This window comes from uncultured Algibacter sp., from assembly GCF_947495675.1.
Taxonomy (GTDB): Bacteria; Bacteroidota; Bacteroidia; order Flavobacteriales; family Flavobacteriaceae; genus Algibacter_B.
Genome location: NZ_CANLZX010000015.1, coordinates 1 through 111,984, shown reverse-complemented (window position 1 = coordinate 111,984; position 111,984 = coordinate 1). Strand labels below are relative to the sequence as shown.

The window sequence follows — 111,984 nt, the reverse complement described above, 5'->3', positions numbered from 1 at the left end:
TTTTTATCGGGGTGCAAACTTACTATCCTTTTTTAATTTGACAATGACTTTTTTTGCCTTTTTTTTAGTTTTTTTTTAAACCGCTTTTAACTACTTTAAATTGTGTTATTTAACTCTTATTCTTTTTTTACTATTTATTAGAATTTCATTAATTCTGTCTTTTATTATTGAAGAACAAATAAAACTTATTGCTATAAATCATTAAATGGAATATTTAAACATCTTAGAGATAGTTACTATATGTTGTGTGAAACCTACCAAATAGTTTGATTTAGTATGCTAATTATTTAATAGCATGTGTTGAGTGCACTATTATATTAGTATCTCTTTATTATAAAATATAGTATTATTAAAATGACTTACCTTTTTTAAAACTTCTTAATTAATGTGTGAAAAACTAACTTTGTAGATAAACTCGCGTTAGGGATAGTAGTGGATAGCCCACAGCACGACGTAGGAAGTGCGAGGACTTGGAACGGATAGCCCGACCCTTGGGGAACGCCATTATAAATTTTATAAAAAGAAATTCCAAACAACACCAAATCGTACTGCAAAATCGCGATATGGATTGTTTGGTGCTGAGTAATAATTGTAGCCTGTGAATGCTGAATTGAAATGTTCTGCTTTTAAATAGATTCTTGTTTGACGGATTTTTGCGTTTAAAAAGAAATCTAAGCGCGGGAAATCTCCATATTCTGTTTCGTTTTGTACATAAAATTCTGCTAATAATGGGCTATACCCATTCATATAATATTTAGTGAAATAATTTAAAGTAACTCCTGTTTGTAAATACAATGCTTTTTTGAATATATGACTTGCAAAGTAAATGGTATTTCTGGTGTTTATTTCTGGTACGTTTAAAGAATTATTATCGTCTTTTACGTTTTGATATAATATTGTGTTGTTTATGGCAAATTTACCAAACTTGATTTCGCTTTGAAGTTTAGCTCTTAAATATGTTATAGTCTTGTTATTTTGAAACGGCGCTATTTGCAGAGTGGTTTCGTCTTGTTTGAAATATACATTATTATCTATTGTTGAGTAATCGACTGTTATATCTGCAAGTCTTTTATATTTTAATTTAAATCCTATTTGTTGTGTTTCGATATTATTGAAACTATTTTGCCAGTTGTAGTTTATATAATCACTTTGATATAGTAATGTATTGTAATTTGGAACTTTTGAGCTGTGGTTTATGGATGCAGATGCAGCAATTTCGTCATTTAGATTAAAAATTGCATTTGCTTTGAAATAATTACCATCGAAATCGCCTGATATATTTGCCCCTAATTCGCCAAACAATTGAAACCCTTTATAACGCTTACTATACTTACCTCCTACCGCAAAAACATCTCCTTTTAGCCTATTAGTTATTGTATTACCATTTAAGATAACCAATTTATTGTAACCGTAATTATAGTTAGTATTATTAACGTTTAACTGAATATTTCCTAGAACATTATTAAAATAATCAACCTGCACCTCGTTATAAAAGTTTTCTAAGGTGGCTTTGTCTTTTAAACTTCTACTATTAAAAGCATCTCCAAAATAGGATGTACTTGCAGATGTTTGATCGTATTGATAGTATTTGTCTTCAAAAGACACAATATGTCTTAAACTTAGCCTGCTTTTTGATGTGGAATCGTTTAAAGTTTGCGGAAGATATTTTTCTACTACTTTATTAAAAATATTATAGTTATGGTCTAAATGAAAACGTTTACCGCGTAAAATACTTTCTGCATTTTCAAAATTAACTTCTAAAATGGATCGATCTATAAACTCTTCATCTCCAGATTCGAAATTCTCTACACTACTATCTTGTAAACCTCCATTTTCTTGATTTAATAAATCTTGAGTTACAATATGGCCTAGTGCCTGGTAGCGATTATTTTTAGATGTGTAATTAGATGTAAACCTAAAATTACCTACACTAGTTAATATATTTTGATATTTACCTAATGAGCGGAGTCCTTTATATGCTATTGAAAAGTTAAATTGAGGTGATGTATTTACTGTAAAAAACGAATCGGCTAATTGTCCTTGCTCAAAAGCTGTTTTAAAAAATAATTCTGTTAAAGGTGTTGGGACTTTAAAATAATTAATATCCTCAATTTCCATATAATTAAAATGCCTCGCTCTTGCTCCAAACTTGGGCATTGATGTGGTATTCTCAAAATTATATGTTAAACTATTATAAGTCTGCCCTAAATTTGAAAATGGTATTAATCCAAAATTATCTTTTCGTAAATAGTTAAACTTGTATTCTTTTTCTATGGTTAACGTAGTATCAAGATATGTTGTATCTCTTTTATGTGATATAATTAAATAATCTGTGATTTTAGCTTTTGTATTTTTAAGATTTTTAATACTTGTTGATTCTTTAGACTTAGCACTTATTGAGTCTTTTATACTCTTAGTATCAATACTCTCTTTCGAAAAATCTCTTTTTTGAGGTAGGACCTGTGCAGAAATATTTGTAACAACAAGTAAGAAGTTAAAAATTAAAAAGACATGTAATGTCTTTTTATATTTAATTCTTGTTTTTATCTTAAAAAATTCTTTCATATTAAGAACTGTAGGTGAATTGAGAATCTTAAACTATTATGTATTAATGAGGCAAAAGTAATTATTTGAACGTAAAGTGCTAGCAAATATTTTAAATAAAGAAATCTAGTTAAAAATTACACCTAATTATTATTACAAACTTCAATGAGCTTACACATATAAATACTTTATTATTAGCAGCAAGCATATTATATTTGTTAATATTTTAATTATGCTTTTATTAAATCATTCAAACTACAAACTAGAATGCGGAACAGATGAAGCTGGTCGTGGTTGTTTAGCCGGTCCTGTTACTGCAGCTGCAGTTATACTACCATGTGATTTTGAAAATTTAATATTAAATGACTCCAAACAAGTTAGCGAAAAGAAAAGAGCACTTTTAAAACCTATTATTGAGAAACAAGCTTTGTGCTTTGGTGTTGCTCATGTTTTTCAAGAGGAAATTGACACCATCAACATCCTGAATGCATCGATTTTAGCCATGCACTATTCCATTGATAAATTGAATAAAACTCCTGAATTTATAATTATTGATGGTAATAAATTTAAACCTTATAAAAATATTCCTTTTGAAACTATTATTAAAGGTGATGGTAAATATTTAAGTATTGCTGCCGCATCAATTTTAGCAAAAACACATCGAGATTTATATATGGAGAAAATCCACGAAGAATTCCCCATGTACAACTGGAAACAAAACAAAGGCTACCCTACAAAAGAACATAGAGCTGCTATAAAAAAATATGGTATAACAAAATACCACAGAAAAACGTTTAGATTATTACCTGAACAATTAAAGTTAGAATTGTAGAAACTGTATGGTAAGTTTTTATATTTGTAAAAATTAATTCAATCCATGAGATTATTTTGTTTTTCCCTCCTACTTATATTTACTTTTAGTTGTACAAAATCTAAAACAAAACACACTAATCTTTTAGATTTTGTTCCAGAAAACACATCAATAATCATAAAGACCTCTAATCTTGAAAGTTTTAATAACAGTATTAACAATAGTGATTTTTTACAAAAACTTTCAAAATCTCTTATTTATAAAAATTTAGAAGAAAAATTAAAACCTTTATCTCATTTAAAAACAACTGATAATGTTTTAATTTGCTTCTCTATAGATAAACATGACAGTCTTCAATATTCAGTAATCACAAAATTTAATCAGCAATTATTTACTACAGATTCATTACCAAATTATACTCAAGAAACACTTTTTTATAAAAAGAAATCCATTACAAAATCTACAATCAACAACAACAAATTATATAGTACTATTGTTGACAGCACTTTTTTTGCAACATCATCAAAAAACATAATTTATGCTTCTTTTGATTATATTAATCAAGATGAGGAACTTGAAAAAGTTCACAAAACAACAAACAACAATAAAACACTATCAATTATTGTAAAACCAAATAATAAGCTCCTAAAAACTTTTTTTGTTGAAGACTCGCTTTCCCTTAACAGCTTTATAGAATATATGGCTATTGATGTGGAAATGAATCAAAATGAAACTCATTTTAACGGTATTACAAAAGCTACAGATTCGACTTCAAGTCTTATCAATATTTTTAAAAATACCATACCACAAGTTAATCAAACACAAAATATTACACCCGCAAATAGCGATGGGTTTATGAGTTTTACATTTAATGATTTTAAAATTTTAAAAACCAACCTTTTAAAATTTCGAAAAAAAGACTCCATAATTAATGATACTTCGCTTTTTGATGATGTTGTTGAAGTAGGTATTATTTATGAAGATAAAAATCGAGCTATTGTTATAAATTCAACCGATGTTATAGCTACAAAAGATGTGTTATTAAGCGAACAATCTATTGCAAATACATACAGAGAAATTGATATATATAATTTTAGTAACCCTGTTTTATTTGCTAAAACCTTTACACCCTTAATAAGCGAAAATAATGCTAATTTATATTGTGTTTTAGATGATTTTATTGTTTTTGCTGATGATATTGAAATGCTACAAAATATTATAGCTAACTATCAAAACAAGACAACATTAGGAAACAAATCTTATTATTACGATGTAAAAGAGAAATTAAGTGATGCTTCTTCTTTATTACAGATTACAAATGCTTCAACACTAAACACTATTTTAAATAAAAATCTTAAAACAAACGTAAACCATAACCTAAAAGAATACAACACTTCTGCAATTCAATTTATTTACGATAATAACTTTGCCCATGTAAACGGAATTATTAAAAAGAACAAAACAAAAACAACGTTAAATTCTATTTCAGAAGAATTAAACATTAAATTGGATAAAGCTATTTTAAATACACCACAATTTGTTAAAAATCATATTACCAAACAGAAAGAAATTGTCGTTCAAGATGTAAATAACAACTTATATTTAATTTCTAATAATGGTAAGATTCTATGGAAAAAAGAATTACAAGGTCCTATTTTAGGAACCATAGAACAAATTGACATTTACAAAAACGGCAGGCTACAACTTGCATTTGCAACACCACATAAGGTTTATGTTTTAGACAGAAATGGTAAAGAGGTAAAACCATTTACTTTAAACTTTAATGATGAAATCACACAACCATTAGCTGTATTTGATTATGATAACCGCAAAAAATACCGCCTTTTAGTAACTCAAGGTAAAAACGTTTTAATGTATGATGTTAATGGAAAAATAGTAAAAGGATTTAGTTTTAAATCTGCCAATAGCCCTATTAATTCTCTACCTAAACATTTTAGAATTGGTAATAAAGATTACATTGCTTTAAAAACAAACAATAAACTTTATATACTAGATAGATTAGGAAAAGTAAGAGTAACACCCAAACAATCATTAACCTATTCAAACAAACCGGTATTTTTGTATAACAATACATTTACAACTACTACTAGTACTGGAGATTTGGTATATATAGACTCAAAAGGAAATGTAGCTACAAAAAAATTGAATCTCACTAAAAATCATCACATAGAAACTACAAGCAAAACTTTTGTTGCTCAAAATGAAAATAAACTCACCATAAAAAACAAAACAACCGAGTTGGATTTTGGCGATTATTCAAATCCGAAGATTTTCTACATCAACAATAAAATTTATGTTTCAACTACAGATTTACAGTCGCATAAAGTTTATTTATTTGACAGTCAATCAAAACTACTACCAAACTTTCCTGTTTATGGTAATTCTGAAATTGCTCTAGATAATATTGATAAAGATTCCAATTTAGAATTTGTAACAAAAGGAGCAACTAACGCTATTATATTGTATCAAATAAATTAGCCACAGCTAAATCAATTAAGAAATACCAATAAATTTATTGAGATATTTAACAATACCCTTTTGTCGATAAAAAACTAATCTTTATCTTTAGCCAGCTATTAATCAAATATTTACAAGAAAATAACAAATAAACTTAATTAGCGTCCTTTTAAATTGGATGTGTTTTTTGTTATCTATATATCACCCTAAACTTCATATAGACTATGGGTATTTAAAATAGGAAGTTATGAAAACAAAAATTCTAGTTTTAATCTGCACATTTCTTATTCACTTTTCGTCTTTTAGTCAAAGCGCATGCAAAGCCTATTATCCTTTTGAAAAAGGCACTAAGTTTGAAATTACCAACTATAATAAAAAAGGTAAAAAAGAAGGCGTAGTTAATTATGAAGTTACAACTATAGATAATAATGTTGCAACTATAAAAACAACCATTTTTGACGACAAAGACAAAGAAATTACAACTACTAGCTATCAAATAATGTGCGATGGTAATAAGATATCAATTGATTTTAAATCGCTTATGAATCCTGATATGTTTAAACAATATAAAGACATGGAAATGGATATTACTGGCACTAATGTTGAGCTTCCTAATAATTTACAAGTTGGACAGTCTTTAAAAGATGCTAACATGAATATGGTAATAGACATGGGAGGTATTAAAATGAATATGAGCATAGATATGTTAAACAGAAAAGTAGATAAAAAAGAATCTGTTACAACCCCTGCAGGAACATTTAATTGTTTCGCATTAAGTTATGACAACGAAATGAAAATGGGTATGAAAATGACATTTAAAATTAAAGAATGGATTGCAGAAGGTGTTGGTGTTGTAAAAAGCGAATCCTACAACAAAAATGGTAAACTAATGGGATACTCTGAGTTAACAAGTTTCTCAAAATAAGTAATAAAATAAATTGGTTTTAACCACCAAAAGCAAGTCCTCGAATCTTGTGAGCGTCAAAATATAATGTTTTGGCGCTCTTTTTTTGTGTAATTGCAAATACAATTCAAGTTAATTTAATAGTATTGCAGTATTAATAAATACTATATGATTTCAAGAAAAAACGCCGCCATTTCAAAATTTATAATTCATAAAGTTGGTAATAAATTTAACGACACCAAAAATGCATTTTCAGAAAAGCTAGTAGATTTCGACGAAGCAAGTTACGACTTAATGTTACCCTTTTTGTTAAGGCCATTTGGTAGTGTTGTACAGAGTTATCGTTTTAATCATCATGCTAGTATTTCATTAAATGAAATAAACAGCTATTGTTCGCAAATATTTAATGATGATGAGGCATTTGTAGAAGTTTCAAAACATATTGTTACGCATTTATATGAGCAATCTAGCTCTGCACAAATAAAAACTGGCGATGTTTTAGTAGTTATGTTTGATGGTATAGAGTTTAGAGATATGACCACAAACGCTATTGGTATTTTTAAAATTGAAAGTAAAGTAAACTTCTTTCAAACCTATTTGGAAAACAACAGTTATGATGTGTTGGTACAAAAAGGCATCAATTCAAAAAAAGTAGATAAAGGTTGTTTAATACTAAATCAAAGTGATACCGAAGGCAATATTATATTAAGTGTCGATAACAATAGTTATGATGCGCAATATTGGATTAATCATTTTTTAAATATTAAATATGCCGATGATGCTAACAACCATACGCAACAATACATTGAACTTTGCAAAGAGTTCTCTACAGAGGTTATAAAAACTAATTATGGTGCTAAAGAACAAAACTCGTTTTTAGCTCAAACTATCGACTATTTTAAAGAAAATGAAGTTGTAAATATTGAGCGATTTAAAGAAGAACTTTTTGAAGACGAAAAGCATATTAGAGAATTTGAAAATTACAAAAAAGAGTTTGAAGGCGAGCAAAATCTAGTAATTAGAAATCAATTTGATGTAGCTGAAGCTGTTGTTACCAAAGAAAAACGAAAAATTAAAACAGATATAAAATTAGACACCAACATACAAATAAAACTAGATATTGATGCACCAGATGCCTCATCTGAATATTTAGAACGCGGTTATGATGATGAGAAGAAAATGCATTACTACAAGGTGTTTTTTAATGCCGAAAACTAATAAGAATCTTTATAAATTAAATTATAACCTACAAAAAGACTAAGTAACACTTAGTCTTTTTGTGTTTTTTAGTAACTTGTGTTTATCAAAAAAAACATAAGCATGTCCAAAGACGATAAATTTAACTACGAAGAAGAACTAAAAAAATTACATACCGAGTTAGTACATTTACAAGAATGGGTAAAAAAACAAGGTTTAAAAGTAGTTATTGTTTTTGAAGGCAGAGACGCGTCAGGCAAAGGCGGCACTATTAAACGGTTTACAGAACCTTTAAACCCGCGTGTATGTAAAGTAGTAGCATTAGGCGTACCTACCGAAAGAGAAAAAACACAATGGTATTTTCAAAGATATGCCTATCACTTACCTGCTGCAGGCGAAATAGTACTTTTTGATAGAAGCTGGTATAACAGAGCTGGTGTAGAAAAAGTTATGGGATTTTGCACCAATGATGAATATGAAGAGTTTTTAAGATCGTGCCCAGAGTTTGAACGTATGTTGGTAAGATCTGGAATTATAGTACTTAAATATTGGTTTTCTGTAAGTGACGAGGAGCAGGAACGCCGCTTTAAAAACCGAATAAGTAACCCATTAAAACGTTGGAAATTTAGCCCAATGGATTTAGAGTCGCGTTCTAGATGGTTAGAATACTCTAAAGCTAAAGACAATATGTTTGCCCATACCGATACCAAACAAGTGCCTTGGTATGTAGTAAACTCAGATAATAAAAAGAAAGCTCGTTTAAACTGTATTAGCCATGTTTTAAGCCAGATTCCTTATAAAAAAATGGATATTAAACCTATTGAACTCCCTGAATTACCAGACTACAAAGCTTATGTTAGGCCTCCAATTGACTACCAAACATTTGTACCAGAAAAATATTAATTATTTAAAACTATTTTTAAAAATCGAATTTGATTTTGTAAAACTTTCAACTAATTTCGTTTAAGTCGGATATAAAACATACTAACGTTTCACATTAGCCTGAGCTAGCCTTCATTATGACCAAACTCTAATCAAATGATAAAATTCTTTAGAAAAATTCGGCAAAAAATGTTGACTGAAAATAAGTTCAGTAAGTATTTACTTTATGCTATTGGTGAAATTATATTAGTAGTTATTGGAATTTTAATTGCACTACAGATTAACAATTGGAATGAAGAACAAAAAGAAAATATAGCTTTAAAACAAAACCTTTTAATAATAAAAGGTAATATTGAAAGTGACTTAGTATTACTTGATTCGCTAAAAACGGTAAGAGAAAAATTGATACCAAATTATAAAAAAGAACAACTAACGTTTTTTAACAATAATTTTAACCCACAGACAACAATGGAGGCGGCTCGATGTTTTGACGCAATTTCATTTAGAGCAAACACAAGTGGATTTGAAGCTTTAGAAAAATCACCTTATTTAAGTTTGATAAATGGCAGTACTATACATAAATTATTGCTTGAGCAAAAAACAGCCATAGAAACTGTATTAATTACTGAAAATGAAACGAATAATACTATTGACGATTTAGAAGCTCGTATGTCTTATATAACTGATTTGAATATTGGATATGCTTCGCTTAGTATGGGTGAGGATGAATTAAAAAAAGCTAATATTACAATGTTAGAAATAGTAAAGTTTTTAAATGAAATGCATGGTTCTATTCTTTATAGAAATATTATTGCAAAAGCATCTATCCGTGACTTAACTATTATTCCTCAGTATAGTGCCTTAATCCAAATTAACAAAGACGTAATTGCTGAGATTGATAAAATAACAAAAGACTAACAAAGTCTATAATTAATGGCTAATTCTAGCCTACTTATAGAAAATCCTTGAGGATTTTCTATTCGTTTTTTATTTGCTAAATTATGTGCTTAAACACGCAACTCTAACCATACACAAATACGTTAAACGGTACTACTAAAAAACTCTGCTTGAAAAAGCTTAGCAAAATGTTTTAATATCTTTTCCTTAACCTCAGCTTCATTTATTTCTTTTTTCCCTAATTCTACATTTAAAGAGGTTACCGCTTTACCACGAATACCACAAGGAATCATTAAATCGAAATACCCTAGATCGGCATTTACATTTAGTGCAAACCCATGCATGGTTACCCAACGGCTTGCACGAACTCCCATGGCGCAGATTTTACGCGCAAAAGGTGTACCTACATCTAACCAAACACCTGTTTCGCCAGGGCTGCGTTCTGCTTTTAATCCATATTCGGCTAGTGTTAGTATTATTATTTCTTCCAGAAAACGCAAATATTTGTGTATATCTGTAAAAAAGTTATCTAAATCTAGAATTGGATAACCTACTATTTGCCCAGGACCATGATAGGTAATATCGCCACCACGATTTACTTTATAAAAACTTGCCTTTTTTTCTTTTAATTGTGCTTCGTCAACTAATAAGTTTGACATATCGCCGCTTTTACCTAGTGTGTAAACATGCGGATGTTCTACAAATAAAAAATAGTTTTTAGTCTCAAGGCCAGCATCTTCTCTTCTATTTTTAATTTTTGTATCTACAATACCTTTAAATAATCCTTCTTGGAAATCCCAAGTTTGTTTATAATCTTTTAACCCTAAATCTTGTAGTTCTATTGTTTTATTCATAGACTACAAAATTACGATATTTTATATAAAATAATTGATGTAGTAAAACCGAAGATGTTTGCTATTAAACTATTTACTTAAACTAATTTTTAGGGTTATTAAGTATAACCAATGCTGCTATTACCCCAGGAACCCAGCCACAAAGCCAAAGTAAAAAGACGATAATAATGGAACCACAGCCTTTATCGATAACTGCTAAAGGCGGACATATAATTGAAAGTAAAACTCTAAAGAAACTCATTAATTTGATTTATTTTTTATTGATGATTTAATTATTTGACGCATAACACTCTTTTTTGTTACACTTCCTTTTTCTTTATATAGTCTTATTGCGTTAGGGATTGCAGAGGAAAGCCCACAGCGAGGCACGAGCGAGGACTTGCAGCGTAAAGCCCGACCCTTGTGGTAACGCCCAAAAAATTCATAAATCAATCATCTAAAATAGGAAATCAAATGTTTATCTTTGTGCCTTAAAAATTTTCATATAGTATTTTAAGTATGTCACAATTATCTGAGCAAGAGCTTGTAAGAAGAGAAAAGTTAGCAAAATTACGTGAATTAGGAATTAATCCGTATCCAGCAGATTTATACCCAGTAAACCATACATCCAAACAAGTAAAAGAGCAGTTTGAAGAAGGTAAACAGGTAATAATTGCAGGACGATTAATGATGGTACGTGTGCAAGGAAAAGCAAGTTTTGCACAGATACAAGATGCCGAGGGAAAAATACAAGTGTATTTTAACAGAGATGAAATTTGTACTGGTGAAGACAAAAGCAAATACAACGATGTATTTAAAAAACTATTAGACTTTGGTGATTTTATAGGGATTGAAGGTGAATTATTTACCACGCAAGTTGGTGAAAAAACAGTAAAAGTTAAAGATTTTACATTACTTAGTAAAGCCTTAAAACCTTTGCCTTTACCAAAAGAAAAAGATGGTGTAGTTTACGATGCATTTACAGACCCAGAACAACGTTACAGACAGCGTTATGCTGATTTGGTAGTAAACCCAAAGGTAAAAGATGTGTTTGTTAAACGTACTAAATTGTTTAATGCGATGCGCCAGTTTTTTAATGACGCAGGTTACTTTGAGGTTGAAACTCCGGTATTACAACCTATACCAGGTGGTGCTGCAGCACGCCCATTTATTACACATCACAACGCTTTAGATGTGCCTTTGTATATGAGAATTGCTAACGAATTATATTTAAAACGTTTAATTGTTGGTGGTTTTGATGGAGTTTACGAGTTTTCTAAAAACTTTAGAAACGAAGGTATGGATAGAACCCACAATCCAGAGTTTACAGCTATGGAAATTTATGTAGCTTATAAAGACTATAACTGGATGATGGATTTTTGTGAGCGCTTATTAGAGCATTGTGCAATTGCAGTAAACGGTACAACAAAAGCTACTTTTGGCAAGCATGAAATAGATTTTAAAGCGCCTTATGCCAGAGTTACAATGGCAGACTCTATTAAACATTTTACAGGTTTTGATATTACAGGCAAAACTGAAGATGAGATAAGGCAAGCTGCTAAAGATTTAGGTGTTGAAGTTGACTCAACCATGGGTAAAGGTAAATTGATTGACGAAATTTTTGGTGAGAAATGTGAAGGCAACTATATACAACCTACATATATCACAGATTACCCAAAAGAAATGAGTCCATTATGTAAAGAACACAGAGAAAACCCTGAATTAACAGAACGTTTTGAACTTATGGTTTGTGGTAAAGAAATTGCAAATGCATATTCTGAACTTAACGACCCTATAGACCAACGTGAGCGTTTTGAGCATCAATTAAAACTAGCTGCTAAAGGTGATGATGAAGCTACAGAGTTTATTGATCATGACTTTTTACGTGCTCTAGAATACGGTATGCCACCAACTTCTGGAATGGGTATTGGTATGGACAGATTAATTATGTTTTTAACAAACAACCAATCCATACAAGAGGTTTTATTCTTCCCACAAATGCGACCAGAGAAAAAAGCGGTAGCCGTTAGCGAAGATGCAAAAGCTGTTTTTGAAATTTTAAAGAAAGCTGAAAAATTAGAACTTATAGATTTAAAATCTAAATCTGGCTTATCAAACAAAAAATGGGATAAAACAATTAAAGAATTAACTAAAAATAACCTTGCTAAAGTTGTGAAAACCGATGAAGGTTTATTTGTTAATGTAATTTAATAATTACCAAAATATAGATACTAAAAAAGCCAGTAATTATTAATTACTGGCTTTTTTTAAACTAACCAAACTAAATTTATTAACTAAACTCATTACAAATATCTACTAATTATCATTACCTAATATTACCTTTTAGAAATGTTTAACAGTACTTGTTAGCATTTTAGTTTTTATTTAAGAGTATATAGCGCGTTCTGTTAATTTTTTTAAGAAAGTTGTTAATTTTTAAAACCCCTTTACTAAAAAAGCAAAGAGGTTTTGGGTTAACTAACCAACCATCAAAACAACCCTTTATTTTTTTGTTTTGACTAATTATCTATTTATTTATCGTCATCAATGTTTCTATCTATGTATTGAACATCTCTTGTGTTTTTTTGAACTGCAATAGCTGCAAATAGACTTAACAGGAAAGACATACCATAAAACCCTTTTTCACTTAAAAGCAAATCGGCATTCCATAAACCAATAACTAATAATACAATTGATGCCGTTGTAGTAAACCAACTAATACTGTAATAGATATCTGTTACCGGAATATCTTCCATTTTATCTCTAACAGCTTTTTGAACAGAGATTACAGAAAACAACCCGAAAAGCAGTATGGTAAAATAGTAGCCTTTTTCATTTAACATCATATCGGCATTCCATAAACCAATACAATAGGAAGTCATACCTATTAATAAAGCAGACCATGATGCACCAATAAAAGCCGATGTTGGTTTTTGATCATACACCTTAACTTCCTTTTTTACTTTTGTTCCTTTTGAGTTTTCATCAACTGAAACTGTTGTTTGATAATTCATAATTTTTGTTTTAATGATTATGAGGCAAAACTGCTAAAACCATTAAATACCTGAAAGACTATATTTTAATAAAACTTACGATATAAAAATTTATATTTATTTATTATATACTATATTAGTTATATAATTAATCATTTTAATGACGATTAAATGACTGAATTAAATAATATAATTTCTACACTTTCTATTGAAAACCAACAGAAATTCGTTTCGTATCTAGAAAAAAACAACAAACGAAAAGACACTAAAAACGTTCAATTATTTAATCTTTTACTAAAAGGCGACTTAAACTCTAATACAATATGCACAAAACTCTACGGTAATAATAAGAAGAATGCTTATCATGCATTAAGAAAGCGTTTATATGAATCTTTAGTGAATTTTACCGCAAACAAAAGTCTACAAGAAGAGAACTCTGTAGATATGCAAATTATAAAATACATACTAGCATCCAAATCTTTTTTACAACAAAAACAATTTAAGGTTGCTTATAAAATACTTGATAAAGCAGAAAAATTAGCTACCGAACATGATTTGTTTCCTTTTCTCAACGAAATTTATCACACAAAAATTGAATATGCATATACATACCCATCCATAGATATTAATTCACTTACTTTAAAATTTAAAAGCAATCAAAAAAATATTCAATTAGAAGACGAACTCAACATCGTTTATTCTAAAATGAGACAAACATTAAACAACATTTCGTATAAAGGTGAAGTATTAGATTTTCAAACTATATTAAGCAATACACTTAAAGAACATCAAATTAATTTAAACGATTCTATGTCGTTTAAGTCATTATTTCAATTAGTAACTATTTCGAGTATTTCTGCTTTTGTAACCAAAGACTATTTAAAAATTGAACCTTTTTTAATTAACACGTACAAATCTATTATTGTAAGTAAAAACATTGAAAAGCAACAATACTACCATATTCAAATTTTATATGCCATAGCAAATGCGCTTTTTAGAAACAAAAAATTTACTGAATCATTACACTATTTAGGTCTAATGATTCAGCAAATGAATTCAAAAAAAAAGAAATACTTTAATACCTTTAAATTAAAATACCATTTATTAATAGCTTTAAACTTAAATTACAGTAACAATCAAGATAAAGCCATACAAATTCTAGAACCCTTTATATCTAACAAACATCAAGATATTGAAACCTTGTTAGATATTAAATTAAGTTTAATTGTTTTTTATTTCCAAAAAAACGATTTAAAAAAAGCCTATTCACTAATATCAAAATTTTACCACACAGACCACTGGTATACAGAAAAGGCAGGTAAAGAGTGGACCATTAAAAAAAATCTGATTGAAATTTTATTACATATAGAATTACACAACGTTAATTTAATTGAATCAAAATTACTAAGCTTTAAAAGAAACTATTATCCTTATCTAAAAAGCATAAACCAACAGCGTGTTATAACATATATAAGTTTTATAGACATGTATTATAAAAACCCCGAAAGTGTAACAACTAATACATTTAAAAACAAAGTTGAAAATGCTTTTAATTGGTTAGAAACATATAAAGAAGATATTTTTGTAATAAGTTTTTACAGTTATTTAAAAGCTAAAATGAGCAACAAAAACCTATTCGAAACTACCATATTACTAATAAAACAAGCACAGCTAGAAATAACAAACACATAACCATCAAGATATTATATGTTTACTTATTTTTGCGAGATGCTAAAAAAAAGATTGTTAGTTTTATTCTATTTATCTTGTTTAATAATAACAGCACAAGAAAAAGATAGTTTACTTATTAAAAATGGAATTGATAATCCTAGTATATTATCAACTCACCATTTTGGCATTTTTAGTTCGCGTATAAATACAAATTTTAAATATGCACCACCACAAAAAACCATATTAGGTTTTAATTACACAAGCGGAAATAATTTTCACCCTTTTGTTGAAGCTTATTTTCCAAAAGCCCCTAGTGTAAGAGAACAACTAAGCCAAGATAAATGGCACAACCGAAGGTTTCAATTTATAGACCAAGAAACCACACCCGCAGATTATTTAAACATTGTTATAGATGCAGTAATAAAAGAATTTAGGTTTACTGCAAATATCCCAATTAATAAAAAGCATGAGTTAGGTATTACACTTCGCTCCTATTTAATCACCAAAGGCAAACACCCTTTTTCTTTATTTACAAGCGATGAAAGTATAGAATGGTTTCATAGTAATATAATGGGTGGTGAAGATCCTTTTGGCAGACGTTATTATGGTTTAAACCAGGTAAACTTCAGTTATTTAGACAGAAACAATAATACTTTAGAGTTAAATAACAACGATTTTTTTATTGGCGGCCTAGAGTTTAATCACTACTACTACCCAGAATTATTAATAAACAAATCCAGAAATATTTATATAAATTTTGGTTCGCACTTAGGTCTAAACACATCACAATACAACGCTAGTATCGATGTTGGCTTTTCTGTTAACGCTATAAAAAAACTTAATTTAAAAAACAATTACGAGTTAAATTTTGCTATAGGAGCCAATGTATTACGAAAAAACCTAATTGATATAAAAGAGGTTATCGACTTAGGTAACAATCCATACATTGGTAGTTTACAAAGTGAAATAGAAATAACCAAATACACTAAAAAAGGAAATTTTAATGCATTTGGTATAAATTACCATATCCAATCGCGTTACAACAAAAAGAAAGAAGCCGATTATTACAAGCTTATTGGTAAGTGGCGCGAAATAAATGGAGGCTGGCACAATGGTGTTTACACGCTCTACACCTATCTTTCTAGCTGGAATCTTATATATACTTACGGCACACCTAAATACCAGTTATCCTGCTTTGTAAAAGAAGACTTAAAAGTAAATAACGCACCAGACTTTCAAACTGGTATAAGCCTAAAAATTCCTTTATCTAAATAATATTTTTATAGCGTTACCACAAGGGTCGGGCTTTACGCTACAAGTCCTCGCTCGTGCCTCGCTGTGGGCTTTTCGCTGCAATCCCTAACGCACATCTACTTCTATTATAAAAAGCAAAATTGTGTTAAAAAGGCGTTAAAACTATTTAACTAATTAAACCCTTTTGCAGTTTAATAGTCAAAAAGACAAATACAATAAAAACTTAATAAAAAAATGAAAAAAATAATAGTAATTGCATTAGCACTTGTAAGCCTACAAGCTATTGCGCAAGAAAAAAAACAAAAACACAATAAAGGTGAAAGAGCAGAAAAAATGATGAATCTTCCTGCCGAAGACATTGCTGCTAATAAAACTAAAAAAATGACATTATTTTTAGATTTAAACGATTCGCAGCAAGACAAAATTTATAAAATAAATTTAGAAAACGCGAAAAAGAGAAAAGAAATGATGGTAGAGCGTAAAGCAAGAAAAGAAAGTGGAGATGCCAAAAAACCAACACCAGAAGAACGCTTAAAGATGGAAAATGCCCGATTAGATCATAAAATTGCTATGAAAGACAAAATGAAAAACATTTTAAACCAAGAGCAATTTGATAAATGGGAAAAATCTCAAGCTCGAATGGCAATGAAAGGGAAAAATAAAGGCATGAAAAAAGACCAAAGAAAAGAATTAAAAAAACAAAAACAATAAAGATTTTAGTTAGTTAATTTGATTATAGTTTAGTTGATGGAAAACGCATCCCGAATTTATGGGATGCGTTTTTGTTTAGTATCAACATAAACAGAAGTTGTTTTAAGTTATTTATATGTAACTAATATGTTGGCTATCTTTATTAAATCAGATTCTTCAATTTCGGTTTTAGGAGCTAAAGGAAAAATTTGTTGCCCTGGCCTACTTACAAAAGCAGCTCTCCAACCAGCCCAAAGTGCCCCAGCGACATCCCAACCATGTGCAGCAATTAACATACAGTCTTCTAAATTAACACCCATTTTATTTGTTGCCCAAGAATATACATCTGTAAATGGTTTAAATTTACCTACACTATCAACACTTAGTTTCTCTTCAAAATAATCATTTAAACCAGCACTTTTAAATTGTTTTGTTACACTATCCTTAGATGAATTAGTTAAAGCTACTAACTTATAACCAGCTTGTTTTAAATGTGCCAAAGCCTCTTTTACATCAGGATGTGCAGGTAAACCTTGTAATCCTGATAGAATGACTTTTCGTGCCTCGATTTCAGATATTGCAATATTGTTATTTTTTGCTACCATTTGTAATGCAGCAGCACCAATATAACCAAAAGACTCATGGCGCCCGCTAGCCGATACAACTAAAGAATATTGTAACATAGTAGTAAACCATAATGGTAACAAATCTTCATTACCATTTAAAGCTTTACCAACATGCTTTTTCATTTCTGTAAGATCTAGTAGTGTTTCGTTAACATCAAAAAACAACACCTTAGGTCTGGTTTTAATTTCCATTTAAGAGGTTTTTTCTAAATAAATAGATATTTATTAAAGTTAAAATAATATATAAAATTGGAATTACCGGTGGTTTAAACTCCATTGGTAATATTCTTGCAGGAACTACAGGATGCAAATGGGTGTATATAGCAACCAACATCATTACAATAACAGTTATATTACTAAAATAAAACAGTTGTTTTTTTAAACAAGGTCTAAGAGAATTCCCTTTAAAGGCTAAATAAATTAGCATTAAGCCAACACTAATTTGGCTAATTTTCACAACATATTGCATTAGGCCTGGAAAAGGAAAACCAATAATTGAAAGGTGTTCATAAATAAATGTTTTAAATGGTTGTATAAATTTTGCTATACCTGGAATTAACACAATAAAACCTAACAGACCTGTTATTATTTTGGTTTGATTTTTCACCGTTTAATATGTTAATTTAATTTTGTTAGTACAGATATTATATCGGTAGGCTCTGCTCTTTCTCTATAATCTGCACTTAAGAAAGCATATTGGATAATTCCATTTGTATTAATAACATAAGTAGCTGCTAAAGGCAATTCATTATTAGCATTACCATTCTTTTCATTTAAACCAAATGATGCCTCATAAATTGATGCAACTTCATTTGTTAATTTAAATACCACACCATATTCTTTTCCAATATTGTTTCCTAAATCACTTAAAACGGTGAATTCTAATTTATTTTTTTGGGCAGTAGTTAATGAATTATCTGGCAACTCTGGTGTTAAAGCCAAAAGTGTTGCATTTAATTTTTTAAATTCTGGTAGCTTCTCTTGTAAATAGCGTAGCGTTATATTGCAATAAGGACACCACCCGCCTCTATACCAAGTTAACACTACAGGTCCATTTTCTAATTCCTCATATAAAGAAATGGGGTTGTTTAAAACATTATTAAGTGTAAAGTCTGGTGCTTTATCACCTACATTTAATGCTTTACTAAGTATTCCTGAACTAGAAACACTAGCTATACCATCTGTATAAATTTGATTTTTTTCTTTTGTGAATTTTGCAATACCTGCCTGCCGTTGTTCATCTAACAACGCATCTAAATCACCTTTATTTATACTCATGTTATTTTTTTTATTTTGAAACAGTTTCCTGCTTATTCATTAATTCAGAAAGAACCTGTTTAAAAGTTTCTATTGGTTGTGCGCCTGTAACTGCACTTTTTCTATTAAATATTACAGTTGGAACAGAACTAACACCAGCATTTTGCCAAAGTCCCTCCTTACTTTTTACCTCATAACGAACATCATCGTTATCTAATTTAGACATGCCTTCGTCTACATTTAAACCAACATCTTTTAACGCTTGCTTTAAAACCTCTCTTTTAGAAACATCTTTACGTTCACTAAAAAAAGCTTTGGTTAATGTCATTTTCAATTCGGTTTGTTTACCAAAATGCTTAGCATATTCTAATAGAATATGAGCTTCAAAAGTATTAGACATTCGCATGTTATCAAAATAGTTAAAAGTAAAACCAACTTCTTCTCCTGCTTCTATCATTCTTTGTTGTGATTCTTTAAATTGTTCTATAGTAGAACCATACTTATCTGCAATATGCTCTTGCAGATTTTGTCCCTCTGCAGGCATATTAGGGTTCAACTCAAAAGGTTGCCATTCAATTTCTACTTGATCTTGAATACCTAATTCGTTTATAGCCTTTTCCAATCTTTTATATCCAATAGTACACCAAGGACAAACGACATCTGAAACAATGTCTATTTTTAATTTTTCTTTCATCATAATTTTTTTTAACATCTTCCAAATACATGGAAGATGTATAATTATTAATTTAATTCTCTGTTTATTAAAATTAAGAAACTACATGACCTTTAGACCATTCAAATTTTTTAAATCCAGCATCAACAGGAGTATTTGCTATATGGTTTACATAATTACTAATTGTTTTTTGAGATAAACCTAAAATAATTTCTAATACTTGAGCTTCACCATAACCTGCCTCATAAAAAGCATTTAATTCTTCTTGAGAAACATTTCCTCGATTACGAACAATAGATAATGTTATAGCACGTAGGGCTTCTAATTTAGGATTCTCAAGTGGTATCTCATTACGTAAAGCTTCTGTAATTTCATCATCTACTTTCATCATTTTCGCTATTCCTGTATGAGCAGGAACACAGTAATGACAAGCGTGCTCTACATTTATGGTTTGCCAAACAACCGTTAATTCTTCTTCGTTAAAAGAAGTTTGTGTAAATAACTCATGTAATGTCTGGTAAGCCTCTAAAATTTTTGGAGCTCCAGCTAAAACACCGTGCAAGCCAGGAATCATTCCATAAGCTTTTTGTGATTTTTCTAAAAATGGTTTTGCTTCTTCTGGAGCAGTTTCAATGTTGTGAATTTTTAAAGTTGTCATAATTTTTCTTTTATTATTATTAATTATTATTTCTAAACGTTCGTTTAGTTATTTAGTAAAAAAAATGTTTAAATATTTTTAAAGATCATTTCAATATAATCTTCAATTTCTTTTTCGGTATTTACTCTAGCAGCTGCAGCTAAACCATGTTTTGCCAACAATAAATAATTGGCTTGTTTTTGTATTGTTTTTTCATCTTTTAAGCCATCCATTTGTAATTTCTCAATAATGATTAATTTTAAATTATTCATAAAAGACTGCATTTGTTCTTTTATTATTTGGTCCTCCTTATCAGAAAACTCATTATAGGTATTTGTTACAAAACAACCTTTTTGATTACCTACTTTAAAATTTGAGCTTATAGAATCGTAAAAAAATTGTTTAATATCTTCGACTCCATTTGTGGCTTTTTTAAATTTTTCTAGAGCTGAATTTACTCTTGATTTATAGTGTTTCAAACTTTCAAGAAACAAACCTTGTTTGTTACCAAAACTAGAATATATAGAAAACTTGTTAATGCCCATTTCTTTTTCAAGCATTTGCATAGAAGTACTTTCGTAACCATTTTTCCAGAAAAGGTTCATAGCTTTCTCAACTACTTCTGTTTCATTATATTGTTTTTTACGTGCCATTATTTATTATTACACAACAAAACTAACCAATCGTTTAGTAATAAAAAAACTTTTAACATTTAATTACAAATTCTTGTATTTAGTTTTGAAAAAGAGCTGTAAACTAAAGTGTTTTAGATACTGTATTAACAGCACTAATTGTAAAATCTAAGTCATCATAACTTAAAGCATCTGTTATAAACCAAGTTTCAAATGCACTAGGCGCTATATATACACCTGCATTAAGCATCCCATGAAAGAATTTTTTAAACTTTTCATTATTTCCTTTTGCGGCAGTATCAAAATCTATAACCTGTTCTTCATCAAAATGAACAGAAATCATAGAACCTAATCTATTTATAGTATGTGTGATATTATTTTGAGTTAAAACCTTAGCAATACCCTCATGCAAATAGGCTGTTTTTTCTTTTAATCTATTAAATACTTCTGCATCATTATTCAATTCATTGAGCATCGATAAACCAGCAGCCATAGCTAAAGGGTTTCCGCTTAAGGTACCTGCTTGATAAACGGGTCCTAAAGGCGCTAAATAATTCATAATTTCGTTTCTAGCGGCAAAGGCACCAACTGGTAACCCGCCACCTATTACTTTACCAAAGCAAACAATATCTGCATTAATGTTAAATAATTCTTGGGCACCACCTTTTGCTAAACGAAACCCTGTCATTACCTCATCAAAAACTAATAATATATTATTAGCATCGCATAATTCTCTGAGACCTTCTAAAAAGCCATTTACGGGAGGGATACAACCCATATTTCCGGCTACAGGTTCAATAATAATACAAGCTATTTCATTTTTATTAGCTTGAATTAAAGCCTTTACATTTTCAATGTCGTTATATTTTGCAAGTAAAGTATCTTTGGCTGTACCTTTTGTAACTCCCGGGCTATTAGGGGTTCCAAAAGTACTTGCACCACTTCCTGCTTGAATTAAAAACGAATCAGAATGTCCATGATAACATCCTGCAAATTTTATAATTTTATCTTTACCTGTAAATCCTCTAGCCAAACGTACAGCGCTCATACAGGCCTCTGTACCAGAATTTACAAATCTAATTTTATCAATATTTGGCACCATAGAAACTGCTAATTCGGCAATTTGAGTTTCAATTTCTGTTGGCATACCAAAAGAGGTTCCTTTCTTAGCTTTTTCAATAACAGCATTTACAACAGGTTCATGAGCATGGCCAAGAATCATAGGCCCCCAAGAATTTATATAATCAATTAATCTATTTCCATCTTCATCATATAAATAAGCACCTTTGGCTTCTTTAACAAAAATTGGAGTTCCTCCAACTCCTTTAAATGCTCTTACTGGAGAATTTACACCACCAGGAATTACTTTTTCTGCTTCAGCGAATAATGCGCTGCTCCTCTTATAAATCATAATTAACTAATTAATTTTTTGAAGTAGGTTTTACAATTAATTCCTGCCCAATACTAAGTGCAGTATCTGATAAACCATTAATGTTTTGAAGTTCTTTTACTGTAATATTATATTTTCTTGAAATGGAATATAATGTATCTCCTTGAGCCACCTTATACGTTTCTCGTGGATTTGTTACCGAATTATTATAAACCACATATTTATCACCTAAAACCTCTTTATCATATTTATACAATTGATATCGTTCTATTAGACTAATAAGTTTTTGTGGATATTTTTTGTCGGTTGCGTAACCAGCAGCTCTTAGACCTTTAGCCCAACCTCTATAATCTTCCTTTTTGAGATTAAACAGTTTTGAGTAGCGTTTACGTTCTGTTAAAAATAGAGAATGATCTCTAAATGAATATTTAGCATCTTTATATTTTCTGAAACATTCCTGCTCTTCATCATCATCATGATAGATTTTTTTGCCTGTCCAACCATGACATTTAATTCCAAAATGATTATTAGCTTCAACCGATAACCTACCCTTACCAGAACCTGACTCTAATATACCTTGAGCCAAGGTAATACTAGCAGGGATACCATATAAACTCATTTCTTGTTTTGCAGTATTTTTATGAGAATCTATATAATATTGGGTATTATTGGCATAAACTTTAGGAGTTTCATCAATAGCATCTTTCTTTTTATCATTAGTTTTATTATAAACCTGATTAGAACTATCACTTGGTTTTTTTGTAACAATTGCTTTTTTAGATTTGCAACTAAACACCAAAAGTGTAGCAATTAAAATGATAATGACTCTATTCATTTATTTAAATAATTATTGGTAATTTTTTCTTTTTTAAAGTCGCATTCATCCCTTCAATTCCTTGTAATCCACCTGTATGAATGGCTAAAATTTTAGATCCTTTAGGAAAATAATCTTTTTCAATTAAATCCATAATCCCAAACAACATTTTACCAGTATATACAGGATCTAAAGGAATTCTATAATCAGATTTAAAGTGATTTATAAACGTGACTAATTCTTCATTTATTTTAGCATAACCACCAAAATGATAATCTGTAATTAATTTCCAATTACTTTGTACTGCAAATTTACTAATATCATCCTTTAAAAAATCACCTTTTAGCGCAGGAAAACCTAAAACTTGTTGACTAGGTTTTGAACAATTTATGATTCCTGATATAGTACCTCCGGTTCCTACAGCACAACATACATAATCAAATACTATATCTTTTTCGGTTAAAATTTCTTCACAACCTTTTATTGCAAAACTGTTTGTACCACCTTCAGGAATCATGTAAAATTCACCAAATTCTTCATTTAAGGCATTCAAAAAGTTTTCAGAAGTTTTATTCCTGTAATCTTCACGAGTAACAAACTTAAACTTCATTCCATTAGCCTTAGCAAACCTTAAAGTGGGGTTATCTTCAATTTTATTTGGCAGTTCATCACCTCTAATAACTCCTATAGTATTAAAGCCAATTAAATTACCTGCAGAGGCTACCGCAGCAATATGATTTGAAAAAGCACCTCCAAAAGTTAACAAGGTTTTATAACTTGTTTTTTCGGCTTGTAAAAGATTGTATTTGAGTTTTCTGTATTTGTTTCCAGACACAAAAGCATGTAGTTTATCTTCTCGCTTTATAAATAACTCTATACCCTTTTCTTTAGCTAGATTTACCTGTTCATTTACCGAATTTTCGAACTCATATATCATTTACGCGAAGATAATTTAAAAAACTCCAAAAAGTTCTTTGTTTTAAATAATTTAGACTTAATTGATTAGTATATGCCTCTCTTTCAAACGAAATATTTCTGTAGGCAATTTGCCAATTTCTGTATTGTATTAATCTTACTAAAAATTCTACAATATAAAACACATAAAAAGGAATTACTAAAAGCTCTAATTGCTGTCTTAAATGTATTTTTTCATGGTTAATTAATGCCTGATTACCTTTCAAATTCTTTGATTTTAAAAATACAAAAGGAAATATAGTTATTCCTGTATAACCTTTTGGAACTAAATATTTAGAAATAAAAATCATGTTAATACCTACTCAAAAATCAAACCAATTTACATTATCTTTGTGATAAATGAAAAAAATAATCCCCATTGAAGAGGGCGATTTCTATCTAACACCGGAAGGTTATCGCTGTTTTACCGAACAATACCATTTAAAACGTGGGTATTGTTGCGAGAGTGGCTGTAAACATTGTCCGTATGGATATAACAAAGCAACTAATTCCATTAAAAAATAATTGTTTTTTTAAATATTTACTTTACAAAACTCTACACTAAAAAAAGTATTTTATGGTTAGACTTAAAATCTTGGTGCTGTTTTATACTGGCAATCAATTTGGTATGATTATTGATGTTATTTAAGAACAGATTTTGTGCATTAAATGAGTTAACTATTTTTTTAACATCACGAAGAAAAATAGCACTTACATAAAATGCAACATTACCAAATTTTGATAATGAAAGTCTTTTAAATTCACTATAACCATTAAAAAAATTGTACTATGAAAAAAATTTTAAAAACTCTACCGATTTTAGCCTTACTAATTATGGTTTCATCTTGTAGCACTGTTAGAGTTGCAGCAGATTATGATAAAGAAGCGGCATTTAGTGAATATAAAACCTTTGCATTCTTTAAAACTGGCATTGATAAAGCAGAAATTAGCGATTTAGATAAGCGTAGAATTCTAAGAGCTATTGAAGCAGAACTATTAGCTAAAGGTTTTACAAAATCTGAAAAGCCAGATTTATTAGTTAGTTTATTTACAAAATCTCAACAACGTGTTGATGTTTACAACAATTCCTGGGGCATGAATGGCTGGGGTTGGGGTGGCTGGGGAGGCTTTGGTCCTGGATGGGGATGGGGTTGGAACCAACCTAATGTTTCAACAAGTGTTCAAGGTCATTTGTATATAGATTTAATTGATGCTAATAAAAAAGAACTGGTTTGGCAAGGTATGGGAACTGGATATTTAACTAGAAATATGGAAAAGAAAGAAGCCCGTATAAAAGAGTTTGTAACAAAAATTATGGAGAAATATCCTCCGGGAACTCAACAATAATAAAAAATAAAAGGCAACTCTTCGAGTTGCCTTTTTTATTGGATCGTAATATCAATCTTCCTTAATTTAAATTCTATTCTGGAATTTTTCAATAAATTTCTAATTACAATTCTATAGCTAGCCTATTAGAATAACTTACAAGTAAATACTATTTATAATTGAAAGAAATACTAATTTATTCATGTTTTAATGAATTATTCGTATTTTTATTAAGTATTTATATGTAAAAATCAGAAATGTCCAATTTATTCGAATCTAACGAAATACTAAAAAAGCTACCAAAGCACTTAAAACAATTTATTAAACCTCAAAATTATGAGGATTATTCGGCTATTGATCAAGCAGTATGGCGTTATGTAATGCGTAAAAATGTAGATTTTCTAAGTACCGTAGCTCACGACTCTTATTTAGAAGGCTTAAAACAAACTGGCATTTCTATTAATAATATTCCTAACATGTATGGCATGAACCGTATTTTAAAAAATATTGGTTGGGCAGCAGTTGCTGTTGATGGATTTATACCTCCAAATGCCTTTATGGAATTTCAAGCTTATAACGTTTTAGTTATTGCAAGTGATATTAGACAATTAGAACATATTGAATACACGCCTGCTCCAGATATTATTCATGAAGGTGCAGGCCACGCACCAATTATTGCTAATCCGGAATATGCTGAATACTTGAGACGTTTTGGTGAAATTGGATGTAAAGCCATTTCATCTGCTAAAGATTATGAATTATATGAAGCTGTTAGACATTTATCAATAATAAAAGAAGCACCCAATTCTTTAAAAGAGGACATTGAATTAGCAGAAAAAAAAGTAGATAATTTACAGCAGAATATGGGGAAACCCAGCGAAATGGCACTAATAAGAAATTTACATTGGTGGACTGTTGAATATGGTTTAATAGGAACTATTGAAAACCCCAAAATATATGGTGCCGGCTTACTATCATCCATTGGAGAGAGTGCTTGGTGTATGACTAATGAGGTTGAAAAACTACCATATACGATTGAGGCAACTTATAAAAATTTTGATATTACCAAACCTCAACCCCAACTTTATGTTACTCCAGATTTTGCACATTTAAGTTTAATATTAGAAGAGTTTGCAAGCACTATGGCATTACGCAAAGGTGGTCTTTCTGGGCTTAACAAACTCATTGAATCTAAGGCTTTAGGAACTATCGAATTGAGTACTGGATTACAAGTTTCTGGGGTTTTCAATACTGTTATTGAACATGAAGGCAAACCTATTTATATCCAAACTAAAGAAAAAACAGCGCTTGCCTATCGCGAAAAAGAATTAGTTGGACATGGCACGAATACCCATCTAAAAGGTTTTGGATCTCCAATAGGCAAACTGAAAGGTATTAACCTAGCTATTGAAGATATGAGTCCACGTGACTTAGCTGCTTACAATATTTACGAAGACAAAATGGTAAACTTAATGTTTGAAGGTGGCATACAAATATCTGGTAAAATTATTACAGGTAAACGAAATTTACAAGGTAAAATAATTCTAATAAGTTTTAAAAACTGCACGGTTATACATAACGAAACTGTTTTATTTAAGCCAGAATGGGGTATTTACGATATGGCCGTTGGCAAGGAAATAACCTCAGCTTTTTCTGGCCCTGCAGATTTTAATAGCTTTGATTTAATCACTCATAAAATTACTTCACAAACTATTCATATTGAAAAATCGGAAAATCGCATAGCATTAGAAGCATTATACCAACAAATTAAAGATTATAGAGAAGGTACTAATAAAACTATTTCTAGAACCAAAGTATTAGAGCAACTTATAGAAAAACACCCAAATGACTGGTTATTACCTGTTGAAATTTATGAATTGGCTTACTTAGAAAACGAACATGAATTATTAGAAAAAATATCGATTCATTTAAATACTATAAAACTAAATAATCCAAAATTTGGACATTTAATTGATGATGGTTTAAAGATTGTAAGAAACAATTCAACTATCAAAAAAATTACCTAAATCGCTTTAAAGTCTTTTTAGTAAACTTACTTAATACAAGCCTACCACTTAATTCGGCACGCTGAGCCAACAAAGTATCCCAGTCATCAGTATTTTTCCAAAACACTTGCTTCATTTCCTTAAGTGCCTCAGAATTATATCCAGCTAACTTTTCAGATAAAATCTTTACAGCCTCATCCAAAGCTTCAGTTGTTGCAAATACTTCAGAGTACAAACCCTTTTCTTTTGCAAATTCAGTTGTAAAAAAAGTTTCAGCATCAATAGTCATTTGAGACATTGCAGTTACTCCAATTTTTCTTGATACAGCTGGCTCTATAACAAACGGACCAATACCAATACTTAACTCACTTAAGCGTATAGAAGCGTATTGTGTTGCCATACAATAATCTGTCGCAGCAACCAAACCAACACCACCTCCAACAGCTTTTCCTTGCACTCGCCCAATAATTAATTTTGGACAGTTACGCATAGCATTAATAACTTTTGCAAAACCCAAGAAAAATTGTTTACCTGTTGCTTCATCATCAATAGCAATAACTTCATTAAAACTAGCTCCTGCACAAAATGTTCTTTCACCTCCACTTTTTAAAACAATCACTTTAACAGAATCATTATTACCAGCTTCAATTATTGTTTGTTCTAATTTTAACAAAATATCGCTTGGCATTGAATTTCTGTTTGGATGAAAAAACTCCACATAACCAACATAATTCTGAATAGTTAGCGTCACATAAGGCTCCATAAATATTATAGTTTTTAAAGTTTGAATATACACAAATTTTTAAAGAATTTTAATGCAACATATGTTACTAATACTTTAAAAAAAATTATGGTAATTTGCAGCAAAAATTAGACAATGGGTTTATTAGATTTCTTATTTGGCAATAAAAAAAACATGATTAACGATTTTATAACTAAAGGTGCTGTTATTATAGATGTACGTACCACTAAAGAATATAGTCAAGGTGCCATTTCTGGTTCAAAAAACATTCCATTACAAGTTATTAACTCTAAAATTAGTGAGATAAAAAAACTTAACAAACCAGTAATTACATGCTGCGCTAGTGGTATGCGGTCTGGAAGTGCTGCTTCAATATTAAAAAATAACGGCATTGAAGCTATTAATGGTGGAGGCTGGATGAGCTTAAATAGTAAATTATAGTTTTATTGCCTTTAAATCTTCGGGAGTTTGTATTGGGGTTTCATTATATGTTAAAGTCCAACCCAGAGAGTTTGTTAAAATATAAAATTTTGACAATTCACTAACTAATCTATTTTTTGCGTTTGTTTTTATATCTGAATTTTCGATTTTGGTAAATAAAGACTTATTAATGCTGTTTTTAATATTGTTATAATCATTAGCTTCAAATGGATTTAAATAGTCTGCTTGTACATCATAATATTCTAAATCTGGGTTTATATTAATTTCTTCTTCAGGAATACTTAAAATATTTAGCGTTTTATTTAGCTCGTCTACTTCAAATTTAATTTTACTTAAATCATAAGCTACAGTAACTTTTGCATTAACTATTACTAAAGCTTTTTTTTCGACCGAGAGTAAATCTCCAAAAATGTCTTTTGAGTTTTTATATGTAAAAACTTCACTAAAATGGCCTTCTGTTACTATAAGCTTACCAACATTATTAATTTGCTCTTGAATAAGTGCTGAGTTTTCTTGAAGAACTATTTTATCTTCTTTTTTATCTCCACAGTATTTAAAAGTGAATAAAGCAACTAAAGTAATTATAACACCAAATAGAATTTTTCGCATGCACTAATTTAGAAATAAATTAATATTTAAAGTAAGTTGAACAGTTAAATTTAAAGCAAAAAAAACATCGGTTTTCTTCGACGTAAGAAGTCTAAACCAATGTATTAAAAAACTAACATTACAAATATATAGGCATTTAATAAGGTTTATATTAACCTAAAGTTAAACAAATATTAATTTGAAGAATAATTATTAAAGAGAATAAAAAAAAACATCAAAAGAATATCATTTTACCGAATATTACAATTGATGTCTTTTGATATGAACTGATTAATAGCATTCTAAATCTACAATTAAAAGCACTAGGTCTATTAAATTTTCGATAAAATGTTATTAAAAAAGATTAAGCGCAATATATTGATTATCAAGCATGATTAAACAGATAACAACTATCATATTAAGATATTACAATCTTATTATTTGTTAAATAGTGAAAAATGTACTTTATAATTACAGAGGCATTATTGAGTTTAAAACTTATTTAATATGAGGAAATTTTAATTTTAGACTCTTAATTTTTGTTTCTAAGTTTTGAATAAATTCTTTATGGGCTAAAGATGTTTCATTAAAAGGTTTATGTTTTAATCCTTTTTGAATAACATCAACCTCATCCATTACCTTGTAAGCTTCTTTTGAAATCCAAACGGTTTTAAAGGTATTCCAGATGTAATTTATTGCCAACTCACTTGGATGAACCATGTCTTGATTATAAAAACGATAATCACGAAGTTCATCCATCATAATTTCAAATGATGGAAAATAAATTGACTGATTAGCAATAACTCGATGAATTGCCGTTATTAAATGTGCTTTACTTAAAGTATTCTCTATAAAACCATCTTTTATATGTCTGATGGGTGAAACGGTAAATATTATTGTTGCTTTATAATTAACACTTCTAATAACATTTAAAATATTTTTTAAAGAAGTTGTAATGTCATCAACAGATAGCAATTCTTTTTTAAATTGTTTTTGTGGTACTTTATGGCAGTTAGCAACAATCTTATCTGTTTTTAAATCTCGATAAACCCAAGCTGTACCCAGAGTGATTATTATGTGTGTTGCATTTTTTATACTATTAAAAGACTGCTTTATTTTAGAATTTAAATCTATTACTAACGTCTCTTTTGATGGATTACTTAATTTTGAATGGGCATCAAAACTATGCCATTGCTCGTTATGATAAAACACATCATATTCTGAGTATTGTTTACCCTCAATAGCATTTACAATTAAAGTTTCAATAGCTTTGGGATGAAATAATATCCCAAAGGGGTTTTGATTAGTTTGAAACTTAAAATAATCAAGCTTTTTACCTATGTTTTCTGAAAAACAAGAGCCAAATAATATCACATTAGAATGATAGTCTATCAAATTATCAGACTGTTTATCTAAAGGTATTTTGGTTTGAAGTTTCATCTTTTAGTTGTGTAAAACCACTATACTAAATATGCCTTAGCAGCTAATAATGCTTTATCAATTCCAGAAGGGTTCTTCCCTCCTGCTGTTGCAAAAAATGGTTGTCCGCCACCGCCGCCTTGAATATATTTCCCTAATTCTCTTACTACTTGCCCAGCATTTAAGCTTTTACTTGCTACTAATTCTTTAGATATATAACATGACAACAATGCTTTACCATTTTGCTCTGTAGCAAATAATAAAAACAAATTATCAAACTGACTTCCCAACTCAAAAGCCACATCTTTTAAACCACCAGCGTCTAAATCTAATTTTTTAGCTAAAAATTGTATGCCATTTACATCTTCTAGCTCACTTTTAAGTTCACTTTTAATATTTTTAGCTTTATCTTTAAGTAACCCTTCAATCTGCTTTTTTAGATTTGTATTTTCATCTTGTAAATTCTGAAGTGCTTTTATTGGTTCTTTTGCATTATTAAGCAAATCTTTCATCTCGAAATAAGCTCTGTTATTTTCAAAATAGAAATCTTTTACAGCATCGTTGGTAATTGCTTCAATTCTTCTTATACCAGCTGCAACTGCTCCTTCTGAAACAATTTTAAAATGCCAAATATCAGAAGTATTCTTTACATGAGTACCACCACAAAGCTCAATAGATTTACCAAAACGAATAGCACGAACGGTATCTCCATACTTTTCTCCAAATAAACTCATAGCGCCTTCTGCAATAGCTTCTTCTTTTGGAATATTACGTTTTTCTTCTAATGGTAATTTACCTTCAATACGTCTGTTTACAAAGTTTTCAATATCTCTTAATTCTTCAACTGTTAATTTTGAAAAATGAGAAAAATCAAATCTTAAATATTTTGAATGAACGGCACTACCTTTTTGTTCTACATGAGTTCCTAAAACCTCTCTTAACGCCTGATGTAATAAATGCGTTGCTGTATGATTACATTCTGTTCTATGACGTTGCTTAGCATCAACAACCGATTTAAAAGACCCATTTATGTTTTTAGGTAAATTCTTTGCGAAATGAATAATCACATTATTCTCTTTTTTTGTATTCAGAATGTAAACGACATCTCCATAAGAATCTTCCAAATAGCCTTTATCACCTACTTGCCCACCTCCTTCAGGATAAAATGGAGTCAAATTAAAAACCAACTGATACATATCGCCATCTTTTTTAGATGTCACTTTTCTATATCTGGTTAACTTAACCTGAGCTTCTAAAGTATCATATCCAACAAATTCTTCTATGGTATCATCAACTAAAATGGTCCAATCATCAGTAGACATTTCACTTGCTGCTCTAGAACGATTCTTTTGCTTTTGCAATTGGTCATTAAACCCTTTTTCATCAAGTTTTAAACCTTTTTCGGATAGAATTAGCGCTGTTAAATCAATTGGAAAGCCATAAGTATCATACAATTCGAATGCTTTTTCACCCGAAACAGTATCACCTTTAGTTTCTTCAACAATTCTATTTAGCAATACTAAACCTTGATCTAAAGTTCTTAAAAAGGATTGTTCCTCTTCCTTTATAACATTTTCAATAAGTTGCTTTTGAGCTTTTAATTCTGGGAATGCTTTTCCCATACGGTTGCTCAACACATCAACTAATCTATAAATAAAAGGTTCTTTTTTATCTAAAAAAGTAAAACCATAACGTACTGCACGACGTAAAATTCTTCTAATAACATAACCTGCACCTGTATTACTAGGCAATTGCCCATCGGCTATAGAAAATGCTACAGCACGAACATGATCTGAAATAACACGAATTGCTACATCCTCCTTTTCATCATTTCCATAACTTTTTTTAGTTATGGTTTCAATTTCACGAATAATTGGTGTAAAAACATCGGTATCATAATTAGATTGAACACCTTGCAGGACCATACACAAACGCTCAAAACCCATGCCTGTATCTATATGCTTATTTGGTAAAGCTTCAAGAGACCCATTTGCTTTTCGGTTATATTGCATGAAAACTAGATTCCAAATTTCTACAACCTGCGGATGATCTTCATTCACTAAATCTTTACCAGAAATTTTAGCTTTTTCTTCAGCAGAACGAATATCTACATGAATTTCACTACAAGGCCCACAAGGTCCTTGATCACCCATTTCCCAAAAATTATCCTTTTTATTTCCTTTTAAAATACGGTCTTCAGAGATGTATTGTTTCCAAATATCGTAAGCTTCATTATCCATTTCTAAATTATCAGCATCATCGCTTCCTTCAAAAACAGTAACATATAAAATATCTTTATCAATACCATAAACATCCACTAACAACTCCCATGCCCAAGCAATAGCTTCTTTTTTAAAGTAATCACCAAAACTCCAATTACCCAACATTTCGAATAACGTATGATGGTAAGTGTCGTAACCTACCTCCTCTAAATCATTATGTTTACCAGAAACCCTTAAACATTTTTGCGAATCTGCAAGACGATTGTTTTTAGGTGAACCGTTACCTAAAAAATACTCCTTAAATGGTACCATACCCGCATTAACAAACATTAAGGTTGGGTCGTCTTTTAAAACCATTGGTGCAGATGGCACTATGCTATGTTTCTTATCATTAAAGAAACTTAAAAATTTTGATCGTACTTCTTGTGACTTCATGTATCCTTATTAAGCATCTAGTTTCTAATTAATTATTTTTAATAAGAAACTATTTTTTATATTTACTATTCAAAACTATTTAAAAATAAGTAAATCGTAATCCTACATTTAAATTATTAGTTTAATTACTATAAAAATAATTTCGTAGGTTTGTTCGTTTACATACTTAACACAACGGTATTAGTTGTATAAATTTAGTTGCAAAAATAGTATAATTTAAGAAATGAGTAAGGTAAAATATTACTACGATAAAGAATCGCTTTCTTACCGCAAAATTGAGCGTAAAAAACGAACTACATTTAAGTATGCTAGTATCTTTATTTTGGCAGCTGCCTTTTTTGCTTTTATATTTGTTTTTATAGCAAGTCAGTACGTTGAATCTCCCAAAGAACGCGCTTTAAAAAGGGAATTGCAAAACACACAATTACAGTTTGAATTACTTAATAAAAAAATGGAGCATGCTGAAGCCGTTTTAGCTAATGTTGCAGACAGAGACAATAATATTTATAGAGTATATTTTGAAGCTAACCCCATACCTGAAGAACAACGAAGAGCTGGATTTGGTGGTATAAACAGATATAAAAATCTTGAAGGTTTTGATAATTCTAAATTAATTATAGAGAGTAATAAACGATTAGATATTTTACAAAAACAAATAGTAGTACAATCTAAATCTTTAGATGAAATAGCTGTTCTTGCTGAAGAAAAAGAAAAATTATTAGCAGCAATTCCTGCTATACAACCTGTAAGCAATGAAGATTTAACACGAATGGCTTCTGGTTACGGCATGCGTTCTGACCCTTTTACTAAAGCTAGAAAAATGCATTGGGGTATGGATTTTACTGCACCAAGAGGCACCCCCATTTATGCTAGTGGAGATGGAGTTGTAGAACGTGCCGATAGTAATTCTTCCGGTTATGGAAAACATATAAGAATAAATCATGGTTACGGCTACACAAGTTTGTATGCACATTTATACAAGTATAATGTTAGAAAAAACCAAAAAGTTAAAAGAGGAGATTTAATAGGTTTTGTTGGAAGTACAGGACGGTCTGAAGCACCTCATTTACATTATGAAATATTTAAAGACGGTGACCGCATTAACCCCATAAATTTCTACTATGGAAGTTTAACTGCGGAAGAATTTAATGAACTATTGGAGCATGCTTCTTTAGAAAACCAATCTCTAGATTAATGCATATAGACTTACCAGAAAAAAGATATTACGGTATTGGCGAAGTAGCCAAAGCCTTTGGCGTTAACTCGTCTCTTATTCGTTTCTGGGAAAAAGAGTTTGATGTTCTTAAACCTAAAAAAAATGCAAAAGGTAATCGTAAATTTACACCAGATGATATTAAAAACCTTAAATTTATTTATCATCTTGTAAAAGAACGTGGTTTTACTCTTGAAGGCGCAAAGACACACTTAAAAGAAGAAAAAAAGCAAGCACTCAGTAATTTTGAAATTATAAGCAAATTAGAAGATGTTAAAAACCAGCTTATTAAAATTAAAGAACACTTATAAGAAGATAATATCTTTTTAATTGAATAATAAATACTAGTAACTTTTATAAAAAAAATGTGTCTTATCTATAACACACAAAAACAAATCACTAAATAATTATATCATGAAAAAATTTTTACCATTAATTATTATTGCAATAATAGTATTTGGTCTTTACTCTTGGGGAAAAGGTTTTAATAATACTGCTGTAAACCTGAAGGAATCTGCTACTAAAACATGGGCAAATGTTGAAAGCAGCTATCAACGTAGGAATGATTTAATTGGTAATCTAGTTAAAACTGTTCAAGGTGCTGCAGATTTTGAAAAAGGAACACTTGAAGCAGTAATTGAAGCTAGAGCAAAAGCAACATCTATTAACATAGACCCAACAAATATAACACCAGAACAATTAGCAAAGTTTAATCAAGCTCAAGGTGGATTATCTGGTGCATTAAAGAGTTTATTAGTAACTGTAGAACGTTACCCAGAATTAAAAGCAAATCAAAACTTTTTAGAACTACAAAGCCAACTAGAAGGCACAGAAAATAGAATTAATGTAGCTAGAGATCGTTTTAATGAAACTGTAGAACCTTACAATAAACACATTAAAACTTTCCCTAATTCATTATTAGCTGGAATACTAAAATTTGATGAAATGAGCTATTTTAAATCTGAAGCTGGTAGTGAAAAAGCACCAGACGTTAATTTTGATTTTTAAATAAAAAACATGTCCAGTAAAATTGAAGATTTTTTAACTGCAATAGAAGAACAAGATATTATTGAAGCTATTCGCGTTGCAGAATTAAATACTTCTGGAGAAATACGTGTTCATATTGAAAAAACATGTAAAGGAGATGCAACAAATCGTGCTTTAAACCTTTTTCATACATTGAAAATGGATAATACAAAGCTTCAAAATGCTGTTTTAATATATTTGGCTATCGATGACAAAACCTTTGTTATTTATGGAGATAAAGGCATAAATGATGTTGTTGAAAAAGATTTTTGGGATAGTACTAAAAACCTTATGCAATCACATTTTAAAAAGGGAAACTTTAAACAAGGTTTAATTGATGGGGTATTAAAATCTGGAGAACAACTTAAAAAGTATTTCCCATATTCAGATCTTGATTCTAACGAATTAACAAATGAAATTTCTAAAGGATAGATATTAAATATGCCATTTACTGCTTTAAGTCTTCAATCGCCGTTTAACTTTAAAAATAAAGTTATACTTACTTTACTTGTTGCATTATTATCAATTAGTTTCTCTTTTGCTCAATACAATATTCCTGAAAAACCAGATTTTCAAACGAGTGTTTATGATTATGTTAATTTACTTTCTGCTTCTCAAAAAAGTAATTTAGAACGTAAACTTATTAAATATTCTGATACGACATCTACTCAAATCGTAGTAGCCATTATAAACTCAACAAATGGCGAAAACATAAACTATTTAGGCGCTAAATGGGGCCAAGAATGGGGTATTGGGCAAGAAAAAGAAGATAATGGTATACTAATCCTATTAGCAAAAGGAGACAGAAGAATTGCTATAAATACAGGTTACGGCGTAGAACATTTATTAACAGACGCCATGTCTAAACGTATTATTGAGCGAGACATTATTCCTTATTTTAAACAAAATGACTATCCTGGTGGATTAAACAGAGGTGCTGATGCTATTTTTGAAGTTATGAATGGCGAATATGAAGGCACACGCCAATCCAATCAAAGTGAATTCCCTATTGGATTAATATTTATTCTGATTTTTATATTTATCATCATTCTTATTTCAATCTCCAAAAACAGACGTGGCGGCGGAGGCAATAGAGGAAATAGGTCTAATGGTATTGACTTATTAGAAGCTATTATATTAAGTAACATGGGGCGCGGTAGTTACCGAAGAGGTTCATCAAGCGGTTGGGGCGGTAGCTCTGGCGGTGGTGGATGGTCTTCTGGAGGCGGTGGCGGCTTTGGAGGTGGCTTTGGCGGTGGCGGCTTTGGTGGCGGTGGCGCTTCTGGTGGCTGGTAAATTAATCTTTTACCAACGACATTTGATCCAAAAACTATCCCTCACTTTTAATATTTTCTATCAGTTTTATTAGATCTATCTATTAAAACGACCAGTTACATTACCTTCTACTATTCTACTAACTTCATCAATAGTAGCGTAATTTACATCACCAACATAGGTATGCTTTAAGGCACATGCGGCACTAGCAAACTCCATAGATTTAGTATCGTTAAAATGTTGCAAACCATATATTAAACCTGCTGCAAAAGCATCACCTGTCCCTATACGATCTACAATATGAGTGATATCGAAATCTTGAGTTTCATAAAACTTCTCACCATTCCACATTCTTGCTCGAATTTTATGCCATGAAGAATTGATTGAAGTTCTTATTTTATCAAAAACTTTAACTATAGTTGGAAACCTATCAATAAGTTGTTTACTTGCCTCTATAAATTCATCGTTGCTATAACCATAATTGGTACCTAAAACTTCGTTCATTTCGTTAATACCACCAATAAAAATTGTTGAGCAATGTAGTAATTCTGTTAAAGCATCTTTTGGGTCTACCCCATAATTCCACAAACCACTTCTGTATGTTGGGTCTGCAGAAACTTGCAAGCCTTTTTTTCTAGCTAATTTTAAACCTTCTTTTAAAGTATCAAAACTGCCTTTAGTTAAAGCAGGTGTAATTCCTGTCCAATGAAACCAACTACCATTTTCCAATGACTTTTCCCAATCAACCATACTTGGTTTTATTTCAGAAAAAGCAGAATGAGATCTATTATACGATATTTGACTTGGACGCATTACTGCGCCAACTTCAAGAAAATAAACACCTAATGGCTTATTAGACCTTACTATAGCTGTAGTATCTAGGTCAAATTTATTTAGGTAAGCTAAAGCTGTATTACCAATAAAATCATCAGAAATACATGTAATATGTTTTACATTATCTCCAAAATGAGCAATTGAAAGTCCTACATTTAATTCAGTCCCACCAAAATAAAATTCTACAGTATTGGACTGTATAAATTTTTTGTTCCCTCTTGGGGATATACGCATAAGAACTTCACCGAAGGTTATAATTTGGCTCATATAATTTTAAATTGGTTGTTTAGTTAAGCTAAAAATAACCAATAATAACGAATAAATAAACTATAATCTCAATTACTTTTTTCTCATGTAAACACTAATAGGCACCCCATGAAATCCAAACTTTTCTCTCAATTTATTTTCTAGAAAACGTTTGTATGGTTCTTTAACATATTGTGGCAAATTACAGAAAAATGCAAATTGAGGTTGCGGTGTTGGCAACTGCATGATGTATTTAATTTTAACAAATTTGGCCTTATAAGCTGGTGGAGGGTAATTTTCTATTATTGGCAACAAGACTTCATTTAATTGGCTTGTTTTTATTTTTTTAGTGCGATTATTATAAACTTCTACAGCAGTTTCAATAGCTTTAAAAATACGTTGCTTAGTTAATGCAGAAATAAAAACAATAGGCACATCTGTAAAAGGCTCCATTTGTTTTCTAATAGCTCTTTCATATTCTTTAACAGACTTATGGTCTTTCTCTACTAAATCCCATTTATTAACTAAAACTACAATACCTTTTCTATTACGTTCTGCAAGCCAAAAGATATTTTGCACTTGTCCATCAAAACCTCTATTAGCATCTAATACAAGCAAACAAACATCGGCATGTTCTATAGCACGAACACTTCGCATGACTGAATAAAACTCTAAATCTTCTTTAACTTTAGATTTTCGTCTAATTCCTGCAGTATCAACTAAATTAAATTCAAAACCAAAACGGTTGTATTTGGTATCTATAGAATCTCGAGTTGTACCTGCTATATCGGTAACAATATATCTGTCCTCTCCAATTAATGCATTAATAAATGATGATTTCCCTGCATTTGGTCTTCCTACAACAGCAAAACGAGGTAATTCAATTTCAACAACCTCTTCTTTCTCGGGTAATGCCTCAACTAGTGCGTCTAGCAAATCACCGGTTCCGCTACCATTTATACTTGCAATAGTATAATATTCACCTAAACCTAGTGCATAAAACTCAACAGCATCTTCAGCTCTTTTTCCGTTATCAACTTTATTTACTACTAAAAAAACAGGTTTATTTACTTTGCGTAGTAATTTAGCAACATCTTCATCCATTCCTGTTACACCCGATTCTACATCGACCATAAAAATAATAGCATCAGCTTCATCAATAGCTAACTCTACTTGCTTATCAATTTCTGCTTCAAAAACATCATCACTTCCTTTAACGTAACCTCCGGTATCTATTAAAGAAAACTCTTTTCCGTTCCAATCACTTTTACCGTAATGACGATCTCTTGTAACACCACTTACAGCATCAACAATGGCTTCTCTACGTTGTATTAATCGATTAAAAAAAGTTGACTTCCCTACATTTGGTCTTCCTACAATGGCTACTATATTACTCATATTCTTTGTATTATGTTTTACACCTAATCCGGTGCCTTTTTTATTTCTATCCGAAATATTTTGCAAAAATAGGGAATATACACCTAGCAAAGATCTTTTTTAATAAAGATTAAAAGTATTTCAGTTTTAAATAAAAAATAGTAATTTACTATGCTAAACTAAATATTGATGCCTTTAAGTAACGACATTGTATTACGTCCTAGATTTAAAATGGAGATTCCTAAATTTAACGAAACCATTTTAAAAGATTTTGAAAATGCTAAAAACACACAATCTGAGTTTATAGTTTCAAGAATTGATGACCATGTTTTTATAAAATTTCCAAAAGAAAAACAAAGTTTTTGGTCTCCACAATTACATCTTGAAATTAATAAAATTGACGAAAACAATAGCACTCTTCATGGTTTATTTGGTCCTAACCCAACAGTATGGACCCTATTTATGTTTTTACACTTTCTTGTAGCAGGACTGTTTTTAGCATTTGCTATTTGGACTTATACCAATTGGTCTTTAGAGCAAAGCTATGCAGTACAAATAAGTGTTATGCTTTTAATGGTCTTATTATGGATTACTTTATATTTTGCTGGTAGTATAGGTAAAGCTTCAAGCACTAATGACATGAGATTACTGAATAATTTTATGAATAGTGTTCTTGAAAATGACACTAAAAAAGCGCCTTAATATATTATTAAAGCGCTTTCAGACTAACTCAAGAATTTAATTCAAATTATTGAATGTTTTCGTAGAAACTAACTGTCCCACTATCTTCGTTTGATACAACTAAAAGATCTTTTCCATTTGGACTATCATCTGCAGGTATTACTAATAAACCTTCAGGAGCTTCATCACCCATATGCGATAATATATCCATAAACTTTGGTGCCGTTGGGTTAGTAACATCATAAACCATTACTTGATCATTTCTCTCTAATCCCACAAATAAAATATAACGTTCGTTACCAATATTTAAAATTTCTACAGCTTCTGGTTCTGCACCTTTATCATCGCTTCTACCATCTTCATCGTTAAATCTTGCTGGAGTTTCACTTAATGTTTTGGTTGCTATACTATTGCCACTATCATAAAGTAAAGCTCCATTACCAGACCATACACTAAAAGAACGAGCTCCGTAGCTATAAATTTGATCTACATCGCCATCATTATCTGTATCTCCTAGGGTTGATGTTGTTTTTAAACGACCTAGATTTATTACATTTTGATAATCATTTATAACTGGATATAAAGTTTCATCTAGTATTAAATCATCAACTCGCAATTCTTCACTAAAACCATCATAATCTCTAGAATCGCCTTCATTTGCTGAGAAAATATATTCTGTACCACCAATATTAGCAGCAGTAATAGCATCTGGTTGATACATACCAAGTACTGGCCAGTTTTTAAGCATGGTTACACCATCTTTATCACTAGCATCCATTTCATTACCAACAATATTATGATCTTTATAGCCTAATGGGTAAATAGCTTCGATTGTTTTTGTAGTTAAATTTACTTTAGCAACTCCATTATTTTCTTGTAATGATACCCAAGCTGTATTTGAATCTTCTGAAACTGCTATATACTCAGGCTCCACATCTTGTGCTAAACTAGCTCCTGGACCAAATACTCTTAATCCTTTAGTTTTAAGAGTAGCTTCTTGACTGTTAAAGGCTGCAAAGTCTAGTGTTGTTACAGAATCATCAGACAAGTCTATGATACTTACAGTACCTAAGGGATCGATAGTATAATCATCATTTGGCTCACCTTCGTTAGCAGATATAATTAATTTCCCGTCTTTTGAAAACGTTACCATATCTGGTAAAGCACCTACGGTGTATTGATTTAATAGTGAATCATCAGTCGTGTCATATACTAAAATTTTACCTGGATTCTGTTTTGGGTTTGCCTCTACTGCAACGGCTAATTTACCATTGTAAATAGCCACACTATTTGGTGAACCATATATAGATAAGTCTATTGCTGGCTCAACTAAAGGTGAATCAAGATTTGAAATATTATTAACTGATATTTGATTAGATTCGACATTAACAGTATATATTTTTTTTGAAATAGCATCAAAAGCAGAGATTTCCGAGGCACCTTCTCCTCCTAAATTTATTGTTGTTTTATACTGAAAATTCACCTCCGTATTTAATGGTGGCGTTGTTGTATAATCGTCATCATTTTTACAACTTAAAATTAGGGCAATGCATGCAGTACTGATAAATAGTTTGTTATATTTCATATTTATTGATTTGTTTCTACAAATATGAAGTACAGACTTTATGCTAATGTTATGTAATTAAAAAGGTATTATTAGTTTTTACCAGTTATTGTAAACAAAACGTTTTATTGAATTATTAAAATTTGGTTTTCATTCAGCATTATTTACAAAGCTAAAGTTTGAATAAAAATCTTCCCAAGCCCACCAGGCTGCAACATATGCGTATTTAGGTTTTTCTAAAACACCTCCATTAGTGCCAACACCTAAAATATTATATTTAATACCTCTTTTATCTTTAATAACATATGGTAATTCATCAATATCTAAGACCTGATAATCAAGAGCATTATCAACCTTAAAAGCATTAAAAAATCGCTTTGATTGATTACCTATAATTATATATTCCTGGTTGCTAATTGTTTTAACAACAATTTTGTTTTTAAAATCTATATGTCTAAAAATATGCACATTACTAAAATTATCAATAATGCCATAAACATGTTCACTAGGGTTTGGTTTTTCTATATCTAAATTATCATTGTCACCGTCATAATCGGGAGGAGAACTATTAAATTTAAAAGAAGATGAAGAAAAAGATTTGTTGTAAGAAGGAGAACCTGCAAGTACTTTAGCATTAGGAAAAAATGATTTAGCAGCACCCCATGTAGTTTCTAAAACGGGTATGGTGTTAAATCTTTTATTTCTGTTTTCTCCTTTTATACCTTTAATTAACATTTGCGACCATATAGATTCTGTTTCTTCATCCCATGGTGTTAAATTTTCTTTATATAAATATCCAGAAGCTCTAAAGATTTGTGTTCTGCTAAAAGCTATAGCACTTTTGGTAATAGGACAATAGGTAAAAGCGTATTTACGGCCATTATATTCAGCATTAATAACCTCATTATCAAAAGTGTAAATGTATGGATAAACAATTGTCTGGAAACCAAAATTTACAATTCCAACTAATTGACCATCATTTAAGTCAATACTACTAACGTTATCAAATTTTGGATTTAAAGCTAAAGGGTATAAGAAAAAATCTCCTGAAACATCTTTTTCATCAATAATCCAATCATTCTTAGAGTTATTATTTTCTATCGAATCGTCTTCATTAGTACAGCTTGAGACAAAAAAAACAAAGACAAATATTACAAACATTCTTCTCATAATGAATGCTTTGTCGATAAAATGAAGAAACCTTACATTTTTATAGTGTATAATAACTAATTATTATAACCAAAACGTTTGAGCTGCTTTTGATTACTACGCCAATTTTTATTTACTTTAACGTATAATTCAATATGAATTTGTTTACCAAAAAAAGCTTCTAAATCTTTTCTTGCTTCAACACCTACACGCTTTAAAGCACTTCCTTTATGTCCTATAATAATACCTTTTTGCGTTTCTCGTTCTACCATAATTACAGAACGAACTCTAATTATATTTTCTTCTTCAAAAAACTCTTCTGTATCAACCTCAACAGCATAAGGTATTTCTTTTTTATAATGCATTAAAATTTTTTCTCTTATGGTTTCATTAATAAAGAAACGCTCAGGTTTATCTGTTAATTGATCTTTTGGGTAGAATGGTGGTGATTCTGGAAGCAATTCCAATATTCTATTAAAAACTTCTTTTACGTTAAACCCTTCCAGAGCTGAAACAGGAAAAATTTCTGCATTAGGTACTTTCTGAGCCCATGTTTGAACTTGATTTTCTAATTGTTCTTGATCTGATTTATCTATTTTATTCAATAATAATAAAACAGGAATTTTAGAGTTAGTAATTTTATTAAAAAAAGCTTCGTCTTTTAATTCTTTTTCACCAATTTCTACCATATAAATAAGCACATCGGCATCTTCAAAAGCCGATTTAACAAACCCCATCATAGATTCCTGTAATTCGTAAGCTGGTTTTATAATTCCTGGTGTATCACTTAAAACCACTTGAAAATCATCGCCATTTACAATACCTAAAATTCTATGTCTGGTGGTTTGTGCTTTAGATGTTATAATTGAAAGCTTTTCGCCAACAAAGGCATTCATTAATGTGGATTTTCCAACATTAGGATTTCCTATTATATTTACAAAACCTGCTTTATGGTTCATATTTTTTTTAATTTAAATCTGTTGCAAAGTTACGATTTGAATATTCATTAAATCATAAAAATTAAAAACAAAAAAAACAGGAAGCATAACTTCCTGTTTTTAATTATAAATAAGTGAGTTTATATTACTTAACTTCTAATAATTCTACATCAAAAATTAATGTTGAATTAGCTTTAATTTTCCCACCTGGTCTTGGGTTTGCTCCGTAAGCTATATCACTTGGTATAAAAAACTTATACTTTGCACCTTCTTTCATTAACTGTAAACCTTCTGTCCATCCTTTTATAACTTGCGTTACACCAAACTCAGTTGGTTCTCCTCTATCTACAGAACTATCAAAAACGGTTCCGTCAATTAAAGTACCATGATAATGAACTTTTACTTTTGATGAAGTTGTTGGTTTTGCACCTGTTCCTTCTTTTAAAACAATGTATTGTAAACCACTCTCTGTAGTTTTAACACCATCTTTAGTTTTGTTTTCAGCTAAGAATTTTTCACCTTCTTCTTTATTTTTTGCTGCTTCTTCTTGACGTTTAGCGGCATCAGCTTGTTGCTTCTTTTGAAAATAAGCTCTTACTACTTGTTGCGCTTTTGATTCTTCAAGTAAAATATCTGAAGAATCTGTTACATTATTAAACCCTTGCATAAACAAATCGCTATCAAAATCTTCAAAACTAGCTTTTACATTTCTAGCAACATCCATTCCTATTGCATAGCTTACAGAATCTAATTCTGTTTTAATAGGTTTTTGTGTAGCTCCATTTTGGTTACATGATGCTAAAAGAATAACCATAGTAACTAAACTTAAAAATTTCATTATTTTCATTTTTATTATTTTTAATTGTGTCGCCAAATGTAACAAATTTAAAGTGAGTTTAAAAAAAATGATTGGACTTGATTACATTAAAAGCTCCTAATACATATAATTTTAAGAAAATAGTAAAATAAAAAAGCCGCTAAACAGCGGCTTTTAAATAATTTATAGTTAAAATATTACTTTCTAACTGATTTTACAATAGCTAAAGCTGCTCTTACATCTTTCTCTAATTTTGCGTAATCTTGATTAGCTATAATCTCTTTTGAAATTAGTTTAGATCCCATTCCAACACATGTTACACCAGCATCAAACCATCCTTTTAAGTTTTCTTCAGTTGGAGAAACACCACCTGTTGGCATAATAGAGGTCCATTGTTGTGGGCCTTTAATACCTTTAACAAATTGAGGTCCGTAAATATCTCCAGGGAATAATTTTACGATTTCGCATCCTAACTCTTCTGCTCTTGTAATTTCAGTTAATGTACCACAACCAGGAGACCAAAGTACTTTTCTTCTATTACATACAATTGCAATGTCTTCTCTTAATACAGGTGTTACTATAAAGTTAGCACCTAGAGCCATATATAAACCTGCTTGACCTGCATCTGTTACAGAACCTACACCCATGATCATTCCAGGTAATTCTGCAATAGCATATTTAGTTAATTCTCCAAAAACTTCGTGAGCAAAATCACCACGTGCAGTAAACTCCATTAAACGAGCTCCACCATCATAACATGCTTTTAATACTTTTTTACTTAATTCTATATCATTATGAAAAAACAAAGGAATCATTCCTGTGTCTTTCATGGCTTGCGCCACTTCTAATCTTGAAAATTGTGCCATTATATTTTAATTTTTTGTTTAATTTAATTCCAATTTAATATTTTTTTAAAATCATAAGCCTCTGGGTTAGGCAAATATTGTTTAGCTTTCTCATAATCCTTTTCTTGAATAAAGAAAAGACTATTGATAAACAGTTGCGCCATATCAGAGTTAATATCTACTAGCCTTGGTTGTACTTTACCATTTTCATCTTCGAAATCTGATAAATACAACGGACTAATATCTCCTCTTGAATTGGCACTTACAATACAACCTGTAATACCTTGATCATATAATTTTTTTACACCTATGCCTAGCAATGTACATAAAGTTAAATCGAATGCTATAGGGTTACAGCATCTTAATTCATAACCTAATTCTACTGGTCTTGATTTTACAACTATTCCCAATTCTTTCAATTTAGTTTGTAACAAATAATTGAAAATATGAGATTTACTTACATTTCCTAATTCGGGATGTCCGTGATCATCATAAGTAAAATTAATACCAGAATTTATTATTTCGTCTTCATCCATGAAATGAAAAACGCCTTCACTTACTAGAGCTACGCCATATTCAATACCTTCCAATTTACATTTTACAATAGAAGAAATTATCATGTTAATTAACTTCTCGAATGTAATTTTTGTTTTATCAAACATTTCAGGAATAATCATCATTTGAAAATGACAAGCCGAGGCTATACCAAAAGCTAAATGACCTGCAGAGCGTCCCATTGCAGACACTACAAACCAATTTTCGCTAGTTCTAGCATCTTCATAAACTGTATTACCAATACGAACACCTTCATCTTTTGCTGTATGAAATCCAAAAGTTGGGTTTCTATCTGGCAAAGGCAAATCGTTATCTATAGTTTTTGGAACATGAATATGAGCAACAGATAACTCTTGTGTGTTAAGGTATTTGGTTAACCTATTGGCGGTAGACGCTGTATCATCACCACCAATAGTTACCAATAATTTAACATTATTCTTTTTAAAAAAATCTGCTTTAAAATCACTATCTTTAGGTTTAAACCTACTCATAATTAGAGTAGAGCCTCCACGACTAAAAATTCTATCAGCATGATGAAAATCAAAAATTTTCATTTCTGGATTATCAGACAATAGCCCTTTGTATCCATGATGTACACCTATTACTTTAAAACCATCTTTCATGAAGGTTTTAGCTAAAGTACTTATAACTGTATTAATACCAGGAGCAGGACCACCGCCGCAAATAATTGCAATAGATTTTTCCATATGCTAATTAAAGATTTTTGAACTAATTTTGGGTAGTTTATCTAGCAACACGTCCAGATGCATCACCTCCCATTAATTTTTCAACCTCAGCAACTGTAGCTAAGTTAGCATCTCCTTTAATTGTATGTTTTAAACAAGAAGCAGCAACTGCAAAATCTAATGCATTTTGATCATTTTCAGGGTATTTTAATAATCCGTAGATTAAACCACCCATAAATGAATCTCCACCACCTACTCTATCAACGATATCGGTAATTTGGTATTGACGAGTTTCATACATTTTCTTTCCGTCATATAAAACACCAGCCCAAGTATTATGAGATGCAGAAATAGAACCTCTTAACGTAGTAATTACTTTTTTAGCTCTTGGGAATTTTTCCATCATTTGTTGACAAACAGATAAAAATGCCTCTGCTTTTACATCATGACCTTGAGTTTGTACTGTAATACCTTCTGGCTTAATTCCAAAATGCATTTCAGCATCTTCTTCATTACCTAAAACGATATCACAATAAGAAGTAATTTCAGTCATTACTTTTTCTCTATGTGCATCACTACAATATTTCCAAAGTTTAGCACGGTAGTTTAAATCTGTTGAGATTGTAATTCCCTTAGCACTAGCAGCTTTAACAGCTTCTAAACATACATCTGCAGCACCTTGTGAGATAGCCGGTGTAATACCTGTCCAATGAAACCATTCAACACCATCAAAAACAGCATCCCAATCAATCATTCCAGATTCGATTTCTGAAATAGCAGAATGTGCTCTATCATAAACTACTTTAGAACCTCTAGATACAGCTCCAGTTTCTAGGAAATAAATACCTAAACGATCTCCACCCCAAACAATTTTATCAACTCCAACGCCTCTTTTACGCATTTCCATCATAGCACACTCTCCAATATCATTTTTTGGTAAACGTGTTACAAAATCACATGAAACACCATAATTAGCTAAAGAAACAGCTACGTTTGATTCTCCACCACCGTAAATAGCGTCAAAATTATTTGCTTGTGAAAATCTTAAAAATCCTTGCGGAGCTAATCTTAACATGATTTCTCCAAATGTTACTACTTTACTCATCTTAATTGGTCTTATTTTAAAAAATTAGTTTTGCTTAATCGTTTAACCATATACAGGTAAATAGAGCAAATGAGTTAATTTAACTATTATTTTGATTATTTTAATTAAAATACTACATTTGCTTAAACGATTAAGCAAAGATATAAAAAAATTGAATACTAAAAAGAAAACTACCATAAAAGATATTGCTAATGTCTTAAATATCTCTGCTGCTGCTGTCTCTAAAGCGCTTCATGACGACTCTAGAATTAGTAAAAAAACTAAAAAAGCGGTTAAACAGGTAGCAAAAAACTTAAATTACCAACCAAATCATCTAGCAAGTGCTTTAAGAAAAGGAAAAAGTAATTTAGTTGGTGTTATTGTCCCTAGAACGAATAGCAACTTTTTTTCTTCTGTTATTCAAAATATTGAAGAGGTTTTAAATAAAGAAGGTTATAACATTATTATAACACAGTCCAATGAATCATTTAAAAAAGAATGTGATAGTATTGATACTTTATTGTTTACCCAAGTTGATGGAATAATTGCTTCAATGGCTAATGAAACTATAGACTTAGAATATTATGAAAAAGTTAAAGCTAAAGGCATTCCTTTAATCTTATTTGATCGTGGTGAAAATGATTTAAATGTAGATTACATTGGTATTAATGATTATGATAGTAGTCATATTATTGTTAAACACTTGGTTAATCAAGGATGTAAAAGAATTGCTCATATAGGTGGTTATAAACGCACTCGTATTTTTAACAATAGAATTAGAGGATATATTGATGCTTTAAAAAAACATAATTTACCTTTAGATAAAGAACTTCTTATTGAAAGTAGTCTTACAATAGAAGATGGAAGAAATAAAATGGCGCAACTATTAAAACTCCAAAATAGACCTGATGCTGTTTATATTGCAAGTGATTATGCGGCTTTAGGAGCATTGCAATTACTTAATGAACAAAACATAAAGGTTCCTGAAGAAATTGCTTTAGTAGGTTTTGGAGACGAACCCTTTACGGCTATGGTTACCCCTTCTTTATCAAGTATTAATCAACATAGTGCTGAAATTGGCAAACAGGCAGCACTTACTTTTTTATCTTACACTAAGAAAAAATCAATTAAGCAAACCTTAAATAAAATAATTTTAGATGCTGAACTGGTTGTTAGAGAATCTTCAAATTCTATTCAATAATTTTAAATAATTCAAGCATTTATTATTTTGATTTTTAAGCATTTAAATTACATATCCATTAAAAAATCAGGACAATAAACAGGAATAATTAAGAAGACAAATAATAAAAACATAATAGCCCATAAAACCCACATTAAAAGCGGAAATGTTATTAACTCTCCTTTTGTATTTGGCGGTCGAATGGAATGTGCAATCAATCCATGTATACCAAAGCTAAAAACCAAAAAATTAAGCGTAGCAAAACTAATTAGCAAACTTTTGGATAGAGATTCTTTAGTTATAAAAAGTACTATCCATAATACAATCGCTATTGCTATTACTATTCTAAATATTCGTCTGGACATGGGTTCTAATTATTTATTATTAAATTATTCTAAATGAAATATTCCATAATTTTTAGCATTAAAACTTAAAAGAGGTATTTTACCATAAGATTCCATTCGTTTTACTAAATCGCGATGCAACAACTTTGAAGTATAGCCACTATAGGTTCTTTCAAGCATTGCTATAAGATCTGCGTTAGAATTTCTGTAGTAAATTTTTAGTGCATAAAAGGCATCATCGGCATATAAAATATCCAATTTTAGATTATTATAATCAATGTATTTTTTTATTTTCTCTTCAATGATTTTCTTTTGTTTTTTGAATACCGTTTCTTCTATTGGTGAAACATGAACTACTTTAATTTTAGCTTTAAAAGGTTTAGCTATTTCTGTTAACTTATCTAAAGCACCAAAATCTTCATCTTCAAAATCTGTAGCATATACTATGGTTTCAATTTGACTCTTTACAGAATCATTAGGAATTGTTAATATTGGACAAGGAGCTTCTTTAATAAGTTGCTTGGCTATACTTCCCATAATTAATTCACGTAATTTACTAGCTCCTTTCATCCCTGTAACTATTAAAAAGGCGCCTACTAAATTAGCTTTATCAATAATTCCATTCACAACAGATTTGTTTTCAATTGATTCTGTCTTAACATTTAGGGCAGCCAAATCTCTTTTCAACACGCGTTTACAAAATGCCTTAAGTTTTAAATTATGTTTTATAAGAGTATCGCCTTCAAGGTTTGGAAATGCAGCTTCAGGTTTTAAACTAAAATCATCAAGAAATGTTGGATAATCAAAAACATGAATCACCAATAATTTAGCTTTCATTTTATCACTTAAATTATAAGCATATTTTAGTGCTAATTCAGAGTTTTCTGAATAATCAGTTGCGTACAAAATTGTTTTCATTACAATACCGTTTCAATTTATAACCAAAAGTATGTTTCTAATCCTTTTAAGTAAATGACCTAGGTCATTTGCAATAAAAAGGTGCACAACTAACTTTACTTAAGGAACTTTTAACGCACACTCTTTTTTGTATACTTAATAAAATACTCTAAATTATTAGAGGTATCTTTAGTTACCAAGTAATTTTATTTAACTTTAAGATTATGAAAAAACACCATACTATTATAATTGCAGGGGCAGGTGGCATTGCTAAAGCTGTAGCTCTCATACTGGCAGAATGGAGTGAAGTTACACCAACAATATTTATAGGTAATAGAACACTACATAAAGCACAAAAACTTGTAGCATGGATTAAAAATGGTATTACCAAGCCTTGTAATATAAAAGCGTTTCATCTTTCTGGAGAAGGTCTTACTAATGAAATGAAAGTGGTTTTTAAGCAAGGAGAAATTATCCTAGATTGCCTACCTGGTACCCTAGCTCCCAAAATGGCATATTACGCCAAAGAGTATAATATGCATTATGCAAATTTGACTGAATATATTGCAGAAACTCAACAAATCATAAAATTAGCAAACAATGCAACAACAGGTTTTGTACTACAATCTGGTCTTGCCCCAGGCTATATTGATGTATTAGCCAATCATATTTTTAGAGAATTTTGTAATGATTTCAAAGTAAATAAAGTTGATAATTTAGAATTTAAAGTTGGCGCACTTACTAAAAATGCAACTGCACCTCATTACTATGGGTTTACTTGGAGCCCTGTTGGTGTTGCTACAGAATATATAAAAGAAGCGGAAGTTATACGTAATTTCAAGAAAACAAAACGTCCTTCCTTATCAGAGCGAAATACAATAATAATTGATGGAATTTCGTATGAAGAAGATTTAACATCTGGAGGAGCAGCCAACTTACCAGATGCTTTAGCAGGAAAAGTAAATACTCTTGATTATAAAACTTTAAGACACCCAGGACACTATGCTTGGGTAAAAGAGCAAATTAAAAAACTAGGCATTGTTAATAACCCTATTGATGCCTTGCAACAAATTATGGAAAAACAAATTCCACATATAGAAGAAGACCAAATTATACTATATGCAGCTGTACAAGGTAAAGATAGCCAAGGAATATTAAGAAGACGAGAGGTATCAAAGCATATTTTACCACAAAAAATAGGCAAATATCAATTACGTGCCATACAAACAACTACGGCAGTACCATTAATACAATCTGCAAAACTACTTCTAGAATCTTCTTTTAAAGGGGTTGTTTTTCAAAGTGAAATTGATACTAAAAGGTTTTTAAACGGTACCTTTATTGTTCCTGTTTACGGAAATGTATAATAATGTTTAGTTCTTATTTTATTCTTATGAAAGTTTAAGACATCTTACTTCTTTTTAAAAACGCATGTTCGTATCTTTTACCAATATTCTTTTTTGTAATATTCAAACTGACCCAAATCATTGCTTAATTACAATCTTCAAATTAATTTTCTTCTTTTAAACGAACTTAAAACATAACATTATACAAAACTATTAACCTGTTTTTTAGTTATCATTTTAGTTGTATAGAAATTGCTAGTAGGATTCTATTCATATTAATTTAGTTTTCTGTCTAGGTGAATACCTTTAATTTAATAGATACTGCAATATGCTATGAATAATATAAAATCTCATAATAATGAATACTTTAAAAAATCTATTAACAGAAATCACTCAGCTCACCTATAATATTGAAACTAATTATCCTGAGCTCTATCGAACGCTCGATGAAAATCCATTAACTATTCCATCATTAAATCATCCGCATATAGACAAAGAAATAATGAAAGACTATTTAGAAAGCTTAAAACAAATTTTGAAAAAATATTTAGAAATAAAAAAAAATAAATAATTGAAATATTTATGGGAAAAATAGCGACATCAAACCGGCAAATCACCTTGTTTTAAAGCTCTAAATCTATTAAAGCAAAACAAACAATAGCATATGCTAAAGCCGAAGGTTTGCCCATTCTGGAATTAGATATATTAAAAACCAAGTTAACTGTCACCCAAATTGCAGAAATGGCAGATAGATTACAAATAGAAATAAAAAGATTTAGTTAACCAAAAGCATCCTGCATATAAATCGCGTTTTAAGCATTATGATTTTTCTTCTGATGATTGGATAAAAATGATACGTAACAATCCTGAAATTATGAAACAGCCCATTGCTTTACGAGGAGATTTAACAATTTTAGTAGAAACACCTACTGGTATTATTAAAATCTAGTTCATAGTGCATAAAACATTAATCATCTTGTCCTTTATAGTGTTTTTTACTTGACTATTACATTCCGAAATATTGAATATGATTAGTATAATCTTTATTAAACTAATGATACTATTATTTTTAATTTATTAATTCCTTCTACTGTTTGTATTACTTGTAGTTGAGCGACGGCGAGTTGTGTTATTCTCCTTATGATATCTGCTAATATTATCGCCTCGATAGGTTTTAACACGAACAAACCTGCTTCGATTTAAATTAATAGCATTATAACGTGGTGGCAATACATTCACCCTAATCCAAATATTATTGTTTAGATAAAGGTAATTTCTCAACAACAAATCGTAATAAATCATATGTTCTGGAAAATACACATATCTAACTGCCTCAACTCTGTTTGGATAAAACCAAGATGGCGGTGGTGTTTCAGGTCTAGAGGATATAACTACAGGACCACAACTTTTTATAGTTAGCGCACTAGCTATAAGCAATAATATGAGATAATATTTTTTATTTTTCATTACAGTAATATTTAATTACAACAAATAAAAGAAAGCTGCAAAATAACCAAAATGACCTGCGTCATTTTAAGACTTATTATTTTAAAATAGCTTTGTTTAAAGCCATAAAAATTTAAGTCATGATAAAAGATTATTCTAAAAATTACAACAATCTCACCAAGTTAATGGATGAATTGGGAACTAAAATCCCAGAGACTATGATAGGTTTTAATGACCTTCATAAAGCAAGTATTAAAGAAGGTGCATTACCTACAAAAACAAAAGAACTTATTGCACTTGGTATCGCTATTACAGTTCGTTGCGATGGTTGTATTGCATTTCATGTACACGATGCTCTTTTAGCAGGAGCTAGCTCTGAAGAAATTATGGAAACCATAAGTGTAGCTATTCTTATGGGAGGTGGTCCTGCTGTTGTTTATGGTTGTCAAGCCATGGAAGCATTAGAACAATTTGTTGTTTTAGAACAGTAATTAGTTTAATAAGAATTGGCACAACTTTCATTAAAAAAAGAAGTCGCAGATAAACACGATTTAGAAAGTATATTTAGTAAAACGAAAGAAAAATAAAGTGCTATTCAAATCACCTTAATGAAAATCACTTAATAAAACATATCATGGAAACACAAGTCATTAATAATTCAGATTTACATTTTGAGCATAAGTTGTGGCAAAGAGAACTTGCCTTTTGGGAAGACGAACTTAAATCTTTTAACAATAGGTTAAGCGAATTGGTAACACGATGGACAGATAATAAAATTCTGGCTCAATTAGATCATTATCAAAACCAATTTACGCTGCATGGAAACTTTATTGATAAATTACAGGCAGATATTACTATGCACGAAGTTAATATGAGTGCTCACTTCAAAAAAGGTGAAGATGTGTTAAACCGTTCATTTGTTGAAAAACATATTGAATTTAGAAGCAAAATGGAAACACAAAGACATATTTACGATAACTTAAAAAAGGAATTTTCTCGTTTTCTTTCTAAGTATATGTAGTAAAATAAATTTTTAATAGAATTTAAATCCTTTAGTTTTAAAAAGCTTAACAAAATAAAAACATAAAAACCCGGAATAAAATTCTTACTCAGAAAGGCTTTTATCACAAGAATCCTTTTTATGAGCTTTGGAGAAAAAAATCTATTTTAAGTTCAAAACACTCACAAATAAAGAAGCAAAAAAGGCAATAAAAACATTTAATATAGCGCAGTTAATATGACTATTATTTCATGGAATGTAAATGGATTAAGAGCTATTGTAAAAAAAGATTTTTTTTCAAACATTAATACAATAAAACCAGACATCCTTTGTTTGCAAGAAACAAAAGCACAAGTTAACGATGTATTAAAAGCCTTATCACCATTATCTAATTACAAGTTATACATTAATTCGGCAACTAAAAAAGGGTATTCAGGTACCGCTATACTTTCTAAAACAAAACCTATAACAATTACCAATGGTATGGGTGTTAAAAAACATAATAATGAAGGAAGAATTATTTGTGCCGAATACCTTAATTTTTATCTAGTTAATGTTTATGTTCCTAATTCTGGACAACAATTAGAAAGACTTAACTATAGAGAGAATTGGGATACCGATTTTCTTAACTACATAAAAACATTAGAAAAAGTAAAACCTGTAATTATTGCTGGCGATTTCAATGTAGCACATCAGTCCATAGACCTTAAAAATAACAAAGCTAATTACAACAAAACAGCTGGTTATACACAGGTTGAAATTAATGGAATGACTAATATAATAAACGAAGGATTTGTAGATTCATTTAGACATTTAAACCCTAAAAAAGTAGCCTATACATATTGGAGTTATCGTTTTAAAGCTAGAGAAAGAAATACAGGTTGGCGAATAGACTATTTTTTAATTAGTAAATCTATGTTTAAAACTATACAGTCCGCAGATATATTATCACAATATTATGGATCGGACCACTGCCCTATTATTTTGAAACTCGCCATATAAAATTCATTTTAAAAGTCAGATTTCTTATAAAAAATGCTTTAGTCTGACCTATATCATTTCGTATTAATAAGTTGAACACTAATTTGGAATATATTAATTTCAAAATAATCAGATCATGAAAAAGGCAACAATCTTATTTCTAACCTTCATTATAATTCCAATTTTCACAATTGCACAATCTATTGATAATCTAGATTATATCTCACCATTTCACGATGATCTTGCAGCCATTAAAAAAGACAAAAAATGGGCATTCATAGATAATAAAGGAAACCTAATTATAGATTTTAGAACCGATTTAAAAACCACAAAAAATAAAGATGGTGAATATCCAATATTTTATAATAATAGATGCAAAATAACTGCTATTAAAGCAGGTGTTTCATATTTCGGGTTTATTGATAAATCTGGAAAAACTATTATTGAACCACAATTTTTAAATAGCAGTAACTTTAATGAAGGAACTGCAATTGCTTTAGAATTAGACAAAGAAATTATTGCCAAAAACACGGCTTTAGAGAAAGACGTAGTCAATTACCGTTATTTTGAAGTTCTTATTGATACACATGGAAAGACAACGCATTACCTCACTCAAGATGGTGTAAATATTGTTTTGGATAAAGACTTTTTAAGAGCAGTTCCTCCAATAACTTCAAAACAAATTACTAAAAACCTTTACGCAGTTAAAAACAAGAGAAACTCATGGAACATTATTAACACTAAAGAATAAGCCTAAAATGAAAGCAAATTTAAGTTTAGGAAGAGTTTCTGGAACTAGGATTATAGTCCATTGGACGTTTTTTCTACTCTTGGCTTGGATTGTATTTTATGAACTTAAACGCGGAAGTAACACAGCAAGTATTTTATTTGGGATCACATTTATATTTGCTGTATTTTTATGTGTAGTGCTACATGAATTAGGTCATGTACTAATGGCAAAACGATTTAATATTCAAACAGAAAAAACGACTTTACTACCCATTGGCGGTATGGCGAGTTTTATGAAATTGACAATAAGTTAAAAACATTAAATGGAAAAAAATAAAGCTACATGCTTACATTTAAAAATTATAATATTGCAGATTGGTTTTCTTTTTATCGCATTTTTGCGTCACCTTTCTTATTGCTCTTTATTTGGCTAGATTTTAGGCTAATATTTTCATGGTTGTTATTAATTAGCTATTCTACTGATGCTATTGATGGGTTTTTGGCAAGAAAATTAAAAATTACCAGTCCAAGAGGTTCGCAACTAGATTCTTTTGGAGACCAAATTACTTTAATAGTTGGTTTAGTTGGTTTGTATGCTTTTGAAACCCATTTTATTAAAACAAATCTTGTTTTAATTGGCATTGCCTTTATACCCTACATTATACAAATGCTTATTGCTTATATTAAATATGGAAAGGCAACAGCATTCCACACGTATTTAGCAAAATTATCTGCTGTTATGCAAAGTTTATTTATACTTTTTTCACTGTTCTATTATCCTGAACACACTCTTTTTTATATTATGATATGCATTGGCTTACTTGAAACTTTTGAAGAGATTGCACTAATCTTTATGTATGATAATTGGACCTCTGATGTTAAAGGTATTTATTGGGTTTTTAGAGATAAAAGAAGACTAAAAAACAATAATACAAAAACATGAAATCCTTATCCCTTTTTACAATTATCTTATTGTGTTTTGCTATTTTAATTGTAGACATTATGGCTTATTATTGGCTACAATCTATTACACAACTCATAGATTCAATATTTCTAAGTGTTAGCATTCATGTTTTGTTTTGGGTATTTACTTTTGGTTTAATTACATCCATTTTGGTGCTTAAAGTTACTTTAGATGATATAAGTCCTATAAGAAAACATCTTCTTATTTCAAGATTTTATGGTCTTGCAATTTTATCGTTTATACCTAAACTCATTTTCGTTATTATTATCTCTATTTTGTACTTTACAAATTTTATTTTATCAGATAGTAAATCACTTATCATAGTACCTATTGCTGGACTATTTTCAGGATTCCTTCCGTTTTTTGTTATCCTATATGGTATTTTAAAAGCTAAATATCGATTTAAAATTCACCATCATATAATTAGATCTAAACTATTACCAAAATCTTTTGATGGATTAAAGATTGTCCAAATATCAGATTTACACATAGGAAGTTTTAATTATAGATATAAAAAATTAGAATTAGCAATTGAAAAAATTAACGCCTTAAAACCAGATTATATTTTTATAACTGGAGATTTGGTAAACAATTATGCCTGGGAATTACGTGGCTGGGATAAAATTTTTAAAAAAATGAAATCTAAAAAAGGTAAATATGCCATTTTAGGTAATCATGATTATGGAGATTATAGTCAATGGGAAACACCAAAAGCAAAACAAGCAAATTTTGAAGCTATTCAACAATTTTATAAAACTATTGATTTTAGACTATTATTGAATGAAGCAGATCTAATTTCAAACAACATCGACAAAATAGCCATTATAGGAATAGAAAATTGGGGAAAACCACCATTTAAACAATATGGAGATTTGCACAGAGCTCTGGTAAATGTTAAAGCTATTCCATTTAAAATTCTATTATCTCATGACCCAACACATTGGGCTGAAGAAGTAAAAGACAAGACAGATATTACACTAACACTTGCAGGACATACGCATGGTATGCAAGCTGCTTTTCAATATAAAAAACTACAATGGAGTCCTATAAAATACAAGTTTAAGTATTGGGCAGGTTTATATAAACACAACAAACAATTTCTATATGTAAATAGAGGTTTAGGTTGGTTAGGATTTCCTGCTAGAATTGGTATGCGTCCAGAAATTACATTTCTAGAATTAAAAACTAAAATGTAACTGACCTACATCATAATTAGTAACATATAAATAAAATAACTTAGCTTAAAGCTTAATAACATAAATGAGATATGTATTTACAATACTAGTTATAATCCATGGCCTTATTCACTTACTTGGCTATGTTAAAGCTTTTTTTGAAACCGATATTAGTAAACAATTAGTGGGTGTTTCAAAACCTGTAGGCTCAATATGGCTAGTTACTTTTATTATGTTTATGGTTGTAGCAATACAATTTCTAACTGGTAAAAAATGGTTTTATCTTGGTTTTGTTGGTGTACTAGTATCTCAAACTCTAATTATTCTAGCCTGGCAAGATGCTCGATTTGGCACAATTCCTAATATTGTTATTTTTTTAGTAAGTATGGTTGCTTTTGCGACATATAGATTTAATAGTATGGTTGAAAGGGAATCAAATCAAATACTGCAGAATACAAAAACTAATAATCCTACAGTAATTTCAGAAAATGATATTGCTTATTTACCTGAAATTGTACAGAAATGGATGATTAATTCACGTATTATAGGAAAACCAATAGTAAAAACCGTACGATTAAAACAATTAGGAACCTTACGAACTAATCAAAATAATAAATGGATGCCTTTTAAAGCAACGCAATACTTTAATACTGTAAACCCTTCTTTTGTTTGGCAAACAAAAGTTTTTGCAATGCCTTTAATTAATTTATTGGGTAGAGATAAGTTTAAAGATAATAAAGGAGAAATGCTCATTAAAATTGTCGGACTTGTTCCTGTAGTTAAAGAATCTGATAATCCTGAAATAAACTCTAGTGCAATGCTTAGATATTTGGCTGAAATATGTTGGTTTCCCTCTGCTGTTTTAAATGAATATTTGAGTTGGAAAACTATAAATGCTAATTCTGCTAAAGCAACTTTTACTTATAAAAATCAATCGGTTTCTGGTGTTTTTTCATTCAATAATAAAGGAGATTTTGTTTCATTTGAAACAATGCGATATTACAGTAGTAATAATAATTATCAATTAGAAAAATGGCTTATTACAATAAATGATTATAAAGTATTTCATGGTATAAAAATTCCCTCTCAATGCAAAATTACTTGGAAATTAAAAGATGGTGACTTTAATTGGCTAAATCTAGAGGTTATTAGTATGGATTATAATTGTACAGAAACATACTAAAACCTTTATATTAATCTTGTTTCTGCTTAATTTAATAACCTTTTTGTTACGTTTTTTTATAGGTCTGCCCCAATCGATATTCCATTCTCGTTAATCAATATTTTATTGGTTTCATTTTAAGCATCGCTTTAGTAATAAAGACTTTAGTAAAACGCGGTATTTTCTACATAAGGATAAAATCACTTTTAAAATAAGCTCTATATCACCTTTTGCATTACCCATAAGACTTGCCAAATGCGCTACTTTGGTCTTATCTCTTTAGACATTTTCTAAAATTAGTGTCAATTATTTCAGCCGTACAGTCATGGAATCTCTGAACAAATGTACAAACACCAACCCTTGAAAAGGTCCGTTATTGCTATTATAAAATTGTTTAAAAGTGGCTACTTTGAAAATATTGAGGTTTTGATCTCCAATAACTAACAGGAGTATACCCCAAGAAAATTAAGTACATAAAAAAAGAGTAACCATTTCTGATTACTCTTACTTAGTAGCGGGAACTGGACTCGAACCAGTGACCTTCGGGTTATGAGCCCGACGAGCTACCTACTGCTCTATCCCGCGATTTTAATCTAAAAATAATTTACTTAGCTTTTAACTTTCGGTTCATAATGCCGACCAAATTATTTCGGACTGCAAATATACAATCCTTTTTATGTTTGTACAAGATAAAAATAGAAAATATTATTGTTCAATGTTAACTGCCTGAAAAGATGTTAATTCGGTATTTATAAATTGAGCTGTAACTTGAATAGGATTACAACATACTTCACAATCCTCAATATAGGTTTGTGAATAAACAGAGTTATCTAGTAACATAGATATATTCTCCCAACAATAAGGGCAAATAAAATAATGCTCAATCATATTTTAAAAATAAAAAAACCATCATAATTATGATGGTTTAATATTAACTAAATTTACAAAAAACTATATTATTCTTTTTCTATATCCATTGTTGCTGTTGCATTTTGTAATTCTAAATGCATTAACGTAGGTGGATTTTTACCTGAAACACTAATATATTCTTGGTTTAAGTTGTTATCACTAACCATCATAGTGTTTAATTTTGTTAAATTCATAAACTCTTTTGGTAAATCTCCAGTAAATTGATTTGTAGACAATAGCAACTCTTCTAAATCTTTTAATTGTGCTATTTCTACTGGAATCTCTCCATCCATTTTATTGTCCATCAAACTCAATTTTTGCAATTTAGATAAAGCATAAATCTCTGTTGGAATTTGACCAGTTAAAAAATTACTACCAATTAAAAGTTCTTTTAAATTTGTTAAACCCATTAAAGAAGTTGGAATCTCGCCAGTAAGCTTGTTGCTATATAACTTTAAAGATTCAAGATTTTTTAATTCACCTAATTCAGCAGGTATATTGCCTTCAAATCCATTCATAAATAATTCTAGAGCAGTTAATGCTTTTAGATTACTTAATGATGTTGGCAAGTTTCCTTTTAGTTTATTAAAACCTAGGTTTAAAACTTTTAAATTTGATAAATCACCTATTTCTTCTGGTAGCTCTCCATTTAAGTTGTTAAACTGCAAATTAATTTCTACAACTTTATTGTTTTCTAATTTTACACCGTACCATTTATCTATAGTAGAATTTAAATCCCAAGAGGAATTCCATTCTGCACCGTTAGTGGCATTATATAAAGCTATTAAGGCATTTTTATCAGTTGATGACACATTAGCAAATGAGTATGCTGTGACAAGGAATAAAACTACTGTTAATTTAAGGGTTTTCATATTTTGGTTAATTTGGGATAAATTCTTGTACGAATATAGCCCCGAACCTGATAAAAAACAATTTTTATCGATGAAACGCATTATATTTTAACATTTTGATGTCGATAAAAGTAAAAACAGCTAATCAAATACACGATAAATCAATTTCTAAACAATCTTTTGTATGGAGAAATTTAAACTAAAAATTAATATTTAAAATTTCTCCACTTAACTGTAGTAGTTGAAATTCTGCTAATTTCGCTAAATACTTTGCTCTATTCTTACTTAATTCTGCATTTAGTAGATTAAGTTGCGCCTGCCTAAACTCAATTGAATTTACTTGCCCTAGCTTAAATTTTTCTTGAGTTCTATCAAAATTGTTTTTTGATGTTTTAATATTTTCTACTTGTAGTCTATAAATACTTAATTTATTTTGGTAGTCATCCCAAGCATTATTAAAATCGCGCTCTATAGTGACCTGCAATTGTTCTTTTTGAATATTATTGGCCTCTAAACTTATTTTGGCATTTTTTACTTGAGTGATTGTACTACCACCATCAAACAAATTCCAACGTAAATTTAAACCTCCTGAAAACCCTGTATTGGTAGAAACTGCAACAAAAGAAGCACCATTATTATTACTTTTATTCCAACCATAACTCCCTGTTAAGCCTATTGTTGGTAAATAAGCAGACTTTTGTGATTTCACTCCTAAACTATTAATTGCTATACTTTTATCAATTTGTAATAAATTAACGTTATTAACTTTAGCTTTTTCTAAAAGTTCACTTTTATTATAGAGTGAATTAAAAGCTACTTCTGTATTAATATCAAAATCTCCAGCTATTGTGTTTCCTAAAACTAGGTTTAAATCCCGTTTAGAATTGTTTAATTGCTGTAAGGAATTCATTAAATTAATACTATCATTATTAATATCAACTTCTGCATTTAAGACTTCTAATTTTGTACTCTGCCCATAATCAAATTGATACTGTGCACGAATTAATCTATCTTTAGAAATAGAAAGTGTTTTATTAATCGCATTATTATTTTCATAAAGTTCTGCAACATTGTAATACACAGTAAAAAGTTGTAAAATAGTGTTTTCAATAGTTTCGCGAGCTTGTAATTCTGTTAACTTTTGGCTTTCTTTAAACTGCTTATAATTATAAGCTCTCCCCAAACCATCAAATAAAACATAATCTAAATCTATTGAGGCATTATACCTTGAGCTTTCGGCTCCATTTAATGTTGTTGAAGTTCCGTTAGAGAAATCAGCTTCAGTATTATCTACATTATAAACAGCACCTCCATTACCAGTTAAAGTTGGCAAATAACCTGAATTTAAAATGCTTGCATTATTTTTAGCTATTTCAACATCTGTACTAGCCAATTTAATACCATAATTATACTCTAAAGCTAAAGAAACTGCTTTTTCGGGGGTAATTACCTCTTGAGCAAATAATGCTACTTGTGATAATATTGATATACTTAAAAAAACAAATTTAATTTTCATGTTCTTCTTTTTGTTCTTTAATAGCGCGTTCTACTTCTTCTTTTGTAATTGTATTGCCTGTTACTAACCACTTAACATTCTTTTTTATACCATTACTGAATGCTAAAAAAAGTGGTAATACTAATAATGTTAATATAGTTGCGTAAGCAATTCCGAATGAAATAGATATAGCCATAGGTTTTAAAAATTGTGCTTGCCTACTTTTTTCTAGTAAAAGGGGAGCCAAACCAGCAACAGTCGTTAACGAGGTTAAGAAAATAGCTCTAAATCTAGATTTCCCTGCTTCAGAAAGTGCTAAATCAAAGGCCATGCCTTCTTTTAAATTCGAATTAAATTTTCCTATTAGAACCAGCCCATCATTAACCATAATTCCTATTAAAGCAATTATACCCAGAAGCGATAATATATTTACAGAAAAACCTAAAAGCCAATGTCCCCATGCTACTGCTGTTAAACTAAATGGCACTAATAGTATTAATAAAATAGGTTGACTATAACTTCTAAAAGTAAATGCAATAGTGACATAAATAAGAAATAAAATTGGTATTCCTGCCTTTCTAAGTGATGTTGATAGTTTTGAAGCCTCTCTATTTTGCCCTTCAAAAGAAGCCGAAATAGTAGGATATCTAGATTGCATTTCTGGAATTATATTCGTTTTAATATCATCTAAAATATCTGTTGCACTTGTACTTGGATCTTTTAAATCTGCAGAGACTTGAATTTCGCGTTGCCCTATTAAGTGATTAATAGCAACATCACCTCTTTCAATCGTATAATTAGCAATATCTTTTAATGTAACACGCTCACCAGAAGGTGTAACAATACGCATATCGTCTAAATTATTTATTGATTCTCTATTTGTTCTATCATAACGTACCCAAACACGAATTTCATCTTGTCCGCGCTGAAAACGCTGAGCTTGAGTACCAAAAAAACCAGCTCGTACTTGCGCCATTACTGTACTTAAATTTAAACCTAATAAATAAGCGCTTTCTTTTAACTCTAATCGAATTTCTTTAATTCCTGCTGGATCATTGTCTTCAACATCTTTTAATAGTGGGTTGGATTGTAAAACTTTTTTCAACTCCAATTTTGCTGCCTTTAATTCTTCAATATTATTACTTAATAAAGATACCGAAACAGGACTACCACCAAAATTACCTCCAGAACCAAAAATTAAACGCTCTGTACCTATTACAGGACCAACAGCCTCTCTAAGTTTATTGGCAACTAATCTTGAGTTTATGGCATCCGGTCTTTCTTCGCCCGGTAACATATTTATATTTAATCTAGCACTTGATGAACTTGTTATGTTTAGTATTGTGTTTTCAAACAATTGTTTGCCTGTACCTTTTAAATATTTATCTGACAATTCTTTATTAACCAAATATGATTTTTGTTCTATCATAGAAATGATAGAATCTGTAATTTTTTCATTTGTTCCGTTAGGCATATCCAATTCAACAGACACTCTATCACTAGCTACTGATGGAAATAGAGTAACTCCAATTATACCACCTCCAATAGAACCAAAAGTGAGTATTAAAAATGAAATAAAAACACCTAATGAAAGAAATTTATATTTTAAAACAAGATCTAAAACAGGACTGTATATTTTATCTCTTAAAAACACCATAATTCTATCTCCAACTTTATTTATGTCTCGCATTTTGGAGAAGAACTGCTTCAACTTAGATGGATTTTCATCTTTAATTGGCTTTTGAAGCGCTTTAGAATGAGCTAAATGTGCAGGTAAAATTATTAGAGCCTCAATTAAAGATACAACCAAGGTTAAAATTACAATAACCGCTACTTCACTAAAAAACTCACCTATTCTACTATCTAAAAATAAAAATAAAGAGAAAGCTAGAAGTGTTGTTATTATAGCTGATACAACTGGAGGAAGAACTTCCATTGTACCATCAATAGCAGATTGTATAGGTGTTTTACCTTTTTCGTAATGCTGATATATATTCTCGGCAATAACAATACCATCATCAACCAGAATACCAATAACGATAATCATTCCAAAAAGTGATAAAACATTTATAGTTACATCAAATTGCCCTGCAAAAATAAACATACCTAAGAAGGAAATTGGAAGTCCAAATGCTACCCAGAATGCTAAACGTGTATTGAGAAATAATGACAAAAATATAAGTACCAAAATCATACCTACAATTGCATTTTCTGTCAATAATTGTGTACGTTGATTTAATGTAATTGATAAATCTCTTACTACATTAAGACTTATGTTGTTATGACTTTGATTATATGATTCAATATAATCTTTAACCTTATCTGCAGAAGATATTAAATCTTCATTATTTGTACTTGTTATACTAATATTTACTGCCAACTCTTCATTAAAATAACTAGCATTAGGAGTTTCAGAAAAACGATCGCGTATTGTTGCAACATCTTTTAAACGAACTGTTTTTCCATCATTTGTGGCTTTAATAACAATATTAGAAAGTTCATCACCGTAATAAGAACGATTGTTAGCTCTTATTAGATATTCTTCAGCATTGGTTTTTATATTACCTCCTGTTACTAAAATATTTGAGTTGCTAACAGCCTGAGAAACATCAGAAAAACTTATGTTATAAGCCAATAAACTTGTTTCGTTAACAGCAATTTCTATTTCTTCTTCAGGATAACCTGATACTTCAATTTGGGAAATTCCATCTATCGCTCTTAAATCGTTTTCAACTTGTCTTCCTAATTGTTTTAAAGTGGCTAGGGGAACATTTTTTCCGCTTAAAGCGAAAGAAATTGTTTCTCTTACAGCTTCTTGCTTTGCAACTATAAGCGGTTCCATACCTGATGGAAAAGAGGGTACCCTATCTACTGCATTCTTAACTTCCAAGAGCATAAAATCGATGTTTTCATCTTTTTCAATTTCTACGGTTATCGTTCCGCTATTTTCTCTTGAAACAGAAGTTACTCTATCAATACCTTTTAATCCTTTAAGATTATCTTCTATTTTTAGAACAACACCTTCTTCTATTTCCTGTGGAGATGCTCCTGGATAAGCAACACTTACTGTTATAATTTTAGAATCTGTTAACGGAAAAAACGAGGATTTTAATGATGACAAACCAATAAATCCAAACACAAAGAATGCTAAAATAAAAACATTTACAGCTACGTGATACCTAATAAAATAAGCAATTAATTTTCTCATTATTTATCTGCCTTTTTATCTGTATTATTAAATGGTTTAACCAACATACCTGCATAAGCTCCAGGAACTGATTTTTTAAGAATAACTGATCCATCTGGAACTTCTTTTAAAACAACTTTAGTCTCAGAAAAATAAATTGGTTTTGCAGGAATTACAGATAAAACACTATCTCTAACTACAAATATTTCATTGTTCTCGGATAATAGGTTACGATCTATTTCAATAACATTATGTTCTTCTTTTACATTTAGTTCTGCTTCTAAATACATACCTTCTTTTAAAGTATCATCTTTTACATCAATGTAAGTAGTAATTGTTTGTGTAGTAGCATCAATACTTCCGTTAACACGAGACACTTTTCCTGTATAAGTTTCTGTTTTATCTAAATTTGTTAGCTTAACTGTTTTGCCAACTTTTAACAAACTAGCGTAGCTTTTGCTTAAAGCCACCTCTAATTCATAAACAGATGTATCTATAAACTCACCTAATTTCTGTCCACTTCGTATTAAAGAGCCCTCTGTCACTAAAGCCTCTGTTAAAATTCCTGAAAAAGGTGCAGAGACAGTATATTTTGCAAGACGTTGCTCTAAGTTAATAACATTATAATAACTAGAAACTATATTTCGACCTGTAATAAAATAGTTTTCTTTATCAGAAGTCATTTCAGGTAATTCAGGTGTTTTTTTACTTAAATCAAAAGCATTGAGGTAGTTTTGCCATTTTTGAAAAACATCAGGAAAGTCAAGACGTAAATCGGGCATAATAGCTGCTATGGCATTATACAAGTTACTTTTGGCAGATTGTACACTAGCATAATATTCTGCAGCATCAATGCGTACTAAACTTTGACCTTTATAATATTTTTGCCCAGGTTTAAAAAGCACTTTTGAAGGTTTAAAAATACCTTGTACTTCGGCATAAAGTTCTACTCTACGCTTGGCAACCAAGCTTCCATTTGCTGGAATTACAATTTGTACAGTACTGTTTTTAACAGTATCAATAAATACCGTTTTAACAACTTTTTCTTTAACTGGCTTAGGTTTGTGTTTATTGGCTATAAGTGATTTAGCAAATAAAACGGAGAACACTATAAATAAAATCCCAATAGCGGATAGTATAATTTTACGCATACTTTTAATTTTGGTTGTATGACCACAAAATTAGACTATAGTTTAAACGCTAAACGTTAAAGAAAGTATAAAAAAAATTAATTTTCGAACGCTTCAATTTCAATATGAATATCCTCCCACTTTTGCATATATTCTTGTAAATCGGCCTTCATTTTTTGATAATTATCAAAAAAATTAGGTTTGGAGGTAACTTCTTGATAATTAATTTCAAGTTCTAAATCAATGGTTTTTATATTTCGTTCAATCTCATTTATCTTAGATTCAACATTACTTAACTTATTGTTTAAAGATTTTAACTTTTTTTGGTCTTCGTAAGATTGTTGCTTTTTAACCTTGGGAGTTTCTTTTACAACAGTACGTTTTTCTACCTCTCTTAAGTTTTCTACTTTTCGTTTTTCTAGATAATAATCTATGTCGCCTAAATATTGTTTTAATTTATGATCTTTAAACTCATAAACTAAATTTGTTAAACCCTGAAGAAAATCACGATCATGCGAAACCAATATTAAAGTGCCTTCAAAACGTTTTAAAGCTTCTTTCAAAACATTTTTAGATTTAATATCTAGGTGATTTGTTGGCTCATCCATAATAAGCACATTAAAAGGCTGCAGCATTAACTTAGCCAATGCTAATCTGTTTCGCTCACCACCAGAAAGTACACGTACATATTTATCAACCTCATCACCTCTAAATAGAAACGACCCTAAAATATCCCTAACTTTAGTTCGGTTAGTTTCATTAGCAGCATCAATCATGGTATCATGTACTGTTTTATTACCATCTAGATATTCTGCTTGATTTTGAGCAAAATATCCTATCTGTACATTATGTCCTAGCTTTAAACTTCCGTTATACTTAATGTCGCCAACTATTATTTTTGCTAATGTAGATTTACCTTGACCATTTTGACCAACAAAAGCCGTTTTACTATCGCGCTCAATTAATAAATCAATATCTTTTAATACCTGATTATCACCATAGTTTTTAGATATTTTATTGGTTTCAACCACAACTTTTCCTGGTGTTATAGATACCGGGAAATTAAGTGTCATAACACTATTATCGTCTTCATCAACCTCAATTCTATCAATTTTATCAAGCTTTTTAATAAGTGATTGAGCCATGGTAGCTTTAGAAGCTTTTGCTCTAAATTTCTCAATTAACTTCTCTGTTTGCTCTATTTGCTTTTGCTGATTTTTTTGTGAAGCTAATTGCTGCGTTCTCAATTCTTCACGTAAAACTAAATACTTCGTGTAAGGTTTAGGATAATCATAAATACGGCCTAAAGAAATTTCAATAGTTCTATTGGTAACATTATCCAAAAACATTTTATCATGAGATACAATAACAACAGCACCTGCATAGTTACGTAAAAATCCTTCTAACCAAATAATAGATTCTATATCTAAGTGGTTAGTAGGCTCATCAAGAAGTAATATATCGTTGTTTTGAAGTAACAACTTAGCTAACTCAATACGCATTCGCCATCCTCCAGAAAAAGTATCTGTAAGTTTAGAGAAATCTTGACGCTTAAAACCTAAACCTTGAAGAATTTTTTCTGTATCTCCTTGATAATTATAACCACCTTGAATTTCGTATTGATGCTGTAACTCATTAATATCAACCATAAGTTGATGGTAAGATTCACTTTCATAATCCGTACGTTCGGCCATTTGGGTGTTAACCGCTTCCATTTGTGCTTCCAAAGCTTTAATTTCAGTAAAAGCTTCGTAAGACTCTTCTAAAACTGTTCTTCCAAAAACAAAATCAATATCCTGTTTTAAAAAACCAATTTTAAGCTCTTTATCGGCTGCAATCTGGCCTGTATCAGGTTCCATTTCTTTAGATAATATTTTTAGCATCGTAGATTTACCTGCTCCATTTTTCCCAATAAGCCCGATCCTATCACCGTTACCTAATTTGAAGGTTATATCTTCAAATAGGTATTCGCCTTGAAATGAAATCGATAAATTATGAATGTTCATCATAGAAATGTAACTTTTATCACAATGCGTAATTATAAAAATAGTAATTTTGCATTATAAATTCGCATGCAAAAGTACACTAAATTATATGTTTAAAAAAGGCTCAAAACTTTATAGCATTTTTACCGGTAAATGCCCAAAATGTCATGAGGAATCTATGTACACCAACAAGAATCCATATAATCTATCTGAGGCATTAAGTATGAACAAAAAATGTAGCAACTGTAATACAAAATATAAAATTGAACCTTCTTTCTTTTATGGTGCTATGTACGTTAGTTACGCTGTAGGTATTGCTTTTGCTGTTGCAGCTTTTGTTATTAGCTTTTATGTATTTAATGCCAGCCTAAACTATATATTTATTTCTATAGTAGGTACTCTTGTAGTATTTATGCCAATAATAATGCGCCTTTCAAGAAATATTTGGATTAACTTTTTTATGAGCTACGACAAATCTTTAAAAAAGAACTAATATTTTTGGCGTTACCCTAAAGGGTCGGGCTTTACATTCCAATCTTTTTTTCGTACCTCAAAAAAAGATTTCCTTTACAATCCCTAACGCAGCTTAATTCAACTTTTTAGTTAAACCGGTTTATATCAATTTCTTTATCAAGAGGTTCTGTGTGTTCAATAAAATTATACAATTGTTTAGCAACATAAGGACCTATCATAACACCACGTGTACCAAGCCCATTTAACACAAATATATTTTTATAACTTTTATGCTTACCAACCAATGGTCTTCTATCTTTAACTGTTGGCCTTATCCCAGCTACTTGATTAACCACATTAAAAGTACAACTTATAAGCTTTTCTAGTTTACCTAAAAGTTCTCTTTTAGCTTTTTCTGATGTATTATGTGTTAAATCCTTCCACTCATAAGTTGCTCCAACAATATATAAATCATTACCCAACGGAATTAAAAACACACCTGCTTTTAAAACAAAATCAATTTTTAATTCTGGTGCATGTATAATAAGTAATTCCCCTTTTGCAGGATTTAATGGTAAATTTTTAAAAAAAGTATTTTGTCTTATACCAGAGCCTTCTGCAAATACAACATGCTTAGCATTTATATTTTGGTAATTAACACTAGTATCACCTATTTGTAAACCATCATAATTGAAGGGCGTTTTAAACAGCAAGTTGTCTTGTAACAAATCAGCTTTATAAGCTTCAATCATGGTTTTCACATCAACCCTTCCCGTTTCTAAAACTTCACCAAAACCAAAAGGCGCATTAATAGTGTTATTAGTATTTTTAATAATTATTGTTGAAAGATATCTTGATAGTAATGGCTTATCTGAAGATGCAAACCAATCATTCTGTTCTTCAAGGGATGCAAATTTTCTATAAACTGGTATTTTATAATCTAGTTTTACATTCAATCTTTTCTCAATAGCCTCATAAAGTGGCAAAGCAATATCTAATTGTTCTGTGCTTTTCCAAACTGATGTAAAACGTTTTAACACCACAGGGTTATATAAACCACCTGCAACCGTTGAAGATTGTTGTGATGCATCATCAAACACCACAAATGTTTTGCCATTTGCTATTAATTGCTCACAAAAACTAATACCAGCAATTCCAATACCTACTATAATATAATCTACTTGCATAATTGATTGCTAAGATAATCAGTTTTTAAGGGTATTAAGTAATAGCTACTGTACAAAACAATAATTTATAAATAAAAAACGCTCACTTTAAAAGTGAGCGTTTAAGTATTTTATTTTTTAATATGGATTAATAAGTCCACATGTCTAATTCAAAATCTCTAATCTTGTCTTTAATTCTTTCAGATTCAAGCAATTGCATTAGTGCATTTTGAGATACATATTCATTAATAGCTCTATCTCCTTGAACATTTTCTTCTCTAAAAATATAACCTTGAAAACGTCTTGCATTCAATACATGATCATAAGAAAACGGCATAGAACTGTTTTTGTTATTAAAAGATTTTGCTTCGTGTAATACTTCTCTAGCATCTGGGAAGAAAATCCAAAAAAGAGGTACTAAATCTGGCTCTGAGTCATCAATAAAGTTAACATCTGGTGCTACAGGAGCAATACCTAATAATCTGTATTTCATTTCTGCTTGTCGCTTATCAAAATACCAAAGACCTTTTATATGGTATTCTTTAATATCAGCAGCAGTAATATCTCTTGTGTTAATATACTCAGCAGATAATTCTTCACCTGCATTTAATTGCTCAATACCATACTCTGTAGTATCAACCATTTTTAACGCAGATTCAATATCTTTTAAAGTACGTTTTGTAGTAAAATAAGAATCATCATAAATGTTTTTTATTTTTCCGTTTTTAATGTTCTTCATAAGCACATCATACAACGACCTTCTATCACTACCAATATTATTTGTATCAATAGGGTAGTACAAAGGAAAATTTGCACGTTCATCAAGTACTACTTTTTCCCAAGTCATTTTAGAAAACAAGATATCTCTATCATCAACATAACCATATTCTAATGGCTTGTCATTGTCAACTGCCTTTTGGGCTTCAGTTCTTACACCTATTTCGTCAGGACTTTTAGCATTAAGTATATTGGCTTGAGCAAATAAACTTGATGCTGTAAAAACAGTAGCTACGGTTAATAAAAAACTTTTTACGTTCATCTTAATTTTTATTTTACATTCTAAGTTATTAGAGATAGTCTTTAATTAAGACTATCTCTAATAGTTTATTTTAATTTGTAAGCTCAACAAAAACAGGTGATACTTTTTTAAGTATAACACTTACACCACTTGCTTTTGCTTGTATGTCAAATATTTGAACACCAGATCCACGTTTAGCTTTTGCTAATGCTTTTTGGGCTCTACTATCTAACTTATTTCCTTTAACATTTATTGTAGGCTGACCAGGAACTTTAAATTTAAATCCAGAAACACGTAATGGTAATTCGAAATCAAAATCTTCAAATTTGGCACCAATTGTCGAAATTTTAAGACTGTTACGTTGCATTTTAATTGCACCATCTTCACCTCTAATCGTACCTGTAGGTTTTGGTAAATCTTTAATTCTAAATTTAGCATTATCACTTACTTTTCCACCATCTGGCAATGTACCTGTTACATTAATAGTAACTTCTCTACCTTGGATTCTAGTAGCATCCATAATATATTTACTACCGCCAGATTTAGATAAACCTTGAGCACTAGCATTAACTTTATTATCTGGAACACCAGCAAAAGATATAGTCATTGGGTTTTTAACACCTCTATAAACTACATTCATTTTATCTGCAGAAATTGTTGCAGAATTTGGTTTTGCTACAGTTGCAAATGATGATTTAACTGGTACTTCAATTTCTTCACCATCTTGTGCAAAGATTAATTTACCTTCAATTTTGTGTTCACCAACTCCTCCTGTTCCTATTAATAATTTTACTTTACCATCTTCGATAGCATATTGCTTTTCAGAAAGTTTTCTACCATCTAAAGTTAATTCAACTCTACTTGGTTTTGTTGAAGCATCTTTACGTCCTAAAACAATTTGCCCATCAAACTTCTCACCGTTAAAGTAAGCAGATTTAGAGGTTTCCATTAAGGTTGTATAGTTAGTCATTGACACTTCACTTGATAGCGTTCCTGCTAACATTTGTGATAATACTTCAGACTCAGTTGTTTTAATATCTGATTGTAATTGAGTCATTTTAGTTAAAGATGCCACTAAAGGGAAACCTTTGTAGTGGTAGTCTAACCAATCTTTTGGTTTGATTTCACCTGCAACTTTAACTGGATCAGTATTAAATCTTTTATCAAGATCTTTAATTACAGATTCCATACCTTTTTCACCAGCAAGTATTTTAGATACTCCTTCTCTAAAGGCTTTCATTTGTGATAGAAATTCTTGACCATCTTCTTTAATTTTGTCTCCTTTAAAGAAATGCTCATCAAGATAATCACCTTTATCCATGATCTCGTAATCTGTAGGATCATCAATTTTAGCGGTCATTTTACCTTTTAAATCTGTTAAATAAGCATCAAATTTATGAGCTAGGTCATCTATTTGATCTGCTTTAGCTTTTAAAGGTTTATATTTTTCTGGTTGATCTTCAGCTTTCACATCTAAACTGGCAACAAAACTAGCGTTTCTAGCTTCTGTTGCTTCATTAGATTCTGTAAGCTTTTCGTTCATTAATCCGAAGGCTGAAAGCACTTCTTTTGACATATTTAAAGCTAGCATCGCTATAAATATTAAATACATCAGATTAATCATCTTCTGTCTTGGTGATAAATTATTTCCTGCCATTGTAATTAGGTTTTTTTTGGTTAATTAAATTAATTTGGGATTATTTATTAACGCTCCTAATTATTTATTCATTGCAGATAACATACCTCCATAAACACCATTTAATGATGATAAGTTAGATGCTAAAGATTGCATTTGTTCTTTTAATTTTACTGCATTTTCTACAGACTCTTCATTAATTGAGGCTTGTTTATTAGCACTTTCTAATTGTACTTTGTATAAGCTGTTTAATGATTCCATTTGAGCTGCAGCTAATGATAATTCTTCACCATATTTTTTCGATGCTTCAACAGAATCAACTGTAGAAGACATGTTTTTTGCAGCACCTTCAAAACCTCTAATGCTTTCTCCTAAACTAGAGATTAATTCGCCATCAATTTTAGCTTCTTTTAATAAGTTATCTAATTTTTGTGATAACAAACCTTGAACATCTTCTTTACCTTCTTTGTTCATTGCTTTTCCTCCAGCTAATTCTGGATATACTAAAGACCAATCTAATTCATCATCAACAGGTTCAAATGCTGATAATGCAAATATAATTGCTTCTGTTACAAGACCAATAGTTAACATTACATTACCTGTTAAAGGTCCAATTTCAAAGTGAATAATTTTGAATAGTGCACCAACAATTACAATTGCTGCTCCTAATCCGTATGCCATATTCATGAATTTCTTACTTGCTTTTGACTTTGCCATAATTTTCGATTTTTAATTTTAAGTAGGTTCTCTTTTTTACTTAAGTAGGTTAATTAATAGTTTTTATTATTATTTGATTTGGATTAAATTTTAGTTGCCGTTTTTTGTTACTGCTGTCCCCATATAATCTTGAACGGTTCTAAAACCAATATAACTTCTTGCTGAATCTGCATATTCGTAATCTCTTGAACTTACTTGCAAAAAGTAAGCCACATCTTTCCAAGAGCCCCCTCTTACAATTTTACGCTTATTACTTTCATCATTTACACTTGGATTAATACTAGAAGTATATTCATAAGATGAAGGATCGTAAGATGCATTCACCCATTCTGAAACATTCCCGGCCATATTGTATAAGTTGTAGTCGTTTGGTTCATAAGATTTAGCCTCTACAGTATATAAGGCTTGATCTGCAGCGTAATCACCTCTTACAGGTTTAAAGTTTGCCATAAAACAACCTCTATCACTTTTTGTGTAAGGCCCACCCCAAGGGTAAGTTGCTGCTTGTAGACCACCTCTAGCAGAATACTCCCACTCTGCCTCAGATGGTAATCTAAAAGTGTTTACCATTTGAGCACCTTTCTTAGATTTTTGATATGAGTTTTTATTAATTGTTCTCCACTCACAAAATGCTTTTGCTTGTTTCCAAGTTACTCCTACAACTGGATAATCGCTATATGCATCATGCCAGAAATAGTCATTATGCATTGGCTCGTTATATGAGTATGCAAAATCTCTAATCCATACTGTAGTATCAGGATAGATTTCTAATTCTTCTTTAATTATAACATCTTTACGTTTAACGCCTCTATTTCTTGCAGCCTCTTGAATATCCATGTGGCTATATTGAAACTTAAATTTTGTAACATCCCAAGTGCGTTGTCCATTATAAGATTCTTCTAAAGGTAAATACATGGTGTCCATAACCTCAGCATAATACTCATCTAGATATTCTGAGGTATCAAATATTAAATCTACATCTTTATTGATTTTTCTTCCTTCATATCCAGTTGGACCTAAACCTGTATAATTATCATACATGTATTTTTCGTAAACAGACATATTTTCTGGATCTGCATCACTAAAGGCAAATTCACCTATAGTACCTTCATCAGCTGGAGTTAATCCAACCTCATCTGCTAAAACAGCTAATTTCATTCTAACAATTGAGTCTCTTACCCAATTAACAAACTGGCGATACTCACTATTAGTTATTTCGGTAGCATCCATATAAATGGCTCTAACAGTAACTGTTTTTGAAGGTGCATCATTTACACCAGCAAGATCATCGTCTGCTTTACCCATTATAAATGCACCACCTGGAATAAGTTCCATACCATAAGGCTTTTCTGGATGCCATTTTTTTCCTTGAACACCAACTAGTTCTCCTCTATCTTTAGAGCCGCAACTTGCCAACATTACAAATAGGGTGGTTAGTAATATAAATTTCTTAATATCCATAGAAAACTTGAGGTTAATTATTTTAAGCTTCATTATTGAGAGCGTAAACATATTTATATATTTTTAATAAAACAACTTTTTATCCAAAAAAATAACATTTCATCGTGAAAAAATAGCTTTTCAACGATGAAATTGGTAGTTCAACCAATCTTTACTTTTTACACACTATTCTTCTGTAGTGCTTTATACCAGCGATCTGGCACCTTATTATTACATGCATCTATATAATCTTGATGCATGCATGGTAATAACGTATGTCTTTTTAATTTATTATTTACTTCTGCTAAAAAAGGGATTTCTATCCACCATCTTCCTGTTTTATTACTTTTGTAAAATATTAACTCCTCAGATTCCACCAGAGTTATATACTTCTGATAGCTTCTTTCATCTGAAAAATCATCATCCTTAATTCTAAAATTTACTCCTTCAATAAAATACCATAGTATTTGAGCAACTAACATTGATGTAAGTTCATCGTCTTTTGATGGCTTATACTCATAAATACCAAAAGAAGTCACCTTATTACTTATACCTGCATAACGTGAAATGGCACAAATTTCTTTTCCATCTAAACCATTTGGTGAATATTTTTGTTTGGAACTTACTTCTGAGCCCTTTACCGAAGTTAAATCTATACTAACAATATTTGCGTCTCTTAAAACTGGCTCAACAATAGTAATATCTTTTGATACAGATCCTAAACGATAGGATTCAAAATATAAATTATCCATCAAATCTATTTCTTCTTGAGAATTAAAATAGGTTTGATAACCAATGGTCGAATAATTAAATAGATTGTATGGTTGATCTAGAATAATTTTCCCAACAAAACTATTATTTTTTATAGGCTTTGTTGAATCACCAAGATTAAATTGAGCATCGACATTTACAATATTAACCATTGGTATTAAAGCATCATAAGCTCTATAATTTGCATATGTTAAGTCTTGCGAGCCACCTAAAATTACAGGTATAATATTTTTTTTAACCAATATAGTTATAGCTTCTTTTACGGCAAAATAAGTATCTTCAACACTTTCTCCTTTATTAATATCACCCAAATCTGCTACAGTTGTATTCCAACTACCAGGAAAAAGACTATAAAATGACTTTCTAATTTCATTAAGATGAATTTCTTCACCAATAAAATTTATATCGTTTCTATTTTCTAATACACCAATAATCGCAATATTTACACCTTCTAAATCTGGAATACCATGATGAGAAGAATGAATTTTTAGTTTTCTTCCTAATGCTTGAGCAGACAATAGCTCATTATGTGCTAAAACTGAATCTGAAACAGGTGATAGAAAATTAAAGTTCATTTATATTTATTTCTTTTTTGCTGCTGGCTTCTTTTTAGCTGGTGCTTTCTTTTTAGCAGCAGTTTTTCTTGTTTTCTTTTTAGGGGCGTTAGCTTCTATTATAGCTTTTGCCTCATCTAAAGTCATATCTGTAACATCGACGGTTTTAGCCAACTCTACCTTAACTTTACCTTTTATAACGTTATGTCGGCCCCATCGTGCTTTTTCAACACGTATGCCTTCATCTTCCCAATTATGAATAACCTTATCTATTTCTTTTTGAATTTTTGTTTCTATCAATTCAACAATCTCATCATCAGATAAATTATCCCAATCGTACTTTTTATTTACATTAATAAACATGTTGTTCCATTTAATAAATGGTCCAAAACGCCCTTTACCTTTTTGTACTGGCAAATCTTTGTATATGTAAATAGGTGCATCTGCTTTTTGTTTTTCTTTAATTAAAACAATGGCATCATCTAACTCAACACTTAAAGGATCTGTTCCTCTAGGTAGCGATACAAATGCCTCACCAAACTTAACATAAGGTCCATAACGCCCATTGTTTACTTGAACTTCTTCACCTTCATAATTACCTAATGTTTTAGGAAGCTGAAACAAATCCATAGCTTCTTCGTAGGTAATTGTATTTAGTTGTTGGTCTGGACTTAAACTAGCAAATTGTGGTTTTTCTTCATCATCAACAGTACCGATTTGTACCATTGGCCCAAATTTTCCTAAACGCACGCTTACTCGTTTTCCTGTTTTAGGATCTTCACCTAAAATACGCTCTCCAGATTCTCTATCTGCATTTTCTTTAACGTCTTCAACTACTGGATGGAAACCTTTATAAAACGACTTCATCATCTCTGTCCAATCTACATTACCATCAGCTATCTCATCAAAATCTGCCTCTACTTTCGCTGTAAAATTATAATCTAAAATTTTATCAAAATGATTTACCAAAAAGTCGGTTACAATCATTCCTATATCAGTTGGAACCAACTTCCCTTTATCTGACCCCACTTTTTCACTTAAAGTCACATCTTTAACAGTTCCTTGCTGTAAAGTAAGCTGAGCGTAACTTCTCTCTACACCTTCTACAGTTCCTTTTTCAACATAATTTCTATTTTGAATTGTCGATATTGTTGGCGCATATGTAGATGGACGACCAATACCTAACTCTTCTAATTTTTTAACTAATGATGCTTCTGTAAATCTAGCAGGCGGACGTGTATATCGCTCTGTAGCTGTTATGTAATTATTTAGCAATTCTTCGTTAGTTTTCATTGCCGGCAACATACCATCTTGCTCTACATCTTCATCATCAGTACCTTCTAAATACACCTTTAAAAACCCATCAAAAGTAATTACTTCACCGTTTGCAGTAAATGTTTCTTTATGAGTTGAGGCACTTATTTTCACATTGGTTCTTTCTAATTCGGCCTCACTCATTTGAGATGCTATAGAACGTTTCCAAATTAAATCGTATAATCGAGCTTGATCTCTATCAATATTTACTGAATGTGTAGCGAAATTTGTTGGACGTATAGCCTCATGTGCCTCTTGAGCTCCTTTTGCTTTTCCTTTATAATTTCTTGGTTTACTGTATTTATCGCCATAAGCATTTTTAATTTCTGCTTCTGCGCCTTTTTTAGCTTCATCTGATAGATTTACACTATCTGTTCTCATATATGTAATTAAACCTGCTTCATAAAGGCGTTGTGCCATAGTCATGGTTTTACTTACAGAAAAATATAATTTACGTGATGCTTCTTGTTGTAATGTTGATGTTGTAAATGGTGCTGCAGGCGATTTCTTAGCAGGTTTCTTTAATAAATCTGCTACTTTAAAATTTGCAGATGCATTTTGTTCTAAGAATTTTTTAGCTTCTTCTTTGGTTGAAAAATTCTTTGGGAGTTTTGCTTTAAAAGTTTGTCCGTCTTCATTTGAAAATTCAGCATCAATCCTGTAAGAACCTACAGGGGTAAATTCTTGAATTTCTCTTTCTTTTTCTACAATTAATCTAACAGAAACAGATTGTACACGACCTGCAGACAAACCGCCTTTTACTTTTCTCCAAAGTACTGGCGACAATTCATACCCTACAATTCTATCAAGAACACGACGTGCTTGTTGTGCATCTACCAAATCATAATCAATACCTCTAGGGTTTTCAATAGCTTTTAAAATAGCACTTTTAGTGATTTCGTGAAAAACTATTCTTTTGGTCTTGTCTTTATCTAACTTTAAAGTTTCTGCCAAATGCCAAGCTATAGCTTCACCTTCTCGATCTTCATCACTAGCTAACCAAACCATTTCGGCTTTTTTAGCTAGGTCTTTCAGTTTTTTTACAACTGCTTTTTTATCTTTTGAAACTTCGTATTTTGGTTTAAAATCACCATCAACATTAACACCTAATTCCTTGGAAGGTAAATCGGCAATATGCCCAAAACTAGATTCTACTTTAAAATCTTTTCCTAGAAATTTTTCAATGGTTTTTGCTTTTGCTGGTGACTCAACGATCACTAAATTCTTCGCCATACATCATTTTTTGAAGCTACAAATGTATATCAAAAAAAGTTTATCTATAGCATTTTGTAGGTTATCTGTGTAATATTTCAATAAAAAAGCTTACTTATTATGTCTTAAAAGCAAGCTTTTATTATTAAAATTTATTTATTCCTCTATTCTTGTACCTATTTCATCAATAGCACTATGCTCATCAAAGCCTATTACGTTTTTATATATTAAATATATTGGATGATATGTAAATGCTGCAGTAAAAAGCAACCCAATTCCGCATAATAAATACCCCACTAAATTTGATAAAAGTGAAGCAACTACTATTAATCCAAAAGAAATAAGCCATTTTTTATTTCCTAACTTAAAACTTGCTTTAACAATTTCGCCAACTGTTAATTCTGGATTAAAAGCAAAAAATACTGCAAAGAAGGACAAAGGAACTATCATATAAATTAATGGAATATAACATAGCAAGGCTGAAGGAATAGCTAAACCAATTGAAACCAACATAATCATAAAAGTTTTACTTAAATATTGCTTTTTTACAAAATGAAAGAAATCTTGAGTTACAACCTGTTCATTATTGTCTATTTTTCTCATAATTCGATAAAAACCAGCATTTATTGCAACTGAAACGGCACCTAAGACTAAAGCAGCAATAAGAACAACAATAATATATAAAACAGACATCCCTGCAAAAAATCCTTCAACACCTGCAGTATCTGTATAACCGGATTCTTGCTGCGCTATTATCATACCTATAAATGGAATATAAAATACAATAATTAAGGGCAGCATAATTAACATCATGAATAAGAACATTAAAAACCCTTGCAGCCAAGTTTTTTTAAACAACTCAATGGATTCACTAAAAATAATCCCAAAATCGAGGTCTTTTGCGCGTTCAATTTTAGATAATAAATCTTCTATAGTTTTCATTTTTTATAATTTGGTTTGGTATAAATAAGTATTTAATTTTTAAAATAAGTTACAATTATACATAAAAAAATCTGCCCGAAGGCAGATTTAAAAACAACATCAGCTTAGTTTAGTTTAGTTTGAATGAGCTTATAAGTCTAATGTCGTTTTCCATATATTGGTATTGATAAATAGTATCTGCACCTATCATTATCAAACTGTTTTCTAAAGGAATCACATCTTTTGCTTGTATATTTGGTAGCGTATTCACTAACATTAAATCTTTTGGTGTTTCACGTTTAAAAAGCTTTAATCCTGCGGTGCCGTCACATACATATAATATGTCATTTTTAAAACCTAAACCATAAGGGTTTTCTAATTCATATCTTTCAACTAAGGTCGGGTTGGTTTTATTGCTAATATCAATAACTTCCAACACACTTTCTAACTGACCACAAAGGTTTCCTCCTCTTAGAGTTAAATATGCATAATTACCATCTACAACTACCGGATCACAACCCTCCCAATGTGTAAATTCTGAGATATATTCTGGCAATGATGGGTTTTCTAAACTATAAATATACATACCATTTGTACTACCTAAATACAAATACCCATTTGCCTGAAACATGGTTTCTATATTCCAACCTGCATATTGCGTGTTTGATAATATGGGGTCTGCTAAATTTTGAATATTAAAAATAGCCATCTCATAATTTCCAACGGCATACAAATAGTTGTCTACTATTTGAAAACGAGCTAAAGAGCCTCCTGTACCCGTAAAAGACTCCGCAACAGAATTTAATACAGCACCATCATTTAAAAAAAAGTCAATATTATTTTCTTTTTTTCGCCTTTCTGTTGTTAATGTCCAGCCTACAATTACATCTTCATCATAATTATAATTTCCATATTCAACCAATTCAGCTTCAACAGGGACATCATAATCATACACATTAAAGACATCTTTCAAACGCTCAACAATAAAAATGTTATTAATATCTGAAATATCAAAAACGACTAAATCAGTAGCACTATCTGCGTACAAAAAATTATTCTTTACAGAAATATCTTCATTTCCTGGGATTTCAATAAAAGCAATCGTTTTTGGCAATTCAGGTTTTGTATTATCAATTATATGAATACCAGAATCTACATCACCTACAAAAATATATTCTTGATACACATAAATTTTACCGGGTTCTTGAATAGATTTAGGCGCGCGAACCTCAACCGAACTCCTAAAAGCAGATTTACTCATTAATTGAGGTGTTGCAACTTGCACAAATTCGTAATCATCATCATTGCTTTTATCACAAGACAATGCCATTAAAAAAAATAGAGACAAAAAAAGGTATTTCAATTTCATTAGTAGGTTTTTAGTATTTGTAATTTATTGAAGACTCAAAGCCTTCAATATTTAATATAATTTCATTACTTCCTTCAATTTTAATTGGTGTTAAATCAAAAGAAACTGTTCTTTTAAAAACGGCAAGACAAGCTTCTTCATTTAATAATTCTAGTTTTAAATAACGTTGTTCTGGTAAAGATTCTGCAATAGATCCAGAATCTACCAAATTATATGCCCATGAATTGCCATCGCAACCTGAAGCACTAATTGTAACACTCAAGCAGTTGTCAATAACCTCAGCATCAATGAAAGTGAAATTTCCAGAATCAAAAGTATTATAATAACTTTCGTCTATTATTACTAAATTATCGCAAACGCTTAAATAATCATCATCTTCCTCGCATTGGGTATTCATAAAACAAAAAGCTAAAACAATAGCGAATATTAATTTTTTGATTAAGTACATATCAATGGTTAGTATTTTATTTAAGATGCAGCAATAGCATTTTGGTTGCGTTAATTATATGATAAATAAACTGCCACTTTGTCATAAAATATAAATAAATTGTATCTTTGCATACTTATTGACCGGTAGAGATATCGACATACTATGGAAAAAATAATAGACGAAAATAAACAAGGACAATCTTTAATTATAGATCAAAAAAAGGGCAACAAGCGTAAACTTTTTATTGAAAGTTATGGTTGTGCGATGAATTTTAGTGATAGCGAAATTGTAGCATCCATAATGGCTAATCAAGGTTTTAACACCACTAACAACCTTGAAGAAGCAGATTTGGTTTTAGTTAACACTTGTTCCATTCGAGATAAAGCAGAGCAAACCGTACGTAAACGCCTTGAAAAATATAATGCCGTTAAACGCGACCACAACCCTAAAATGAAAGTTGGAGTATTAGGCTGTATGGCAGAACGCTTAAAAACTAAATTTCTTGAAGAAGAAAAAATTGTTGACTTAGTTGTTGGGCCAGATGCTTACAAAGATTTACCAAACCTTTTAGCCGAAGTAGATGAAGGCAGAGACGCCATAAACGTTATCTTATCTAAAGAAGAAACATACGGAGATATTTCGCCAGTAAGACTAAATACTAATGGAGTAACAGCTTTTGTATCTATTACTCGAGGGTGTGATAATATGTGTACTTTTTGTGTAGTACCTTTTACACGTGGACGCGAACGGAGTAGAGACCCTCAAAGCATTATTGAGGAAGTGAACGATTTATGGAACAGAGGCTACAAAGATATTACGCTACTTGGGCAAAATGTTGATAGCTACTTATGGTATGGCGGCGGACTTAAAAAAGATTTTGAAAAAGCAACCGAAATGCAAAAAGCAACCTCTGTTAATTTTTCAAAATTACTTGAAATATGTGCTAAAGCACAGCCAAAAATGAGAATTCGTTTTTCAACATCAAACCCACAAGATTTAACACTAGATGTGATTGAGACTATGGCCAAATACAAAAACATTTGTAACCATATTCATTTACCTGTACAAAGTGGTAGTAATCGCATTCTTAAAGAAATGAATCGTTTACACACTCGTGAAGAGTATTTTGAATTAATAGATAACATTCGTCGCATTATACCAAACTGCGCCATTAGTCAAGACATGATAGTTGGGTTTCCTACAGAAACGGAAGAAGATTTTCAAGACACCGTATCTTTAATGGAATATGTGAAATATAATTTTGGCTACATGTTTACGTATTCTGAACGACCAGGAACTATGGCTGGTAGAAATATGAAAGACGATGTTCCTGAAGAAACAAAAAAACGCAGACTACAGGACATTGTAGATTTACAACGAATACATAGTGAAATTAAAACCAAAGAATGGTTAGGAAAAACTTTAGAAGTATTAGTTGAAAAACAATCAAAAAAATCTGAAAACCAATGGTCTGGCAGAACACAACAAAATATAGTGTGTGTATTTCCTAAAGGACAATATAAAGTAGGTGATTTTGTAAATGTAAAAGTTACAAATTGCACAAGTGCCACTTTAATTGGAGAAACCGTAGGATTATCAGAGAATAATTAAAACTATGTTAGAATTTAACTTTAATAACAAAACATTTTCGGTTTTAGATAATTCTGAAAATGGAAAAGTAAATTCAGAAACAATATTTAAATATAAACAAGAAGGCCATTTAGTTACCGCAGACTATTCTGGAGGCACAATTAAATATGGAAAAATAATTGCACATTTAAGTAACAAAACACTTAAAATGTTATACCAATGTATAACAACAGAAAACGAATTAAAATCAGGAAAAGCAATTGCTAAAATTAGTTTAACAAAAGAAAAAAAAAATTAAGTTACATCTAAATTGGGAATGGCTAGGCGATGATAATGGAAGTGGAATTTCTGAATATATTGAGAATTAAAAGTTTAAATTAAATGGAATCAGTTCAAGCTATAAAACAACGTTTTGGTATTATTGGTAATACACCATCACTAAATCGTGCTATTGAAAAAGCGATTCAGGTAGCACCTACAGATATTTCAGTTTTAGTTACAGGTGAAAGTGGTGTTGGTAAAGAGAGTATTCCAAAAATAATACATCAATTATCTCACAGAAAACACAATAAATACATTGCGGTAAACTGCGGAGCCATACCAGAAGGCACTATTGATAGTGAACTATTTGGCCATGAAAAAGGTGCGTTTACAGGAGCAACACAAACCCGAGAAGGATACTTTGAGGTTGCCGATGGTGGTACTATTTTTCTTGACGAAGTTGGTGAACTACCACTTACCACTCAAGTACGTTTATTACGTGTTTTAGAAAATGGAGAATTTCTAAAAGTAGGATCTAGTAAGGTCCAAAAAACCGATGTTCGTATTGTGGCTGCAACAAACGTAAATATGTTTGAAGCTATTGAAAAAGAGAAATTTCGTGAAGACTTATTTTATAGATTAAGCACCGTTGATATTAATTTACCTCCACTTAGAGAACGCCAAGAAGACATTCATTTATTGTTTAGAAAATTTGCCAGCGATTTTGCTTTAAAATATAAAATGCCAACTATAAAGTTAACAGATAACGCTATCCAAATTTTAATAAAACATCGCTGGGGCGGAAACATTCGTCAATTACGAAACATAGCCGAACAACTTTCTGTCTTAGAACAAAACAGAACTATTACAGCAGATGTATTAAGAAGCTATTTGCCAGCAAACTCGAGTACTAATTTACCTGCCGTTATTAAGACATCTAAATCTGAAAGCGATTTTAGTAGTGAGCGCGAAATTCTATACAAAGTACTTTTTGATATGAAAGCAGATCTTAATGATTTGAAAAAACTGACCATGGAATTAATGAAAAATGGCAATGTTAAAGATGTTGAAAAAAACAACGAAAGCTTAATTCAAAAAATTTATGGAAATGACAATGACGATGATATAAATTTTGAAGAAACCATTGAAGACAATGATATTATAGCCATCCCAGAACATACAGTTACGGATGAAGAAGCTACTCCAATTCAAGATAAATATCACTTTGCAGAAGAAATTGAAGAAGAAGAGACCTTATCTTTGCATGACAAAGAATTAGAATTAATTAAAAAATCACTTGAACGCCACAACGGAAAACGTAAATTAGCAGCAGCAGAATTAGGAATTAGCGAGCGTACATTATATAGAAAGATAAAACAATACGATCTTTAAACACAACCATTAAACAATACACAACATAAACAAAAGGCAATCTTTAAAACAAATGTCTCTGTAAATTATCAGAAAGTGTCATAAACATTGAATTATTAAATGAAATACGTAAAATACATTCTTATTATATTGCTCACAACAACTCTTGTTGCCTGTGGTGCATATTCATTTACTGGAGCTTCAATACCTCCTGGAACTGAAACATATCAAGTAAATCGTTTTGAAAACACATCCTTATTAATTGAACCTGGTTTAGAGCGAGATTTCAAATTAGCTCTTGAAGATTTAATACAAAACCAAACCAATTTAACTTTAGTACCCACAAAAGGAGATTTAATTTATGAAGGCGAAATAACCGAATATAGAATTTCACCAACTACGGCAACATCTGATAATACAGCTGCACAAAACAGATTAACAATTAATATTAAACTCAGGTTTTATAATACCAAAAAAGAAGACGACGACTTAGAGCAAAGTTTTTCATTTTTCTATGATTACCCTGCAAGCGCACAATTAACAGGCTCTATTAAAACAACAGCTCACGAAGAAATATTTGAACGAATTACTCAAGATATTTTCAATGCAACTTTAGCAAAATGGTAAACATTTAACTAAAACAATTTAAAACAGCCAATGATACAATTAGATTTTACATACATGTTGCAAAACCCTCAGAATATATCAAATAAGCAAACTGAGGCTGTAAAATCTATTATTGAACAGTATCCCTATTTTCAATCAGCTCGTGCTATATATCTAAAAGGCTTAAAGGACCATAGTAGTGTTTCGTACAATCAAGAACTTAAAACTACTGCTGCTTATACAACAGATAGAAGCATTTTATTTGATTATATAACTTCAGAAGCATTTATTCAAAATGAAATTTCAGCATTTATAAAAAACAATACTGAAAATTTAAAAAGAATTCCAGTTGATATAGAAGACCTATCAGTAAATAAAAGTGTTACTATAGATGATACTTTAAAACAACAAATAAAAGATACCGATGGTGTTTTAGACCCTGCTTTATTTCAACCCAAAGAAGCGCGAATTAAAAAAACACAAAGTTTCATTTTAGATGAATCTGAATCAATTGAAAATGTAACAGCAGAAACTAAAACACAAGAAGCTACACCAGAAGATATTTTAAACCTTGGCAAACCACTTCAATTTGATAAAAAAGAAAAACATTCCTTTAATGAATGGTTAAAACTAACACACTTTAAACCTATTGAAAGACATACGATTAAAGAAGATAAACCCATTAAAAATAGCACATCTGAAACTTTAGATAAAGAAAAAAAGTTTGAACTTATTGATAAGTTTATTTCAAAAAATCCAAAAATAAGCCCTGTTAAATCAAGTCCTTCTAAAGGCAATTTAGCAAAAGCACAAATGATACAGCCTGAGTCTTTAATGACAGAGACCTTAGCACGTATTTATGTAGAACAAAAAAACTACAAAAAGGCAATTCAATCTTATAAAATTTTAAGTTTGAAATATCCAGAAAAAAGTAGTTTCTTTGCAAACCAAATTAAAGCTGTAGAGCAATTACAAGAACATAATAAAAAAGAATAATGAGTACGTTTACAATATTTCTAGTCCTTATAGTCGTTGTAGCATTTTTACTAATCGTAGTGATTATGGTTCAAAACCCTAAAGGTGGCGGATTATCATCATCTTTTGGTGGTGGTGGCACACAACAATTAGGAGGTGTTAAAAAAACAACTGACTTTTTAGACAAAAGCACATGGACACTAGCAACCCTTTTATTAGTTTTAATACTAATATCAAACGTCGCTATAGACAGAGGTGGTGCTGGAGCAGAATCTAAAGCTTTAGATCCTGATGCACAATCAACACAACCATTACCAACACCAGTAGATACTAGTAGCGACACAACAACAGCTACTCCAGATGCTTCTACTGAAGAGTAATTCGTGAATAAATTAACAAAAAATGCCAACTTTATAAGTTGGCATTTTTTGTTTCTGAAAGTTTGTCAGTTACAAAGTAATGGCACATTTTTAGTATAATACTTAAGCGTTAAATTAAATTTATAAATCAAAATATATAACAATGGCATTAAACATTAAACCATTAGCAGATAGAGTTCTTATTGAGCCTGCTGCTGCTGAAACCACAACAGCATCAGGAATTATTATTCCAGACAATGCTAAAGAAAAACCTCAAAAAGGAACCGTTGTAGCTGCCGGAAAAGGCACTAAAGACGAGCCTATTACTGTAAAAGTTGGTGATACTGTTTTATATGGCAAATATGCAGGAACAGATTTAAAACTTGAAGGCAAAGATTATTTAATTATGCGTGAGAGTGATATTTTAGCTATTATTTAATAGCTATTAGCTTATACTAAAATTATTATTAATACTTAGCCAATAGCAAACATCTAGTGGCATAAAGCAAAAACTAAAAAAATGGCAAAAAATATAAAATTTGATATTGAAGCACGCGACGGTTTAAAACGTGGTGTAGATGCATTAGCCAATGCAGTTAAAGTAACATTAGGACCAAAAGGGCGTAACGTAATTATTTCTAAAAGTTTTGGTGCACCATCTGTAACTAAAGATGGTGTATCTGTAGCAAAAGAAATTGAATTAGCAGATGAGCACGAAAACATGGGCGCTCAAATGGTAAAAGAAGTAGCAAGTAAAACTAACGATTTAGCTGGTGATGGTACAACTACCGCAACTGTATTAGCTCAAGCTATTGTAAAAGAAGGTTTAAAAAACGTAGCTTCTGGTGCTAATCCAATGGATTTAAAACGTGGTATCGACAAAGCTGTAGAAGCCATTACAAAAGATCTTGAAAAACAAGCTCAAAAAGTTGGTAATTCTTCTGAAAAAATAAAACAAGTTGCTGCAATTTCAGCAAATAACGACGATACTATTGGCGAGTTAATCGCTCAAGCTTTTGGTAAAGTTGGTAAAGAAGGTGTTATTACTGTTGAAGAAGCAAAAGGTATGGAAACATATGTTGATGTTGTTGAAGGTATGCAATTCGATAGAGGGTATTTATCACCTTACTTTGTTACCGATGCCGATAAAATGATTGCCGATTTAGAAAATCCATACATTTTATTATTTGACAAAAAGATTTCTAACTTACAAGAAATTCTTCCAATATTAGAACCAGTTGCTCAATCTGGTCGTCCTTTATTAATTATTGCAGAAGATGTAGACGGACAAGCCTTAGCAACATTAGTAGTAAACAAATTACGTGGTGGATTAAAAATCGCAGCTGTTAAAGCTCCAGGATTTGGAGACAGACGCAAAGCCATGCTTGAGGATATCGCTATCTTAACAGGTGGAACGGTAATATCTGAAGAAAGAGGATTTACTCTTGAAAATGCAGATTTAAGCATGTTAGGAACTGCTGAAACTGTAACTGTAGATAAAGACAATACAACAATTGTAAATGGTTCTGGTAAAGCTGCTGATATTAAAGCAAGAGTAAACCAAATTAAATCTCAAATAGAATCTACTACTTCAGATTACGATAAAGAAAAACTACAAGAGCGTTTAGCTAAATTAGCTGGTGGTGTTGCTGTACTTTATGTAGGTGCTGCAAGTGAAGTTGAAATGAAAGAGAAAAAAGACCGTGTTGATGATGCGTTACACGCAACGAGAGCTGCTGTAGAAGAAGGTATTGTTGCTGGTGGTGGTGTTGCATTGGTTAGAGCAAAAACTGTTTTAGCAAAAATCACAACTGATAATTTAGATGAAACAACTGGTGTACAAATTGTAAACAAAGCTGTTGAAGCACCATTAAGAACTATTGTTGAAAATGCAGGTGGTGAAGGCTCTGTAGTAATCAATAAAGTACTTGAAGGTAAAAAAGATTTTGGTTACGATGCTAAATCTGAACAATATGTTGATATGCTAAAAGCTGGTATTATCGATCCTAAAAAAGTAACACGTATTGCTTTAGAAAATGCAGCTTCGGTAGCTGGAATGATTCTAACAACAGAATGCGCTTTAATAGACATTAAAGAAGATGCTCCTGCTATGCCTCCAATGGGTGGTGGCGGAATGCCAGGAATGATGTAATGGCTAATATCCATTCACATTAACTTCTTGTTAATTATAAACTTAAAAGCCTTTGATGAAAAATCAAAGGCTTTTTTTTTATTTTATCTATTTTTCTTTTTAATTAAACCATACAGCATAACGTTTTCTTCGTAACTCTAAAGCTAAGGTTTCTTCCATTTTTAAAGCTTCAGCTCTAGAGCTTATAGGATCTATATGATTGTACAAACTAGGTCTTAAATACGACCCATATTTCTCTACAATATTCGACGACAACTTATAGCCTTTCTTATTTCTATACCCTGTTTTATGCTGCATAAAACGCTCTTTTGGCGTTTTACTTGTCATGCCCACATACAAACATTCTAATACGCCATTAAACTGTGGGTTTGCGGCTCGAAACTTAGCATTTTCTGTAAACACCTTTTTGGATAATTCTATAACATAAATACGATATTGCACTTTAGGCATAAAGACTCTGCTTTAATGATTATGATTATTTCATTCTTTTTGCTCATGCTCATCTTTAACATCCTCGTCACGATACTTACAACATGCATGAACAGACGCATAAGCTTCATCTGAGGCTTTTAGCCCTTTAACATCATGACCTACAGCTAACACCTGTTTTTCTATAGTTTCAATATTTGTTTTTCGTTCGTCATAAATTAATTTTAATTCATGGGTTTCTACGCTCCATTCAGCAAATTTCACACCTTTTGTGTTTAAGCATGCTTTTTCAATTCGGGCTTTACACATACCACAAACACCATCAACTTCCATTGAGACTTTAGCGTTTTTGTTTTGAGCAAATGTTAATGTTCCGGTTAACATTAAAGCTATTACTAATAATTTTTTCATAATAATTTATTCTTCATTTTTAATTCCGTCTAAGGAGGAAATCTTTTTTATTTTTTTAATTCTATGTTTTTATTCATGAGACTTCATTTCTCAAAGAAGTTTATATCGTAAGCCTGCATAATACATACTACCAAAAATTGGACCGTACACAAAAGTGGAATCAAAATTCGCACCAAAAGGGTTGTCTGCCCCTAAAATTGGATTTGATTGCCTTAAATTTGTAATGTTTTCGCCCCCTAAATATACTTCAAATTTTGGAGAAAATACTTTGGTTATTTGAGCGTTTAATGTTGCCACAGACGGCGTTCTCTCTGGCAATTGATATGCTATAGAATTACTTGTTGTACTTGCAAAACGTTGGCTACTTAGCCAATTATATGTAGCATCAAACTTCCAATGTTCACCATTCGTTTTTACATTTGTTTCATAACCAATATTAGCAAAAAATCTGTGTTTTGGAGTCAAAGGTTTTTCTAATCTTTCAGAATTATAATCGGTTTTTACATCATAAAACTTGTAAGCGGTTCTTATATCAAATCCTTCAAAAGCATTATAATTTAATTCTGCCTGAAAACTATTTGCAAAACTTTTCCCGTCTAGGTTATAAAAATTAATTTCTGTAGGTGTTTCCCAATCTACTACAATTTGATTTTTAAAATCGGTTTTATAATAATCAAAAGTAACATCTGCTTTTCGTCCAAAAAGATTAAATCCCTGTAAATACGAAACCCCGTAATTCCATGCAATTTCTGGATCTAACCCATACACACTTCCTCCTGCATTTAAAATATTTATTTGCCTTGATGTAGAGAACATTTGTTGGTTTTCAGTAAAAATATTAGCACTTCGTTTTCCTCTTCCAAAAGATGCTCTAAAGGCCGATTTACTCCAAGGTGAATACCTAGCATGAATTCTTGGTGTAATAAATGTGCCTAATAAATTATGATGATCCAACCTTACACCTGCTGTAAGATTAAACAATTCTAAATTATCGAAGCTGTATTCAAAAAAAGCACCAACCGAATTCTCAGTTCTTTCATAATCAGAATCTAAATTATAAGCTACAACTGTTTCATCATAATGATCATAAGTATAACTTATGCCTGTTTTAATTTTATGTCTAGAATCGCTAATTATAGAGTTATAAATAGCATTTGCATATAAACTATTATGCTTAATATCATAAATATTTAATCCAAAATAAGAATTTTGTTTATGGCTACTAAATGCGGTTTGCACCCCAATGCTTTGCCAAGGTATTTCTGGGTTAACATATCCAAATTTACCAGATATCTCATAGCGTTTTGTATCAATTTCACTCCCCCAACTATTAGTAGTTAACTTATCAGTTTTAGGGTTAAAGCCTAGTTCTCCGGTTTGCTTTTCATCATTTAAAAACTTCAAATTTATAAAACTCACAAATCCTTTTTTGGTATCAATATATTGCCAACGATTCATAAGATTTATTTGTGTAAATTTTGGCATATCCAAAAAACCATCATTATTAACATCATGTTTCTTGTTATGCGTGTTTCCATGAATATATAATCCAGCATGCCACTTGTTGTTCACTTTAGTATTTATATGAGTATTTAATTCTAGTCGCTCACTTGAAGCACCGTATAAATTAACAAACAATTTATCATCAGTAGATGGTTTAACCAATTCGGCATTAATTTGTCCAGCGATACTCTCAAAACCATTTACAACACTCCCCGCACCTTTTGTAATTTGAATACTTTCCACCCAAGTACCAGGAATAAAGCTTAAACCATAGGCTTGAGAGGCACCACGTATTGAAGGAATATTTTCGGTAGCAATCAAAATATAAGGACTTGTTAAACCTAACATTTTTATTTGCCGAGTTCCTGTTATAGCATCGGCAAAATTAACATCAATAGAAGGGTTTGTTTCAAAGCTTTCTGATAGATTACAGCAGGCAGCTTTTAATAACTCATCACTACTAACATTAATAACATTAGTAGCTTTATAATAAGATTTTGCTGTAGTTTGTTTTCTCGATTTTACTGTAACGGCATCCAAATTATCGGTTGACTGTAACCAATGACGAATTGTTTTAGGTGAATTTACAGTTAAAGTATCTGTTTTAAATCCCACATAACTGATAACAAGCTTATTGTATTTAATATCATATGGAATTGAAAAATTTCCATCAATATCAGTAACAACTCCAATTTGAGTATTTAACCAATAAACGTTAGCACCTGCCAAACCTATCTCTTGGTTTTCATTATTAGCTTCCAATATTTTACCTGTTACTTTTTCTTGAGAAAACAGTAATACAGGACCTAATAGTAGTATGTATAAAAACTGCTTCATTAATTATAAGTTTTAATAAGCATAACAATAGCCATTACAATCATGATGCTATTTTCAATAAAGGTCGCTTTGGTCATAGGGAGTTTTAATGCTGTTCCTAAACATGCACATTGAATAGTTTTTTTATTCAATAATGTTTTTGTGACGCCAATCGTGGTAATTCCTAAAACAACTAATGTTATTATTAACGCTATTGGTATTTCAATTCGCATTAAAAACATAACACCAAGAGTTGCCTCAATAAAAGGATATATCCACCCGTAAAATGGTACTAGCTTAGCCAATGGATCATACATTTTGAAAGACTCTGGAAAACCTTTTAAATCAAGTAGTTTAAAAAAGCTAAAAACGACATAGAACAAACCCATAAAATCAAGCATAAACCCATTTAAATTCCATGGTTTTATGTTGAGCAAAATAGCTGCTATTATGATGTAACCAAAAATTAAGAAAAGTGGAAATAATTGTTGTAAATCACTTTTTACTTCAGTTTTAATTTTTGAAGATGTATTGAATATGTTTTTTTCAGAAATTGAATATTTATCAGAAAGTTCTTGTTGTAGTTTTTCTAATGGAATATGTTTAGACATTTCAATATTAGCTTCTGAAGTTTCTAAAACAACTGAAGCATTGATAACATCCGGGAGTGCATTTAGTTGGTCTTCAACTGATGTTCTACAGCCGTTACAAGTCATGCCTGCAACCGTATATATTTGTTTCATTTTTAGTAAATAATTTGAGTTAATAATTCTTTATAAACCCTTATAGAAGCAAAAAAAACATTAAGCTTACACATATAAGGAAATCAATAAAAAAATAAATTAATCAAATAATGAAGACTTGATCTAAAACCTGAATGTCGTAAACCAAATTAGGAGGAGAATAATCTTTATGCGGAATTGTTTGTTTTGGTAAACCTTCAAAACTATTAAAATAGGTATAAATAAAGGCTGTTATAAATTGTTGTTGATTAAAATCTAAATCTTCAAAAGAAGATACTTTTAATTCATCTTGACCTTTCACAACATTAATCTCATCTTTACAACAAGTTTTCTTTTGGAGTATTTCCATAGCTTCCATACCACATTTTTCAACTTCAGAAAACACAGAAACATCTACTAACACATCACCACAATAATGCTTTTCAATAGTAAATGACACTGTTGAAAACAAAACGAGCAATGCTAACAGCATTGAAAACATTTTATGTAAAAATGGTTTTATCACAGCGCAAAAATACAAAAAATAGAAATCATATTTTCAATTTTAAAATATGATTAACACTTAACTTTTAAGCTTATGGTAATAAAAAGCTGGTAATAATAAGATTAAAATTATTGGCTGAATTAAAAAACGACGCACATTAAAAAACAAATAATAATCTTCTTGACGTGGATTAATAACAAAATACATATACACTATCATAAGTACAAAAAAAGCGAATGCATAAATAATACTCGAAAACTTAACAATGCTTATATCTTTAAAAAACACAAATAAAATAGCCAAAGAAATTAAGGTATTTAAAATAAAACGCAATGACGTAAAACCAACCAGTTTTGCAATTTCTCGCCTAGGGCTATCTATATATAAATAATCATTTTGAAAGAATGTTAAATAGGGATCGTAAAACAAAATATTTTCATAAAAACGTATCAAAATTAACATTAATACTAAAACAGATAGCAATATGTATTTTACACCATTATTCATCTTTCTTGTTTAATTTAGAAAAACGATTTACCCAAAAAATCCATAACAAAAAAATCAGGCCATAAATTATACCCGGAAAAATTACAGTATGCAAAACATATTCATACTCAGGATAATGATACATACCAATAGTCAATAAAACAATGCGAATTAAGTTTACTGCATATATTAAAACACTTCCTGAGAAAATATAAAAAAAGGTTGTTTTAAATTTCCCCGAAAAAGCAACAATAAAAGATAAGAAAAGAATAATAACACTTACACCATTGCACCCCTCAATAATTCTTGCCAAAAATTTACCATTTAAAATAACTTTCATTGATGGCTCATTGGGATGTGGTAAAACTTGCACATTATAGCCAAATGAATTAAGTAAAACTTCACTTTGGATAGAAACTAAATGCGTCATGTAATCTGGGTAAAACTTAGAACCATCAGAAAGTTGCAAATAGAATTTATAAGCAAAAGAAAACAAACCATACACCACCAAAAATGTAAGGATGAATTTTATTACCGACTTGTATTTTAAAAATAGTAATTTCAAAAAAAATATATAAAACTGGATATCGAAATTACACCTTTTTAAATACTTTTGCCAAAAACTTTTATAGTTATGTCTTTAGAAAAACTAAAACCACAAGTAGAAACCATTGTATTAGACACAAAAAAAACTGTTGATGAGCGACTTAAGAGCATCTGCGAACTACTTGAAACCCATATTGACTATTACAATTGGGTTGGTTTTTATTTTAGAAATGGTGACAAAGAAGAATTACTTTTAGGCCCCTATGTAGGTGAACCAACAGACCATACCGTTATTCCTTTTGGAAAAGGTATTTGCGGGCAAGTAGCCGTTAGTAACGAGAATTTTGTAGTGCCAGATGTTGCTGCTCAAGATAATTATATTGCTTGTAGTATTACTGTAAAAGCAGAAATTGTAGTCCCTATTTTTGTAAATGGTGAAAACATTGGTCAAATTGATATTGATTCTAATACACCTGACCCTTTTACTGAAGCCGATGAACGCTTTTTAGAGTTTGTATGTAAAAAAGTTTCTGAAATTTTATAGTTGTTAACAACTTCTCTTTTTCGTTAAAAAAACACCTCTTTTTTAATAACTACACGCTTATTTTATTAGATGAATTAAGTATTTTTGCAATTATTTACAAAATTCATTTTCAAAAACTTAACAAAACACTAATGAGCAACGAAAAAACCATTAAATCAGCATTAATATCTGTATTTAGTAAAGACGGTTTAGAACCCATTGTAAAAGAACTAGACAAACAAGGTGTAACCATTTATTCTACTGGTGGTACAGAAAAATTTATAAATGATTTAGGTGTTAAAGTTGTTCCTGTTGAAGATGTTACGTCTTACCCATCTATACTTGGTGGTCGTGTAAAAACATTACACCCAAAAGTTTTTGGCGGAATTTTAAACAGACAAAACCATGATGGTGATATTGCTGAGTTAGCCGAATATGAAATCCCTCAAATAGATGTGGTTATTGTAGACCTTTATCCGTTTAAAAAAACCGTAGCCTCAGGTGCTAGCAATCAAGAAATCATCGAAAAAATTGATATAGGTGGCATTTCGTTAATTCGTGCTGCTGCTAAAAACTATGCAGATGTTATTTGTGTATCTTCTGTTGATGATTATGCTGAGTTTTTAGAATTAATTTCTGAAAACAACGGAACCATTTCTGAAGAAAACAGAAAACGTTTTGCAGGAAAAGCATTTAATGTATCATCTCATTACGATACAGCTATATTTAATTATTTCAATACAGACCACAATGAAACTGTTTTAAAAATTAGCGAAACTAACGGTAAAGTTTTACGTTATGGTGAAAACCCACACCAAAAAGGATTTTTCTTTGGAGATTTTGATGAGTTATTTACAAAACTTCATGGTAAAGAATTAAGTTATAATAATCTTTTAGATGTTGATGCAGCTGTAAATTTAATGCTAGAGTTTAAAAATGACGCACCAACTTTTGCTATTTTAAAACACAACAATGCTTGTGGTTTGGCACAACGCGACACATTACACCAAGCCTATGTTGATGCTTTAGCTGGCGATCCAGTTTCTGCTTTTGGTGGTGTTTTAATAAGTAATAAAGAAATTGATTTAGCAACTGCAGAAGAGATACACAAATTATTTTGTGAAGTCGTTATTGCGCCTTCTTTTTCTGCTGAAGCACTAGAAGTTTTAAAAGGTAAAAAGAACAGAATTTTATTAGTAATACATGATATTGAGATGCCAAAAACAAACGTAAGAAGTTGTTTAAACGGGGTTTTAGTTCAAGATAGAAACAATATTACCGACAAGGCTGAAGATTTAAAAAACGTAACAAATACAGCACCAACTCAAACTCAAATTGACGATTTAATCTTTGCTTCTAAAATATGTAAGCATACAAAATCGAACACAATTGTTTTAGCTAAAAACAAACAATTATGTGCAAGTGGTACCGGACAAACCAGTCGTGTTGATGCGTTAGAGCAAGCCATTCATAAAGCTGGAACTTTTAAATTTGACTTAAATGGAGCGGTTATGGCTAGCGATGCCTTTTTTCCTTTTCCAGACTGTGTAGAAATCGCAAATAATGCAGGTATCGCAGCAGTTATTCAACCAGGAGGCTCTATAAAAGACCAGTTAAGTATTGATTATTGTAATAATAACAATGTTGCAATGGTAATGACTGGTACACGCCATTTTAAACATTAAAAAACTTAAAATTATTTAAGGAATTTTAGACCGTTAAATCTTTAAATTTTAGTAGTCTAAAATTCCTTAAATAGCGTATAAGAATAATATAGCATATTAAATTAGAAATAGCCACCCCTTAAAAGTCATATATTTACTAACTTTTATTACATTTACGGGATTCGTTTTTCAAACCACTTTAAAATTTTAATAGCACATGGGATTTTTTGATTTCTTAACAGAAGAAATTGCAATAGATTTAGGTACTGCAAATACGCTTATAATTCACAATGACAAAGTTGTTGTTGATGCTCCTTCTATAGTAGCTCGAGACAGGATTTCTGGTAAAATAATTGCCGTAGGTCAAGAAGCTAGTTTAATGCAAGGAAAAACCCATGAAAACATTAAAACCATTCGTCCTCTCAAAGATGGTGTAATTGCAGATTTTGACGCCTCTGAACAAATGATTAGTATGTTTATTAAAAACATACCTGCTTTAAAAAAGAAATTCTTCACGCCTGCGTTACGTATGGTAATTTGTATTCCATCAGGTATTACAGAAGTAGAAATGCGAGCAGTAAAAGAAAGTGCAGAACGTGTTAATGGAAAAGAGGTATATCTAATACACGAACCTATGGCCGCAGCTATTGGTATTGGTGTTGATATTATGCAGCCAAAAGGAAATATGGTGGTTGATATAGGTGGTGGTACTACTGAAATTGCTGTTATTGCTTTAGGTGGTATTGTTTGCGATAAGTCTGTTAAAATTGCAGGTGATGTATTTACAAATGATATTGTTTACTACATGCGTACACAACATAACCTTTATGTTGGTGAGCGTACTGCCGAAAAAATAAAAATACAAATTGGTGCAGCTACTGAAGATTTAGAGTTACCACCAGAAGATATGAGTGTTCAAGGACGTGATTTATTAACTGGAAAGCCAAAACAAGTGTCTATTTCTTATAGAGAAATTGCTAAAGCTTTAGATAAATCTATATTACGTATTGAAGATGCGGTTATGGAAACCTTATCGCAAACACCTCCAGAATTAGCTGCCGATATCTATAATACAGGTATTTATTTAGCAGGTGGTGGATCTATGTTACGTGGTTTAGATAAGCGTTTATCTCAAAAAACAGATTTACCTGTTTATATTGCAGAAGACCCATTACGTGCCGTAGTTAGAGGAACAGGAATTACACTTAAAAACTTACCTAAATACAAAAGCGTATTGATAAAGTAAGCACCAAATAGGCAATTAACCCATGCAACAGATTATTAATTTTATAATAAGAAACAAAAACCTTTTGTTATTCTTGTTGTTGTTTGGTTTATCCCTATTATTCACTATTCAATCGCACTCTTATCACAAAAGTAAGTTTATAAATTCAGCTAACTTTTTAACTGGAGGTGTCTATAATTCTGTAAATAATATTAGTAATTATTTTGATTTAAAATCTCAAAACCAGTTACTTTCAGAAGAAAACAGAAGACTACGTTCGCTAATAAGTAATACTGGAATTGAATCCGATTCAATATTTATTGACAGTATTTCTTTCGGGAAATCTTATCGCTTTTTTAGTTCCAATATTATAAAAAACAGCTATTCTTTAAATAATAATATCCTTACCTTAAATAAAGGAGAAAACGATAGTATTAAACAAGATTTTGGAGTTATTTCTTCAAAAGGCATTATTGGGATAATTGATAAAACTAGTAGAAACTATTCAACTGTCATATCCATTTTAAATACAACAAGCAGGATTAGTGCACAATTAAAAAAATCGAATCATTTTGGAACTTTAACTTGGAATGGAAAAGACCCTAAATTTGCTCAACTTATAGATATACCTAAAATAGCACCAGTTAGTAAAGGAGATACAATAATTACTTCTGGCCGTTCATCTATATTCCCTAAAGGTGTACGAGTTGGAATTATTGAAGATTTTTTTCTAGACCAAGCAGAAAATTATTATGAAATTAACGTAAAGCTTTTTAATGATATGACCAGCATTGAGCATGTTTATATTATTGAAAACGTGAATAAGGAAGAAATAACCAACTTACTAAGCAGTAATTAAATGAATAGTATTTTCTCTGTACATACCATCCGTTTTATTGCCTTAGTATTTATTCAGGTTTTAATACTTAATCACATTAATTTTTTAGGGTATATAAACCCATACATATACATACTTTTTATTGCCTTTTTTCCAGTTAAAAACAATCGTATAATTTTAATATTACTAAGTTTTTTATTAGGATTAACAATAGATATGTTTTTAGATACAGGTGGTATTCACGCTGGTGCCTGTGTGTTTATAGCATACATAAGACCCTTGATTTTAAAATCGTCATTCGGAATGATTTATGAACACCAAACCATTAGATTTAATACCGTAGAATTTGGTTCAAAACTCACCTATTTCACACTACTAACAGTATTGCATCATATTGTTTTATTTTCTTTAGAAATTTTTAGCATTTCTAAAATACTTTTAATCCTTCAAAAAACGTTATTCTCAAGTATATTTACTATTTTATTAATTGTTATTGTAAACATTATTTTTAGTAGAAAATCTAAATGAGACAATTTTTACTCTTTATTTCTATAATCGCAGTTGGCTTAGTTTTTATAGCTAGGTTATTTTACTTGCAGGTATATAACTCTAGTGGGCATGACTTATTTGAAGATAATGCCATTAGAAAAGTATATGATTACCCCAAACGCGGTTTCGTTTACGACAGAAATGGCGAATTACTTGTGGCCAATCAACCCTCTTACGATGTTATGGTTATTCCTCGTGAAGTAGAACCATTAGACACACTTGAATTCTGTAAGCTATTAAAAATAGACAAAGAAAGATTTATAAATAAATACAAAAAAGCAAAACATTATTCACCTAGATTACCTTCGGTTTTTGTCTCTCACCTTTCCAAAGAAGATTATGCTGTATTGCAAGAAAAAATGCGAAAATTTCAAGGGTTTTATATTCAAAAACGTTCCCTTAGAAATTACGAAACAACAATTGGCGCTAATGTTCTTGGAGACATTGGTGAAGTAAATAATGCCATAATAAGAAAAGACCCTTATTACAAAATGGGAGACTTAATAGGTAAACAGGGCGTTGAAGCATCTTATGAAAATACACTTAGAGGTATAAAAGGAATTAAATTTATTCAAAAAGACAGATTTAATAGAAATATTGGACCATATAAAGATGGAAAATTCGATACCATACCCGAACAAGGTAAAGACATAACAATAACCATTGATGCCCAACTTCAAGCCTATGGCGAATTGCTTATGCAAAATAAACGTGGTGGCGTTATAGCTATTGAGCCTTCATCTGGTGAAATTTTAGCCATGGTTGCAGCACCTACTTACAATCCTAATATTCTTGTTGGTAGAGATCGATCAAAAAATTTCACAAAGCTTTATAACGATTCTATAGCAAAGCCTCTTTTTAATAGAAGCTTACAGGGTGTTTATGAACCAGGGTCGCCTTTTAAATTAATGAATGCCTTAATTGCCCTTCAAGAAGAAGTCTTAACTCCTGAAGAAACGGTTACATGTTATGCCGGTTACAAATACGGAAATAGATTTATGAAATGCCATTGTAACAGAGGGACAAGAAATGATATGATTGGCGGCATTCAACGATCATGTAATGCCTATTTCGCTACAACTTACAGAAAAATTTTAGATAAAAACGGTAATGCTTCTGATGGTATAGATACTTGGAGTAAACATGCTAAAAGTTTTGGTTTAGGTAATTTTTTAGGTTACGATTTAAAAGTAGGCCAAAAAGGTAGAATTCCAGATAGAGATTATTACAAACGCATTTACCCTAAAACGTTTTATTCCACTTACACCATATCAAATGCCATTGGGCAAGGAGAAGTTGCCACTACCCCAATACAACTAGCAAATATGGTAGCTGCAATTGCGAATAGAGGGCACTATTTTACACCTCATATTATAAAAAATATTGAAGGCGAAACATTACCAGAACAATTTACAAAGCCAAAACAAACAACTATAGATAAAGCTAATTTTGAACCTGTTATTGAAGGCATGTTACAGGTTTATAAAAAAGGTACTGCCGCATCTTTACAAGTAAAAGATATTGATATTTGCGGAAAAACAGGAACCGTTGAAAACTTTGTGAAAATAGATAGTTTAAAAACACAATTAACAGACCACTCTATTTTTGTTGCATTTGCTCCCAAAGACAATCCGAAAATAGCTATAGCTGTTTTTGTTGAAAACGGCTATTGGGGAAGTAGATTTGCTGGTAGAATAGCTAGTTTAATGATTGAAAAACACATTAAAGGCCATACCACTAGAAAAGATATGGAAGAATGGCTTTTAAAACACAGTTTAGAAAACGAGTATGCTAAACCATATTCTGGAGAACCTTTTAGGATTAATGGCTATACAACTTTACAAATTGTTGAAGAGCAAGAATATTACAAGTTAAAAAAAGAATTGAATCGAATTAATAAAGCTGAAAATTAATGGTTAGGGATACTAACAGACATTTTAAATTCGATTGGATTACCATTATTCTATTTTTATTATTGGTTGGTTTTGGCTGGTTAAACATTTTATCGGCATCGCATACTGGGACTACAATAAACTATTTTGATTTCTCACAGCCATTTGGAAAACAGCTCATTTTTATTTTTTTAACCTTTGGTCTAATAATTCTGTTATTGGCTGTTGATGCTAAGTTTTACGAACGTTTTTCAAGTGTTATATACATAATATCCATGCTCTCTTTAGTTGGGCTTTTTCTTTTTGGAAAAAATGTTAACGGTGCCACATCATGGTATGCCATTGGTGGCATGACAATACAACCTAGTGAATTTGCAAAAACTGCCACAGCACTTGCCGTTGCAAAATATATAAGTGATTTAAATACCAATATAAATTCCTTTAAAGACCAAATTAGAACATTTATTATTATAATTATTCCTGCTGTTTTAGTGTTACTTCAAAACGATACAGGAAGTACTATAGTTTATGGAGCTTTTTTCTTTGTTCTATATCGAGAGGGGCTACCTAAATATTATTTAACTATAGGTATTTCAACACTTTTTCTTTCTATATTATCTTTAAAGTTTGGGGCTATTATCACCTCAATTCTTGCATTAATCCTTGTAGTTAGTTTTCATTTTTTAAGTAAAAAAAAGCTTAGAGTTTTTCAATCTGCTTTAATACTTATTGCTGCATTTGCCGTTTCCTTTGGGGTAAAATTCTTTTATCAAAGTATTTTACAACCGCATCAACAAGACCGTATAAGCTTATGGTTGCGTTTAGAGAAAGACCCCGAAAAGCTAGAACAAATGAAACGTACTTTTGCATACAATTTAAATGAATCTGAAAAAGCAATTAGCTCTGGAGGATTTACAGGCAGGGGCTTTTTAGAAGGTACAAGAACAACAGGTAAATTTGTACCAGAACAACATACCGATTATATTTTTAGTACCGTTGGCGAGGAATGGGGTTTTTTGGGAAGTGCTTTTGTTGTGGTTGTATTTGTTTTACTATTATTACGAATTTTACATTTAGCAGAATTACAAAAATCGCAATTTAGCAGGGTGTATGGCTATGGTGTAGCCTCTATTATTTTTATACATTTCTTTATAAACATTGGTATGGTTATGGGTTTAATTCCAACCATTGGTATACCATTACCCTTGTTTAGCTATGGTGGTTCTGGACTTTGGGCATTTACTATTCTTATCTTTATTTTTATTAAGTTAGATTCCAACAAAATAAACGAATGGTAGCTACTTAACAACATTTAATTAGTATACTAGAATGAAAAAACTAATTACATTTTATATTATAAGCTTATTTCTTATTGGTTGTTCCAGCTCTAAAAGAGTAATTAAAAAATCTTTTTCTGCTAAAGATGCTGCAATGATTATGAATGCAGACAGTTTAAAACCTATGCGCGTTTATAAAATTACAAACAGAAAAGACTCTTTATTGCTAAGATTAAAAAGTAGTTACATAAAGCCCAACTTAAAAGATCTTGTTTTACAAAATTTCGTAAAAAGGCTTTATGCAACAGTTAGAGACAGTATGTCTATGGGTGTTGGTATTGCGGCACCTCAGGTTGGTATTTTAAAAAACATTATTTGGGTACAACGTTTTGATAAAGAAAACTTTCCTTTTGAGGTTTATTTAAATCCAGAAATTCGTTCATATTCAGATAAGAAACAAACTGTAAAAGAGGGTTGTTTATCTATTCCTAATAGGGCTGAAACATTGAATAACCGTTCTTTAAATATTACAATTGAGTACGATACCATGCAAGCAAAGCATAAAACTGAAACTATTACAGGTTTTACTTCGGTTATTTTTCAGCATGAAATAGATCATTTAAATGGTATTTTATATTTAGACCATTTACAGAAAGACCTAAAAGACACAAAACCATAGTAAGCATAATATAATGCCATAAAAAACTTCTTATCTTAACGAAATAGAATAAAATATTTTTTAAATTACAAAGCCCTATAACCGTAATTAAAACTTATAAAAATGAAAAATTCACTATTCACATTAATACTTATAGTCACTTCTATAACTTTTTGTAATGCCCAAAAAATTGATATTGAAAAGGTATTTGGAGGCTATAAATACACATATAATGATAAGCTAATTTCTATTGGTGATTTGGCTTCAATTATAGAAACTAACACAAATGCTTTTAATTTAATACGTAAAGGGCGAACTAACAGAAGTTTATCTGCCGTTTTAGGTTTTGCAGGTGGTGGATTAGTTGGCTGGCCATTAGGCACCTCAATGGGTGGCGGTAATGCTAATTGGACTCTGGCAGGTATTGGCGCAGGACTTATAATTATTGCCATTCCTATTTCATCAAGTGCAAATAAAAAAATAAATCAAGCAGTAGAACTTTATAATGCCTCTTTAAATGGCAGTACAAATACCCATTTTAAACCTGAATTTAACATTATAGCCAATAGTAGCGGCTTAGGTTTATCTGTTAATTTTTAAGATATTATTTTTTAAGCTCTAGTTTTTCAGCAAAATAATCACAAAAATCTTTCATGGTGGCGCTCATTTTATCATCTTGAGTTGCTCTATGAAATGTATCGCTCATAGCAACTAGGGTTTGATGAAAAAATACTTTCATTTCATCTACAGGCATATCTTTAGTCCATAAATCAATTCTTAAAGCTTCTTGATTTTTTGAGTCCCAAACAGCAAGCATCATGGCTTTGGCTTCTTCATTTGTTATACCGCCGTCTTGTGCGGTCCAATGTAGTTTTTCAGGTACGCGATTTTCATCCAATTCAACATTAAGTTCTATTTTGGAAGTCATTTTATTTGCCATTATTTTCGTGGTTTAAACTTTGAGTTATTAAAAATATCTTCAGTACGTTTCATCAGCATATCTTTTAAAGATATATCATTTTGTTGCATATATGCCCTAACAATTTGCCAACCTATATACTGGCCAATTCGCCCAGGAGAATCTGCATCAATTTCCTCAAGATAGAATTTAGAAAAAGGTGCCGGATTTATAAATCGTCGAGGTAATTTAGTATCTGTACTAAACAACAATTCTCTTTCTACAAAAAAGCGCCATATATAGCTCTCATTAGCTTTTGCCCAATTTAATTGCTCTTTAGAATACCCAATGCGTTCTGCTTCTGTTTTAAAAGGAATCATAACATCTTTAAAATACAATAGTTTCCCGAAATAGACCATTTCATCTAACAAAGTTTTACGAACCGGATGGTAGGTGTATTTTTCAGCATATTGATTTGCAAGATTAACAACAATTTGTTCTTTGTTAAAATTTGCTTTTAAATAATTAGATATGCCACCATAAAACTCATGGTTACTGCCTAAATAAGAGTCTAAAGCGATTATTGCTATAGTATCTGTAACAATAACTTTATTTCTATAATCTACATCGTTTGTTGTAGTAATTATACGTGGTGGATTAAACTCTGGGAAATAATATTTTAAATGATTAAAAAAAGACTCTATCTCAGATTCGGTATTGCTAAAATCTGAAAAAGTTTTATCTACTTCATTAAATAATTGAATTTGTAAAGTATCTGCTTTTTTAGCTAGCCAAAAAGAATCTTTATATTTATTAGAAAACATAAAAGGATAAGCTGTTTTTAAATCTTGTAAACCTCCAGCAGTTACTTGGGCAAACAACTTATCAAAACGTTCTATTTTAATATCTGTATTTACACCAGCTATTTCAGCTTCTAGAGCATTTTCTTTTTTACATGAAACAGTAATTAATACTATTGATATAATTAATAATATAGATTTCATAGAAAACTTAAACGTTATAAATTTTTATAAATTGAACGTAAGGGTTATTTTTGTTTGCAAAGGTACTATTATTACATATAAATTCATTTAAAATGCAAACAGAAAAAGTTGTAGATTACATTGTAAATTGGTTAAAAGATTATGCTACAAATGCAGGCGTTAAAGGTTTTGTTGTTGGAGTTTCAGGAGGTATTGATTCTGCAATTACATCGACACTATGTGCTAAAACCGGACTTAATGTTTTATGTGTAGAAATGCCTATACACCAAGCAAAAAGTCATGTAAGCAGGGCTCATGAGCATATAGCACAACTTAAAAAACGTTTTAATAATGTGGATGAAACTCGAGCAGATTTAACTCCCGTTTTTGAGGAGTTTAAAACTGAAGTGTTTTTAGATGGCGACCAAGCTACAATTGATATGGCTTTAGCCAACACACGTGCCAGATTAAGAATGACAACACTTTACTATTATGCAGGACTTTATGGATTATTAGTAGCAGGAACAGGTAATAAAGTAGAAGATTTTGGTGTTGGTTTTTATACTAAGTATGGTGATGGCGGTGTAGATTTAAGTCCTATTGCCGATTTAATGAAATCTGAAGTTTATATGCTAGGTGAATTTTTACAAGTACCAGAATCTATAATGAAAGCGGCACCTAGTGATGGTTTGTTTGGTGATGCTAGAAGTGACGAAGACCAAATTGGAGCCTCGTACCCAGAACTAGAATGGGCTATGAAAATGGACGAAGAAGGTAAAACTGCTGAAGATTTTTCTGGTAGAGAAAAAGAGGTGTTTACCATCTTTAAACGTTACAATAACAATAACAAACACAAGATGATACCTATACCAATTTGCGAAATTCCTAGTAATTTGCTTTAGCCTTTGCAGATTATTTAAAAAAGTCTTACATTTACAGCAAGCTTATTCTCTCAACCTAACTATTTCTCAAAATAGTTTTTAAAAAAGCTTTTATTATGATAAAATTATTAATAGCAGACAACCACCCTATTACAAGAAAGGGACTAGAAGTTCTTTTCTCAGCATCACCCAACATTAAAGTTGTTGGAAGTGTAAATGATGGCGAAGCCATCTTAGATTTTGTTAAAAAAAATCCAGTAGATATTATTTTAACTGAAGCTGATTTTCCAAAATTAAATGGATTAACAGTATTACGTTATTTAAAAAATGATTATCCAGACATTAAAACTATTATTTTAAGTGCACAACCAGAAGAAGTGTATGCCATTAACGCTATAAAAGCTGGCGCTGCAGGTTATATAAACAAATCTGAAAATGTTATAACAATTAACGAAGCCGTAGTTAAAGTTAACGATGGTGGTATTCATTTAAGTAATGATTTAACTCAACAACTTGCCTTTGGCACTAGAGTTAATAAAGGTGGTAATTTTTACAAAAAACTTTCTACTAGAGAAGCCGAAGTATTAAAACTTCTTACTATTGGTAGAAAAAACAAAGAAATTTCTAAAGAATTAGATATAAACGAAAAAACGGTTAGTACTTATAAAGCTAGACTTATGCGAAAGCTAAAAGTTACTAATTTAGTAGATTTAGTAAACCAGGCTAAACTTAGCCAACAGGTATAATAATTACAATACTCTGTTTAGTTTTCTAGACAACAACATTTTTAGACCCGAATAGTCTTTTACTTCTTCAAGTATATTTCTATTCGAGTCTATTTTATTTTGAAGTGTTTCTTGTTGAAATTCTTTTACTTTTTGATCAATTAAAAAGCAGCGTAAACTTAAAATAGTTTCGCTTACTAATTGAGCTACAGAATGCATTTTCTGTTTAGGAAAAATATTCATTCTATTCCAATCATCTAAAGCATAACGTTCATCTTCCATTAAAATAGTTGTTATTTCGTTGGCCATATCTTGGTTTACAGAGTTAACAAAGGTTTTTAACTCGAACTCTTGGTCTTGGTTTAAACGATCTATTATTGTGTAGTAAAGTGTTTTAAATTGGGAATTTGTAAACTCCATTTCATCGTCCTGCAAATCTAAAAACACTTTTTCGAACACTTTGGCTTCATGGATTATGGGCTCTAAAACTAAATCGCCTTTTTCATTTTCTTTTAAAACTAAATCTTCAAAGCTTTCAGTTTTATTTCCGTAAAGCAATAAAATTTCAATTATTTTACGTTCTAATATATATTGAACATTTACTTTTTCGATGGGTTGTTGGTGTTTAATAACATCGAAAGCTTTTTGTTCGGTCTTTATTTTTTTATTCTCTTCTTGAGTTTCTTTTTTATTAATTTGTGCCAAAGTACTAAAAAGCACTTCTTCGCTTATATCCATAATTCTGGCACACTCTTGAATATAAATTTCTTTTTTTATTCTATCTGGTATTTTAGATATACTGTTTACAATATCTCTAACTGTATCGGCTTTTTTTATAGGGTCGTTTTTAGACTCTTCAAATAAAATAGAGGCTTTAAACTGTATAAAATCTTTCGCATTTTCATTTAGATACAATGCGAGTTCTTCTAGGGTATTTTGTTTAGCAAAACTATCTGGATCTTCGCCTTCTGGAAAGGTACATACCTTAACATTCATGCCTTGCTCGAGAATTAAATCAATACCACGAAGTGAGGCTCGCATACCTGCAGCATCACCATCAAAAAGCACGGTAATGTTTTTTGTGAGCCTGTTTATTAGTCTTATTTGTTCTGATGTTAAAGCAGTACCGGATGATGAGACTACATTTTTTATTCCTGTTTGATGAAACTGGATAACATCTGTATAACCTTCTACTAAATAACAATTATCTTCTTTGGCTATACTTTGTTTTGCATGGTAAATACCATATAGAACTTTACTTTTATGGTAAATATCGCTCTCTGGAGAGTTTACGTATTTGGCTGCTTTTTTATCGGTAATTAAAATACGACCACCAAACCCTAACACACGGCCACTCATACTTTTTATAGGAAACATTACGCGCCCTTTAAACCTATCAAAACGCTTATCTTCTTTAACAATGGTAAGACCTGTTTTTTCTAAATAATCTAAGTTATAGCCTTGTTTTAACGCTTCGTCTGTAAAGGCTTGCCATTGATTTAAAGAGTAACCAAGATCGAATTTTTTTATAGTTTCTTCAGTAAATCCGCGTTCTTTAAAATAACTTAGTCCTATAGATTTTCCTTGGTCGGTTTTATGCAAAACCTTTTGAAAATAGGTGTTTGCAAATTCGCTTACTAGGTATAAACTTTCGCGCTCGTTAGCTTTTTCTTTTTGCTCGTTTGATTGCTCGGTTTCCTCAATTTCAATATTATACTTTTTGGCTAAATATTTAATAGCTTCCGGATATGTAAAGTGCTCGTGCTCCATTAAAAAAGAGACTGCTGTACCGCCTTTACCGGTTGAAAAATCTTTCCAGATTTGCTTTACTGGCGACACCATAAAACTTGGCGAACGCTCATCACTAAAAGGACTTAACCCTTTAAAGTTACTTCCTGCTTTTTTTAATTGAACAAAATCACCAATTACCTCCTCTACTCGGGCGGTTTCAAATACTTGGTCTATGGATGATGGTGATATCAAAAAAATAAGATTTTAGTGTGTGTAAAAATACTATAAATTAATACATTTTTGAAGATTTAAAAGTCAAGTAATTTATAAAAACCTTATTTTTAAGGAAACCTTCTTTTACATGAATGATTTACCGTTAGTTATTTTAGATCGTAAATACCACAGAAAAGAGCATCAAATTACAATAAATTTTGCATACAATTCGGTATTAATCAATATTCTTAGAGATGTTCCTAAAGCTAAATGGAGTAAGAGTTTAAAAACCTGGTACATTAAAAATAATTCGGAAAATTTAAAGTTAATTTTCAAGTTATTTAAAGGTGAGGCCAACTTAAATGCAGATGCTATTTTTAATAAAAGTATGCCAACTAAACAGTTTCCTAAAAGAAGAATTAGAGATTTAACACCCGAAAACAAAACACTTTTAAATGGCTTTTATGCGTATTTAAAAGGAAAACGTTATAGTGAAAGTACTGTAAACACTTACTCTCAATTGGTTGCCGATTTTATAGAGTTTTTTAATTCTGTACCAACCAAATCTTTAAATAACAGACATGTAGAACAATTTACTGAGACTATATACATTAAGCGCGATTACTCTATAAGCACACAAAGACAATTTATTAGTGCGCTTAAATTGTTTACAAACTACCATCCGGATACGTTAATTAATAATTTAAAGCTTGAACGCCCTAAGAAATCTAAAAAACTACCAAGTGTTTTATCGCAAGAAGAAATAATTAATATTTTAAGGTTAACAAAAAACTTAAAACATAAAGCCATAATAGCTTTGCTTTATTCGTGCGGACTAAGAATAAGTGAGTTAATTGATTTAGAATTGCATTCTATAGATATTGAAAGAAAACAAATTTTTATTAGAGATAGTAAAGGCAGAAAAGACAGAATGGTAACATTAGCTGATAGTTTGATACCCTTAATTACTAACTATTATGTAAGCTATAAACCTAAAAAATATTTTGTTGAGGGGCAGATTGAAAAAAAATATAGCGCAGAAAGTGTTAGGCAATTTTTAAAACGCAGCTGTAAAGTTGCTAACATATCAAAAACTGTTACTCCGCATACATTGCGCCATAGTTACGCAACACATTTACTTGAAAACGGTGTAGATATTAGGTATATACAATCTTTATTAGGGCATAGTAGACCAGAGACAACTATGATTTATACACATGTAAGCAGAAAGGATTTAATGAATATAAGTAACCCATTAGATGTTGCTATTCAGAAAATTAAACAACAGGATAACATAACACAAAATGTTGTATTATCCCGCAAAAACATCTAGATATTCCATATATTTGTTGAGATATAACTAGTTGTGGTTAATTTTGAAAAAAAATGAGTGAAAAAAAAGAATATTTTGGATTTAGTAAAAATGTAAATGATTATTACAATCATTATGTAACTGTTGCAGATGCCAAAGCTGGAGTTTTAATTGCAATTTCATTTGTCCTTTTTGACTTTTTAAAAGACCTAAAACATTGTTCTTCATTTGAACATTTTCTGTTTTATTTAACGACTATACTTTTATCTTTAACTTGTCTTTTTTCAATCTGTACAGTATTCCCTAGAAATCCGAAAAAGAAAAAAGGATTAATATTCTGGGAAAATGTAAAAGAATTCAAAAATTCCTCTGAATATTTGGATAAAGTAAAAGAATTAAATTTCGAAAAAATTGAAAAAAAATATACTATTCAAAATTATAGTCTCAGTAAATTGCTGAGTAGAAAATATTTTTTTATCAGACTTTCTATTTTTGTTTTCATTCCATCATTAATTACATTAATAACACTTTATCTTATAAACACAAATGCCTAATTGGAACAAAGATTACTGGAACACTATTAAAGACCATTTTAGTTCTAATATAGATGGACTTGACGATAGAGTTGAATCCGTTACAGATGGACGGATTACACCTGCTTTAGAAGATATTGCAATCGGTTCTGGAAGAAAAATGCGAACAGTCTGTCTTTTTTTTGATATTAGAGGCTTTACTTCAAGAACGGATTCATCAAATTTAGATAAACTGAAAGAGACATTATATATGCTTAATTGTGTTATTCCGACTGTTATGAAAATAATATATGATTATAACGGATACATAGAGAAAAATACTGGAGATGGAATAATGGCTCTTATAGGAGCCGAAGACGATGACGAAACTTCTGCAATGAATGCATTAAATGCATCACTAACGATTTTTTATGCTTTAAATAATTTAATTAATCCACACTTAGAAAAAAAAGGAATAAAAAAAGTGGATGCAAGAATAGGAATTGATTTAGGTCAAATACTTATAACTAGAATTGGATTACCAACAGGAACAAGTAAACATAAAAGAAACTTTTTGACAGCAGTAGGTCCGACTGCTAACATTGCTTCTAAAATTCAGAATGCATCAGGCACAAATGAAATTTGGGTAGGAGACCAAATAAAACAAAACGCTTCAGAATATTATCAAAAGTTTTTTAAGAAACGAGAAATTGATAATTGGATATGGGTTTATGAACAATCAAGAGAAGTATATAACGTATGGAAATTTGACGCACATTGGAAAAAAATCTAAAAAACTAACCACAACACCGTATATAATTTATTGCTGCATATTGCTTACTTACGAAAGTCCTCGCGGACTTTCTTGGTCAGTAATTATTTACTAAATTAGTTTCTTAAAACACGCAACAAACCATATACAACAACGTTGTATGCAATTTGACCAATTTCTGTGCCTATTGGTATAATTGTTGATTGAAATACTAAAACCAATTCATGAAAACATCTAAATCTATTCTATTTCTGACATTTTTTTTAGTCACATTTTTTTCTTGTAATGATGAACCTGTGGATTTTACGCTAGAGGACAATTCTACTTCTGAAAATAACGATATAAAATGGTGGATACTTGTGCATCCATCATATGGAAATCCGGGAATTTATCTGTACAATGAAACCAATTCTACTATCGAAAATATTTTACCATTACCGGATTCAAATGGTTCACCTCATGCTTTAGATTTTGATGGAAGCTCATTATGGTTAGGAGGTGCAAGCTCAATCAATACAACAAACGGAATCTTAACTCACAACCCAATTTACGAACTGAATCCAGATAATGGAGAAGTAATATCAACAATAGACAATATAAGAACCGAAGGAATTTCTGTTTCTAATAATCATATTTACTATTCAACTTATGGACAAATTATAGAAATTACAAAAACAGGAACTTTTGTTAGTTCGACATCTGTTGAAAACACTACTATTAACGACATTGCCATATGCAACTCGATTAAATATTATGTTTACAATGGTTCAATAGATCCAATTATAAAAGTAAACGAAGCATCAGGACAGGATGAATTTATTCTTGAAACTGATATTCCAAATCTTTATACTTTATCTATTAGAGATGATAATTTTGTAGTTGTGAGTAATAATCATTTTAGAAGATTCGATATCAATACAGGAGAACACTTATCTGATATTAAAATAGAAATTAATGGTTGGATTACAGCTATTGCACCTTACAATAAGTAATTTAAATAAAAAACTGCACACAACAACATGTATAATTAATTGCTTGTTTTAAGTCTACTTACGAACATTCCTGCGGAATATTCTATCTGTGATTTATTTGCTAACTTAGTTGCTTAAATCACGCAACTAACCATACACAATCACGTTGGCAACAAGCTGAAAAAACAAGAACTATGAAACAACTATTACTTTCGATTTCAATTATTTGTTCAATAAACT

General features: G+C 30.5%; 111 protein-coding genes and 1 tRNA gene. 55 read left to right on the top strand and 57 right to left on the bottom strand.

The features are described 5' to 3' along the window. Window positions 1–513: 513 nt before the first annotated feature. The gene (locus Q0842_RS11665) at window positions 514–2,565 is read right to left on the bottom strand and encodes a putative porin (RefSeq protein WP_298498231.1); all 2,052 of its coding nucleotides are present in this window, start codon (window positions 2,563–2,565) and stop codon (window positions 514–516) included. 211 nt (window positions 2,566–2,776) lie between these two features. Here Q0842_RS11665 and Q0842_RS11660 point away from each other — a divergent pair, with 211 nt between their 5' ends. The 6 genes from Q0842_RS11660 (at window position 2,777) to Q0842_RS11635 (ending at window position 9,734) form a co-directional block, all read left to right on the top strand. Continuing rightward, complete coding sequence (locus Q0842_RS11660) at window positions 2,777–3,376, top strand: ribonuclease HII (RefSeq protein WP_298498229.1); 600 nt, start codon at window positions 2,777–2,779, stop codon at window positions 3,374–3,376. Window positions 3,377–3,421: 45 nt separating this feature from the next. Beyond that, window positions 3,422–5,854 (top strand): DUF3352 domain-containing protein, encoded by a 2,433-nt coding sequence (locus Q0842_RS11655; RefSeq protein WP_298498227.1) that lies wholly within the window; start codon window positions 3,422–3,424, stop codon window positions 5,852–5,854. Window positions 5,855–6,080: 226 nt separating this feature from the next. Further along, the gene (locus Q0842_RS11650; protein ID WP_298498225.1) at window positions 6,081–6,758 is read left to right on the top strand and encodes a hypothetical protein; all 678 of its coding nucleotides are present in this window, start codon (window positions 6,081–6,083) and stop codon (window positions 6,756–6,758) included. Between the two features lie 147 nt (window positions 6,759–6,905). Next, window positions 6,906–7,955: a nucleoid-associated protein gene (locus Q0842_RS11645; protein ID WP_298498223.1), complete on the top strand. Its 1,050-nt coding sequence runs from the start codon at window positions 6,906–6,908 to the stop codon at window positions 7,953–7,955. A 102-nt stretch (window positions 7,956–8,057) separates the two neighbouring features. Further along, window positions 8,058–8,837, top strand: coding sequence for a polyphosphate kinase 2 (gene ppk2 / locus Q0842_RS11640; protein ID WP_298498221.1), 780 nt, complete (start codon window positions 8,058–8,060; stop codon window positions 8,835–8,837). Window positions 8,838–8,972: 135 nt separating this feature from the next. After that, complete coding sequence (locus Q0842_RS11635) at window positions 8,973–9,734, top strand: DUF6090 family protein (RefSeq protein WP_298498219.1); 762 nt, start codon at window positions 8,973–8,975, stop codon at window positions 9,732–9,734. A 122-nt stretch (window positions 9,735–9,856) separates the two neighbouring features. Here the strand turns inward: Q0842_RS11635 and lipB are convergent, their stop codons facing one another. Together lipB and Q0842_RS11625 are read right to left on the bottom strand one after the other, a co-directional pair. Next, complete coding sequence (gene lipB, locus Q0842_RS11630) at window positions 9,857–10,567, bottom strand: lipoyl(octanoyl) transferase LipB (protein ID WP_298498218.1); 711 nt, start codon at window positions 10,565–10,567, stop codon at window positions 9,857–9,859. 82 nt (window positions 10,568–10,649) lie between these two features. Further along, window positions 10,650–10,808, bottom strand: a complete 159-nt coding sequence (locus Q0842_RS11625) for a YqaE/Pmp3 family membrane protein (RefSeq protein WP_298498217.1) — start codon at window positions 10,806–10,808, stop codon at window positions 10,650–10,652. A gap of 257 nt (window positions 10,809–11,065) precedes the next feature. Here Q0842_RS11625 and lysS point away from each other — a divergent pair, with 257 nt between their 5' ends. Further along, window positions 11,066–12,757 (top strand): lysine--tRNA ligase, encoded by a 1,692-nt coding sequence (gene lysS / locus Q0842_RS11620; protein ID WP_298498216.1) that lies wholly within the window; start codon window positions 11,066–11,068, stop codon window positions 12,755–12,757. A 320-nt stretch (window positions 12,758–13,077) separates the two neighbouring features. Here lysS and yiaA read toward each other — a convergent pair whose 3' ends face one another. Beyond that, window positions 13,078–13,560, bottom strand: coding sequence for an inner membrane protein YiaA (gene yiaA / locus Q0842_RS11615; protein WP_298498214.1), 483 nt, complete (start codon window positions 13,558–13,560; stop codon window positions 13,078–13,080). Window positions 13,561–13,710: 150 nt separating this feature from the next. On the opposite strand from yiaA, the gene Q0842_RS11610 reads away from it, so the two are divergent. The 3 genes from Q0842_RS11610 to Q0842_RS11600 all read left to right on the top strand — a co-directional run bounded on the left by Q0842_RS11610 (window position 13,711) and on the right by Q0842_RS11600 (window position 17,175). Next, window positions 13,711–15,231 carry a hypothetical protein gene (locus Q0842_RS11610; protein WP_298498212.1) on the top strand — a complete coding sequence of 507 codons (1,521 nt, stop codon included), beginning with the start codon at window positions 13,711–13,713 and terminating at the stop codon, window positions 15,229–15,231. A gap of 36 nt (window positions 15,232–15,267) precedes the next feature. Next, complete coding sequence (locus Q0842_RS11605; protein ID WP_298498210.1) at window positions 15,268–16,485, top strand: hypothetical protein; 1,218 nt, start codon at window positions 15,268–15,270, stop codon at window positions 16,483–16,485. 213 nt (window positions 16,486–16,698) lie between these two features. Further along, entirely contained in the window at window positions 16,699–17,175 is a 477-nt protein-coding gene (locus Q0842_RS11600; protein WP_298498208.1) for a hypothetical protein, read from the top strand. A gap of 107 nt (window positions 17,176–17,282) precedes the next feature. Here Q0842_RS11600 and Q0842_RS11595 read toward each other — a convergent pair whose 3' ends face one another. The 10 genes from Q0842_RS11595 to Q0842_RS11550 form a co-directional block, all read right to left on the bottom strand. Then, window positions 17,283–17,972 carry a haloacid dehalogenase type II gene (locus tag Q0842_RS11595; protein WP_298498206.1) on the bottom strand — a complete coding sequence of 230 codons (690 nt, stop codon included), beginning with the start codon at window positions 17,970–17,972 and terminating at the stop codon, window positions 17,283–17,285. After that, on the bottom strand, window positions 17,962–18,387 hold the full coding sequence (locus Q0842_RS11590; RefSeq protein WP_298498204.1) for a hypothetical protein: 426 nt from the start codon (window positions 18,385–18,387) through the stop codon (window positions 17,962–17,964). The genes Q0842_RS11595 and Q0842_RS11590 overlap by 11 nt, the downstream gene beginning before the upstream one ends. An 11-nt stretch (window positions 18,388–18,398) precedes the next feature. After that, window positions 18,399–19,058: a peroxiredoxin-like family protein gene (locus Q0842_RS11585; RefSeq protein WP_298498201.1), complete on the bottom strand. Its 660-nt coding sequence runs from the start codon at window positions 19,056–19,058 to the stop codon at window positions 18,399–18,401. Window positions 19,059–19,068: 10 nt separating this feature from the next. Continuing rightward, a complete protein-coding gene (locus tag Q0842_RS11580; protein WP_298498232.1) occupies window positions 19,069–19,731 on the bottom strand; it encodes a DsbA family oxidoreductase in 663 nt (220 codons plus the stop codon). Window positions 19,732–19,804: 73 nt separating this feature from the next. Beyond that, window positions 19,805–20,368, bottom strand: coding sequence for a carboxymuconolactone decarboxylase family protein (locus Q0842_RS11575; protein ID WP_298498200.1), 564 nt, complete (start codon window positions 20,366–20,368; stop codon window positions 19,805–19,807). Window positions 20,369–20,436: 68 nt separating this feature from the next. After that, complete coding sequence (locus Q0842_RS11570) at window positions 20,437–21,000, bottom strand: TetR/AcrR family transcriptional regulator (protein WP_298498198.1); 564 nt, start codon at window positions 20,998–21,000, stop codon at window positions 20,437–20,439. A 103-nt stretch (window positions 21,001–21,103) separates the two neighbouring features. Then, entirely contained in the window at window positions 21,104–22,390 is a 1,287-nt protein-coding gene (gene hemL, locus Q0842_RS11565) for a glutamate-1-semialdehyde 2,1-aminomutase (RefSeq protein WP_298498195.1), read from the bottom strand. A 10-nt stretch (window positions 22,391–22,400) separates the two neighbouring features. Next, on the bottom strand, window positions 22,401–23,204 hold the full coding sequence (locus Q0842_RS11560; protein WP_298498193.1) for a glucosaminidase domain-containing protein: 804 nt from the start codon (window positions 23,202–23,204) through the stop codon (window positions 22,401–22,403). Window positions 23,205–23,208: 4 nt separating this feature from the next. Further along, a complete protein-coding gene (locus tag Q0842_RS11555; protein ID WP_298498191.1) occupies window positions 23,209–24,120 on the bottom strand; it encodes a 1-aminocyclopropane-1-carboxylate deaminase/D-cysteine desulfhydrase in 912 nt (303 codons plus the stop codon). Continuing rightward, a complete protein-coding gene (locus Q0842_RS11550) occupies window positions 24,110–24,448 on the bottom strand; it encodes a hypothetical protein (protein WP_298498190.1) in 339 nt (112 codons plus the stop codon). Before Q0842_RS11550 ends, Q0842_RS11555 begins: the two co-directional genes overlap by 11 nt. A 49-nt stretch (window positions 24,449–24,497) precedes the next feature. Here Q0842_RS11550 and Q0842_RS11545 point away from each other — a divergent pair, with 49 nt between their 5' ends. From Q0842_RS11545 to Q0842_RS11535, 3 genes are all read left to right on the top strand, one after another. Continuing rightward, the gene (locus Q0842_RS11545; protein ID WP_298498189.1) at window positions 24,498–24,662 is read left to right on the top strand and encodes a DUF5522 domain-containing protein; all 165 of its coding nucleotides are present in this window, start codon (window positions 24,498–24,500) and stop codon (window positions 24,660–24,662) included. Window positions 24,663–24,926: 264 nt separating this feature from the next. Further along, on the top strand, window positions 24,927–25,484 hold the full coding sequence (locus Q0842_RS11540) for a DUF4136 domain-containing protein (RefSeq protein WP_298498188.1): 558 nt from the start codon (window positions 24,927–24,929) through the stop codon (window positions 25,482–25,484). A gap of 236 nt (window positions 25,485–25,720) precedes the next feature. Beyond that, window positions 25,721–27,490 (top strand): aromatic amino acid hydroxylase, encoded by a 1,770-nt coding sequence (locus tag Q0842_RS11535; RefSeq protein WP_298498186.1) that lies wholly within the window; start codon window positions 25,721–25,723, stop codon window positions 27,488–27,490. Here the strand turns inward: Q0842_RS11535 and Q0842_RS11530 are convergent. Then, window positions 27,483–28,232 (bottom strand): enoyl-CoA hydratase/isomerase family protein, encoded by a 750-nt coding sequence (locus Q0842_RS11530; RefSeq protein ID WP_298498184.1) that lies wholly within the window; start codon window positions 28,230–28,232, stop codon window positions 27,483–27,485. The genes Q0842_RS11535 and Q0842_RS11530 overlap by 8 nt on opposite strands. Before the next feature lie 114 nt (window positions 28,233–28,346). Here Q0842_RS11530 and Q0842_RS11525 point away from each other — a divergent pair, with 114 nt between their 5' ends. Next, window positions 28,347–28,652, top strand: a complete 306-nt coding sequence (locus tag Q0842_RS11525) for a rhodanese-like domain-containing protein (RefSeq protein WP_298498182.1) — start codon at window positions 28,347–28,349, stop codon at window positions 28,650–28,652. Here Q0842_RS11525 and Q0842_RS11520 read toward each other — a convergent pair. The 3 genes from Q0842_RS11520 to alaS all read right to left on the bottom strand — a co-directional run bounded on the left by Q0842_RS11520 (window position 28,647) and on the right by alaS (window position 33,316). Beyond that, window positions 28,647–29,261, bottom strand: a complete 615-nt coding sequence (locus Q0842_RS11520; protein WP_298498180.1) for a DUF4230 domain-containing protein — start codon at window positions 29,259–29,261, stop codon at window positions 28,647–28,649. The two genes, Q0842_RS11525 and Q0842_RS11520, sit on opposite strands and share 6 nt — an antisense overlap. Window positions 29,262–29,738: 477 nt before the next feature. After that, window positions 29,739–30,680, bottom strand: coding sequence for a GSCFA domain-containing protein (locus Q0842_RS11515; protein WP_298498178.1), 942 nt, complete (start codon window positions 30,678–30,680; stop codon window positions 29,739–29,741). A gap of 20 nt (window positions 30,681–30,700) precedes the next feature. Next, entirely contained in the window at window positions 30,701–33,316 is a 2,616-nt protein-coding gene (gene alaS, locus Q0842_RS11510) for an alanine--tRNA ligase (RefSeq protein ID WP_298498176.1), read from the bottom strand. A gap of 223 nt (window positions 33,317–33,539) precedes the next feature. Here alaS and Q0842_RS11505 point away from each other — a divergent pair, with 223 nt between their 5' ends. The 5 genes from Q0842_RS11505 to Q0842_RS11485 all read left to right on the top strand — a co-directional run bounded on the left by Q0842_RS11505 (window position 33,540) and on the right by Q0842_RS11485 (window position 36,851). Further along, complete coding sequence (locus Q0842_RS11505; protein WP_298498174.1) at window positions 33,540–34,511, top strand: M23 family metallopeptidase; 972 nt, start codon at window positions 33,540–33,542, stop codon at window positions 34,509–34,511. Next, window positions 34,511–34,840: a MerR family transcriptional regulator gene (locus Q0842_RS11500; RefSeq protein ID WP_298498172.1), complete on the top strand. Its 330-nt coding sequence runs from the start codon at window positions 34,511–34,513 to the stop codon at window positions 34,838–34,840. Before Q0842_RS11505 ends, Q0842_RS11500 begins: the two co-directional genes overlap by 1 nt. 103 nt (window positions 34,841–34,943) lie before the next feature. Beyond that, the gene (locus Q0842_RS11495) at window positions 34,944–35,537 is read left to right on the top strand and encodes a LemA family protein (RefSeq protein WP_298498170.1); all 594 of its coding nucleotides are present in this window, start codon (window positions 34,944–34,946) and stop codon (window positions 35,535–35,537) included. Window positions 35,538–35,546: 9 nt separating this feature from the next. After that, window positions 35,547–35,987: a TPM domain-containing protein gene (locus tag Q0842_RS11490; RefSeq protein WP_298498168.1), complete on the top strand. Its 441-nt coding sequence runs from the start codon at window positions 35,547–35,549 to the stop codon at window positions 35,985–35,987. Between the two features lie 9 nt (window positions 35,988–35,996). After that, on the top strand, window positions 35,997–36,851 hold the full coding sequence (locus Q0842_RS11485) for a YgcG family protein (protein WP_298498166.1): 855 nt from the start codon (window positions 35,997–35,999) through the stop codon (window positions 36,849–36,851). A gap of 75 nt (window positions 36,852–36,926) precedes the next feature. Here Q0842_RS11485 and Q0842_RS11480 read toward each other — a convergent pair whose 3' ends face one another. Together Q0842_RS11480 and der are read right to left on the bottom strand one after the other, a co-directional pair. After that, entirely contained in the window at window positions 36,927–37,931 is a 1,005-nt protein-coding gene (locus Q0842_RS11480) for a sugar kinase (RefSeq protein ID WP_298498164.1), read from the bottom strand. 72 nt (window positions 37,932–38,003) lie between these two features. Then, on the bottom strand, window positions 38,004–39,308 hold the full coding sequence (der, locus tag Q0842_RS11475) for a ribosome biogenesis GTPase Der (protein ID WP_298498162.1): 1,305 nt from the start codon (window positions 39,306–39,308) through the stop codon (window positions 38,004–38,006). 168 nt (window positions 39,309–39,476) lie between these two features. Here der and Q0842_RS11470 point away from each other — a divergent pair, with 168 nt between their 5' ends. Next, window positions 39,477–39,989, top strand: a complete 513-nt coding sequence (locus Q0842_RS11470) for a GTP-binding protein (RefSeq protein ID WP_298498160.1) — start codon at window positions 39,477–39,479, stop codon at window positions 39,987–39,989. A 46-nt stretch (window positions 39,990–40,035) separates the two neighbouring features. Here the strand turns inward: Q0842_RS11470 and Q0842_RS11465 are convergent, their stop codons facing one another. The 7 genes from Q0842_RS11465 to Q0842_RS11435 all read right to left on the bottom strand — a co-directional run bounded on the left by Q0842_RS11465 (window position 40,036) and on the right by Q0842_RS11435 (window position 47,627). After that, complete coding sequence (locus Q0842_RS11465) at window positions 40,036–41,553, bottom strand: choice-of-anchor I family protein (protein WP_298498157.1); 1,518 nt, start codon at window positions 41,551–41,553, stop codon at window positions 40,036–40,038. Window positions 41,554–41,682: 129 nt separating this feature from the next. After that, complete coding sequence (locus tag Q0842_RS11460; protein ID WP_298498155.1) at window positions 41,683–42,702, bottom strand: DUF3179 domain-containing (seleno)protein; 1,020 nt, start codon at window positions 42,700–42,702, stop codon at window positions 41,683–41,685. A gap of 56 nt (window positions 42,703–42,758) precedes the next feature. Next, window positions 42,759–43,640, bottom strand: coding sequence for a GTPase Era (era, locus tag Q0842_RS11455; protein WP_298498153.1), 882 nt, complete (start codon window positions 43,638–43,640; stop codon window positions 42,759–42,761). Window positions 43,641–43,764: 124 nt separating this feature from the next. After that, complete coding sequence (locus Q0842_RS11450) at window positions 43,765–44,466, bottom strand: FKBP-type peptidyl-prolyl cis-trans isomerase (protein WP_366941120.1); 702 nt, start codon at window positions 44,464–44,466, stop codon at window positions 43,765–43,767. 167 nt (window positions 44,467–44,633) lie between these two features. Then, window positions 44,634–45,302, bottom strand: a complete 669-nt coding sequence (locus Q0842_RS11445; protein ID WP_298498149.1) for a bifunctional 4-hydroxy-2-oxoglutarate aldolase/2-dehydro-3-deoxy-phosphogluconate aldolase — start codon at window positions 45,300–45,302, stop codon at window positions 44,634–44,636. Window positions 45,303–45,325: 23 nt separating this feature from the next. Next, the gene (locus Q0842_RS11440; protein ID WP_298498147.1) at window positions 45,326–46,543 is read right to left on the bottom strand and encodes a 6-phosphofructokinase; all 1,218 of its coding nucleotides are present in this window, start codon (window positions 46,541–46,543) and stop codon (window positions 45,326–45,328) included. Between the two features lie 37 nt (window positions 46,544–46,580). Further along, window positions 46,581–47,627, bottom strand: a complete 1,047-nt coding sequence (locus Q0842_RS11435) for a sugar kinase (RefSeq protein ID WP_298498145.1) — start codon at window positions 47,625–47,627, stop codon at window positions 46,581–46,583. A 151-nt stretch (window positions 47,628–47,778) separates the two neighbouring features. On the opposite strand from Q0842_RS11435, the gene Q0842_RS11430 reads away from it, so the two are divergent. Beyond that, entirely contained in the window at window positions 47,779–48,807 is a 1,029-nt protein-coding gene (locus Q0842_RS11430) for a LacI family DNA-binding transcriptional regulator (RefSeq protein WP_298498143.1), read from the top strand. A gap of 47 nt (window positions 48,808–48,854) precedes the next feature. Here Q0842_RS11430 and Q0842_RS11425 read toward each other — a convergent pair whose 3' ends face one another. After that, window positions 48,855–49,151 (bottom strand): hypothetical protein, encoded by a 297-nt coding sequence (locus tag Q0842_RS11425; protein WP_298498141.1) that lies wholly within the window; start codon window positions 49,149–49,151, stop codon window positions 48,855–48,857. A gap of 24 nt (window positions 49,152–49,175) precedes the next feature. Next, on the bottom strand, window positions 49,176–50,048 hold the full coding sequence (locus tag Q0842_RS11420) for a universal stress protein (protein WP_298498139.1): 873 nt from the start codon (window positions 50,046–50,048) through the stop codon (window positions 49,176–49,178). 203 nt (window positions 50,049–50,251) lie between these two features. Between Q0842_RS11420 and Q0842_RS11415 the strand changes: the two genes are divergently transcribed. Beyond that, window positions 50,252–51,394: a saccharopine dehydrogenase C-terminal domain-containing protein gene (locus Q0842_RS11415; RefSeq protein WP_298498137.1), complete on the top strand. Its 1,143-nt coding sequence runs from the start codon at window positions 50,252–50,254 to the stop codon at window positions 51,392–51,394. A gap of 337 nt (window positions 51,395–51,731) precedes the next feature. After that, window positions 51,732–51,944, top strand: a complete 213-nt coding sequence (locus Q0842_RS11410) for a hypothetical protein (protein ID WP_298498135.1) — start codon at window positions 51,732–51,734, stop codon at window positions 51,942–51,944. Window positions 51,945–52,450: 506 nt separating this feature from the next. Here Q0842_RS11410 and Q0842_RS11405 read toward each other — a convergent pair. Beyond that, entirely contained in the window at window positions 52,451–52,840 is a 390-nt protein-coding gene (locus Q0842_RS11405; RefSeq protein ID WP_298498133.1) for a hypothetical protein, read from the bottom strand. A 119-nt stretch (window positions 52,841–52,959) separates the two neighbouring features. Between Q0842_RS11405 and Q0842_RS11400 the strand changes: the two genes are divergently transcribed. The 8 genes from Q0842_RS11400 (at window position 52,960) to Q0842_RS11365 (ending at window position 58,851) form a co-directional block, all read left to right on the top strand. Beyond that, window positions 52,960–53,310 (top strand): carboxymuconolactone decarboxylase family protein, encoded by a 351-nt coding sequence (locus Q0842_RS11400; protein WP_298498131.1) that lies wholly within the window; start codon window positions 52,960–52,962, stop codon window positions 53,308–53,310. A gap of 143 nt (window positions 53,311–53,453) precedes the next feature. After that, entirely contained in the window at window positions 53,454–53,840 is a 387-nt protein-coding gene (locus Q0842_RS11395) for a hypothetical protein (RefSeq protein WP_298498129.1), read from the top strand. A gap of 216 nt (window positions 53,841–54,056) precedes the next feature. Then, window positions 54,057–54,821 carry an exodeoxyribonuclease III gene (locus Q0842_RS11390; protein WP_298498127.1) on the top strand — a complete coding sequence of 255 codons (765 nt, stop codon included), beginning with the start codon at window positions 54,057–54,059 and terminating at the stop codon, window positions 54,819–54,821. Between the two features lie 115 nt (window positions 54,822–54,936). Further along, window positions 54,937–55,551, top strand: coding sequence for a WG repeat-containing protein (locus tag Q0842_RS11385; RefSeq protein WP_298498125.1), 615 nt, complete (start codon window positions 54,937–54,939; stop codon window positions 55,549–55,551). 7 nt (window positions 55,552–55,558) lie between these two features. Next, the gene (locus Q0842_RS11380) at window positions 55,559–55,843 is read left to right on the top strand and encodes a site-2 protease family protein (RefSeq protein WP_298498123.1); all 285 of its coding nucleotides are present in this window, start codon (window positions 55,559–55,561) and stop codon (window positions 55,841–55,843) included. 29 nt (window positions 55,844–55,872) lie between these two features. After that, a complete protein-coding gene (locus Q0842_RS11375) occupies window positions 55,873–56,472 on the top strand; it encodes a CDP-alcohol phosphatidyltransferase family protein (protein WP_298498121.1) in 600 nt (199 codons plus the stop codon). Further along, window positions 56,469–57,689, top strand: a complete 1,221-nt coding sequence (locus Q0842_RS11370) for a metallophosphoesterase (protein ID WP_298498120.1) — start codon at window positions 56,469–56,471, stop codon at window positions 57,687–57,689. Before Q0842_RS11375 ends, Q0842_RS11370 begins: the two co-directional genes overlap by 4 nt. A gap of 64 nt (window positions 57,690–57,753) precedes the next feature. Beyond that, window positions 57,754–58,851, top strand: coding sequence for a DUF6544 family protein (locus Q0842_RS11365; protein ID WP_298498118.1), 1,098 nt, complete (start codon window positions 57,754–57,756; stop codon window positions 58,849–58,851). A gap of 491 nt (window positions 58,852–59,342) precedes the next feature. On the opposite strand, the gene Q0842_RS11360 is transcribed toward Q0842_RS11365, so the two are convergent. From Q0842_RS11360 to Q0842_RS11330, 7 genes are all read right to left on the bottom strand, one after another. Then, window positions 59,343–59,415 (bottom strand) — tRNA-Met (locus Q0842_RS11360). A 120-nt stretch (window positions 59,416–59,535) separates the two neighbouring features. Continuing rightward, a complete protein-coding gene (locus Q0842_RS11355; protein ID WP_298498116.1) occupies window positions 59,536–59,718 on the bottom strand; it encodes a CPXCG motif-containing cysteine-rich protein in 183 nt (60 codons plus the stop codon). A gap of 68 nt (window positions 59,719–59,786) precedes the next feature. Next, window positions 59,787–60,611, bottom strand: coding sequence for a Two component regulator three Y domain protein (locus Q0842_RS11350; RefSeq protein WP_298498115.1), 825 nt, complete (start codon window positions 60,609–60,611; stop codon window positions 59,787–59,789). A 178-nt stretch (window positions 60,612–60,789) separates the two neighbouring features. Continuing rightward, complete coding sequence (locus tag Q0842_RS11345; protein WP_298498113.1) at window positions 60,790–62,106, bottom strand: TolC family protein; 1,317 nt, start codon at window positions 62,104–62,106, stop codon at window positions 60,790–60,792. Continuing rightward, window positions 62,096–65,293 carry an efflux RND transporter permease subunit gene (locus tag Q0842_RS11340; protein ID WP_298498111.1) on the bottom strand — a complete coding sequence of 1,066 codons (3,198 nt, stop codon included), beginning with the start codon at window positions 65,291–65,293 and terminating at the stop codon, window positions 62,096–62,098. The genes Q0842_RS11345 and Q0842_RS11340 overlap by 11 nt, the downstream gene beginning before the upstream one ends. Next, window positions 65,293–66,423, bottom strand: coding sequence for an HlyD family efflux transporter periplasmic adaptor subunit (locus Q0842_RS11335; RefSeq protein WP_298498109.1), 1,131 nt, complete (start codon window positions 66,421–66,423; stop codon window positions 65,293–65,295). The genes Q0842_RS11340 and Q0842_RS11335 overlap by 1 nt, the downstream gene beginning before the upstream one ends. Before the next feature lie 77 nt (window positions 66,424–66,500). After that, window positions 66,501–68,411 carry an ABC-F family ATP-binding cassette domain-containing protein gene (locus Q0842_RS11330; protein ID WP_298498107.1) on the bottom strand — a complete coding sequence of 637 codons (1,911 nt, stop codon included), beginning with the start codon at window positions 68,409–68,411 and terminating at the stop codon, window positions 66,501–66,503. Between the two features lie 85 nt (window positions 68,412–68,496). Between Q0842_RS11330 and Q0842_RS11325 the strand changes: the two genes are divergently transcribed. Further along, window positions 68,497–68,880 carry a DUF983 domain-containing protein gene (locus Q0842_RS11325; protein ID WP_298498105.1) on the top strand — a complete coding sequence of 128 codons (384 nt, stop codon included), beginning with the start codon at window positions 68,497–68,499 and terminating at the stop codon, window positions 68,878–68,880. 106 nt (window positions 68,881–68,986) lie between these two features. Here Q0842_RS11325 and Q0842_RS11320 read toward each other — a convergent pair whose 3' ends face one another. The 10 genes from Q0842_RS11320 to Q0842_RS11275 form a co-directional block, all read right to left on the bottom strand. Then, window positions 68,987–70,027: an FAD-dependent oxidoreductase gene (locus Q0842_RS11320; RefSeq protein WP_298498103.1), complete on the bottom strand. Its 1,041-nt coding sequence runs from the start codon at window positions 70,025–70,027 to the stop codon at window positions 68,987–68,989. A gap of 127 nt (window positions 70,028–70,154) precedes the next feature. Beyond that, a complete protein-coding gene (gene gldN / locus Q0842_RS11315; protein ID WP_298498101.1) occupies window positions 70,155–71,045 on the bottom strand; it encodes a gliding motility protein GldN in 891 nt (296 codons plus the stop codon). Between the two features lie 70 nt (window positions 71,046–71,115). Continuing rightward, entirely contained in the window at window positions 71,116–72,681 is a 1,566-nt protein-coding gene (gene gldM / locus Q0842_RS11310; protein WP_298498099.1) for a gliding motility protein GldM, read from the bottom strand. A gap of 60 nt (window positions 72,682–72,741) precedes the next feature. Beyond that, window positions 72,742–73,377 (bottom strand): gliding motility protein GldL, encoded by a 636-nt coding sequence (gene gldL / locus Q0842_RS11305; protein ID WP_298498097.1) that lies wholly within the window; start codon window positions 73,375–73,377, stop codon window positions 72,742–72,744. 90 nt (window positions 73,378–73,467) lie between these two features. After that, complete coding sequence (gene gldK, locus Q0842_RS11300) at window positions 73,468–74,838, bottom strand: gliding motility lipoprotein GldK (RefSeq protein ID WP_298498095.1); 1,371 nt, start codon at window positions 74,836–74,838, stop codon at window positions 73,468–73,470. A gap of 158 nt (window positions 74,839–74,996) precedes the next feature. After that, a complete protein-coding gene (locus Q0842_RS11295) occupies window positions 74,997–76,163 on the bottom strand; it encodes a formimidoylglutamase (RefSeq protein WP_298498093.1) in 1,167 nt (388 codons plus the stop codon). A gap of 6 nt (window positions 76,164–76,169) precedes the next feature. Beyond that, complete coding sequence (gene topA, locus Q0842_RS11290) at window positions 76,170–78,689, bottom strand: type I DNA topoisomerase (protein ID WP_298498091.1); 2,520 nt, start codon at window positions 78,687–78,689, stop codon at window positions 76,170–76,172. 135 nt (window positions 78,690–78,824) lie between these two features. After that, window positions 78,825–79,610, bottom strand: a complete 786-nt coding sequence (locus tag Q0842_RS11285) for a hypothetical protein (protein WP_298498089.1) — start codon at window positions 79,608–79,610, stop codon at window positions 78,825–78,827. A 109-nt stretch (window positions 79,611–79,719) separates the two neighbouring features. After that, a complete protein-coding gene (locus tag Q0842_RS11280) occupies window positions 79,720–80,958 on the bottom strand; it encodes a hypothetical protein (protein ID WP_298498087.1) in 1,239 nt (412 codons plus the stop codon). Window positions 80,959–80,968: 10 nt separating this feature from the next. Next, complete coding sequence (locus Q0842_RS11275; protein ID WP_298498084.1) at window positions 80,969–81,355, bottom strand: hypothetical protein; 387 nt, start codon at window positions 81,353–81,355, stop codon at window positions 80,969–80,971. A 195-nt stretch (window positions 81,356–81,550) separates the two neighbouring features. Here Q0842_RS11275 and miaB point away from each other — a divergent pair, with 195 nt between their 5' ends. The 8 genes from miaB to groL all read left to right on the top strand — a co-directional run bounded on the left by miaB (window position 81,551) and on the right by groL (window position 88,702). Further along, a complete protein-coding gene (gene miaB / locus Q0842_RS11270) occupies window positions 81,551–82,999 on the top strand; it encodes a tRNA (N6-isopentenyl adenosine(37)-C2)-methylthiotransferase MiaB (protein ID WP_298498082.1) in 1,449 nt (482 codons plus the stop codon). Between the two features lie 4 nt (window positions 83,000–83,003). After that, window positions 83,004–83,276 carry a hypothetical protein gene (locus Q0842_RS11265; protein ID WP_298498080.1) on the top strand — a complete coding sequence of 91 codons (273 nt, stop codon included), beginning with the start codon at window positions 83,004–83,006 and terminating at the stop codon, window positions 83,274–83,276. Window positions 83,277–83,359: 83 nt separating this feature from the next. Then, on the top strand, window positions 83,360–84,631 hold the full coding sequence (locus tag Q0842_RS11260) for a sigma-54 dependent transcriptional regulator (RefSeq protein ID WP_298498078.1): 1,272 nt from the start codon (window positions 83,360–83,362) through the stop codon (window positions 84,629–84,631). A 99-nt stretch (window positions 84,632–84,730) separates the two neighbouring features. Beyond that, complete coding sequence (locus tag Q0842_RS11255) at window positions 84,731–85,237, top strand: LptE family protein (RefSeq protein WP_298498076.1); 507 nt, start codon at window positions 84,731–84,733, stop codon at window positions 85,235–85,237. 30 nt (window positions 85,238–85,267) lie between these two features. Further along, window positions 85,268–86,212, top strand: a complete 945-nt coding sequence (locus Q0842_RS11250; protein ID WP_298498074.1) for a hypothetical protein — start codon at window positions 85,268–85,270, stop codon at window positions 86,210–86,212. Beyond that, on the top strand, window positions 86,212–86,571 hold the full coding sequence (secG, locus tag Q0842_RS11245; RefSeq protein WP_298498071.1) for a preprotein translocase subunit SecG: 360 nt from the start codon (window positions 86,212–86,214) through the stop codon (window positions 86,569–86,571). The genes Q0842_RS11250 and secG overlap by 1 nt, the downstream gene beginning before the upstream one ends. Before the next feature lie 142 nt (window positions 86,572–86,713). Continuing rightward, window positions 86,714–86,989, top strand: coding sequence for a co-chaperone GroES (locus Q0842_RS11240; protein ID WP_298498069.1), 276 nt, complete (start codon window positions 86,714–86,716; stop codon window positions 86,987–86,989). Between the two features lie 81 nt (window positions 86,990–87,070). Then, entirely contained in the window at window positions 87,071–88,702 is a 1,632-nt protein-coding gene (gene groL, locus Q0842_RS11235; protein ID WP_298498067.1) for a chaperonin GroEL, read from the top strand. A gap of 99 nt (window positions 88,703–88,801) precedes the next feature. On the opposite strand, the gene Q0842_RS11230 is transcribed toward groL, so the two are convergent. The 7 genes from Q0842_RS11230 to xrtF all read right to left on the bottom strand — a co-directional run bounded on the left by Q0842_RS11230 (window position 88,802) and on the right by xrtF (window position 94,139). Next, window positions 88,802–89,152: a ribose-5-phosphate isomerase gene (locus Q0842_RS11230; protein ID WP_298498065.1), complete on the bottom strand. Its 351-nt coding sequence runs from the start codon at window positions 89,150–89,152 to the stop codon at window positions 88,802–88,804. Between the two features lie 30 nt (window positions 89,153–89,182). Beyond that, the gene (locus tag Q0842_RS11225; protein ID WP_298498063.1) at window positions 89,183–89,542 is read right to left on the bottom strand and encodes a heavy-metal-associated domain-containing protein; all 360 of its coding nucleotides are present in this window, start codon (window positions 89,540–89,542) and stop codon (window positions 89,183–89,185) included. 90 nt (window positions 89,543–89,632) lie between these two features. Then, entirely contained in the window at window positions 89,633–91,882 is a 2,250-nt protein-coding gene (locus Q0842_RS11220) for a TonB-dependent siderophore receptor (protein ID WP_298498060.1), read from the bottom strand. Further along, window positions 91,882–92,604, bottom strand: a complete 723-nt coding sequence (locus Q0842_RS11215; protein WP_298498058.1) for a MauE/DoxX family redox-associated membrane protein — start codon at window positions 92,602–92,604, stop codon at window positions 91,882–91,884. The genes Q0842_RS11220 and Q0842_RS11215 overlap by 1 nt, the downstream gene beginning before the upstream one ends. A gap of 103 nt (window positions 92,605–92,707) precedes the next feature. Then, window positions 92,708–93,076 (bottom strand): hypothetical protein, encoded by a 369-nt coding sequence (locus tag Q0842_RS11210; RefSeq protein ID WP_298498056.1) that lies wholly within the window; start codon window positions 93,074–93,076, stop codon window positions 92,708–92,710. A 90-nt stretch (window positions 93,077–93,166) separates the two neighbouring features. Continuing rightward, a complete protein-coding gene (locus Q0842_RS11205) occupies window positions 93,167–93,595 on the bottom strand; it encodes an exosortase F system-associated protein (RefSeq protein WP_298498054.1) in 429 nt (142 codons plus the stop codon). Next, complete coding sequence (gene xrtF / locus Q0842_RS11200) at window positions 93,588–94,139, bottom strand: exosortase family protein XrtF (RefSeq protein WP_298498052.1); 552 nt, start codon at window positions 94,137–94,139, stop codon at window positions 93,588–93,590. Before xrtF ends, Q0842_RS11205 begins: the two co-directional genes overlap by 8 nt. Window positions 94,140–94,208: 69 nt before the next feature. Between xrtF and Q0842_RS11195 the strand changes: the two genes are divergently transcribed. The 9 genes from Q0842_RS11195 (at window position 94,209) to Q0842_RS11155 (ending at window position 103,346) form a co-directional block, all read left to right on the top strand. Continuing rightward, on the top strand, window positions 94,209–94,664 hold the full coding sequence (locus Q0842_RS11195) for a GAF domain-containing protein (protein WP_298498050.1): 456 nt from the start codon (window positions 94,209–94,211) through the stop codon (window positions 94,662–94,664). Window positions 94,665–94,795: 131 nt separating this feature from the next. After that, the gene (gene purH / locus Q0842_RS11190) at window positions 94,796–96,328 is read left to right on the top strand and encodes a bifunctional phosphoribosylaminoimidazolecarboxamide formyltransferase/IMP cyclohydrolase (protein WP_298498048.1); all 1,533 of its coding nucleotides are present in this window, start codon (window positions 94,796–94,798) and stop codon (window positions 96,326–96,328) included. A gap of 196 nt (window positions 96,329–96,524) precedes the next feature. After that, window positions 96,525–97,553 carry a rod shape-determining protein gene (locus tag Q0842_RS11185; protein WP_019388210.1) on the top strand — a complete coding sequence of 343 codons (1,029 nt, stop codon included), beginning with the start codon at window positions 96,525–96,527 and terminating at the stop codon, window positions 97,551–97,553. A 22-nt stretch (window positions 97,554–97,575) separates the two neighbouring features. Then, window positions 97,576–98,391 carry a rod shape-determining protein MreC gene (gene mreC, locus Q0842_RS11180; RefSeq protein ID WP_298498043.1) on the top strand — a complete coding sequence of 272 codons (816 nt, stop codon included), beginning with the start codon at window positions 97,576–97,578 and terminating at the stop codon, window positions 98,389–98,391. Continuing rightward, entirely contained in the window at window positions 98,392–98,898 is a 507-nt protein-coding gene (locus tag Q0842_RS11175) for a rod shape-determining protein MreD (RefSeq protein ID WP_298498041.1), read from the top strand. After that, window positions 98,895–100,832, top strand: a complete 1,938-nt coding sequence (gene mrdA, locus Q0842_RS11170) for a penicillin-binding protein 2 (protein WP_298498039.1) — start codon at window positions 98,895–98,897, stop codon at window positions 100,830–100,832. Before Q0842_RS11175 ends, mrdA begins: the two co-directional genes overlap by 4 nt. Continuing rightward, window positions 100,832–102,109 (top strand): rod shape-determining protein RodA, encoded by a 1,278-nt coding sequence (rodA, locus tag Q0842_RS11165; protein WP_298498037.1) that lies wholly within the window; start codon window positions 100,832–100,834, stop codon window positions 102,107–102,109. The genes mrdA and rodA overlap by 1 nt, the downstream gene beginning before the upstream one ends. A 31-nt stretch (window positions 102,110–102,140) precedes the next feature. Continuing rightward, window positions 102,141–102,767, top strand: a complete 627-nt coding sequence (def, locus tag Q0842_RS11160; RefSeq protein ID WP_298498034.1) for a peptide deformylase — start codon at window positions 102,141–102,143, stop codon at window positions 102,765–102,767. Between the two features lie 102 nt (window positions 102,768–102,869). Beyond that, window positions 102,870–103,346: a hypothetical protein gene (locus tag Q0842_RS11155; RefSeq protein WP_298498032.1), complete on the top strand. Its 477-nt coding sequence runs from the start codon at window positions 102,870–102,872 to the stop codon at window positions 103,344–103,346. A gap of 4 nt (window positions 103,347–103,350) precedes the next feature. On the opposite strand, the gene gldC is transcribed toward Q0842_RS11155, so the two are convergent. Continuing rightward, window positions 103,351–103,686 carry a gliding motility protein GldC gene (gene gldC, locus Q0842_RS11150; RefSeq protein ID WP_298498030.1) on the bottom strand — a complete coding sequence of 112 codons (336 nt, stop codon included), beginning with the start codon at window positions 103,684–103,686 and terminating at the stop codon, window positions 103,351–103,353. Further along, window positions 103,686–104,648: a gliding motility lipoprotein GldB gene (gene gldB, locus Q0842_RS11145; RefSeq protein ID WP_298498028.1), complete on the bottom strand. Its 963-nt coding sequence runs from the start codon at window positions 104,646–104,648 to the stop codon at window positions 103,686–103,688. Before gldB ends, gldC begins: the two co-directional genes overlap by 1 nt. A 92-nt stretch (window positions 104,649–104,740) precedes the next feature. Between gldB and nadE the strand changes: the two genes are divergently transcribed. Both nadE and Q0842_RS11135 read left to right on the top strand, forming a co-directional pair. Next, on the top strand, window positions 104,741–105,529 hold the full coding sequence (gene nadE, locus Q0842_RS11140) for an NAD(+) synthase (protein WP_298498026.1): 789 nt from the start codon (window positions 104,741–104,743) through the stop codon (window positions 105,527–105,529). 95 nt (window positions 105,530–105,624) lie between these two features. After that, window positions 105,625–106,254 (top strand): response regulator transcription factor, encoded by a 630-nt coding sequence (locus tag Q0842_RS11135; protein WP_298498024.1) that lies wholly within the window; start codon window positions 105,625–105,627, stop codon window positions 106,252–106,254. Between the two features lie 3 nt (window positions 106,255–106,257). Here the strand turns inward: Q0842_RS11135 and dnaG are convergent, their stop codons facing one another. Next, a complete protein-coding gene (gene dnaG, locus Q0842_RS11130; RefSeq protein ID WP_298498022.1) occupies window positions 106,258–108,216 on the bottom strand; it encodes a DNA primase in 1,959 nt (652 codons plus the stop codon). Window positions 108,217–108,325: 109 nt separating this feature from the next. Here dnaG and xerA point away from each other — a divergent pair, with 109 nt between their 5' ends. The 4 genes from xerA to Q0842_RS11110 all read left to right on the top strand — a co-directional run bounded on the left by xerA (window position 108,326) and on the right by Q0842_RS11110 (window position 111,765). After that, window positions 108,326–109,510, top strand: a complete 1,185-nt coding sequence (xerA, locus tag Q0842_RS11125; protein ID WP_298498020.1) for a site-specific tyrosine recombinase/integron integrase — start codon at window positions 108,326–108,328, stop codon at window positions 109,508–109,510. Window positions 109,511–109,563: 53 nt separating this feature from the next. Next, window positions 109,564–110,043 carry a Pycsar system effector family protein gene (locus tag Q0842_RS11120; protein ID WP_298498018.1) on the top strand — a complete coding sequence of 160 codons (480 nt, stop codon included), beginning with the start codon at window positions 109,564–109,566 and terminating at the stop codon, window positions 110,041–110,043. Continuing rightward, a complete protein-coding gene (locus tag Q0842_RS11115) occupies window positions 110,036–110,794 on the top strand; it encodes an adenylate/guanylate cyclase domain-containing protein (protein WP_298498017.1) in 759 nt (252 codons plus the stop codon). Before Q0842_RS11120 ends, Q0842_RS11115 begins: the two co-directional genes overlap by 8 nt. A gap of 203 nt (window positions 110,795–110,997) precedes the next feature. Next, complete coding sequence (locus Q0842_RS11110; protein WP_298498016.1) at window positions 110,998–111,765, top strand: hypothetical protein; 768 nt, start codon at window positions 110,998–111,000, stop codon at window positions 111,763–111,765. Window positions 111,766–111,984 lie beyond the last annotated feature (219 nt).

What these genes read in the sequence shown, in the direction of transcription:
- Q0842_RS11665 (WP_298498231.1), bottom strand. Translation starts at nt 2,565, where the DNA reads ATGAAAGAATTTTTTAAGATAAAAACAAGAATTAAATATAAAAAGACA.
- Q0842_RS11660 (WP_298498229.1), top strand. Translation starts at nt 2,777, where the DNA reads ATGCTTTTATTAAATCATTCAAACTACAAACTAGAATGCGGAACAGAT.
- Q0842_RS11655 (WP_298498227.1), top strand. Translation starts at nt 3,422, where the DNA reads ATGAGATTATTTTGTTTTTCCCTCCTACTTATATTTACTTTTAGTTGT.
- Q0842_RS11650 (WP_298498225.1), top strand. Translation starts at nt 6,081, where the DNA reads ATGAAAACAAAAATTCTAGTTTTAATCTGCACATTTCTTATTCACTTT.
- Q0842_RS11645 (WP_298498223.1), top strand. Translation starts at nt 6,906, where the DNA reads ATGATTTCAAGAAAAAACGCCGCCATTTCAAAATTTATAATTCATAAA.
- ppk2 (WP_298498221.1), top strand. Translation starts at nt 8,058, where the DNA reads ATGTCCAAAGACGATAAATTTAACTACGAAGAAGAACTAAAAAAATTA.
- Q0842_RS11635 (WP_298498219.1), top strand. Translation starts at nt 8,973, where the DNA reads ATGATAAAATTCTTTAGAAAAATTCGGCAAAAAATGTTGACTGAAAAT.
- lipB (WP_298498218.1), bottom strand. Translation starts at nt 10,567, where the DNA reads ATGAATAAAACAATAGAACTACAAGATTTAGGGTTAAAAGATTATAAA.
- Q0842_RS11625 (WP_298498217.1), bottom strand. Translation starts at nt 10,808, where the DNA reads ATGAGTTTCTTTAGAGTTTTACTTTCAATTATATGTCCGCCTTTAGCA.
- lysS (WP_298498216.1), top strand. Translation starts at nt 11,066, where the DNA reads ATGTCACAATTATCTGAGCAAGAGCTTGTAAGAAGAGAAAAGTTAGCA.
- yiaA (WP_298498214.1), bottom strand. Translation starts at nt 13,560, where the DNA reads ATGAATTATCAAACAACAGTTTCAGTTGATGAAAACTCAAAAGGAACA.
- Q0842_RS11610 (WP_298498212.1), top strand. Translation starts at nt 13,711, where the DNA reads ATGACTGAATTAAATAATATAATTTCTACACTTTCTATTGAAAACCAA.
- Q0842_RS11605 (WP_298498210.1), top strand. Translation starts at nt 15,268, where the DNA reads ATGCTAAAAAAAAGATTGTTAGTTTTATTCTATTTATCTTGTTTAATA.
- Q0842_RS11600 (WP_298498208.1), top strand. Translation starts at nt 16,699, where the DNA reads ATGAAAAAAATAATAGTAATTGCATTAGCACTTGTAAGCCTACAAGCT.
- Q0842_RS11595 (WP_298498206.1), bottom strand. Translation starts at nt 17,972, where the DNA reads ATGGAAATTAAAACCAGACCTAAGGTGTTGTTTTTTGATGTTAACGAA.
- Q0842_RS11585 (WP_298498201.1), bottom strand. Translation starts at nt 19,058, where the DNA reads ATGAGTATAAATAAAGGTGATTTAGATGCGTTGTTAGATGAACAACGG.
- Q0842_RS11580 (WP_298498232.1), bottom strand. Translation starts at nt 19,731, where the DNA reads ATGAAAGAAAAATTAAAAATAGACATTGTTTCAGATGTCGTTTGTCCT.
- Q0842_RS11575 (WP_298498200.1), bottom strand. Translation starts at nt 20,368, where the DNA reads ATGACAACTTTAAAAATTCACAACATTGAAACTGCTCCAGAAGAAGCA.
- Q0842_RS11570 (WP_298498198.1), bottom strand. Translation starts at nt 21,000, where the DNA reads ATGGCACGTAAAAAACAATATAATGAAACAGAAGTAGTTGAGAAAGCT.
- hemL (WP_298498195.1), bottom strand. Translation starts at nt 22,390, where the DNA reads ATGATTTATAAGAGGAGCAGCGCATTATTCGCTGAAGCAGAAAAAGTA.
- Q0842_RS11560 (WP_298498193.1), bottom strand. Translation starts at nt 23,204, where the DNA reads ATGAATAGAGTCATTATCATTTTAATTGCTACACTTTTGGTGTTTAGT.
- Q0842_RS11555 (WP_298498191.1), bottom strand. Translation starts at nt 24,120, where the DNA reads ATGATATATGAGTTCGAAAATTCGGTAAATGAACAGGTAAATCTAGCT.
- Q0842_RS11550 (WP_298498190.1), bottom strand. Translation starts at nt 24,448, where the DNA reads ATGATTTTTATTTCTAAATATTTAGTTCCAAAAGGTTATACAGGAATA.
- Q0842_RS11545 (WP_298498189.1), top strand. Translation starts at nt 24,498, where the DNA reads ATGAAAAAAATAATCCCCATTGAAGAGGGCGATTTCTATCTAACACCG.
- Q0842_RS11540 (WP_298498188.1), top strand. Translation starts at nt 24,927, where the DNA reads ATGAAAAAAATTTTAAAAACTCTACCGATTTTAGCCTTACTAATTATG.
- Q0842_RS11535 (WP_298498186.1), top strand. Translation starts at nt 25,721, where the DNA reads ATGTCCAATTTATTCGAATCTAACGAAATACTAAAAAAGCTACCAAAG.
- Q0842_RS11530 (WP_298498184.1), bottom strand. Translation starts at nt 28,232, where the DNA reads ATGGAGCCTTATGTGACGCTAACTATTCAGAATTATGTTGGTTATGTG.
- Q0842_RS11525 (WP_298498182.1), top strand. Translation starts at nt 28,347, where the DNA reads ATGGGTTTATTAGATTTCTTATTTGGCAATAAAAAAAACATGATTAAC.
- Q0842_RS11520 (WP_298498180.1), bottom strand. Translation starts at nt 29,261, where the DNA reads ATGCGAAAAATTCTATTTGGTGTTATAATTACTTTAGTTGCTTTATTC.
- Q0842_RS11515 (WP_298498178.1), bottom strand. Translation starts at nt 30,680, where the DNA reads ATGAAACTTCAAACCAAAATACCTTTAGATAAACAGTCTGATAATTTG.
- alaS (WP_298498176.1), bottom strand. Translation starts at nt 33,316, where the DNA reads ATGAAGTCACAAGAAGTACGATCAAAATTTTTAAGTTTCTTTAATGAT.
- Q0842_RS11505 (WP_298498174.1), top strand. Translation starts at nt 33,540, where the DNA reads ATGAGTAAGGTAAAATATTACTACGATAAAGAATCGCTTTCTTACCGC.
- Q0842_RS11500 (WP_298498172.1), top strand. Translation starts at nt 34,511, where the DNA reads ATGCATATAGACTTACCAGAAAAAAGATATTACGGTATTGGCGAAGTA.
- Q0842_RS11495 (WP_298498170.1), top strand. Translation starts at nt 34,944, where the DNA reads ATGAAAAAATTTTTACCATTAATTATTATTGCAATAATAGTATTTGGT.
- Q0842_RS11490 (WP_298498168.1), top strand. Translation starts at nt 35,547, where the DNA reads ATGTCCAGTAAAATTGAAGATTTTTTAACTGCAATAGAAGAACAAGAT.
- Q0842_RS11485 (WP_298498166.1), top strand. Translation starts at nt 35,997, where the DNA reads ATGCCATTTACTGCTTTAAGTCTTCAATCGCCGTTTAACTTTAAAAAT.
- Q0842_RS11480 (WP_298498164.1), bottom strand. Translation starts at nt 37,931, where the DNA reads ATGAGCCAAATTATAACCTTCGGTGAAGTTCTTATGCGTATATCCCCA.
- der (WP_298498162.1), bottom strand. Translation starts at nt 39,308, where the DNA reads ATGAGTAATATAGTAGCCATTGTAGGAAGACCAAATGTAGGGAAGTCA.
- Q0842_RS11470 (WP_298498160.1), top strand. Translation starts at nt 39,477, where the DNA reads ATGCCTTTAAGTAACGACATTGTATTACGTCCTAGATTTAAAATGGAG.
- Q0842_RS11465 (WP_298498157.1), bottom strand. Translation starts at nt 41,553, where the DNA reads ATGAAATATAACAAACTATTTATCAGTACTGCATGCATTGCCCTAATT.
- Q0842_RS11460 (WP_298498155.1), bottom strand. Translation starts at nt 42,702, where the DNA reads ATGAGAAGAATGTTTGTAATATTTGTCTTTGTTTTTTTTGTCTCAAGC.
- era (WP_298498153.1), bottom strand. Translation starts at nt 43,640, where the DNA reads ATGAACCATAAAGCAGGTTTTGTAAATATAATAGGAAATCCTAATGTT.
- Q0842_RS11450 (WP_366941120.1), bottom strand. Translation starts at nt 44,466, where the DNA reads ATGAAAATAATGAAATTTTTAAGTTTAGTTACTATGGTTATTCTTTTA.
- Q0842_RS11445 (WP_298498149.1), bottom strand. Translation starts at nt 45,302, where the DNA reads ATGGCACAATTTTCAAGATTAGAAGTGGCGCAAGCCATGAAAGACACA.
- Q0842_RS11440 (WP_298498147.1), bottom strand. Translation starts at nt 46,543, where the DNA reads ATGGAAAAATCTATTGCAATTATTTGCGGCGGTGGTCCTGCTCCTGGT.
- Q0842_RS11435 (WP_298498145.1), bottom strand. Translation starts at nt 47,627, where the DNA reads ATGAGTAAAGTAGTAACATTTGGAGAAATCATGTTAAGATTAGCTCCG.
- Q0842_RS11425 (WP_298498141.1), bottom strand. Translation starts at nt 49,151, where the DNA reads ATGTCCAGACGAATATTTAGAATAGTAATAGCAATAGCGATTGTATTA.
- Q0842_RS11420 (WP_298498139.1), bottom strand. Translation starts at nt 50,048, where the DNA reads ATGAAAACAATTTTGTACGCAACTGATTATTCAGAAAACTCTGAATTA.
- Q0842_RS11415 (WP_298498137.1), top strand. Translation starts at nt 50,252, where the DNA reads ATGAAAAAACACCATACTATTATAATTGCAGGGGCAGGTGGCATTGCT.
- Q0842_RS11410 (WP_298498135.1), top strand. Translation starts at nt 51,732, where the DNA reads ATGAATACTTTAAAAAATCTATTAACAGAAATCACTCAGCTCACCTAT.
- Q0842_RS11405 (WP_298498133.1), bottom strand. Translation starts at nt 52,840, where the DNA reads ATGAAAAATAAAAAATATTATCTCATATTATTGCTTATAGCTAGTGCG.
- Q0842_RS11400 (WP_298498131.1), top strand. Translation starts at nt 52,960, where the DNA reads ATGATAAAAGATTATTCTAAAAATTACAACAATCTCACCAAGTTAATG.
- Q0842_RS11395 (WP_298498129.1), top strand. Translation starts at nt 53,454, where the DNA reads ATGGAAACACAAGTCATTAATAATTCAGATTTACATTTTGAGCATAAG.
- Q0842_RS11390 (WP_298498127.1), top strand. Translation starts at nt 54,057, where the DNA reads ATGACTATTATTTCATGGAATGTAAATGGATTAAGAGCTATTGTAAAA.
- Q0842_RS11385 (WP_298498125.1), top strand. Translation starts at nt 54,937, where the DNA reads ATGAAAAAGGCAACAATCTTATTTCTAACCTTCATTATAATTCCAATT.
- Q0842_RS11380 (WP_298498123.1), top strand. Translation starts at nt 55,559, where the DNA reads ATGAAAGCAAATTTAAGTTTAGGAAGAGTTTCTGGAACTAGGATTATA.
- Q0842_RS11375 (WP_298498121.1), top strand. Translation starts at nt 55,873, where the DNA reads ATGCTTACATTTAAAAATTATAATATTGCAGATTGGTTTTCTTTTTAT.
- Q0842_RS11370 (WP_298498120.1), top strand. Translation starts at nt 56,469, where the DNA reads ATGAAATCCTTATCCCTTTTTACAATTATCTTATTGTGTTTTGCTATT.
- Q0842_RS11365 (WP_298498118.1), top strand. Translation starts at nt 57,754, where the DNA reads ATGAGATATGTATTTACAATACTAGTTATAATCCATGGCCTTATTCAC.
- Q0842_RS11355 (WP_298498116.1), bottom strand. Translation starts at nt 59,718, where the DNA reads ATGATTGAGCATTATTTTATTTGCCCTTATTGTTGGGAGAATATATCT.
- Q0842_RS11350 (WP_298498115.1), bottom strand. Translation starts at nt 60,611, where the DNA reads ATGAAAACCCTTAAATTAACAGTAGTTTTATTCCTTGTCACAGCATAC.
- Q0842_RS11345 (WP_298498113.1), bottom strand. Translation starts at nt 62,106, where the DNA reads ATGAAAATTAAATTTGTTTTTTTAAGTATATCAATATTATCACAAGTA.
- Q0842_RS11340 (WP_298498111.1), bottom strand. Translation starts at nt 65,293, where the DNA reads ATGAGAAAATTAATTGCTTATTTTATTAGGTATCACGTAGCTGTAAAT.
- Q0842_RS11335 (WP_298498109.1), bottom strand. Translation starts at nt 66,423, where the DNA reads ATGCGTAAAATTATACTATCCGCTATTGGGATTTTATTTATAGTGTTC.
- Q0842_RS11330 (WP_298498107.1), bottom strand. Translation starts at nt 68,411, where the DNA reads ATGATGAACATTCATAATTTATCGATTTCATTTCAAGGCGAATACCTA.
- Q0842_RS11325 (WP_298498105.1), top strand. Translation starts at nt 68,497, where the DNA reads ATGTTTAAAAAAGGCTCAAAACTTTATAGCATTTTTACCGGTAAATGC.
- Q0842_RS11320 (WP_298498103.1), bottom strand. Translation starts at nt 70,027, where the DNA reads ATGCAAGTAGATTATATTATAGTAGGTATTGGAATTGCTGGTATTAGT.
- gldN (WP_298498101.1), bottom strand. Translation starts at nt 71,045, where the DNA reads ATGAACGTAAAAAGTTTTTTATTAACCGTAGCTACTGTTTTTACAGCA.
- gldM (WP_298498099.1), bottom strand. Translation starts at nt 72,681, where the DNA reads ATGGCAGGAAATAATTTATCACCAAGACAGAAGATGATTAATCTGATG.
- gldL (WP_298498097.1), bottom strand. Translation starts at nt 73,377, where the DNA reads ATGGCAAAGTCAAAAGCAAGTAAGAAATTCATGAATATGGCATACGGA.
- gldK (WP_298498095.1), bottom strand. Translation starts at nt 74,838, where the DNA reads ATGGATATTAAGAAATTTATATTACTAACCACCCTATTTGTAATGTTG.
- Q0842_RS11295 (WP_298498093.1), bottom strand. Translation starts at nt 76,163, where the DNA reads ATGAACTTTAATTTTCTATCACCTGTTTCAGATTCAGTTTTAGCACAT.
- topA (WP_298498091.1), bottom strand. Translation starts at nt 78,689, where the DNA reads ATGGCGAAGAATTTAGTGATCGTTGAGTCACCAGCAAAAGCAAAAACC.
- Q0842_RS11285 (WP_298498089.1), bottom strand. Translation starts at nt 79,610, where the DNA reads ATGAAAACTATAGAAGATTTATTATCTAAAATTGAACGCGCAAAAGAC.
- Q0842_RS11280 (WP_298498087.1), bottom strand. Translation starts at nt 80,958, where the DNA reads ATGAAATTGAAATACCTTTTTTTGTCTCTATTTTTTTTAATGGCATTG.
- Q0842_RS11275 (WP_298498084.1), bottom strand. Translation starts at nt 81,355, where the DNA reads ATGAATACCCAATGCGAGGAAGATGATGATTATTTAAGCGTTTGCGAT.
- miaB (WP_298498082.1), top strand. Translation starts at nt 81,551, where the DNA reads ATGGAAAAAATAATAGACGAAAATAAACAAGGACAATCTTTAATTATA.
- Q0842_RS11265 (WP_298498080.1), top strand. Translation starts at nt 83,004, where the DNA reads ATGTTAGAATTTAACTTTAATAACAAAACATTTTCGGTTTTAGATAAT.
- Q0842_RS11260 (WP_298498078.1), top strand. Translation starts at nt 83,360, where the DNA reads ATGGAATCAGTTCAAGCTATAAAACAACGTTTTGGTATTATTGGTAAT.
- Q0842_RS11255 (WP_298498076.1), top strand. Translation starts at nt 84,731, where the DNA reads ATGAAATACGTAAAATACATTCTTATTATATTGCTCACAACAACTCTT.
- Q0842_RS11250 (WP_298498074.1), top strand. Translation starts at nt 85,268, where the DNA reads ATGATACAATTAGATTTTACATACATGTTGCAAAACCCTCAGAATATA.
- secG (WP_298498071.1), top strand. Translation starts at nt 86,212, where the DNA reads ATGAGTACGTTTACAATATTTCTAGTCCTTATAGTCGTTGTAGCATTT.
- Q0842_RS11240 (WP_298498069.1), top strand. Translation starts at nt 86,714, where the DNA reads ATGGCATTAAACATTAAACCATTAGCAGATAGAGTTCTTATTGAGCCT.
- groL (WP_298498067.1), top strand. Translation starts at nt 87,071, where the DNA reads ATGGCAAAAAATATAAAATTTGATATTGAAGCACGCGACGGTTTAAAA.
- Q0842_RS11230 (WP_298498065.1), bottom strand. Translation starts at nt 89,152, where the DNA reads ATGCCTAAAGTGCAATATCGTATTTATGTTATAGAATTATCCAAAAAG.
- Q0842_RS11225 (WP_298498063.1), bottom strand. Translation starts at nt 89,542, where the DNA reads ATGAAAAAATTATTAGTAATAGCTTTAATGTTAACCGGAACATTAACA.
- Q0842_RS11220 (WP_298498060.1), bottom strand. Translation starts at nt 91,882, where the DNA reads ATGAAGCAGTTTTTATACATACTACTATTAGGTCCTGTATTACTGTTT.
- Q0842_RS11215 (WP_298498058.1), bottom strand. Translation starts at nt 92,604, where the DNA reads ATGAAACAAATATATACGGTTGCAGGCATGACTTGTAACGGCTGTAGA.
- Q0842_RS11210 (WP_298498056.1), bottom strand. Translation starts at nt 93,076, where the DNA reads ATGCTGTTAGCATTGCTCGTTTTGTTTTCAACAGTGTCATTTACTATT.
- Q0842_RS11205 (WP_298498054.1), bottom strand. Translation starts at nt 93,595, where the DNA reads ATGAATAATGGTGTAAAATACATATTGCTATCTGTTTTAGTATTAATG.
- Q0842_RS11195 (WP_298498050.1), top strand. Translation starts at nt 94,209, where the DNA reads ATGTCTTTAGAAAAACTAAAACCACAAGTAGAAACCATTGTATTAGAC.
- purH (WP_298498048.1), top strand. Translation starts at nt 94,796, where the DNA reads ATGAGCAACGAAAAAACCATTAAATCAGCATTAATATCTGTATTTAGT.
- Q0842_RS11185 (WP_019388210.1), top strand. Translation starts at nt 96,525, where the DNA reads ATGGGATTTTTTGATTTCTTAACAGAAGAAATTGCAATAGATTTAGGT.
- mreC (WP_298498043.1), top strand. Translation starts at nt 97,576, where the DNA reads ATGCAACAGATTATTAATTTTATAATAAGAAACAAAAACCTTTTGTTA.
- Q0842_RS11175 (WP_298498041.1), top strand. Translation starts at nt 98,392, where the DNA reads ATGAATAGTATTTTCTCTGTACATACCATCCGTTTTATTGCCTTAGTA.
- mrdA (WP_298498039.1), top strand. Translation starts at nt 98,895, where the DNA reads ATGAGACAATTTTTACTCTTTATTTCTATAATCGCAGTTGGCTTAGTT.
- rodA (WP_298498037.1), top strand. Translation starts at nt 100,832, where the DNA reads ATGGTTAGGGATACTAACAGACATTTTAAATTCGATTGGATTACCATT.
- def (WP_298498034.1), top strand. Translation starts at nt 102,141, where the DNA reads ATGAAAAAACTAATTACATTTTATATTATAAGCTTATTTCTTATTGGT.
- Q0842_RS11155 (WP_298498032.1), top strand. Translation starts at nt 102,870, where the DNA reads ATGAAAAATTCACTATTCACATTAATACTTATAGTCACTTCTATAACT.
- gldC (WP_298498030.1), bottom strand. Translation starts at nt 103,686, where the DNA reads ATGGCAAATAAAATGACTTCCAAAATAGAACTTAATGTTGAATTGGAT.
- gldB (WP_298498028.1), bottom strand. Translation starts at nt 104,648, where the DNA reads ATGAAATCTATATTATTAATTATATCAATAGTATTAATTACTGTTTCA.
- nadE (WP_298498026.1), top strand. Translation starts at nt 104,741, where the DNA reads ATGCAAACAGAAAAAGTTGTAGATTACATTGTAAATTGGTTAAAAGAT.
- Q0842_RS11135 (WP_298498024.1), top strand. Translation starts at nt 105,625, where the DNA reads ATGATAAAATTATTAATAGCAGACAACCACCCTATTACAAGAAAGGGA.
- xerA (WP_298498020.1), top strand. Translation starts at nt 108,326, where the DNA reads ATGAATGATTTACCGTTAGTTATTTTAGATCGTAAATACCACAGAAAA.
- Q0842_RS11120 (WP_298498018.1), top strand. Translation starts at nt 109,564, where the DNA reads ATGAGTGAAAAAAAAGAATATTTTGGATTTAGTAAAAATGTAAATGAT.
- Q0842_RS11115 (WP_298498017.1), top strand. Translation starts at nt 110,036, where the DNA reads ATGCCTAATTGGAACAAAGATTACTGGAACACTATTAAAGACCATTTT.
- Q0842_RS11110 (WP_298498016.1), top strand. Translation starts at nt 110,998, where the DNA reads ATGAAAACATCTAAATCTATTCTATTTCTGACATTTTTTTTAGTCACA.